At 51.1% G+C, this 115,343-nt stretch carries 102 protein-coding genes, 2 pseudogenes and 1 riboswitch (1 of these 105 running past the window's edge); of the genes and pseudogenes, 53 read left to right on the top strand and 51 right to left on the bottom strand.

All coding sequences use genetic code 11. From position 1 onward, the window contains the following. Both envC and gpmM read right to left on the bottom strand, forming a co-directional pair. Positions 1 to 386, bottom strand: the 5' portion of a protein-coding gene (envC, locus tag H9644_RS11500) for a murein hydrolase activator EnvC (RefSeq protein ID WP_001626259.1). Its footprint begins 874 nt before the window's first position; 386 of the gene's 1,260 nt are visible here — the first part of the coding sequence; the start codon lies at positions 384 to 386; its stop codon lies beyond the left edge, outside the window. 33 nt (positions 387 to 419) lie between these two features. After that, positions 420 to 1,964, bottom strand: coding sequence for a 2,3-bisphosphoglycerate-independent phosphoglycerate mutase (gene gpmM / locus H9644_RS11495; protein ID WP_064526112.1), 1,545 nt, complete (start codon positions 1,962 to 1,964; stop codon positions 420 to 422). Positions 1,965 to 2,206: 242 nt separating this feature from the next. Here gpmM and H9644_RS11490 point away from each other — a divergent pair, with 242 nt between their 5' ends. The 5 genes from H9644_RS11490 to cysE all read left to right on the top strand — a co-directional run bounded on the left by H9644_RS11490 (position 2,207) and on the right by cysE (position 5,481). Further along, positions 2,207 to 2,638 carry a rhodanese-like domain-containing protein gene (locus tag H9644_RS11490; protein ID WP_064526093.1) on the top strand — a complete coding sequence of 144 codons (432 nt, stop codon included), beginning with the start codon at positions 2,207 to 2,209 and terminating at the stop codon, positions 2,636 to 2,638. A gap of 141 nt (positions 2,639 to 2,779) precedes the next feature. Next, positions 2,780 to 3,031: a glutaredoxin 3 gene (gene grxC / locus H9644_RS11485; RefSeq protein ID WP_000024392.1), complete on the top strand. Its 252-nt coding sequence runs from the start codon at positions 2,780 to 2,782 to the stop codon at positions 3,029 to 3,031. 62 nt (positions 3,032 to 3,093) lie between these two features. Further along, positions 3,094 to 3,561 (top strand): protein-export chaperone SecB, encoded by a 468-nt coding sequence (secB, locus tag H9644_RS11480; protein ID WP_000003382.1) that lies wholly within the window; start codon positions 3,094 to 3,096, stop codon positions 3,559 to 3,561. Next, positions 3,561 to 4,580 carry an NAD(P)H-dependent glycerol-3-phosphate dehydrogenase gene (gene gpsA, locus H9644_RS11475; RefSeq protein WP_191774637.1) on the top strand — a complete coding sequence of 340 codons (1,020 nt, stop codon included), beginning with the start codon at positions 3,561 to 3,563 and terminating at the stop codon, positions 4,578 to 4,580. The genes secB and gpsA overlap by 1 nt, the downstream gene beginning before the upstream one ends. 79 nt (positions 4,581 to 4,659) lie before the next feature. Then, entirely contained in the window at positions 4,660 to 5,481 is an 822-nt protein-coding gene (gene cysE / locus H9644_RS11470) for a serine O-acetyltransferase (RefSeq protein WP_001277564.1), read from the top strand. 55 nt (positions 5,482 to 5,536) lie between these two features. Here the strand turns inward: cysE and trmL are convergent, their stop codons facing one another. The 6 genes and pseudogenes from trmL to H9644_RS11445 all read right to left on the bottom strand — a co-directional run bounded on the left by trmL (position 5,537) and on the right by H9644_RS11445 (position 10,649). Further along, positions 5,537 to 6,010 carry a tRNA (uridine(34)/cytosine(34)/5-carboxymethylaminomethyluridine(34)-2'-O)-methyltransferase TrmL gene (gene trmL / locus H9644_RS11465; RefSeq protein ID WP_191774635.1) on the bottom strand — a complete coding sequence of 158 codons (474 nt, stop codon included), beginning with the start codon at positions 6,008 to 6,010 and terminating at the stop codon, positions 5,537 to 5,539. A 47-nt stretch (positions 6,011 to 6,057) separates the two neighbouring features. Continuing rightward, positions 6,058 to 7,248, bottom strand: coding sequence for a quinone-dependent L-lactate dehydrogenase (lldD, locus tag H9644_RS11460; protein ID WP_064530257.1), 1,191 nt, complete (start codon positions 7,246 to 7,248; stop codon positions 6,058 to 6,060). Next, entirely contained in the window at positions 7,245 to 8,021 is a 777-nt protein-coding gene (lldR, locus tag H9644_RS11455; RefSeq protein ID WP_064530258.1) for a transcriptional regulator LldR, read from the bottom strand. The genes lldD and lldR overlap by 4 nt, the downstream gene beginning before the upstream one ends. Further along, entirely contained in the window at positions 8,021 to 9,676 is a 1,656-nt protein-coding gene (lldP, locus tag H9644_RS11450; RefSeq protein ID WP_064530259.1) for an L-lactate permease, read from the bottom strand. Before lldP ends, lldR begins: the two co-directional genes overlap by 1 nt. Positions 9,677 to 9,931: 255 nt before the next feature. Beyond that, positions 9,932 to 10,132, bottom strand: a pseudogene (locus H9644_RS21955) (hypothetical protein); the annotation flags it as partial. Between the two features lie 154 nt (positions 10,133 to 10,286). Continuing rightward, positions 10,287 to 10,649, bottom strand: a complete 363-nt coding sequence (locus tag H9644_RS11445; protein WP_064530260.1) for a YibL family ribosome-associated protein — start codon at positions 10,647 to 10,649, stop codon at positions 10,287 to 10,289. Between the two features lie 281 nt (positions 10,650 to 10,930). Here H9644_RS11445 and yibT point away from each other — a divergent pair, with 281 nt between their 5' ends. Further along, a complete protein-coding gene (yibT, locus tag H9644_RS11440; RefSeq protein ID WP_064530261.1) occupies positions 10,931 to 11,140 on the top strand; it encodes a protein YibT in 210 nt (69 codons plus the stop codon). Positions 11,141 to 11,144: 4 nt separating this feature from the next. On the opposite strand, the gene mtlR is transcribed toward yibT, so the two are convergent. From mtlR to mtlA, 3 genes are all read right to left on the bottom strand, one after another. Then, a complete protein-coding gene (gene mtlR, locus H9644_RS11435; protein WP_064530262.1) occupies positions 11,145 to 11,732 on the bottom strand; it encodes a mannitol operon repressor MtlR in 588 nt (195 codons plus the stop codon). Continuing rightward, the gene (gene mtlD, locus H9644_RS11430) at positions 11,732 to 12,877 is read right to left on the bottom strand and encodes a mannitol-1-phosphate 5-dehydrogenase (protein WP_064530263.1); all 1,146 of its coding nucleotides are present in this window, start codon (positions 12,875 to 12,877) and stop codon (positions 11,732 to 11,734) included. The genes mtlR and mtlD overlap by 1 nt, the downstream gene beginning before the upstream one ends. 210 nt (positions 12,878 to 13,087) lie before the next feature. Beyond that, positions 13,088 to 15,001, bottom strand: coding sequence for a PTS mannitol transporter subunit IICBA (gene mtlA / locus H9644_RS11425; protein WP_191774633.1), 1,914 nt, complete (start codon positions 14,999 to 15,001; stop codon positions 13,088 to 13,090). Between the two features lie 535 nt (positions 15,002 to 15,536). Between mtlA and H9644_RS11420 the strand changes: the two genes are divergently transcribed. The 7 genes from H9644_RS11420 to aldB all read left to right on the top strand — a co-directional run bounded on the left by H9644_RS11420 (position 15,537) and on the right by aldB (position 24,091). Then, positions 15,537 to 15,899: a DUF3302 domain-containing protein gene (locus H9644_RS11420; protein WP_064530333.1), complete on the top strand. Its 363-nt coding sequence runs from the start codon at positions 15,537 to 15,539 to the stop codon at positions 15,897 to 15,899. Positions 15,900 to 15,901: 2 nt separating this feature from the next. Then, positions 15,902 to 17,038, top strand: coding sequence for an HlyD family secretion protein (locus H9644_RS11415; RefSeq protein WP_064530265.1), 1,137 nt, complete (start codon positions 15,902 to 15,904; stop codon positions 17,036 to 17,038). A 70-nt stretch (positions 17,039 to 17,108) separates the two neighbouring features. Next, on the top strand, positions 17,109 to 17,717 hold the full coding sequence (locus H9644_RS11410) for a glutathione S-transferase (protein WP_000766696.1): 609 nt from the start codon (positions 17,109 to 17,111) through the stop codon (positions 17,715 to 17,717). Positions 17,718 to 17,814: 97 nt separating this feature from the next. Continuing rightward, positions 17,815 to 19,206 (top strand): L-seryl-tRNA(Sec) selenium transferase, encoded by a 1,392-nt coding sequence (selA, locus tag H9644_RS11405; RefSeq protein ID WP_064530266.1) that lies wholly within the window; start codon positions 17,815 to 17,817, stop codon positions 19,204 to 19,206. Then, positions 19,203 to 21,047 (top strand): selenocysteine-specific translation elongation factor, encoded by a 1,845-nt coding sequence (gene selB, locus H9644_RS11400; protein WP_064530267.1) that lies wholly within the window; start codon positions 19,203 to 19,205, stop codon positions 21,045 to 21,047. The genes selA and selB overlap by 4 nt, the downstream gene beginning before the upstream one ends. A gap of 188 nt (positions 21,048 to 21,235) precedes the next feature. After that, the gene (yiaY, locus tag H9644_RS11395; protein ID WP_064530268.1) at positions 21,236 to 22,387 is read left to right on the top strand and encodes an L-threonine dehydrogenase; all 1,152 of its coding nucleotides are present in this window, start codon (positions 21,236 to 21,238) and stop codon (positions 22,385 to 22,387) included. Positions 22,388 to 22,552: 165 nt separating this feature from the next. Next, positions 22,553 to 24,091 carry an aldehyde dehydrogenase AldB gene (gene aldB, locus H9644_RS11390; RefSeq protein ID WP_064530269.1) on the top strand — a complete coding sequence of 513 codons (1,539 nt, stop codon included), beginning with the start codon at positions 22,553 to 22,555 and terminating at the stop codon, positions 24,089 to 24,091. Positions 24,092 to 24,314: 223 nt separating this feature from the next. Here the strand turns inward: aldB and H9644_RS11385 are convergent, their stop codons facing one another. Continuing rightward, positions 24,315 to 24,641 (bottom strand): hypothetical protein, encoded by a 327-nt coding sequence (locus H9644_RS11385; RefSeq protein WP_157945704.1) that lies wholly within the window; start codon positions 24,639 to 24,641, stop codon positions 24,315 to 24,317. A gap of 170 nt (positions 24,642 to 24,811) precedes the next feature. Here H9644_RS11385 and H9644_RS11380 point away from each other — a divergent pair, with 170 nt between their 5' ends. Both H9644_RS11380 and H9644_RS11375 read left to right on the top strand, forming a co-directional pair. Beyond that, on the top strand, positions 24,812 to 25,135 hold the full coding sequence (locus tag H9644_RS11380; RefSeq protein ID WP_064530271.1) for a DUF3302 domain-containing protein: 324 nt from the start codon (positions 24,812 to 24,814) through the stop codon (positions 25,133 to 25,135). A 5-nt stretch (positions 25,136 to 25,140) separates the two neighbouring features. Next, the gene (locus H9644_RS11375; protein WP_191774627.1) at positions 25,141 to 26,277 is read left to right on the top strand and encodes an HlyD family secretion protein; all 1,137 of its coding nucleotides are present in this window, start codon (positions 25,141 to 25,143) and stop codon (positions 26,275 to 26,277) included. Here H9644_RS11375 and H9644_RS11370 read toward each other — a convergent pair. Then, on the bottom strand, positions 26,274 to 27,248 hold the full coding sequence (locus H9644_RS11370; RefSeq protein ID WP_191774625.1) for a LysR family transcriptional regulator: 975 nt from the start codon (positions 27,246 to 27,248) through the stop codon (positions 26,274 to 26,276). The genes H9644_RS11375 and H9644_RS11370 overlap by 4 nt on opposite strands. A 124-nt stretch (positions 27,249 to 27,372) precedes the next feature. On the opposite strand from H9644_RS11370, the gene H9644_RS11365 reads away from it, so the two are divergent. Further along, complete coding sequence (locus H9644_RS11365) at positions 27,373 to 28,113, top strand: MipA/OmpV family protein (RefSeq protein ID WP_064530274.1); 741 nt, start codon at positions 27,373 to 27,375, stop codon at positions 28,111 to 28,113. A 94-nt stretch (positions 28,114 to 28,207) separates the two neighbouring features. Here H9644_RS11365 and rhaM read toward each other — a convergent pair whose 3' ends face one another. Both rhaM and H9644_RS21735 read right to left on the bottom strand, forming a co-directional pair. After that, a complete protein-coding gene (rhaM, locus tag H9644_RS21740; RefSeq protein ID WP_064530334.1) occupies positions 28,208 to 28,522 on the bottom strand; it encodes an L-rhamnose mutarotase in 315 nt (104 codons plus the stop codon). A gap of 6 nt (positions 28,523 to 28,528) precedes the next feature. After that, positions 28,529 to 28,780: pseudogene (locus H9644_RS21735) on the bottom strand (L-rhamnose/proton symporter RhaT); the annotation flags it as partial. A gap of 284 nt (positions 28,781 to 29,064) precedes the next feature. Between H9644_RS21735 and sodA the strand changes: the two are divergent. Next, positions 29,065 to 29,685, top strand: coding sequence for a superoxide dismutase [Mn] (gene sodA, locus H9644_RS11350; protein ID WP_001296619.1), 621 nt, complete (start codon positions 29,065 to 29,067; stop codon positions 29,683 to 29,685). A gap of 259 nt (positions 29,686 to 29,944) precedes the next feature. After that, positions 29,945 to 30,928: a 2-keto-3-deoxygluconate transporter gene (kdgT, locus tag H9644_RS11345; RefSeq protein ID WP_064530275.1), complete on the top strand. Its 984-nt coding sequence runs from the start codon at positions 29,945 to 29,947 to the stop codon at positions 30,926 to 30,928. A 55-nt stretch (positions 30,929 to 30,983) separates the two neighbouring features. Here kdgT and H9644_RS11340 read toward each other — a convergent pair whose 3' ends face one another. Beyond that, on the bottom strand, positions 30,984 to 31,874 hold the full coding sequence (locus tag H9644_RS11340) for a dihydrodipicolinate synthase family protein (protein WP_191774623.1): 891 nt from the start codon (positions 31,872 to 31,874) through the stop codon (positions 30,984 to 30,986). Between the two features lie 153 nt (positions 31,875 to 32,027). Here H9644_RS11340 and yiiM point away from each other — a divergent pair, with 153 nt between their 5' ends. Then, positions 32,028 to 32,702 carry a 6-hydroxyaminopurine reductase gene (yiiM, locus tag H9644_RS11335; protein WP_191774621.1) on the top strand — a complete coding sequence of 225 codons (675 nt, stop codon included), beginning with the start codon at positions 32,028 to 32,030 and terminating at the stop codon, positions 32,700 to 32,702. Positions 32,703 to 33,021: 319 nt separating this feature from the next. On the opposite strand, the gene cpxA is transcribed toward yiiM, so the two are convergent. Then, positions 33,022 to 34,395: an envelope stress sensor histidine kinase CpxA gene (gene cpxA, locus H9644_RS11330; RefSeq protein ID WP_000580414.1), complete on the bottom strand. Its 1,374-nt coding sequence runs from the start codon at positions 34,393 to 34,395 to the stop codon at positions 33,022 to 33,024. Further along, on the bottom strand, positions 34,392 to 35,090 hold the full coding sequence (gene cpxR / locus H9644_RS11325) for an envelope stress response regulator transcription factor CpxR (protein ID WP_064530278.1): 699 nt from the start codon (positions 35,088 to 35,090) through the stop codon (positions 34,392 to 34,394). The genes cpxA and cpxR overlap by 4 nt, the downstream gene beginning before the upstream one ends. Before the next feature lie 149 nt (positions 35,091 to 35,239). On the opposite strand from cpxR, the gene cpxP reads away from it, so the two are divergent. From cpxP to cdh, 5 genes are all read left to right on the top strand, one after another. Continuing rightward, positions 35,240 to 35,740 carry a cell-envelope stress modulator CpxP gene (cpxP, locus tag H9644_RS11320; RefSeq protein ID WP_064530335.1) on the top strand — a complete coding sequence of 167 codons (501 nt, stop codon included), beginning with the start codon at positions 35,240 to 35,242 and terminating at the stop codon, positions 35,738 to 35,740. 148 nt (positions 35,741 to 35,888) lie between these two features. After that, entirely contained in the window at positions 35,889 to 36,791 is a 903-nt protein-coding gene (gene fieF / locus H9644_RS11315) for a CDF family cation-efflux transporter FieF (RefSeq protein ID WP_064530279.1), read from the top strand. A 180-nt stretch (positions 36,792 to 36,971) separates the two neighbouring features. Then, on the top strand, positions 36,972 to 37,934 hold the full coding sequence (gene pfkA / locus H9644_RS11310) for a 6-phosphofructokinase (RefSeq protein WP_032185626.1): 963 nt from the start codon (positions 36,972 to 36,974) through the stop codon (positions 37,932 to 37,934). Between the two features lie 319 nt (positions 37,935 to 38,253). Further along, on the top strand, positions 38,254 to 39,243 hold the full coding sequence (sbp, locus tag H9644_RS11305) for a sulfate/thiosulfate ABC transporter substrate-binding protein Sbp (protein ID WP_064530280.1): 990 nt from the start codon (positions 38,254 to 38,256) through the stop codon (positions 39,241 to 39,243). Between the two features lie 101 nt (positions 39,244 to 39,344). Next, positions 39,345 to 40,100: a CDP-diacylglycerol diphosphatase gene (gene cdh, locus H9644_RS11300; RefSeq protein WP_064530281.1), complete on the top strand. Its 756-nt coding sequence runs from the start codon at positions 39,345 to 39,347 to the stop codon at positions 40,098 to 40,100. A 54-nt stretch (positions 40,101 to 40,154) separates the two neighbouring features. Here the strand turns inward: cdh and tpiA are convergent, their stop codons facing one another. Both tpiA and H9644_RS11290 read right to left on the bottom strand, forming a co-directional pair. After that, positions 40,155 to 40,922, bottom strand: a complete 768-nt coding sequence (tpiA, locus tag H9644_RS11295; RefSeq protein ID WP_001216325.1) for a triose-phosphate isomerase — start codon at positions 40,920 to 40,922, stop codon at positions 40,155 to 40,157. Between the two features lie 107 nt (positions 40,923 to 41,029). Further along, on the bottom strand, positions 41,030 to 41,629 hold the full coding sequence (locus H9644_RS11290) for a YiiQ family protein (protein WP_064530282.1): 600 nt from the start codon (positions 41,627 to 41,629) through the stop codon (positions 41,030 to 41,032). 100 nt (positions 41,630 to 41,729) lie between these two features. On the opposite strand from H9644_RS11290, the gene H9644_RS11285 reads away from it, so the two are divergent. From H9644_RS11285 to uspD, 3 genes are all read left to right on the top strand, one after another. Then, complete coding sequence (locus H9644_RS11285; RefSeq protein ID WP_064530283.1) at positions 41,730 to 42,170, top strand: DUF805 domain-containing protein; 441 nt, start codon at positions 41,730 to 41,732, stop codon at positions 42,168 to 42,170. A gap of 211 nt (positions 42,171 to 42,381) precedes the next feature. Continuing rightward, positions 42,382 to 42,681, top strand: a complete 300-nt coding sequence (locus tag H9644_RS11280; protein ID WP_032204720.1) for a DUF406 domain-containing protein — start codon at positions 42,382 to 42,384, stop codon at positions 42,679 to 42,681. Positions 42,682 to 42,711: 30 nt separating this feature from the next. After that, positions 42,712 to 43,140, top strand: coding sequence for a universal stress protein UspD (gene uspD, locus H9644_RS11275; protein ID WP_064530284.1), 429 nt, complete (start codon positions 42,712 to 42,714; stop codon positions 43,138 to 43,140). Positions 43,141 to 43,144: 4 nt separating this feature from the next. On the opposite strand, the gene fpr is transcribed toward uspD, so the two are convergent. The 4 genes from fpr to glpF all read right to left on the bottom strand — a co-directional run bounded on the left by fpr (position 43,145) and on the right by glpF (position 47,588). Then, positions 43,145 to 43,891, bottom strand: coding sequence for a ferredoxin--NADP(+) reductase (gene fpr / locus H9644_RS11270; RefSeq protein ID WP_191774619.1), 747 nt, complete (start codon positions 43,889 to 43,891; stop codon positions 43,145 to 43,147). A gap of 96 nt (positions 43,892 to 43,987) precedes the next feature. After that, positions 43,988 to 44,998, bottom strand: a complete 1,011-nt coding sequence (gene glpX / locus H9644_RS11265; protein ID WP_064530286.1) for a class II fructose-bisphosphatase — start codon at positions 44,996 to 44,998, stop codon at positions 43,988 to 43,990. A gap of 213 nt (positions 44,999 to 45,211) precedes the next feature. Next, positions 45,212 to 46,720, bottom strand: a complete 1,509-nt coding sequence (glpK, locus tag H9644_RS11260; RefSeq protein WP_191774617.1) for a glycerol kinase GlpK — start codon at positions 46,718 to 46,720, stop codon at positions 45,212 to 45,214. A gap of 22 nt (positions 46,721 to 46,742) precedes the next feature. Further along, positions 46,743 to 47,588 carry a glycerol uptake facilitator protein GlpF gene (gene glpF, locus H9644_RS11255; RefSeq protein WP_064530288.1) on the bottom strand — a complete coding sequence of 282 codons (846 nt, stop codon included), beginning with the start codon at positions 47,586 to 47,588 and terminating at the stop codon, positions 46,743 to 46,745. Between the two features lie 424 nt (positions 47,589 to 48,012). Between glpF and zapB the strand changes: the two genes are divergently transcribed. Continuing rightward, positions 48,013 to 48,258, top strand: a complete 246-nt coding sequence (gene zapB / locus H9644_RS11250) for a septal ring assembly protein ZapB (RefSeq protein WP_001296623.1) — start codon at positions 48,013 to 48,015, stop codon at positions 48,256 to 48,258. Positions 48,259 to 48,296: 38 nt separating this feature from the next. Here the strand turns inward: zapB and H9644_RS11245 are convergent, their stop codons facing one another. The 8 genes from H9644_RS11245 to priA form a co-directional block, all read right to left on the bottom strand. Beyond that, entirely contained in the window at positions 48,297 to 48,923 is a 627-nt protein-coding gene (locus tag H9644_RS11245; protein ID WP_123057975.1) for a hypothetical protein, read from the bottom strand. Positions 48,924 to 49,273: 350 nt separating this feature from the next. After that, positions 49,274 to 49,759, bottom strand: coding sequence for a ribonuclease E activity regulator RraA (gene rraA, locus H9644_RS11240; protein WP_064530289.1), 486 nt, complete (start codon positions 49,757 to 49,759; stop codon positions 49,274 to 49,276). Positions 49,760 to 49,851: 92 nt separating this feature from the next. Next, on the bottom strand, positions 49,852 to 50,778 hold the full coding sequence (gene menA, locus H9644_RS11235) for a 1,4-dihydroxy-2-naphthoate polyprenyltransferase (protein ID WP_064530290.1): 927 nt from the start codon (positions 50,776 to 50,778) through the stop codon (positions 49,852 to 49,854). A 66-nt stretch (positions 50,779 to 50,844) separates the two neighbouring features. Continuing rightward, positions 50,845 to 52,176: an HslU--HslV peptidase ATPase subunit gene (gene hslU, locus H9644_RS11230; RefSeq protein WP_001293348.1), complete on the bottom strand. Its 1,332-nt coding sequence runs from the start codon at positions 52,174 to 52,176 to the stop codon at positions 50,845 to 50,847. Positions 52,177 to 52,185: 9 nt separating this feature from the next. After that, entirely contained in the window at positions 52,186 to 52,716 is a 531-nt protein-coding gene (gene hslV, locus H9644_RS11225; RefSeq protein ID WP_000208242.1) for an ATP-dependent protease subunit HslV, read from the bottom strand. Positions 52,717 to 52,808: 92 nt separating this feature from the next. After that, positions 52,809 to 53,768, bottom strand: a complete 960-nt coding sequence (gene ftsN / locus H9644_RS11220; RefSeq protein ID WP_074399652.1) for a cell division protein FtsN — start codon at positions 53,766 to 53,768, stop codon at positions 52,809 to 52,811. 91 nt (positions 53,769 to 53,859) lie between these two features. Further along, entirely contained in the window at positions 53,860 to 54,885 is a 1,026-nt protein-coding gene (gene cytR / locus H9644_RS11215; RefSeq protein WP_064530291.1) for a DNA-binding transcriptional regulator CytR, read from the bottom strand. 155 nt (positions 54,886 to 55,040) lie between these two features. Further along, the gene (gene priA, locus H9644_RS11210) at positions 55,041 to 57,239 is read right to left on the bottom strand and encodes a primosomal protein N' (protein ID WP_064530292.1); all 2,199 of its coding nucleotides are present in this window, start codon (positions 57,237 to 57,239) and stop codon (positions 55,041 to 55,043) included. Positions 57,240 to 57,442: 203 nt separating this feature from the next. On the opposite strand from priA, the gene rpmE reads away from it, so the two are divergent. Further along, a complete protein-coding gene (gene rpmE / locus H9644_RS11205; RefSeq protein ID WP_000710769.1) occupies positions 57,443 to 57,655 on the top strand; it encodes a 50S ribosomal protein L31 in 213 nt (70 codons plus the stop codon). An 81-nt stretch (positions 57,656 to 57,736) separates the two neighbouring features. On the opposite strand, the gene pgtA is transcribed toward rpmE, so the two are convergent. The 4 genes from pgtA to H9644_RS11185 form a co-directional block, all read right to left on the bottom strand. Further along, on the bottom strand, positions 57,737 to 58,999 hold the full coding sequence (gene pgtA / locus H9644_RS11200; RefSeq protein ID WP_191774615.1) for a two-component system response regulator PgtA: 1,263 nt from the start codon (positions 58,997 to 58,999) through the stop codon (positions 57,737 to 57,739). Positions 59,000 to 59,001: 2 nt separating this feature from the next. Next, a complete protein-coding gene (gene pgtB, locus H9644_RS11195) occupies positions 59,002 to 60,969 on the bottom strand; it encodes a two-component system sensor histidine kinase PgtB (protein ID WP_191774613.1) in 1,968 nt (655 codons plus the stop codon). Then, the gene (locus H9644_RS11190; RefSeq protein WP_191774611.1) at positions 60,966 to 62,198 is read right to left on the bottom strand and encodes an ABC transporter substrate-binding protein; all 1,233 of its coding nucleotides are present in this window, start codon (positions 62,196 to 62,198) and stop codon (positions 60,966 to 60,968) included. The genes pgtB and H9644_RS11190 overlap by 4 nt, the downstream gene beginning before the upstream one ends. Positions 62,199 to 62,338: 140 nt before the next feature. After that, the gene (locus H9644_RS11185) at positions 62,339 to 62,554 is read right to left on the bottom strand and encodes a hypothetical protein (protein ID WP_191774609.1); all 216 of its coding nucleotides are present in this window, start codon (positions 62,552 to 62,554) and stop codon (positions 62,339 to 62,341) included. Positions 62,555 to 63,068: 514 nt separating this feature from the next. Between H9644_RS11185 and pgtP the strand changes: the two genes are divergently transcribed. Further along, entirely contained in the window at positions 63,069 to 64,454 is a 1,386-nt protein-coding gene (gene pgtP, locus H9644_RS11180) for a phosphoglycerate transporter PgtP (protein WP_191774607.1), read from the top strand. A gap of 32 nt (positions 64,455 to 64,486) precedes the next feature. Here the strand turns inward: pgtP and H9644_RS11175 are convergent, their stop codons facing one another. Together H9644_RS11175 and metJ are read right to left on the bottom strand one after the other, a co-directional pair. Beyond that, positions 64,487 to 65,095, bottom strand: a complete 609-nt coding sequence (locus H9644_RS11175) for a YiiX family permuted papain-like enzyme (protein ID WP_191774605.1) — start codon at positions 65,093 to 65,095, stop codon at positions 64,487 to 64,489. 185 nt (positions 65,096 to 65,280) lie between these two features. After that, a complete protein-coding gene (gene metJ / locus H9644_RS11170) occupies positions 65,281 to 65,598 on the bottom strand; it encodes a met regulon transcriptional regulator MetJ (RefSeq protein WP_000852812.1) in 318 nt (105 codons plus the stop codon). A 276-nt stretch (positions 65,599 to 65,874) separates the two neighbouring features. Between metJ and metB the strand changes: the two genes are divergently transcribed. Together metB and metL are read left to right on the top strand one after the other, a co-directional pair. Further along, positions 65,875 to 67,035, top strand: a complete 1,161-nt coding sequence (gene metB, locus H9644_RS11165) for a cystathionine gamma-synthase (RefSeq protein WP_001353720.1) — start codon at positions 65,875 to 65,877, stop codon at positions 67,033 to 67,035. A 2-nt stretch (positions 67,036 to 67,037) separates the two neighbouring features. Beyond that, entirely contained in the window at positions 67,038 to 69,470 is a 2,433-nt protein-coding gene (metL, locus tag H9644_RS11160) for a bifunctional aspartate kinase/homoserine dehydrogenase II (protein ID WP_105289410.1), read from the top strand. Here the strand turns inward: metL and H9644_RS11155 are convergent. Beyond that, positions 69,434 to 70,564 carry a cytoplasmic protein gene (locus H9644_RS11155; protein ID WP_191774603.1) on the bottom strand — a complete coding sequence of 377 codons (1,131 nt, stop codon included), beginning with the start codon at positions 70,562 to 70,564 and terminating at the stop codon, positions 69,434 to 69,436. The two genes, metL and H9644_RS11155, sit on opposite strands and share 37 nt — an antisense overlap. A 132-nt stretch (positions 70,565 to 70,696) precedes the next feature. Here H9644_RS11155 and H9644_RS11150 point away from each other — a divergent pair, with 132 nt between their 5' ends. Beyond that, the gene (locus H9644_RS11150; RefSeq protein WP_191774601.1) at positions 70,697 to 72,250 is read left to right on the top strand and encodes a bifunctional metallophosphatase/5'-nucleotidase; all 1,554 of its coding nucleotides are present in this window, start codon (positions 70,697 to 70,699) and stop codon (positions 72,248 to 72,250) included. Between the two features lie 73 nt (positions 72,251 to 72,323). Here H9644_RS11150 and malI read toward each other — a convergent pair whose 3' ends face one another. Continuing rightward, positions 72,324 to 73,340, bottom strand: coding sequence for a Mal regulon transcriptional regulator MalI (gene malI / locus H9644_RS11145; protein WP_191774599.1), 1,017 nt, complete (start codon positions 73,338 to 73,340; stop codon positions 72,324 to 72,326). An 87-nt stretch (positions 73,341 to 73,427) separates the two neighbouring features. Beyond that, positions 73,428 to 74,927 (bottom strand): PTS transporter subunit EIIC, encoded by a 1,500-nt coding sequence (locus tag H9644_RS11140; protein ID WP_191774597.1) that lies wholly within the window; start codon positions 74,925 to 74,927, stop codon positions 73,428 to 73,430. A gap of 499 nt (positions 74,928 to 75,426) precedes the next feature. Between H9644_RS11140 and metF the strand changes: the two genes are divergently transcribed. From metF to yijE, 3 genes are all read left to right on the top strand, one after another. Then, on the top strand, positions 75,427 to 76,317 hold the full coding sequence (gene metF, locus H9644_RS11135; RefSeq protein ID WP_064530305.1) for a methylenetetrahydrofolate reductase: 891 nt from the start codon (positions 75,427 to 75,429) through the stop codon (positions 76,315 to 76,317). Positions 76,318 to 76,645: 328 nt separating this feature from the next. Continuing rightward, positions 76,646 to 78,826, top strand: coding sequence for a catalase/peroxidase HPI (gene katG, locus H9644_RS11130; RefSeq protein WP_191774594.1), 2,181 nt, complete (start codon positions 76,646 to 76,648; stop codon positions 78,824 to 78,826). 278 nt (positions 78,827 to 79,104) lie between these two features. Continuing rightward, entirely contained in the window at positions 79,105 to 80,010 is a 906-nt protein-coding gene (yijE, locus tag H9644_RS11125; RefSeq protein ID WP_191774592.1) for a cystine transporter YijE, read from the top strand. Between the two features lie 26 nt (positions 80,011 to 80,036). On the opposite strand, the gene H9644_RS11120 is transcribed toward yijE, so the two are convergent. From H9644_RS11120 to ptsP, 4 genes are all read right to left on the bottom strand, one after another. Continuing rightward, positions 80,037 to 80,654, bottom strand: a complete 618-nt coding sequence (locus H9644_RS11120; protein ID WP_105289403.1) for a DUF1287 domain-containing protein — start codon at positions 80,652 to 80,654, stop codon at positions 80,037 to 80,039. A 285-nt stretch (positions 80,655 to 80,939) separates the two neighbouring features. Next, entirely contained in the window at positions 80,940 to 82,043 is a 1,104-nt protein-coding gene (gene gldA, locus H9644_RS11115) for a bifunctional L-1,2-propanediol dehydrogenase/glycerol dehydrogenase (RefSeq protein ID WP_105289402.1), read from the bottom strand. A gap of 10 nt (positions 82,044 to 82,053) precedes the next feature. After that, positions 82,054 to 82,716 carry a fructose-6-phosphate aldolase gene (fsa, locus tag H9644_RS11110; RefSeq protein ID WP_064530311.1) on the bottom strand — a complete coding sequence of 221 codons (663 nt, stop codon included), beginning with the start codon at positions 82,714 to 82,716 and terminating at the stop codon, positions 82,054 to 82,056. A gap of 11 nt (positions 82,717 to 82,727) precedes the next feature. After that, entirely contained in the window at positions 82,728 to 85,229 is a 2,502-nt protein-coding gene (gene ptsP / locus H9644_RS11105) for a phosphoenolpyruvate--protein phosphotransferase (protein WP_191774590.1), read from the bottom strand. A gap of 308 nt (positions 85,230 to 85,537) precedes the next feature. Here ptsP and H9644_RS11100 point away from each other — a divergent pair, with 308 nt between their 5' ends. From H9644_RS11100 to H9644_RS11080, 5 genes are read left to right on the top strand one after another with little or no spacing between them, the layout of a single operon-like run. Beyond that, entirely contained in the window at positions 85,538 to 86,617 is a 1,080-nt protein-coding gene (locus H9644_RS11100; protein WP_064530313.1) for a PTS fructose transporter subunit EIIC, read from the top strand. Between the two features lie 14 nt (positions 86,618 to 86,631). Then, the gene (locus H9644_RS11095) at positions 86,632 to 86,952 is read left to right on the top strand and encodes a PTS fructose-like transporter subunit IIB (RefSeq protein ID WP_105289399.1); all 321 of its coding nucleotides are present in this window, start codon (positions 86,632 to 86,634) and stop codon (positions 86,950 to 86,952) included. Between the two features lie 53 nt (positions 86,953 to 87,005). Then, complete coding sequence (locus tag H9644_RS11090; protein WP_191774588.1) at positions 87,006 to 89,303, top strand: formate C-acetyltransferase; 2,298 nt, start codon at positions 87,006 to 87,008, stop codon at positions 89,301 to 89,303. Next, positions 89,269 to 90,147, top strand: a complete 879-nt coding sequence (locus H9644_RS11085) for a [formate-C-acetyltransferase]-activating enzyme (protein ID WP_105289397.1) — start codon at positions 89,269 to 89,271, stop codon at positions 90,145 to 90,147. Before H9644_RS11090 ends, H9644_RS11085 begins: the two co-directional genes overlap by 35 nt. A gap of 1 nt (position 90,148) precedes the next feature. Then, the gene (locus H9644_RS11080) at positions 90,149 to 90,490 is read left to right on the top strand and encodes a PTS fructose-like transporter subunit IIB (protein WP_064530317.1); all 342 of its coding nucleotides are present in this window, start codon (positions 90,149 to 90,151) and stop codon (positions 90,488 to 90,490) included. On the opposite strand, the gene H9644_RS11075 is transcribed toward H9644_RS11080, so the two are convergent. The 4 genes from H9644_RS11075 to argE all read right to left on the bottom strand — a co-directional run bounded on the left by H9644_RS11075 (position 90,477) and on the right by argE (position 98,102). Next, positions 90,477 to 91,328: an AraC family transcriptional regulator gene (locus H9644_RS11075; RefSeq protein WP_191774585.1), complete on the bottom strand. Its 852-nt coding sequence runs from the start codon at positions 91,326 to 91,328 to the stop codon at positions 90,477 to 90,479. The genes H9644_RS11080 and H9644_RS11075 overlap by 14 nt on opposite strands. A gap of 214 nt (positions 91,329 to 91,542) precedes the next feature. Then, positions 91,543 to 93,276 (bottom strand): phosphoethanolamine transferase CptA, encoded by a 1,734-nt coding sequence (locus H9644_RS11070; protein WP_191774583.1) that lies wholly within the window; start codon positions 93,274 to 93,276, stop codon positions 91,543 to 91,545. 180 nt (positions 93,277 to 93,456) lie between these two features. Then, entirely contained in the window at positions 93,457 to 96,108 is a 2,652-nt protein-coding gene (gene ppc, locus H9644_RS11065) for a phosphoenolpyruvate carboxylase (RefSeq protein WP_191774581.1), read from the bottom strand. An 842-nt stretch (positions 96,109 to 96,950) separates the two neighbouring features. Continuing rightward, positions 96,951 to 98,102, bottom strand: coding sequence for an acetylornithine deacetylase (gene argE, locus H9644_RS11060; protein WP_191774578.1), 1,152 nt, complete (start codon positions 98,100 to 98,102; stop codon positions 96,951 to 96,953). 153 nt (positions 98,103 to 98,255) lie between these two features. Between argE and argC the strand changes: the two genes are divergently transcribed. The 6 genes from argC to oxyR all read left to right on the top strand — a co-directional run bounded on the left by argC (position 98,256) and on the right by oxyR (position 105,744). Next, on the top strand, positions 98,256 to 99,260 hold the full coding sequence (gene argC, locus H9644_RS11055; RefSeq protein ID WP_191774576.1) for an N-acetyl-gamma-glutamyl-phosphate reductase: 1,005 nt from the start codon (positions 98,256 to 98,258) through the stop codon (positions 99,258 to 99,260). Between the two features lie 7 nt (positions 99,261 to 99,267). Continuing rightward, positions 99,268 to 100,044: an acetylglutamate kinase gene (gene argB / locus H9644_RS11050; RefSeq protein WP_077883548.1), complete on the top strand. Its 777-nt coding sequence runs from the start codon at positions 99,268 to 99,270 to the stop codon at positions 100,042 to 100,044. A 59-nt stretch (positions 100,045 to 100,103) separates the two neighbouring features. Continuing rightward, a complete protein-coding gene (gene argH / locus H9644_RS11045; protein ID WP_191774574.1) occupies positions 100,104 to 101,477 on the top strand; it encodes an argininosuccinate lyase in 1,374 nt (457 codons plus the stop codon). A 516-nt stretch (positions 101,478 to 101,993) separates the two neighbouring features. After that, positions 101,994 to 103,208 (top strand): D-mannonate dehydratase ManD, encoded by a 1,215-nt coding sequence (gene manD / locus H9644_RS11040; protein WP_064530325.1) that lies wholly within the window; start codon positions 101,994 to 101,996, stop codon positions 103,206 to 103,208. A gap of 83 nt (positions 103,209 to 103,291) precedes the next feature. Then, positions 103,292 to 104,575 carry an MFS transporter gene (locus H9644_RS11035; protein WP_191774571.1) on the top strand — a complete coding sequence of 428 codons (1,284 nt, stop codon included), beginning with the start codon at positions 103,292 to 103,294 and terminating at the stop codon, positions 104,573 to 104,575. A gap of 251 nt (positions 104,576 to 104,826) precedes the next feature. After that, positions 104,827 to 105,744 (top strand): DNA-binding transcriptional regulator OxyR, encoded by a 918-nt coding sequence (oxyR, locus tag H9644_RS11030; RefSeq protein ID WP_064530327.1) that lies wholly within the window; start codon positions 104,827 to 104,829, stop codon positions 105,742 to 105,744. On the opposite strand, the gene sthA is transcribed toward oxyR, so the two are convergent. Then, entirely contained in the window at positions 105,727 to 107,127 is a 1,401-nt protein-coding gene (gene sthA, locus H9644_RS11025; protein ID WP_001120822.1) for a Si-specific NAD(P)(+) transhydrogenase, read from the bottom strand. The genes oxyR and sthA overlap by 18 nt on opposite strands. Positions 107,128 to 107,456: 329 nt before the next feature. Here sthA and H9644_RS11020 point away from each other — a divergent pair, with 329 nt between their 5' ends. The 4 genes from H9644_RS11020 (at position 107,457) to H9644_RS11005 (ending at position 111,095) form a co-directional block, all read left to right on the top strand. After that, a complete protein-coding gene (locus tag H9644_RS11020; protein WP_191774569.1) occupies positions 107,457 to 108,623 on the top strand; it encodes a M20 aminoacylase family protein in 1,167 nt (388 codons plus the stop codon). Between the two features lie 42 nt (positions 108,624 to 108,665). Next, the gene (locus H9644_RS11015; RefSeq protein ID WP_064530329.1) at positions 108,666 to 109,982 is read left to right on the top strand and encodes a citrate-proton symporter; all 1,317 of its coding nucleotides are present in this window, start codon (positions 108,666 to 108,668) and stop codon (positions 109,980 to 109,982) included. A gap of 103 nt (positions 109,983 to 110,085) precedes the next feature. Continuing rightward, positions 110,086 to 110,736 carry an HTH-type transcriptional repressor FabR gene (gene fabR, locus H9644_RS11010; RefSeq protein ID WP_001309117.1) on the top strand — a complete coding sequence of 217 codons (651 nt, stop codon included), beginning with the start codon at positions 110,086 to 110,088 and terminating at the stop codon, positions 110,734 to 110,736. After that, the gene (locus tag H9644_RS11005) at positions 110,736 to 111,095 is read left to right on the top strand and encodes a YijD family membrane protein (RefSeq protein WP_000806411.1); all 360 of its coding nucleotides are present in this window, start codon (positions 110,736 to 110,738) and stop codon (positions 111,093 to 111,095) included. The genes fabR and H9644_RS11005 overlap by 1 nt, the downstream gene beginning before the upstream one ends. Before the next feature lie 40 nt (positions 111,096 to 111,135). Here the strand turns inward: H9644_RS11005 and trmA are convergent, their stop codons facing one another. Next, on the bottom strand, positions 111,136 to 112,236 hold the full coding sequence (gene trmA, locus H9644_RS11000; protein WP_064530330.1) for a tRNA (uridine(54)-C5)-methyltransferase TrmA: 1,101 nt from the start codon (positions 112,234 to 112,236) through the stop codon (positions 111,136 to 111,138). Between the two features lie 113 nt (positions 112,237 to 112,349). Then, positions 112,350 to 112,540, top strand: a riboswitch (cobalamin riboswitch). Positions 112,541 to 112,605: 65 nt separating this feature from the next. Here trmA and btuB point away from each other — a divergent pair. After that, the gene (gene btuB / locus H9644_RS10995) at positions 112,606 to 114,450 is read left to right on the top strand and encodes a TonB-dependent vitamin B12 receptor BtuB (RefSeq protein WP_191774567.1); all 1,845 of its coding nucleotides are present in this window, start codon (positions 112,606 to 112,608) and stop codon (positions 114,448 to 114,450) included. After that, positions 114,395 to 115,252 carry a glutamate racemase gene (gene murI, locus H9644_RS10990; protein WP_074399655.1) on the top strand — a complete coding sequence of 286 codons (858 nt, stop codon included), beginning with the start codon at positions 114,395 to 114,397 and terminating at the stop codon, positions 115,250 to 115,252. The genes btuB and murI overlap by 56 nt, the downstream gene beginning before the upstream one ends. Positions 115,253 to 115,343: the final 91 nt, after the last annotated feature.

Genomic DNA, 115,343 nt, shown 5'->3' with positions numbered 1-115,343 from the left:
TCACCCTGACGAAACGCGGCATCCAGTTGCGCGGCGAGGCTGCGTTCCTGGGCGGCTTTTTGCTGTTCCAGTTTGGCAATCGACGCGTTCATCTCATCAATCTGTTTATTCAGTTGATTGAGCGTGTTTTGCGTTTCGCGCAGCTTGCGTGTGGCTTCGGAGATCGCCTCTTCCTGCTTTTTCAGTTGAGCAAGCAGGCTTGAGCGTTGTTGCTGCTGTTGGCGTACCGCGCGCTCTTTCGCGGCGATATCGGCCTGAATAGACTTGAGTTGGTCGCGGTCATCCGCGTGGGCGGAAAACGTGCACAACAATACGCCAGCGCTAAGAACGCTGGCGTAAATGATGGGCCTGACTGCAAACCTGCGCGGTTTCGTGGCCCGTGTCATGGTATTAATCGCCTTTCCCCTCATGGGGAGGGATTATTCCACGATGAACAGCGGCTTACCAGTCATCTCTTGCGGGATTTCCATCCCCATCAGCGACAACATGGTCGGAGCGATGTCAGAAAGTTTGCCGCCTTCAACCGCTTTCACGTTCTTATCGCCAACGTAAATCAGCGGAACTGGCAGGTTGGTATGCGCCGTGTGAGCCTGACCAGTAGCCGGATCGCGCATCTGTTCAGCGTTACCGTGGTCTGCGGTGATCAGCAGTTGCCCACCCACGGACTCAACAGCTTTGGTCACTTCTTCAACACAGTGATCCAGTGCTTCAACCGCTTTAACCGCAGCTTCCATCACCCCGGTGTGACCTACCATGTCGCCGTTCGGATAGTTACAGATGATGGTGTCGTATTTGCCGCTCTTGATTGCCGCAACCAGTTTTTCGGTCAGCTCTGCGGAGCTCATTTCCGGTTGCAGGTCGTAGGTAGCGACTTTCGGCGAGTTGATCAGAATGCGATCTTCGCCTTTGAACGACTCTTCTACGCCGCCGTTGAAGAAGAAAGTGACGTGGGCATATTTTTCGGTTTCGGAAATACGCAGCTGAGTTTTGTCGTTTTTCGCCATCCACTCGCCGAAGGTATTAACCAGAGACGCTGGTGGGTAAGCCACAGCGGTTTTGATGTCGGCAGCGTATTCGGTCAGCATTACGAAATCGACGTTAACCACTTTCTTACGCGCGAAGCCGTCGAAATCGGCGTTCACGAATGCACGAGTGATTTCACGCGCGCGGTCAGCGCGGAAGTTCATGAAAATCAGCGCATCGCCGTCTTCCATTGCTGCATCTGGCTGGCCTTCAGCACGGATAACGGTCGCTTTCACGAATTCGTCGTTTTCGTCGCGAGCATAAGCAGCCTGCAAACCGGCAACGGCGGTATCAGCCTGGAACTCACCCTGCGCCAGAGTCAGCAGGTCATAAGCTTTTTCAACGCGATCCCAACGGTTGTCGCGGTCCATTGCGTAGTAACGGCCAATGATGGACGCTACGCGGCCTTTACCCAGCGCGGCAAATTTCTCTTCGAATTTTTTCAGTGAGGATTCAGCACTGCGCGGCGGAGTGTCGCGACCGTCAAGGAATGCGTGCAGGTAGATTTTCTCTGCGCCACGTTCAGCTGCCAGCTCTACCATTGCCATGATGTGATCTTCGTGGCTGTGTACACCGCCTGCGGAAAGCAGCCCCATGATGTGTACTGCTTTGCCCGCGTTCTTCGCTTTATCTACCGCGCCAGTCAGCACCGGATTAGCAAAGAAAGCGCGATCTTTGATTTCAACGTCCAGACGAGTCAGGTCTTGATACACGATGCGGCCGGCACCCAGGTTAACGTGGCCTACTTCGGAGTTACCCATCTGACGGTCAGGCAGACCGACTTCCAGACCGGAAGCGTCGATTAGGGTATGCGGACGATTGGCCCACAGTGCATCCATTACCGGGGTTTTAGCACTAAAAATGGCGTTATCCTGCTGTTCTTCGCGATAGCCATAGCCATCCAGAATCACCAGTACCATAGGTTTTTTAGAAACCGACATTGCGACAACCTCATACTCAAGAGTCAAAATTTGCGTAATTTTACTACAGCTGAATCGATAAAATAGCCTCTGAAGATCAAAATATACGACCGCTCGCTGCAAGCCGATGCCAGATTTGCGATTTTTTTTCGTCGCGCCCCGCAAAATTGCATTCCAGTGCACGCTCTGGCTGTATTTGCCGCAACGCGCAGGTATACTCCTTTCCTGGTTTTTAATCACTACGTCGGGAGTTGTTACCCCCCATGCAAGAAATTATGCAATTTGTTGGCCGTCATCCCATGCTGAGTATCGCCTGGATTGCGTTACTGGTGGCGGTTCTTGTTACTACGTTTAAGAGCCTGACCTCGAAAGTGAAGGTGATTACTCGTGGTGAAGCTACACGTCTGATCAACAAAGAAGACGCTGTGGTTGTGGATTTACGTCAGCGTGATGACTTCCGTAAAGGCCATATCGCAGGTTCTATCAATCTGTTGCCGAGCGAAATCAAAGCCAACAACGTTGGTGAGCTTGAGAAACATAAAGACAAACCGGTTATCGTGGTAGACGGTTCTGGCATGCAGTGCCAGGAGCCTGCAAACGCGCTGACGAAAGCTGGTTTTGTGCAGGTATTCGTGCTGAAAGAAGGCGTTGCTGGCTGGGCTGGCGAAAACTTGCCTCTGGTGCGCGGTAAATAATTTACCTGTCGTCTTTCATGCCGCAGGCTGTTAGCTGCAATTAGACCCCCAGCGACTTATTGATATAAGCTTCTGGGGATACTCCATTTTGCTGCCGCCCTGCAACATGAGATTTCAGGGTAAAAAAACAGGAGCTAAGTTATGGCCAATGTTGAAATCTATACCAAAGAAACCTGCCCGTATTGCCATCGTGCAAAAGCACTACTGAGCAGCAAGGGCGTGAGTTTCCAGGAACTGCCGATCGATGGTAACGCCGCCAAGCGTGAAGAGATGATCAAACGCAGTGGTCGCACCACGGTTCCACAGATTTTTATTGACGCACAGCACATTGGCGGCTGTGATGACTTGTATGCATTGGATGCACGTGGTGGACTGGATCCCCTGCTGAAATAACGTATTAACGTTGGCATTACACTGCGCAGTATTTAAGGACAACACTTAAGGGTTTTCTACACATGTCAGAACAAAACAACACTGAAATGACTTTCCAGATCCAGCGTATTTATACCAAGGATATCTCTTTCGAAGCGCCGAACGCGCCGCACGTTTTCCAGAAAGATTGGCAGCCAGAAGTTAAACTTGATCTGGATACGGCATCTACTCAACTGGCAGATGACGTGTACGAAGTGGTACTGCGTGTTACCGTAACGGCATCCCTGGGCGAAGAAACCGCGTTCCTGTGCGAAGTTCAGCAGGGCGGCATTTTCTCCATCGCGGGTATCGAAGGCACCCAGATGGCACATTGCCTGGGCGCATACTGCCCGAACATTCTGTTCCCGTATGCTCGTGAATGCATCACCAGCATGGTATCCCGCGGTACATTCCCGCAACTGAACCTTGCGCCGGTTAACTTCGATGCGCTGTTCATGAACTATTTGCAGCAGCAGGCTGGCGAAGGTACTGAAGAACATCAGGATGCCTGATGAACCAACGTAATGCTTCAATGACTGTGATCGGTGCCGGCTCGTACGGCACCGCTCTTGCCATTACCCTGGCAAGAAATGGCCACGAGGTTGTCCTCTGGGGCCATGATCCTCAACATATCGCAACGCTTGAACGCGACCGCTGTAACGCCGCGTTTCTCCCCGATGTGCCTTTTCCCGATACGCTCCATCTTGAAAGCGATCTCGCCACCGCGCTGGTAGCCAGCCGTAATATTCTCGTCGTTGTACCCAGCCATGTCTTTGGAGAAGTGCTGCGTCAGATTAAACCGCTGATGCGTCCTGATGCGCGTCTGGTGTGGGCGACAAAAGGTCTGGAAGCGGAAACCGGACGTCTGTTACAGGACGTGGCGCGTGAGGCGTTAGGCGATCAAATTCCGCTGGCGGTTATCTCCGGTCCAACTTTCGCGAAAGAACTGGCGGCAGGTTTACCAACGGCAATTTCGCTGGCCTCTACCGACCAAACCTTTGCTGATGATCTTCAGCAGTTGCTGCACTGTGGCAAAAGCTTTCGTGTCTACAGTAATCCAGATTTCATTGGCGTTCAGCTTGGCGGCGCGGTGAAAAACGTCATTGCGATTGGTGCGGGGATGTCCGACGGTATCGGTTTTGGCGCGAATGCACGAACGGCGCTAATCACCCGTGGTCTGGCTGAAATGTCGCGTCTTGGCGCGGCACTGGGGGCCGATCCTGCCACCTTTATGGGTATGGCGGGGCTGGGCGATCTGGTGCTGACCTGTACCGACAACCAGTCGCGTAACCGCCGTTTTGGCATGATGCTCGGTCAGGGTATGGATGTACAAAGCGCGCAGGAGAAGATTGGTCAGGTGGTGGAAGGCTACCGCAATACGAAAGAAGTCCGAGAGTTGGCGCATCGCTTCGGCGTTGAAATGCCAATAACCGAGGAAATTTATCAAGTATTATATTGCGGAAAAAACGCGCGCGAGGCAGCATTGACTTTATTAGGTCGTGCACGCAAGGACGAGCGCAGCAGCCACTAAACCCAGGGAACCTTTGTTACCGCTATGACCCGGCCCGCGCAGAACGGGCCGGTCATTATCTCATCGTGTGGAGTAAGCAATGTCGTGTGAAGAACTGGAAATTGTCTGGAACAATATTAAAGCTGAAGCCAGAACGCTGGCGGACTGTGAGCCAATGCTGGCCAGTTTTTACCACGCAACGCTACTCAAGCACGAAAATCTGGGCAGTGCATTGAGCTATATGCTGGCGAACAAGCTGTCATCGCCGATCATGCCTGCCATTGCTATCCGAGAAGTGGTTGAAGAAGCCTACGCCGCCGACCCGGAGATGATCGCCTCTGCGGCCTGTGATATTCAGGCGGTACGTACCCGCGACCCGGCAGTCGATAAATACTCGACTCCATTGTTATACCTGAAAGGTTTTCATGCCTTGCAGGCGTATCGCATTGGTCACTGGCTGTGGAATCAGGGCCGTCGCGCACTGGCTATTTTTCTGCAAAACCAGGTTTCTGTGACGTTCCAGGTCGATATTCACCCGGCAGCAAAAATTGGTCGCGGGATCATGCTCGACCATGCGACGGGCATCGTCGTTGGTGAAACGGCAGTAATTGAAAACGACGTGTCGATTCTGCAATCCGTGACGCTCGGCGGTACAGGTAAAACCAGCGGCGACCGTCACCCGAAAATTCGTGAAGGCGTAATGATTGGCGCGGGCGCGAAAATTCTCGGCAATATTGAAGTTGGGCGCGGCGCGAAGATTGGCGCAGGTTCCGTGGTGCTGCAACCAGTGCCGCCGCATACCACCGCCGCTGGCGTTCCGGCACGCATTGTCGGTAAACCAGACAGCGATAAGCCATCAATGGATATGGATCAGCATTTCAACGGCATTCACCATACCTTTGAGTATGGGGATGGGATCTGACGTTATGTGATCGTGCCGGATGCGATGCTAACGCATCTTATCCGGCCTGGCGTAACTAATCTCTCAACACCGCTCCCGGATATCCCAGCTGCCGCCAGGCTTCATACACCACTACCGACACCGCATTGGACAGGTTCATGCTGCGGCTGTCCGGCACCATCGGAATACGAATTTTTTGTTCAGCGGGCAGGGCGTCGAGAATGCTCGCTGGCAGGCCGCGCGTTTCCGGGCCGAACATCAGATAGTCACCATCCTGATAACTTACGGCGCTATGCGCGGGCGTACCTTTGGTGGTGAGGGCAAACAGACGCTGGGGATTTTCTGCTTCGAGGAACGCGTTATAGTCATAATGACGCGTAACAGCGGTAAATTCGTGGTAGTCCAGCCCCGCGCGGCGCAGGCGCTTATCGTCCCAGGCAAATCCCATCGGTTCGATGATATGCAGACGAAAGCCGGTATTAGCGCAAAGACGAATGATGTTGCCAGTGTTTGGCGGAATTTCTGGTTCGTAAAGTACGATGTTTAACATACTGCCCCCTTAGTGCGGGGGCAGGATAGCAGATATTCATCTAACCCTTAAGCCGCATTCCCTTTCGCCATCGGAGCCAGCGCTGCAGGCAACTCTTTACCCAACCCCTGCACCAGCGAATCTTGCGTAATTTCGCTAATCGATTTCGCGCCTGTCAGCGTCATCGCCACTTTCATCTCTTTCTCAATCAGATTCAGCAGGTTAGCTACGCCCGCCTGGCCCGCCGTTGCCAGCGCATAGAGGAAAGCACGGCCCAATAGTACGGTATCGGCACCGAGAGCAATCATACGCACAACATCCAGCCCGTTACGAATGCCGCTATCCGCCAGAATGGCGATATCACCTTTCACCGCATCCGCAATAGCAGGCAGCGCGCGGGCAGAAGAGAGTACGCCATCTAACTGGCGGCCACCGTGGTTAGAAACCACAATGCCATCTGCGCCAAAACGGACTGCATCACGCGCATCTTCTGGGTCGAGGATCCCTTTGATCACCATCGGGCCATCCCAGAAATCGCGGATCCACTCAAGGTCTTTCCATGAGATGGACGGATCGAAATTATTCCCCAGCCAGCCGATGTAATCTTCCAGTCCGGTCGGTTTGCCAAGGTAAGCCGAGATATTACCTAAATCATGCGGACGACCATTCAGGCCCACATCCCACGCCCATTGTGGGTGAGTCACCGCCTGCAAGTAGCGGCGCATTGCGGCGTTCGGGCCGCTCATACCTGAGTGCGCATCACGGTAGCGTGCGCCCGGCGTTGGCATATCCACGGTGAAAACCAGCGTCGAACAACCTGCGGCTTTTGCCCGTTCCAGTGCGTTACGCATAAAACCGCGATCGCGCAGTACGTAAAGCTGAAACCACATTGGGCGCTGGATGGCGGGTGCGACTTCCTCAATCGGGCAAACGGAAACCGTCGAGAGAGTAAACGGAATACCGTGAGCATCAGCCGCTTTGGCTGCCTGAACTTCGCCGCGACGCGCATACATGCCGCACAAGCCCACCGGAGCCAGCGCTACTGGCATCGACAATTTCTCATTAAACAGCGTCGTTTCCAGACTTAAGTCGGACATGTTTTTCAGAATACGCTGGCGCAGCGCCACTTCTGACAAATCTTCCATGTTACGACGCAGGGTATATTCAGAATATGCGCCGCCATCCATATAGTGGAACAGGAACGGCGGCAGAATGCGTTGTGCTGCGGCGCGATAATCGCTGGCTGCGGAAATAATCATGCGTTTTTCTCCCTCGAATACTCATTATGCTCACCGGGCAGGCGGGTAATACGTGCACGGCGCGCCTGATCTTCATCGAATCTTTTCATGGTGCTGTGGACAAAACTGAGGTGCGCCATCATCGCTTTACGCGCCCCGTCGGCATCACCGGCAAAAATGGCGTCAATGACCGCCTGATGTTGCTCGGTCAGTTGTGAAAAAACGGGCGGCACAAGATACATCCGTTGACGGCTTTGCATCACCGAGGATTGCAGAACATCAAAGAAACCGCGCATGGTTTGCAGCAGCACGATGTTATGTGAGGCTTCGGCAATCGCCAGATGAAAACGCACGTCCGCTTGCGAGGCGAGATCCGGGTCTTCACTCTGCGTCGCTTCAAAGCAGAGCTGTATCTTTTCTTTATCGGCTTGTGTGGCGCGCATCGCTGCATGCCACGCAGTGCTGGCTTCAATGGCGTAGCGGGCTTCCAGAATATCGAAGCTGTAATCCGGATCATCGGCCATCAGCGTTTTCAACGGCTGGACGATGTTTTGCTCCGACCACGCATCATGACGCCAGCGCACAAATGTGCCACCACCGCGACGACTAAGCAGCACGCCTTCGCTCACCAGCTTTGCCAGCGCTTCGCGCAGTGAATTACGCGACACGCCGAGTTGCATCGCCAGTTGGCGTTCAGCGGGCAATTTCATGCCCGCCTCCAGATTTTGTTCATCAATCAGCGCCCGCACACGGGAGGCTACCTCGTCTGACAGGCGTCTGGGTGTAGCAATCATTAAGGAATCATCCACGTTAAGACGTAAGCCTGAAGCGTGGTGATCACGCCCACCATACAGGTGAAGATCAGGCTGTGTTTGACAGTAAAGCGGAATAAATCTGACTCTTTGCCCACCAGGCCTACCGCCGCACAGGCGATGGCGATGGATTGTGGAGAGATCATCTTGCCGGTGACGCCACCGGTGGTGTTGGCTGCAACCAGCAACAGGTCAGAGACGCCAATTTGTTGTGCAGCGGTGGCTTGCAGCGCGGCAAACAGAGCGTTAGAGGACGTATCCGACCCAGTCAGGAATACCCCCAGCCAACCAAGGAACGGCGAGAAGAAGGTAAATGCATGACCGGTGTGCGCCAGTGCCAACGCCAGCGTTGACGACAGCCCGGAATAGTTCGAGATAAAGGCGAACGCCAGCACCATACCTATAGAGTAGATGGGCAGGGCCAGTTCTTTCAGTGTGCTGCCGAAGGTGCTGATAGCGTCAGACGGTTTCATCTTCAGCCAGACAACCGAAAGCAGTGCAGCAAACAGAATGGCGGTACCAGTGGCAGAGAACCAGTCAAACTTAAACACGGCGGCGTAGGCGGTAGCTTCGCTGACGACCGGCGGCATACGGGCAACCAGTTTGTCGAGATACGGCACCGGAATGTTGATCACCCACTCATACAGGGCGCCGCCCGAAGCGAACAGGGCTTTAAACGGCGGGATACTCCACAGCGTTACGGTGGCGGTCAGGAACAGGAACGGTGTCCAGGCGCGTAACACCTGACCCGCCGTGTAACCGGTGTGAGCCAGCGTCATATCAACCTGGGATGCACCCAGATCGCCGAAGCGGAAAACGCGCACCGGCTGCCAGCGTTTGAGGAACAGCGTCAGGCAGAGCAGCGATACCAGCGAAGAGATAATATCCGGCAGTTCCGGCCCAATAAAGTTGGAGCTGAGATACTGTGCGATGGCAAATGAACCACCTGCAACCACGACCGCAGGCCACGTCTCTTTGATGCCGCGCCAGCCGTCCATAATCGCCATGATCCAGAACAGGACGATAATGGTCATAAACGGTAACTGACGACCCACCATCTGGCCAATCTCAAAGCTGTCGATGCCCGTCACCTGCCCGGCAACCAGAATTGGAATGCCCATCGCGCCAAATGCCACTGGCGCGGTGTTAACAATCAGGCACAGCCCGGCGGCGTATAACGGTTTAAAGCCCAGACCCACCAGCAATGCGGCGGTGATCGCCACCGGTGCGCCAAAGCCCGCAGCCCCTTCGAGAAAAGCGCCGAAACAGAAACCGACAATCAGCATTTGCAGACGCTGGTCTGGGGTTATCGAAAGAATCGACGAGCGGATGATGTCAAATTGCCCGGTTTTCACTGAGATTTTATAGACGAACACCGCCGCAATAATGATCCAGGCTATTGGCCACAAACCGTAGAAGAAGCCATAAACCACCGAGGCCAGTGCGTTGGCGACCGGCATTTTGTAGAACAATAGCGCGACGGTCAGAGCGATAGCGACTGTCCACGTGGCGGCGACATAGCCTTTGAGTTTGAGCTTAATCAGCGCAAAGAAGAAAAACAGGATGGGAAGCGATGCTATCAGGCTGGAAAGCCAGATATTCCCGGCGGGATCATAGTTTTGTTGCCAGAGATTCATTGCAAGTCTCCTGGAGTCCACACACATCGTGTAATGAGTCTGTTGCTCATCTCCTTGTTACACGTTGTGTAAAAGTGGCACTGCCAATTTTGTTGTGTAGGGATAATGACAATGAATGGTTAACTAAATGTTATTAATTAGCAACAATGATGTGTGTTTTAATTGGGGAACTGTGAACCAGAGGTCAGATAAGCAAAGAATTGGTAGGGCCAATTTGGGATGGGAGGATGTCTGGTAAAGAAAAGGGCAATCCCCATCAGCGATCACACTTGCGTCACCATTAGTACCGTGTTTGGCCCTGATTTTACCTGCGGAGGTATCCCAAAGCAGAGCATCGCCAGGAGAAGTGCTAAATGAGGTGTTAATTGCTGCCAGTGCATCACCGACGTTATCGTAGTTAGTGGTACCGATGGTATATGTAGGGCCAGTAAACACTCTGTCAGCATCCACGGAAGCTATTTTCAGATTCTAACCTACTAAAATTATTCAGGTATGCGGGGGAATTGAAAATATAACGTTAATCGATTTCGATGTTTGAAATATGCTCCTGCATGTGCCGGCAGGAGCGAATAAAAATGCGGAGACTTTAGTTATATCGACCAGTAGGGGCTTAAAACTCGGTCTTAGAGAACCCTGTCATCTCTTGCAGGCCCATTTCACGGCCCAGCGCAGTCATCGGGTGCACAACGACCAGTCCGCGAACGCTCTTCTTCAGCTTACCCATATCAGCCTGCTCTTTTTTAGTAATCGCACGCTGGAACGGCATCTTCATCAGCTTCTGCGCTTCTTTGCTAAGTTTCTGGCTGTGAACGTCACGCAGGCGGGCAATTTCCGCTTCCAGCGTGGCTTTTTCTTTCTCCAGCTCGGCGTATTTGTCTGCGGCTTCAACCAGCGACAGATCGGCCTGCTGGTGGCGGATAGCGTCCAGGCGATCGCTAAGACGTTTGATTTCGTTTTTTTCGACTTCTTTCATGTGATGACTTCTGATAAAGATAAATTTATAGCCTCTAGTATGCGTGACGGGGGGCGTTGTACACAACTGATGGCATTGCAATAGTTCCTTTTGAAATCATTGCTGTGTGTGAAATGCATTCAATTTATTGATTAATTCAGGAATCCAAAGGAAAGGATGATAAGCATGAGAGTGCAATTATTATAGTTTCAGCACAATTTCCTTAATGCCATCTTTACCGGGATCTACACTAAAATTGGCGGCCGCGCATTCCCGGCGCGGGGTAATACGGAGATATTATCATGGGCAAATTAGGTGAAAACGTTCCGCATCTTATCGATAAAACCGTAGATTTTATGGCATCAAGCCAGGCTTTCCGGGAGTATCTGAAAAAGCTTCCTCCCCGTGACGCGCTTCCGTCCGATATACCCGAGGAAAGCGTGCCGTTATATCTGCAACGTCTGGAGTATTATCGTCAACTTTATAGGCCGAAGCAGGTTGAGAAGCAGTAATCGCTTACTTTTGAAAGGCTTTTTTTAAGCTGATTTTGGAAATCAGCTCAGTCAGTGAAAGGACCATTGTTGAACGCACAGCTTGTTGGTAACGCTGAATTTGCATCGCATACAAACTGGAGTCTGTTGGTTCAAACTGTGGCGGCGGTGGGATCGCCGCCACGCAGTGCAGCTCGCCAAATGGCCCAATAATTTCATCATCGGTAAAGGCGTATTCGTTACCGTCGTGATTCAGCTCTTCACGCAGCGCCATCAAGAGTTCCGCATCTTCATATTCGTTGCGGCTAATCACGCCAAGCCCATAAATCAGCTTTAAGCGCACGGAAAGGTCGCCCAGCGGACCATCGCCGTCGAGTAATGGTTCTACAGCATACTTCACCGCGTAATCGTCTTTGCGGAATACCTGAAGCACCAGAAGATTCACCGCCTCGGTCAGGAGATCAACGGCGGTGATCAAAAAGCTTCGCACGGTTTTGCCAGCATTCAGACGCTCAAGCACACGGTTTTCAAAGGCCTGGGTTTGTTCCATTGTTGCCTGCATATCTGACAATCTGTTATTCGGGCGCAGGGAGTCCTGCGCCTGGTCTACCATTATTTTGCGTTATAAGCCGTGACTGCTTCGGCGACAACCTCGCTGTTAGCATCAAGCCCGGAAATTTGCGCCAGCGCTTCCTGCGGGCCTTTCTCGGTAATCAGCGCCGCCAGTTCTTGTGCCTGCGGATCATCTTCACTGCGGAAGTGCATCGCGGCGGCGATACCTTCAATCAGGTTTTTGTGTGGCAAACCGTACTCCAGCGTACCCAACAGCGGTTTTACCAGACGGTCGCCAGCACTCAGTTTACGCAGCGGTTGACGGCCTACGCGCTCCACATCATCTTTCAGATACGGGTTTTCAAAACGACCGAGGATTTTCTGGATGTATGCTGCATGTTTGTCAGCATCAAAGTTATAGCGCTTGATCAGTACCGCGCCGCTTTCTTCCATCGCACCTTTTACCACCGCACGGATTTTCTCGTCGAGAATCGCATCACGAATGGTCTGATGACCTGCCAGTTTTCCGAGGTACGCGGTTATAGCATGACCTGTGTTCAGGGTGAAGAGTTTACGCTCAACAAATGCCATCAGGTTGTCGGTTAACTCCATGCCTGGGATGTTCGGCAGTGCGCCTTTGAACTGGGTTTTATCAACAATCCATTCGCTGAAGGTTTCTACAGTTACTTCCAGCGGATCGTTAGTTGCAGAGGCGGAAGGCGGTACGATGCGGTCAACGGCGGAATCCACAAAGCCAACATGCTCTTCTACCCACGCTTTGGCTTCTTCCGGCAGGGCGTTCATCACATGGCCTTTCAGCTGCGTGGTGCCGCGTACCATGTTTTCACAGGCGATGATGTTCAGTGGCGATTCATTACCTTGTTCTTTACGTTTCACCAGCCCTTTGGCGATGGCGGGAGCTATACGTTCCAGCACGACCGGGCCAACTGCGGTGGTGACCAAATCAACCTGGGCGATTAAATCAACCACTTCATCGCCGATGCTGCTGACGGCATTTACGCCGGAAACGGTATCTACCTGCTCGGTTTCACCGACCACATGAACCTGATAGCTATGACGGGCATTCAGGGCATCAAGCACCACCTGATTTACATCGGCAAACGTCAGTTGGATACCTGCGTCTGCCAGCAGTTTACCGATAAAGCCACGACCGATATTACCTGCGCCAAAATGTAATGCTTTCATAGTATTAACCTTCATCAATGTTTTTACCCGAGAGGGCTGGGGTGAGGCATTTCCCTCACCCAAACCCTCTCCGTGAGGAAAGGGGCTGCGCCGGATGCGGCCTACAAAAACGTGCAAATTTAACAAACTGCGCTTTGTTTTGTAGGCCTGATAAGCAAAGCGCATCAGGCAGTTAGCCCCCCTTCGCTATGTGGAGAGGGGGGAACTGGATTACTTACGACCTGCCAGCAGTTCCAGCACTTCATCCACGCTGGTGGTGTGCGCCAGACGCTCGATGACAGACTCATCATCCAGTGCGTTGGTCAGGCTGGTGATAACCTGGATGTGCTCGTTGTTACGGGCAGCAATACCAATTACCAGACGGGCAATGTCATCTTCTTCTTCACCGAAGCGCACGCCTTCTGGGTACTGGCAGAACACGACGCCAGTTTTCAGCACGCGATCTTTCGCTTCAACCGTACCGTGCGGCACTGCGATAGACTCACCCAGATAGGTCGGGGTCAGTTTTTCGCGGTCCAGCATCGCCTGAACGTATTCCGGCTCAACGTAACCGCCTTGCACCAGTTGCTCACCGGCAAAACGAATCGCTTCTTCTTTGGTTGCCGCTTTGCGACCGAGGAAGATGTTCTCTGCGCCGAGCTTGAACAGGTTGGTGTTAGAATCGTCAAAGCTGTCTTTCAGGCTGTCTTTTACTTTCTCTTCGTTTGCAGTGTGGCGTTGGGCAGCAACCAGACGTTCGGTCAGGCTGGTGTACAGACCACTGTCGAGGAAGTTGGTCAGCGAAATATGCTGTGCCTGCGGAACCTGACGCATAGCACGTTCGGTCAGGTCACGGTGAGTGATGACCAGGTCCACATCAGGCGGCAGGTTGTTGATCGCGCTGTTAGTAACAGAAATCTGTGACAGGCCCGCATCCTGAATCTTCTTACGCAGCACACCTGCGCCCATCGCACTGGAACCCATACCGGCGTCACAGGCAACGATGATTTTACGTACGTGGCTCAGGTCGTTAGTGACATCGCCAGCAGACAGCGGAGACGCGCCTTTAGATTCAGCCTTCATGTCCTGCATACGACGAGTTGCTGCTTCAATATCATCTTCTTCTTTCACTTTGCTGGTTTTCAGCAGAATGGCAGAGACAACGAAGGAGACAGCCATTGCCGCACACACACCGGCAATGTTAGCGAAGTAAGCGCCTTTTGGCGTCATCGCCAGTACTGCGAGGATAGAGCCCGGAGATGCCGGAGAAACCAGACCGCCGCCCAGAATAGTCAGCGTGAACACGCCAGTCATACCGCCGAGGATAACGGCCAGAATCAGACGCGGGTTCATCAGTACATACGGGAAGTAAATTTCGTGGATACCACCCAGGAAGTGGATGATTGCCGCACCGCCCGCAGACTGTTTAGCGCTACCACGACCAAAGAACATGTACGCCAGCAGAACACCCATACCCGGACCCGGGTTCGCTTCAATCAGGAAGAAGATGGATTTGCCCATCTCATGGGACTGCTGAATACCCAGCGGCGAGAAGATACCGTGGTTAATGGCGTTGTTGAGGAACAGGATTTTCGCTGGCTCAACAAAAATAGATGCCAGCGGCAACATGTCATGGACAACCATGAAGTTAACGCCCGCAGCCAGCATTTTGGACAGAGCTTCAACCAGCGGGCCAATCCCCATGAATGCCAGAATAGCGAGGATCATCCCCATGATACCGGCAGAGAAGTTGTTCACCAGCATCTCAAAACCGGATTTGATTTTACCGTCTACCCAGCGGTCGAAATGCTTAATGCACCAGCCGCCCAGCGGACCTGCAATCATAGAGCCGAGGAACATCGGCATGTCTGCGCCGACGATAACGCCCATGGTAGTGATAGCACCAACCACGCCGCCACGTTCGCCACCTACCAGCTTACCACCGGTATAACCGATCAGCAGCGGCAGGAGATAGGTGATCATCGGCCCGACCAGCTTCGCCAGCGTTTCGTTCGGTAACCACCCTGTTGGAATAAATAACGCGGTGATGATACCCCACGCGATAAACGCGCCGATATTTGGCATCACCATGTTGCTGAGGAAACGACCAAAGCTTTGCACTTTGATCTTAATATCGGATGACATAAAAACACCCCTTCTTATGTTTGCTGTCGCGCAGGCTGGAAGCCCGAGGTTTTTTGTTAATGTGGCGGCAGAGGTAGCCGGACCTTGTAGATACTGCGAAATCTGGCACTGAATCGGTTAACTGTCCAGTCGGTGGCCTTTTATGTGATATCAGTCACATAAATATAGGGGGTAGAGAGGTAATTGACGTGATGTTCATCACAAAATGTTTGTGTATAAAAACAACAAGACGGCAATATTGGCCAAAAATGGCATTTAAATGTGATTTTTGTCACGTTTTTGTTTTGGCTGTTTGTTGAATCTTTGTGATCTGAATCACAAGATATTTTCTTACGGCGTTCACCTGATGTGATCTACAGCATGTTATGCCTTAGCCGTAAAACCGTTATGTAACTAAGCAACTCATCGTTTCTTAAAATTATTCTTCGGTGTGATGGCGAGAATTGCAAACCCGGATTATTGTCAAATAATCAGCCTGACTCCCATCTGGCTGCCAGCCCATAACAACTCTGATAAGCGTGAATCCGAGGCAGATATGTTTCTAAACTACTTCGCGTTGGGAGTGCTGATATTCGTCTTTCTGGTGATTTTTTATGGAATCATCGCAATTCATGACATCCCTTATCTGATCGCCAAAAAGCGTAATCATCCCCATGCTGATGCGATCCATACTGCGGGCTGGGTGAGCCTTTTTACCCTGCATGTAATTTGGCCGTTCCTGTGGATTTGGGCGACGCTCTACCAGCCAGAGCGCGGCTGGGGCATGCAGTCGCATGCTACGCCGCAAGAGAGGGCGCCTGACCCGGACATCGCTGCGCTTTCTGACCGTATCTCCCGGCTGGAACATCAACTCGCCGCCGAGAAAAAAACTGACTATTCCACGTTTCCGGAGATCTAACCATGGATCTGTTGATTGTCTTAACTTACGTGGCGCTGGCGTGGGCGGTCTTTAAAATCTTCCGCATTCCGGTGAATCAGTGGACGCTGGCGACGGCGGCGCTCGGTGGCGTATTTCTGGTGAGTGGTTTGATTTTGCTGATGAACTACAACCATCCTTACACTTTTACGGCGCAAAAAGCGGTGGTTTCTATCCCCATTACGCCGCAGGTGACGGGGATCGTCAGCGAAGTGACGAATAAAAATAATCAGCTTATTCAAAAGGGTGAAGTACTCTTTAAACTCGATCCGGTACGTTACCAGGCGCGAGTGGCGCGGTTACAGGCCGATCTGATGACGGCAACCCATAACGTGAAAACGCTGAGAGCGCAGTTAGCCGAAGCGCAGGCCAATACCACTCAGGTTTCAGCAGAACGCGATCGTCTGTTTAAAAACTATCAGCGTTACCTTAAAGGTAGCCAGGCCGCAGTGAATCCTTTTTCTGAGCGTGATATCGATGATGCCCGACAAAATTTTCTCGCACAGGACGCGCTGGTAAAAGGTTCGATAGCAGAGCAGGCACAGATTCAAAGTCAGTTAGACAGCATGGTCAACGGTGAGCAGTCACAAATTGTCAGCCTGAGAGCACAATTGACGGAGGCGGAGTATAACCTGGCGCAAACCATCGTGCGGGCGCCAAGTAATGGATACGTCACTCAGGTGTTGATTCGCCCAGGCACTTACGCTGCTGCGCTACCACTACGCCCGGTGATGGTCTTCATCCCTGAGCAAAAACGGCAAATTGTCGCCCAGTTCCGGCAAAATTCGCTGCTACGTCTGGAACCTGGCGATGAAGCTGAAGTGGTATTTAATGCACTGCCGGGTCAGGTATTTCGCGGAAAACTGAGCAGTATTTTGCCGGTTGTACCTGGTGGTTCCTACCAGGCACAGGGCGTACTGCAATCGCTGACCGTTGTGCCAGGCACAGATGGCGTACTCGCGCTGATTGATCTCGAACCTAATGCTGAGGTTGATTCTCTGCCAGACGGCATCTACGCCCAGGTGGCGGTTTACTCCGACCATTTCAGTCATGTTTCCGTGATGCGCAAAGTGCTGCTGAGAATGACCAGTTGGATGCATTATTTATATTTGGATCATTGAGACTTGTATCACCTGTGTTTTGCGTGAGCCTGGGCCATACTGATATTTTTCCTCGCACAAAGGACCCGGCATGAAACTCATCGGTAGCTACACCAGCCCGTTTGTACGCAAACTTTCTATTCTGTTGTTAGAAAAGGGCATTACTTTCGAATTTATAAATGAACTGCCCTATAACGCGGACAATGGCGTGGCGCAATTTAATCCGTTAGGGAAAGTACCGGTGCTGGTGACCGAAGAGGGCGAATGCTGGTTTGATTCGCCGATCATCGCCGAATATATTGAATTAATGAATGTTGCTCCGGCGATGTTGCCGCGCGATCCGCTGGAGTCGCTGCGAGTGCGTAAAATTGAGGCGCTGGCCGACGGCATTATGGATGCCGGGCTGGTGTCGGTGCGCGAACAGGCGCGTCCTGCGGCGCAGCAGTCTGAAGATGAATTGTTACGCCAGCGAGAGAAAATCAACCGTAGCCTGGATGTGCTGGAAGGATATCTGGTCGATGGCACGCTCAAAACCGATACAGTCAATCTGGCGACTATCGCCATTGCCTGTGCCGTCGGGTATCTCAATTTCCGCCGCGTTGCGCCGGGCTGGTGTGTCGACCGCCCACACTTAGTCAAACTGGTTGAAAACCTGTTTAGCCGCGAAAGCTTCGCTCGCACCGAACCGCCAAAGGCTTGATGCGCGATATGTCCTCCTGACGCTTCTCACGTTACAATCCGTGGTTATGTTAAACGCCCTTCTCCGTGCGAGAGGGCCTTGATGAGCCTGGTTTCCTATGACAACCGAAACGCGTTCCCTCTATAGTCAGCTTCCAGCTATCGATCGCTTATTGCGTGATAGCTCTTTCCTTTCTTTGCGTGATACTTATGGCCATACCCGAGTCGTGGAGTTGCTACGTCAAATGCTCGACGAAGCGCGGGAAATGATTCGCGACAGCCAGTCGCTGCCTGCATGGTGTGAAAACTGGGCGCAAGAGGTTGATGCTCGTCTGGCGAAAGAGGCGCAGAGCGCGCTGCGTCCGGTGATCAACCTGACGGGAACGGTGCTGCATACTAATCTTGGGCGGGCATTGCAGGCGGAAGCGGCGGTTGAGGCCGTTACGCAAGTTATGCGTTCGCCGGTGACGCTGGAGTACGATCTGGACGACGCCGGACGCGGGCATCGCGATCGTGCGCTGGCGCAGTTGTTATGTCGCATCACCGGCGCAGAAGATGCCTGTATCGTCAATAACAATGCGGCGGCGGTGCTGCTGATGTTAGCTGCAACAGCCAGCGGTAAAGAAGTGGTGGTTTCTCGCGGCGAACTGGTGGAGATTGGCGGCGCGTTTCGTATTCCTGACGTAATGTGTCAGGCGGGCTGCACTCTGCATGAAGTGGGGACGACCAACCGCACGCACGCGAATGATTATCGTCAGGCAGTGAATGAAAATACCGCGCTGCTGATGAAGGTGCATACCAGTAATTACAGCATTCAAGGCTTCACCAAAGCGATAGACGAAGCGGAACTGGTGGCGCTCGGCAAAGAACTGGATGTTCCCGTGGTGACTGATTTAGGCAGTGGTTCGCTGGTAGATCTCAGCCAGTATGGTTTGCCAAAAGAGCCGATGCCGCAGGAGTTGATTGCGGCGGGCGTCAGCCTGGTGAGCTTCTCCGGCGACAAGTTGTTAGGCGGGCCGCAGGCAGGGATTATCGTTGGTAAAAAAGAGATGATCGCTCGTTTGCAAAGCCACCCGCTGAAGCGTGCATTACGCGCGGATAAAATGACCCTCGCGGCGCTGGAAGCGACGTTACGTCTTTATTTGCACCCAGAAGCACTGAGTGAAAAATTACCGACCCTGCGTCTGCTTACCCGCAGCGCAGAGGTCATTCAAATCCAGGCGCAACGGTTACAGGCACCCCTTGCCGCTCACTACGGTGCGGAGTTTGCTGTACAGGTTATGCCATGCCTTTCGCAGATTGGTAGTGGTTCGCTGCCGGTTGATCGCCTGCCGAGCGCGGCATTAACGTTTACGCCCCACGACGGACGCGGTAGCCATCTTGAGTCATTAGCTGCTCGCTGGCGTGAATTGCCGATTCCGGTGATTGGCCGCATTTATGACGGGCGTCTGTGGCTGGACTTACGCTGCCTTGAAGATGAGCAACGGTTTTTGGAGATGTTGTTGAAATGATTATTGCGACTGCCGGACACGTTGACCACGGCAAAACAACGTTATTACAGGCGATTACTGGCGTAAATGCCGACCGTCTGCCGGAAGAAAAGAAGCGTGGGATGACCATCGATCTCGGCTATGCCTACTGGCCGCAGCCGGACGGACGTGTGCCTGGATTTATTGATGTTCCCGGCCATGAAAAGTTTCTTTCTAATATGCTGGCGGGCGTCGGGGGTATCGATCACGCGCTGCTGGTGGTGGCGTGCGATGACGGCGTGATGGCGCAGACCCGTGAGCATCTGGCGATTTTGCAGCTGACGGGTAACCCGATGTTAACAGTGGCGCTGACTAAAGCCGATCGCGTGGATGAAGAACGTGTTGATGAGGTTGAACGCCAGGTAAAGGAGGTGCTGCGGGAATACGGTTTTGCCGAGGCAAAACTGTTTGTCACCGCAGCAACCGAAGGGCAGGGAATTGATGCTCTGCGTGAACATCTACTTCAGTTGCCGGAACGTGAACACGCCAGTCAGCACAGTTTTCGCCTCGCTATCGATCGCGCTTTTACCGTAAAAGGTGCCGGGCTGGTGGTCACTGGTACGGCGTTAAGCGGCGAAGTGAAGGTAGGTGATTCGCTGTGGCTGACGGGGGTAAATAAACCGATGCGTGTGCGTGCGCTGCATGCGCAGAATCAGCCAACAGAAACCGCCCACGCCGGGCAGCGTATTGCGCTTAATATTGCCGGTGATGCAGAAAAAGAACAGATTAACCGTGGTGACTGGTTGCTGGCTGATGCACCGCCAGAGCCGTTCACACGGGTCATTGTCGAACTTCAAGCCCATACGCCGTTGACCCAGTGGCAGCCGCTGCATATTCACCACGCCGCCAGCCACGTTACGGGGCGCGTTTCGCTGCTGGAAGATAACCTGGCCGAACTGGTGTTCGACACGCCGCTGTGGCTGGCGGATAACGATCGCTTAGTGCTGCGCGATATCTCTGCCCGCAACACGCTGGCGGGGGCGCGCGTGGTGATGCTCAACCCGCCACGTCGCGGCAAGCGTAAGCCGGAATATTTGCAATGGCTGGCGTCTCTTGCACGTACACAAAGCGATGCCGACGCACTGACCGTTCATCTGGAACGCGGAGCGGTTAACCTTGCGGATTTCGCCTGGGCGCGCCAGCTCAACGGCGAAGGGATGCGCGAACTGCTGCAACAGCCTGGCTATATTCAGGCTGGTTATAGCTTGTTGAATGCGCCGGTTGCCGCCCGCTGGCAACGTAAAATTCTCGACACGTTAGCAACGTATCATGAGCAACATCGTGATGAACCAGGGCCGGGACGCGAGCGTCTGCGGCGCATGGCGTTGCCGATGGAAGATGAAGCACTGGTGCTGTTGCTGATTGAAAAGATGCGCGAAAGTGGCGACATTCACAGCCATCATGGTTGGCTGCATCTGCCGGATCACAAAGCGGGATTCAGTGAAGAGCAGCAGGCTATCTGGCAAAAAGTGGAACCGCTGTTTGGCAACGAGCCGTGGTGGGTGCGTGATCTGGCAAAAGAGACGGGAACTGACGAACAGGCAATGCGTCTGACACTACGGCAGGCGGCACAGCAGGGGATAATTACGGCGATCGTTAAAGATCGTTATTATCGTAACGATCGGATTGTCGAGTTTGCCAATATGATCCGCGATCTCGATCAGGAATGTGGCTCGACCTGCGCAGCGGATTTCCGCGATCGCTTAGGCGTAGGCCGAAAGCTGGCAATTCAAATTCTGGAATATTTTGACCGTATTGGCTTTACGCGGCGCCGTGGAAACGATCATTTATTGCGCGACGCATTATTATTTCCCGAAAAGTAAGGAAATTATTAATTCATAATAAACATGAATTAATACAAAATTATTATCAATATTAAGGAAGCACGTTATTTGATGAATATAACGTGCTTTTTATTAAAAATATTTTAATAAACGGTAATATCGATCATATTTTCGAATGAAATTCCTCTGTAAGCTGCCAGCCCTTTTTACTCTTCCAGGAGTGTTTTATGGCAGCTTCAACCTTTTTTATTCCTTCTGTGAATGTCATCGGTGCTGATTCATTGAATGATGCAATGAATATGATGGCAGACTATGGATTTACCCGTACATTGATTGTCACTGACAATATGTTGACGAAATTAGGCATGGCGGGTGATGTGCAAAAAGCCTTACAGGAACGCGATATTTTTAGCGTTATTTATGATGGCACTCAGCCTAATCCAACCACAGAAAACGTCGCCGCAGGCCTGAAACTACTGAAAGAAAATAATTGCGATAGCGTGATTTCTTTAGGTGGTGGTTCCCCGCACGACTGTGCGAAAGGCATTGCGCTGGTGGCAGCCAACGGTGGTGATATTCGCGATTACGAAGGCGTTGACCGCTCTGCAAAACCGCAGTTGCCGATGATCGCCATTAACACCACAGCGGGTACTGCGTCTGAAATGACCCGCTTCTGCATCATCACTGACGAAGCGCGTCACATCAAAATGGCGATTGTGGATAAGCACGTGACTCCGCTGCTTTCTGTTAATGACTCCTCTCTGATGATCGGAATGCCGAAGTCGCTGACTGCCGCAACGGGTATGGATGCCTTAACACACGCTATCGAAGCGTATGTGTCTATTGCCGCAACGCCGATCACTGACGCTTGTGCACTGAAAGCCGTGACCATGATTGCCGAAAACCTGCCGTTAGCCGTAGAAGATGGCAGCAATGCGAAAGCGCGCGAAGCGATGGCTTATGCCCAGTTCCTCGCCGGTATGGCGTTCAACAATGCGTCCCTGGGTTATGTTCATGCGATGGCGCATCAGTTAGGCGGTTTCTACAATCTGCCGCACGGTGTATGTAACGCCGTTCTGCTGCCGCACGTTCAGGTATTCAACAGCAAAGTAGCCGCCGCACGTCTGCGTGACTGCGCTGCCGCGATGGGTGTGAATGTGACAGGTAAAAACGACGCGGAAGGTGCAGAAGCCTGCATTAACGCTATCCGCGAACTGGCGAAGAAAGTCGATATTCCGGCAGGTCTGCGGGACCTGAACGTGAAAGAAGAAGATTTCGCGGTACTGGCGACCAATGCCCTGAAAGATGCCTGCGGATTTACTAACCCGATTCAGGCAACTCACGAAGAAATTGTGGCGATTTATCGCGCTGCGATGTAATTACCTTCTCGTAACGGCTGACGTGTTGTCAGTCGTTTTGCTGAAACTATCTCTGTAGTCCTTGCCCGTAAATTCGTGATTGCCGTCGTAAAGCTGTCACCGGCTGGCGAAGATTTCGCCAGTCACGTCTACCCTTGTTATACCTCACACCGCAAGGAGACTACCATGACCAACAATCCCCCTTCAGCACAGATTAAGCCCGGCGAGTATGGTTTCCCCCTCAAGTTAAAAGCCCGCTATGACAACTTTATCGGCGGCGAATGGGTCGCGCCCGCCGACGGCGAGTATTACCAGAACCTGACGCCGGTGACCGGGCAGCTACTGTGCGAAGTGGCGTCTTCGGGCAAACGCGACATCGATCTGGCGCTGGATGCCGCGCATAAAGTGAAAGACAAATGGGCGCATACCTCGGTGCAGGATCGCGCGGCGATTCTGTTTAAGATTGCGGATCGAATGGAACAAAACCTCGAGCTGTTAGCGACGGCAGAAACCTGGGATAACGGCAAGCCCATCCGCGAAACCAGTGCTGCCGATGTGCCGCTGGCGATTGACCATTTCCGCTATTTCGCCTCGTGTATTCGGGCGCAGGAAGGTGGGATCAGTGAAGTCGATAGCGAAACTGTGGCTTATCACTTCCACGAACCGTTAGGCGTGGTGGGGCAGATTATCCCGTGGAACTTCCCGTTGCTGATGGCGAGCTGGAAAATGGCGCCCGCGCTGGCGGCGGGCAACTGCGTGGTGCTGAAACCCGCACGACTCACTCCGCTTTCTGTACTGCTGCTAATGGAGATCGTTGGTGATTTACTGCCGCCAGGCGTGGTGAACGTGGTAAACGGTGCGGGCGGCGAAATTGGCGAATATCTGGCGACCTCAAAACGTATTGCCAAAGTGGCATTTACCGGCTCAACGGAAGTGGGCCAGCAGATTATGCAGTACGCCACGCAAAATATTATTCCGGTGACGCTGGAGCTGGGCGGCAAGTCGCCAAATATCTTCTTTGCTGACGTGATGGATGAAGAAGATGCCTTTTTCGATAAAGCGCTGGAAGGCTTTGCACTATTTGCCTTTAACCAGGGCGAAGTCTGTACCTGTCCAAGCCGTGCTTTAGTGCAGGAGTCTATCTATGAACGCTTTATGGAACGCGCCATCCGCCGTGTTGAAGGTATTCGTAGCGGTAACCCGCTCGACAGCGTGACGCAAATGGGCGCGCAGGTATCTCATGGGCAACTGGAAACTATCCTCAATTACATTGATATCGGTAAAAAAGAGGGCGCAGACGTGCTCACCGGCGGGCGGCGTAAGCTGCTGGAAGGTGAGTTGAAAGACGGCTACTACCTTGAACCGACAATCCTGTTTGGTCAGAACAATATGCGTGTGTTCCAGGAAGAAATTTTTGGCCCGGTGCTGGCGGTAACCACCTTCAAAACGATGGATGAGGCGCTGGAGCTGGCGAACGATACACAATATGGTTTGGGCGCAGGCGTCTGGAGTCGTAACGGCAATCTTGCCTATAAGATGGGGCGCGGCATTCAGGCTGGGCGCGTGTGGACCAACTGTTATCATGCCTACCCGGCACACGCAGCGTTTGGCGGCTACAAACAGTCGGGCATCGGGCGCGAAACCCATAAGATGATGCTGGAACATTATCAGCAAACCAAGTGCCTACTGGTGAGCTACTCGGATAAACCGTTGGGGCTGTTCTGATGTAAGAAGCTGGTCGCATCGGGTATTCATTGCCTGATGCGACGCTTACGCGTCTTATCATGCCTACGGCGTAGGCCGGATAAGGCGTACACGCCGCATCCGGCATAAACAAAGCGCACGTTGTTACAATCTGCGCTTTATTTATGCGTCAATTGAAACCTACGTGCGCAATAATCCTGATTACGCCAACAGAAGTGCGTTTCTGGCGGAAGCTGCCCGGCGTTTAATCTCGCGTTTCGATAGTGAGCGGGCGAACCAGGCTGTACAACCACAGACCAAAACAAGCGATGGTGCCAATCAGTACGGTGAGGAACACACTGACTGACAGGCCTGCAAGCAATCCCGCAGGCAGGGCCAGTAGGCCGTGTATCACGGTGTCGTTCCATCTCACCTGGTCGTAGCCAAACATGCCTAAAATACCGCAAACCAGGCCGTAGATAACCAATGGCGTACCGAGGCCAATCAGCAATAAACGGTAGATAATTGATGGTTTAATACGTTTAAGCTGCACTGTAGATGTGTTGCTGGTGTTATTCATAAGTTTGGCCAATAATTCCATTATTTCAATATGATAAGCTTCGAGCTGTTGAAAAGCCAGACAGCACATTTCAGAAAGTATATATAAAACAATATGCCGTTATATAAATAAGGAAATTGCACTGCATTATGGCATTTCATAATATGTGTTAATTGTTCTTTTTTATATTCTCTGAGGAAAATATGTTCCTGGATTATTTTGCACTGGGAGTGCTTATTTTTGTATTCCTGGTGATCTTCTATGGGATTATTATTTTACATGATATTCCCTACCTGATTGCGAAAAAACGCAACCATCCTCATGCCGATGCCATTCATGTTGCCGGTTGGGTGAGTTTGTTTACGCTGCACGTTATCTGGCCCTTTTTGTGGATTTGGGCCACGCTTTACCGCCCGGAGCGGGGATGGGGAATGCAAAGTCATGATTCATCCATTATACAACTGCAACAGCGTATTGCCGGGCTGGAGAAACAGCTCGCTGATATGAAAGCCCCTTCTGCCGAGTAATATTTATGGATTTACTGATTATTTTGACCTATGTGGCTTTCGCATGGGCAATGTTTAAGATTTTTAAAATTCCCGTGAATAAATGGACTGTCCCTACTGCGGCACTGGGCGGCATATTTATTGTCAGTGGCTTAATTCTATTAATGAACTATAACCATCCATATACCTTTAAAGCGCAAAAAGCAGTTATTTCCATTCCGGTTGTTCCGCAGGTGACGGGTGTAGTAATTGAAGTGACGGATAAGAAAAATACGCTGATTAAAAAAGGTGAGGTGCTATTCCGACTGGACCCGACGCGTTATCAGGCACGAGTAGATCGGCTGATGGCGGATATCGTCACCGAAGAACATAAGCAGCGGGCATTGGGTGCAGAGTTAGATGAGATGGTGGCGAATACCCAGCAGGCAAAGGTTACACGGGATAAATTTGCTAAAGAGTACCAGCGTTACGCACGCGGCAGTCAGGCGAAAGTAAACCCGTTTTCAGAACGGGATATCGATGTGGCGCGGCAAAATTATCTGGCGCAGGAAGCCTCAGTGAAGTCATCGGCGGCGGAACAAAAACAGATCCAGAGCCAACTCGACAGCCTGGTGTTGGGGGAGCATTCACAAATCGCCAGCCTGAAAGCGCAGCTTGCGGAAGCAAAATATAACCTTGAGCAGACGGTAGTGCGTGCGCCGAGCGACGGTTACGTGACTCAGGTACTGATTCGTCCAGGAACGTATGCCGCGTCGCTGCCGCTGCGTCCGGTAATGGTGTTTATACCCGATCAGAAACGACAAATCGTGGCACAGTTCCGCCAGAACTCCTTGCTGCGCCTGGCCCCCGGCGATGATGCGGAAGTGGTGTTTAATGCCCTGCCAGGTAAGGTCTTCAGCGGTAAGTTGGCAGCCATCAGTCCAGCCGTTCCCGGAGGGGCTTATCAGTCGACCGGCACTTTACAGTCCTTAAATACAGCACCAGGTTCTGATGGCGTTATCGCGACCATTGAGCTGGATGAGCATATTGATTTGAGCGCATTACCAGACGGTATTTACGCCCAGGTGGCGGTCTATTCCGATCATTTCAGCCATGTTTCGGTCATGCGCAAAGTGCTGTTACGCATGACCAGCTGGGTGCATTACCTTTATCTCGACCATTAATCTTTGTTTTCCGCCGCTTGTTCAGGCCGCAGTTGCTGCGACTGGGCAAGCTGGTGGCGAATTTCACGCAGCATCTCGTCCAACACATACTGGACCCGCCAGGGCTGGTATTCCCGTTTACGGAAGATAGCCACCAGATCCAGCCACCATTCATACGGTTGCTGGAAACAGGGGATCAGCGTGCCGTCTTGCAGGTCGCTCTGCACACTTTTGTCTGGCGCAAACACAATCCCCAGGTGATTTCGCGCCAGCTCCAGCGCCGACTGAGTATTGTCGCAGACGTAATTTCCCGTAACACGATAATCACGCACTTCTTTACTTCCGGCGACGTTGAAGCGCCAGATATTCGCGTCATCGATCATCATCGAATCGATCAAAATACAGGAGTGATGTTCAAGTTCGTCTGGTTGGCTAATGGGATGTTTCTCAAGATAAGTTTGGCTGGCATAGGCGGTTACTGCATATTGCGTAATAAAACTGGCAACCAGCGATTCATCTTTTGGTGGCGCGTAGCTGATTAAAATATCACAATCATCGGGAAATTCGACGCCTTCATAAAAAGCGTTGCGCTCAAGATTGCAGGTTTTTAGCGATAAGGTGATTTCACCGATATCTTTAATTTTGTCGATAACGTGTTTGGATAAATAGGTAATAATGCCAGTTGGTGCGTAGATGGTAACCCGACCACGTTTCTCATGCTTATAATCTGCAATAAAATTATTAAGCTGCTCGTTTCTGTCGAGCATATCATTAATGTACGGTAATAGTGCGGCGCCAAAAGGCGTCAGCATTAGTTGCCGTGTGGTTCTGTCAAAGACTTTTAAACCCACTTTTGATTCAAAATCAGCAAGATATTTACTGACATTGGCCTGCGCGATGCCAAGCACGGTAGCTGCATGGCTGATATTTTCACTGGCAGCGATTACCGAGATAATTTTTAACTCCCGGTACTTGAGTTGTAATTTTGTCATCGCAACAGTCCAATTTATATATAATTTTATATATTACTATATAAATATGAATCTTGCACCGGAGAAATTGTAAGCATTACTATGCCGACTCTTTTTTATCTTAATTTAAAATGGAATGTCGGACATGTTAATTAACCGAAATATTGTGGCGTTATTTTTTATGCCTTTTATGGCAAGTGCAACTGCTGCAGAATTATCCGTTGGTACTGGCGCAGTTTATAATGAATCGCCTTATCGCGGTTATAATGAAAATACCAAAGCAATTCCGCTGATCAGTTATGAGAGCGATTCTTTTTATGTCCGCCAGACCACGTTAGGTTTTATTCTGTCGCAAAGTGAAAAAAATGAACTTAGCCTGACGGCATCCTGGATGCCACTGGAATTTGATCCTGCTGATAATGACGACCATGCTATGCAACAACTCGATAAGCGTGACAGCACGGCAATGGCGGGTGTTGCCTGGTATCACCATGAGCGTTGGGGGACCGTGAAGGCTTCTGCGGCGGCTGATGTTCTGGATAACAGTAACGGTTGGGTGGGTGAGTTATCGTTATTCCACAAAATGCAGATAGGTCGCCTGTCGCTGACACCTGCTCTTGGCGTTCTCTATTATGACGAGAATTTCAGTGACTATTACTATGGCATTTCAGAGAGCGAGTCTCGTCGCAGCGGTCTGGCGAGTTATACCGCGCAAGATGCCTGGGTGCCTTATGTCAGCCTGACGGCAAAATACCCCATCGGAGAACACGTCGTATTAATGGCGAGTGCCGGATACAGCGAGCTGCCGGAAGAGATCACTAACAGCCCAATGATTGACCGTAATGAAAGTTTTACTTTTGTCACCGGAGTGAGTTGGCGTTTTTAATTGACCCGGGAGATGTTGGATAAATTGCGTCAGCGAAATCTATATTAATCAATTGTCATCGCGGTGTCTGAGGGGGATCCGGCACCGCAGTGGATTATGCCATGTAAAACACGTCTTGCAGCTCGCTACTGACCGGGCTGTTATCCGGATTAGCGGGCATCACGTCCTGCATATGCTTCCTCCAACGTTGGCAGACTTCAGTGCTGGCAACCGCATTCCACCATTCTTCAGATTCAATCTCTACCGTGGCAAACAGCAAATTTCGCGCTTTATCGAGATAGATGGCGTAGTTATGCGCGCCGTGGGATTTCAATACAGCTTCCAGTTCCGGCCAGATCGGGTTATGCCGACGCTGATACTCTGCGTGAGCATCGGGGTTTACCTGCATCACAAAGGTTTTGCGGAGTATGTTTGCCCCCCACATCGCGCCGAACAGAAAAACAGGCAGCAGGGTAGAGAGACTAAACGAGCTGTAATACGCCCAGAAATTCGGTAGTAACAGGGCGCTGATGGCCCACGGCAGAATAATCCACGAAACAATCCCACCGACTGACCACATGGTTTCCCATGACCATTTTTTTACTTTTTTGAACGGAGCGTAAAAACAGGCTGCACTGGCCGCGCCGATCAAATGCCAAAAAATCCCCATCATAATCGCGTTACTCATTCTTTTATCCTCATCATTTTTCGTCGCGTCACATCTCCGACGAGATGAGTGTAAAAATTGTGTAGTCGATTAACCTTTCGCCTGTTGCCGCCGTTGCCGATTTACTGGCAATCACGGCATTAAGTGGGTGATTTGGCTCACATCTCAGGCATTTTCCTGCAAAACCATATCCTTACGAAAAGTACGGCATCGATAATCATTTTCAATATCATTTAATTAACTATAATGAACCAACTGCTTACGCGGCATTAACAATCGGCCGCCCGACAATACTGGAGATGAATATGAGCTATACCCTGCCATCCCTGCCGTATGCTTACGATGCCCTGGAACCGCACTTCGATAAGCAGACCATGGAAATCCACCACACCAAACACCATCAGGCCTACGTCAACAACGCCAATGCGGCGCTGGAAAGCCTGCCAGAATTCGCCAACCTGCCGGTTGAAGAGCTGATCACCAAACTGGACCAGCTGCCAGCAGACAAAAAAACCGTTCTGCGCAACAACGCTGGCGGTCACGCTAACCACAGCCTGTTCTGGAAAGGTCTGAAAAAAGGCACCACCCTGCAGGGCGATCTGAAAGCGGCTATCGAACGTGATTTCGGTTCCGTTGATAACTTCAAAGCAGAATTTGAGAAAGCGGCAGCTTCCCGCTTTGGTTCCGGCTGGGCATGGCTGGTGCAAAAAGGCGATAAACTGGCGGTGGTTTCTACTGCTAATCAGGACTCCCCGCTGATGGGCGAAGCCATTTCTGGCGCTTCCGGCTTCCCGATTGTGGGCCTGGATGTGTGGGAACACGCTTACTACCTGAAATTCCAGAACCGTCGTCCAGACTACATTAAAGAGTTCTGGAACGTGGTGAACTGGGACGAAGCTGCGGCACGTTTCGCGGCGAAAAAATAATCGCATATTGCCTGCTGCAATGAGGCGTTTACGCCGTTTGCCAGCATAAAAAACAAACCATCGCACATAGCGGTGGTTTTTTTGTGATCAATTTCAAAATAAAAACAATGATCCTATAAAATTAAAACAACGTTTCAATTGATGTGGTTTTGATCACTTTTATTGCTCTGTTGAATGTCTATCTTCATTTCCATCAACACTGATGCTCCGTTAAGGAACTTCGCATCAGCCTATAAAAATATGCCAACAGGTGATGAAAATGCAGATAAAACGCACGATAGAGAAAATCCCGGGGGGGATGATGCTCATCCCGCTGTTCCTTGGCGCACTGTGTCACACCTTCTCGCCGGGGGCGGGAAAATATTTTGGATCATTCACCAACGGGATGATTACCGGCACGGTGCCTATTCTGGCGGTGTGGTTTTTCTGCATGGGGGCGTCTATCAAATTAAGCGCGACGGGAACAGTGTTGCGTAAATCCGGTACGCTGGTGGTAACCAAAATTGCCGTTGCGTGGGTGGTTGCGGCAATTGCTTCGCGCATTATTCCTGAGCACGGTGTCGAAGTTGGATTCTTTGCCGGGCTTTCAACGCTGGCGCTGGTGGCGGCAATGGACATGACCAACGGCGGTCTGTATGCCTCTATCATGCAGCAGTACGGCACCAAAGAAGAGGCCGGGGCATTTGTTTTGATGTCGCTGGAATCTGGTCCGCTAATGACGATGATTATTCTGGGAACCGCCGGGATTGCTTCGTTTGAGCCGCATGTTTTCGTTGGCGCAGTGTTGCCGTTCCTGGTGGGCTTCGCACTGGGGAACCTTGATCCTGAATTGCGCGAGTTTTTCAGCAAAGCGGTGCAGACGCTGATCCCGTTCTTTGCTTTCGCGCTGGGCAATACCATTGATTTAACCGTGATTGCCCAGACAGGTTTGTTGGGGATCCTGTTGGGCGTGGCGGTGATTATCGTGACCGGTATTCCGTTGATTATTGCCGATAAATTGATTGGTGGTGGCGATGGCACTGCCGGAATTGCCGCCTCCAGTTCAGCCGGGGCCGCGGTGGCTACGCCGGTACTGATTGCGGAAATGATCCCGGCTTTTAAACCGATGGCGCCTGCGGCAACTTCGTTGGTGGCGACGGCGGTAATTGTGACTTCGATTCTGGTGCCAATTCTTACCTCTGTCTGGTCACGTAAAGCCAAAGCCAGAGTGGCGAAGATCGAAATTCTGGGGACGGTGAAATAATCTCTCTTATGCCATATTATCGCCGGATGAATTGACGTTCATCCGGCGTTTTACCTTAAATAACAAACACCTCATCAATCGTCCGACATTCGCTTTCTGTTAACTCTCCACCGACATTGCGCGACACTCCTGTGCAGTAACCAAACTTACGTGATACCACCGTCTTAATGGTGGTGACAAAATCCTCACCGATGGCGTAGATGGACATATAAGTGCCGATCTGTTGCTGAATTTCATGTAGGGCAGCGAGATTGCCATTCTTGAAGGCTTCGCGTGCTTCAACAAACAGCTCCGGCATGACGTTATTTAAGCCAGAGATTATCCCCGCGCCACCGGCCAGCAGATTAGGAATGAAATATTCGTCATACCCCGAAAGCACCGCAAAATCAGGACGCACAGCCTGAGTTGCCTGAATCATGCTGCGGGTGTGTGACTGGCAATCGACGGTATCTTTAATTCCTGCAAACTCAGGAAACTCACTCGCCAGTGTGGCAACCAGGTCTGGGGTTAAATCACAACCGGTCCGCGCCGGGAAGTTATATGCGAACCATTTGCCCTGTAATTCGCGACCCAGATGGCGAAAATAGCTTAATAATTGCTTCGCCGTCTGGCCGTAGTAGTAAGGCGGGAGGATCATCACCGCATCGTACCCAACGCGATACGCTTCTTGCGCCATCACCAGTACATCATGTGTGCAGGTGGACGAGACGTTGGCCACCATTTTTAATGTGCTCATGGAACGCGCTTCGCGGATAAGCATGAGCCTCTCTTCCAGGGTGAAGGAAGCAAACTCACCAATGCTTCCCATTAGCAATATCACATCGATGTTAGCGTCAGTGAGTCGCTGCAGATGCTGCTTCAGTCCGTTAAGGTCTACATTCCCGTCTTTATCCATCGGTGTGATGGAAGGACACCAGACGCCAGAAAACTGTGTTTGCTCGGTCACGTTGTACACTCCTGATAATGAAATAGTGTTTCAAAAAACATCTCATTGATAACATTTATAAGACGTCGTCATGTGAACCGTGCTCTCATTTTGCGCGCCTGACGTAAAATAAATATGGTCTAATGGGGAAATTTCTCGGTGGAGAGGGAACAGATGCGATATCCGGTTGATGTATACACAGGCAAAATACAGGCTTATCCCGAAAGCAAACCCAGCGCGATTGCGAAAGTCCAGGTCGATGGTGAGTTGATGCTGACAGAACTGGGTCTGGAAGGTGACGAGCAGGCGGAGAAAATAGTTCACGGTGGGCCGGACAGGGCGCTGTGTCATTATCCTCGCGAGCATTATCTCTACTGGGCGCGGGAATTTCCGGAACAGGCGGAGTTGTTTGTTGCACCTGCGTTTGGTGAAAACCTCTCAACCGATGGCCTGACGGAAAGCAATGTTTTTATAGGTGATATTTTCCGCTGGGGAGAGGCGTTGATTCAGGTCACCCAGCCGCGCTCTCCGTGCTACAAACTCAATTACCACTTTGATATCAGTGATATAGCGCAGTTGATGCAAAACACGGGTAAAGTCGGCTGGCTGTATAGCGTGATTGCGCCGGGGCAGGTATCTGCTGATGCGCCGCTTGAGCTGGTTTCCCGCGTTAGCGATGTGACCGTGCAAGAGGCTGTCGCCATCGCATGGCATATGCCGTTTGATGATGAGCAGTATCACCGTTTGCTTTCTGCCGCTGGGCTATCGAAAAGCTGGACGCGAACGATGCAGAAGCGCCGACTTAGCGGCAAGATTGAAGATAATTCACGGCGGTTGTGGGGGAAATAATTCCCAGAGAGTAGGCCTGATAAGACGCTATCAGCGCCGCATCAGGCATTCTGCTCAAATGCCGGATGCGGCGTAAACGCCTTATCCGTCCTACAAAAGCAATAATTTCAGCAGATGTTGTAGGCCTGATAAGACGCGACCAGCGTCGCATCAGGCATTCTGCTCAAATGCCGGATGCGGCGTAAACACCTTATCCGTCCTACAAAAGCAAGAATTTCAGCAGATATTGTATGACTGATAAGACGCGATCAGCGTCGCATCAGGCATCCTGCTCAAACGCCGGATGCGGCGTAAACGCTTTATCCGTCCTGCGCGGTGTTTAACTCCGCTTATACAGCGGCAGCCAAATCACCAGCCGCAAACCGCCCAGCGGGCTGTCTTCGGCTTTCACCCAACCACGGTGCTGCTGGATGGCGGTTTCGACAATCGCCAGCCCCAGACCCGTACCGCCAGATTCACGATCGCGAGCTTCATCGGTACGATAGAACGGACGGAAAATTTGTTCGCGATCTTCCGGGCTAACGCCAGGACCATCATCATCCACCGTAATGGTGATACCGTCTTTATCTACCGCGAAGCCTACTTCGATCTTCGTATGGGAATAACGCAGAGCATTACGAACAATGTTTTCCAGCGCACTTTCCAGGGCATTCGGGTTGCCGTACAGCGGCCACGGCCCCGGCGGGAAGTTAACGGTAAACGATTTGCCCATTTGCTCCGCTTCGAACGCCGCGTTATCCAGCACTTCGTTCCACAGCTGGTTGGCTTTGATTGTCTCGCTCACCAGCGCGTTTTTCTGCTGATTACGTGACATCACCAACAGGTCGTTGATCATGCTGTCCAGACGCTGGGCTTCGGTTTCAATACGCTCCAGTTCCTTGCTTTCACCACTACGGCGACGCAGTAACGCCGTACCCAGTTGCAGACGCGTCAATGGCGTGCGCAGCTCGTGAGAGATATCAGAAAGCAGGCGCTGCTGGGAGGTCATCATACGTTCCAGCGCGGTCACCATCTGGTTAAAACTGGCACCTGCGGCAAGAAATTCTTGTGGCCCCGCTTCCAGTTCCGGATGCTGGCGTAAGTTCCCCTGGGCAACTTCATCAGCAGCGTTTTTCAGCTTACGCGCCGGTTTTGCCAGACTCCAGGCCAACCACAACAGCAGCGGCGTACTGACCAACATGGTGACAATCAGCAGTAATAGCGGGCGGTCAAACAGTAAGTTGATGAAATCGGATTGAGAACTGCTGGCCGGACGAATCAGATAAAGCTGGTAATTATCTTCGCCATCACGCACGGAGAACGGACCGACCAGTTCCACGCGGCCATATTTTTTCTTCTGCGGATGATCGGCGTTATCTGCTTGTCCAATAAAGTTGCGAATGATCTGCATTTCGCTGCGTTCAGCGCCGATCACGCGGCCTTCAGTGGTCACCAGTAATAAACGCTGGCCTGGCGGCGCCCACTTATCAATGGCCCGGAACAGGCGACGCCACCACATTAAATCGTTGGGTGGATCGTTCGCCAGTTCCGCTTCGACATGCTGCTCAATCATCAGCCCCTGACGCTGTTCGCTATCCAGAAGCTCGGTCATCTGGCGTGAGTCGAGCTTGGGTAACATTAAAACCAACATCAACACCAGCGCCAGCGTCAGCCAGAAGATGGCGAAGATGCGCGCGGTTAAACTGCCTATCATGAAGCGGAAACCATCAGATAGCCGCGACCACGCAATGTTTTAAACCACGGATGACCGTCTTTACGATCCGGCAGCTTACGACGCAGGTTGGAAATATGCATATCGATAGCACGGTCGAAAGGCGTCAGGCGTTTGCCCAGTACTTCCTGACTTAAATGCTCGCGAGAAACCACCTGACCCAGATGCTGCGCCAGTAGGTAGAGCAGAGTAAATTCAGTACCGGTTAACTCCAGTGTTTGCCCGTCGAAGCTGGCTTCCTGACGGCCTGGATTCAGCACTAAGGCGTCAACTTCCAGCGTCGGCGAACCGTTATCGCTGTTCTGCTGTTGCTCACTCCAGTGCGAACGGCGCAGGATCGCGCGAATACGCGCAACCAGTTCACGATCGTTAAATGGTTTCGGGAGATAGTCATCTGCACCCAGCTCAAGGCCGAGGACGCGATCAAGTTCACTGCCGCGAGCCGTCAACATAATGACTGGCGTCTGGTGTGTCTGGCGAAGTGCTTTCAGCGTATCGATACCATTTTTCTTCGGCATCATCACATCAAGCAAAAGTAAATCAATGCTGTCGTCCAGAAGATCAAGCGCCTGTTCCCCGTCGTGGGCAACAATCACGTTGAAGCCTTCCATCTCGAGCAGCTCCTTTAACAGGGAAGTCAGCTCTCGGTCATCATCAACTAACAGGATTTTATTCATTGTTTAAATACCTCCGAGGCAGAAATTACGTCATCAGACGTCGCTAATCCATGACTTTACGTTGTTTTACACCCCCTGACGCATGTTTGCAGCCTGAATCGTAAACTCTCTATCGTTGAATCGCGACAGAAAGATTTTGGGAGCAAATGATGCGCATAGTTACCGTTGCCGTCATGGCCTCAACGCTGGCAGTCAGTTCATTAAGCCACGCTGCTGAAGTCGGTTCAGGCGATAACTGGCATCCGGGCGAAGAACTTACGCAGCGCAGTACGCAGAGCCATATGTTCGACGGCATAAGTTTAACCGAACATCAGCGTCAGCAGATGCGAGATCTTATGCAACAGGCCCGGCACGAACAGCCTCCTGTTAATGTTAGCGAAATGGAGACAATGCATCGCCTTGTCACCGCAGAAAATTTTGATGAAAACGCTGTGCGCGCTCAGGCAGAAAAAATGGCGAAAGAACAAATCGCTCGCCAGGTTGAGATGGCAAAAGTCCGCAACCAAATGTATCACCTGTTAACGCCGGAGCAGCAAGCGGTTTTAAACGAGAAACATCAACAACGAATGGAGCAGTTGCGCGACGTGACGCAATGGCAAAAAAGTTCATCGTTGAAGCTATTGAGTAGTAGCAACTCACGTTCCCAGTAGTAAACCCTGTTTTCCTTGCCATAGACACCATCCCTGTCTTCCCCCACATGATGTGGGGGTTTTTTTTATCCTCAATTTGCCTGTTACTTGATGCATTGCAGATGATTTGCATCCGTTATACTACCGTCAGTTGATAGCGGGAGTATTTATGAATCAATCTTATGGGCAGCTGGTCAGTCGGGCAGCGATCGCTGCAACGGCGATGGCTTCGCTGTTATTACTGATTAAAATTTTTGCATGGTGGTATACCGGATCAGTGAGTATTCTCGCTGCGCTGGTAGATTCGCTGGTGGATATCGGCGCGTCCTTAACTAACTTATTGGTCGTGCGTTACTCACTGCAACCTGCCGACGATAATCACTCCTTTGGTCACGGTAAAGCTGAGTCGCTCGCCGCGCTGGCGCAAAGTATGTTTATCTCCGGTTCCGCGCTGTTCCTGTTTTTGACCGGTATTCAGCATTTGGTTTCTCCGACACCGATGAAAGACCCGGGTGTTGGGGTTATCGTGACTATTGTGGCGCTAATTTGTACGATTATCCTTGTCTCGTTTCAGCGTTGGGTCGTTCGCCGGACGCAAAGCCAGGCAGTGCGGGCAGATATGCTACATTATCAGTCTGATGTTATGATGAACGGCGCGATTTTGCTGGCGCTGGGATTGTCCTGGTATGGTTGGCATCGTGCTGATGCCCTGTTTGCTTTGGGAATCGGCATCTATATTTTATATAGCGCGTTACGCATGGGGTATGAGGCGGTCCAGTCATTATTGGATCGCGCGCTGCCCGATGGCGAACGACAGGAAATTATTGATATCGTGACTTCCTGGCCGGGAGTTAGCGGCGCTCACGATCTTCGCACGCGGCAGTCAGGGCCGACTCGCTTTATTCAGATTCATTTGGAAATGGAGGACTCTCTGCCTTTGGTTCAGGCACATATGGTGGCGGATCAGGTAGAGCAGGCTATTTTACGGCGTTTTCCGGGTTCAGATGTGATTATCCATCAGGATCCTTGTTCTGTCGTACCCAGGGAGAGTAAACGGTCTACGCTTTCATAATCCGTACAAAAGAGAGCCAGACCCGCATTTTGTGTATAAAATACCGCCATTTGGCCTGACCTGAATCAATTCAGCAGGAAGTGATTGTTATACTATTTGTACATTCGTTGGATCACTTCGATGTGCAAGAAGACTTCCGGCAACAGATTTCATTTTGCATTCCAAAGTTCAGAGGTAGTCATGATTAAGAAAATCGGTGTGTTGACAAGCGGCGGTGATGCGCCAGGCATGAACGCCGCAATTCGCGGGGTTGTTCGTTCTGCGCTGACAGAAGGTCTGGAAGTAATGGGCATTTATGACGGCTATCTGGGTCTGTATGAAGACCGTATGGTACAGCTAGACCGTTACAGCGTGTCTGACATGATCAACCGTGGTGGTACATTCCTCGGTTCTGCACGCTTCCCGGAATTCCGCGACGAGAACATCCGCGCCGTGGCTATCGAAAACCTGAAAAAACGTGGTATCGACGCGCTGGTGGTTATCGGCGGTGACGGTTCCTACATGGGTGCAATGCGTCTGACCGAAATGGGCTTCCCGTGCATCGGTCTGCCGGGCACTATCGACAACGACATCAAAGGTACTGACTACACCATTGGTTTCTTCACTGCGTTGAGCACTGTTGTTGAAGCCATCGACCGTCTGCGTGACACCTCTTCTTCTCACCAACGTATTTCCGTGGTGGAAGTGATGGGCCGCTACTGTGGCGATCTGACTCTGGCTGCGGCTATTGCTGGTGGCTGTGAATTCGTTGTGGTTCCGGAAGTTGAATTCAGTCGTGACGATCTGGTAAACGAAATCAAAGCCGGTATCGCGAAAGGTAAAAAACACGCGATTGTGGCGATCACTGAACATATGTGTGACGTCGACGAGCTGGCTCATTTCATCGAAAAAGAAACTGGCCGTGAAACCCGCGCAACTGTGCTGGGCCACATCCAGCGTGGTGGTTCCCCGGTACCTTACGACCGTATTCTGGCTTCCCGTATGGGCGCTTACGCTATCGATCTGCTGCTGGCAGGCTACGGTGGTCGTTGCGTAGGTATTCAGAACGAACAACTGGTTCACCATGACATCATCGATGCTATCGAAAACATGAAGCGTCCGTTCAAAGGTGACTGGCTGGACTGCGCGAAAAAACTGTATTAATGATTTCGGAAAAAGGCAGATTTCTTTAGCCTGAAACCGATGACAGAGGCAAAAATGCCTGATGCGCTTCGCTTATCAGGCCTACATAAATTCTGCAATCTATTGAGTTTGCAAGCTTTTGTAGGCCGGATAAGGCGTTCATGCCGCATCCGGCATGAACAAAGCGCACTTTGTCAGCAATATGGGGCGGATTCATTCCGCCTTTTTAACTCTTCAACATATACCCGCAAGTTATAGCCAATCTTTTTTTATTCTTTAATGTTTGGTTCACCTTCTGGCACGCTTTGCTTATCACAACACAACATAAGAGAGCCGGGCGATGAACAAGTGGGGCGTAGGGTTAACATTTTTGCTGGCAGCGACCAGCGTGATGGCAAAGGATATTCAGCTTCTTAACGTTTCGTATGATCCAACGCGCGAACTGTACGAACAGTACAACAAAGCCTTCAGCGCCCACTGGAAACAGCAAACTGGCGATAATGTGGTGATTCGCCAGTCGCACGGCGGTTCGGGTAAACAGGCGACGTCGGTAATCAATGGCATAGAAGCTGATGTCGTCACGCTGGCGTTAGCCTATGATGTGGATGCCATTGCTGAACGTGGCCGTATTGATAAAGCGTGGATCAAGCGTCTGCCGGATAACTCCGCACCTTATACTTCTACCATTGTCTTCCTGGTGCGTAAGGGTAATCCGAAGCAGATTCACGACTGGAACGATTTGATTAAGCCCGGAGTTTCGGTGATCACCCCGAACCCGAAAAGCTCTGGTGGTGCTCGCTGGAACTACCTGGCAGCCTGGGGATATGCCCTGCATCACAACAACAACGATCAGGCAAAAGCGCAGGAATTCGTGCAGTCGTTATATAAAAACGTCGAAGTGCTGGATTCCGGCGCGCGCGGTTCAACGAATACCTTTGTCGAGCGCGGCATTGGCGACGTGCTGATTGCCTGGGAAAACGAAGCTCTGCTGGCGGCGAATGAACTGGGGAAAGATAAATTCGAAATCGTCACGCCGAGCGAGTCTATTCTTGCAGAGCCTACGGTGTCAGTTGTCGATAAAGTGGTGGAGAAAAAAGGCACCAAAGAGGTGGCGGAAGCGTATCTGAACTATCTCTACTCGCCAGAAGGTCAGGAGATTGCGGCTAAAAACTACTATCGTCCGCGCGATCCTCAGGTAGCGAAAAAATATGAAAATGCCTTTCCGAAGCTGAAGTTATTCACCATTGATGAAGAGTTCGGTGGCTGGACGAAAGCGCAAAAAGAGCATTTCTCTAACGGCGGTACGTTTGACCAAATCAGTAAACGTTAATACTTTTAAGATTATCAGCCCGGTGGCATCTCGCGACCGGGTTTTTTATTGTCACGATTTTGCGTTACCCTTGTATCTCTTTGAGGTACAGGGAAAAAAAGATGAAAAAAGCAGGTCTTCTTTTTTTGGTGATGATAGTTATCGCCGTTGTGGCTGCCGGTATTGGTTACTGGAAATTAACCGGTGCAGAGTCGGACACGTTACGTCAGATAGTTCTTGAGCAATGTTTACCCAATCAGCAGCAAAACCAAAACCCTTCGCCATGTGCGGAAGTCAAACCCAATGCCGGATACGTGGTTTTAAAAGACCTTAACGGTCCTCTGCAATATTTGTTGATGCCAACGTATCGTATTAACGGCACTGAAAGTCCATTGTTAACCGATCCTTCAACGCCTAATTTCTTCTGGTTAGCCTGGCAGGCGCGTGATTTCATGAGCAAAAAATACGGCCAGCCGGTTCCCGATCGCGCGGTTTCTTTGGCGATCAACTCCCGCACCGGGCGTACGCAAAACCATTTTCATATTCATATCTCTTGTATTCGTCCTGATGTGCGCGAACAGCTGGATAACAATCTGGCGAACATCAGCAGCCGCTGGTTGCCGCTGCCAGGTGGTTTGCGCGGGCATGAATACCTGGCGCGTCGGGTAACGGAAAGCGAACTGGTACAACGCAGCCCATTTATGATGCTGGCGGAAGAAGTGCCTGAGGCGCGGGAACATATGGGAAGCTACGGGCTGGCGATGGTACGGCAGAGTGATAACTCATTTGTATTGCTGGCGACACAACGAAATCTACTGACGCTTAACCGTGCTTCAGCCGAAGAAATTCAGGATCATCAGTGTGAGATTTTGCGTTAAGGCGAAGAGTTAAGGAAAGTAAGTGCCGGATATGAAATCCGGCACCTGTCAGACTTAAGCCTGTTTAGCCGCTTCTGCAGCTTTAACGATTACTGCGAAAGCGTCAGCTTTCAGAGAAGCACCGCCAACCAGCGCGCCGTCGATGTCTGGTTGAGCAAACAGTTCTGCAGCGTTAGACGCGTTTACAGAGCCGCCGTACTGAATGATCACTTGTTCAGCGATGTTAGCGTCAACTTTAGCGATGTGGTCACGGATGAATTTGTGAACAGCCTGTGCCTGAGCCGGAGTTGCAGATTTGCCAGTACCGATTGCCCATACTGGTTCGTAAGCGATTACCGCACCTTCGAATGCCGCAGCACCCTGAGTTTTCAGCACAGCGTCAATCTGACGTGCGCAAACTTCTTCAGTTTTGCCCGCTTCGTTTTCAGCTTCGGTTTCACCGATGCACAGAACCGGAGTCAGACCCTGCTCTTTCAGCACCGCGAATTTTTTCGCGATCAGTTCGTCAGACTCTTTGTGGTAAGTACGACGTTCAGAGTGGCCGATGATGATGTACTGTGCGCCGATGTCTTTCAGCATAGCAGCAGAGGTTTCACCGGTGAATGCGCCGGACAGGTTCAGATCCACGTTCTGCGCACCCAGCATGATGTGGCTGCCTTCAGCTTCACGCTTCGCCATATCGATGTACATTTCCGGTGGTGCGATTGCAACCGCACAGCCAGCAACGCCTGCCAGCTCTTTACGCAGGTTAGAAACCAGCTCATGAACCATGTGGCGGCTGCCGTTCAGTTTCCAGTTACCCATCACTAAAGGATGTCGCATTTTAATTCTCCACGCTTATAAGCGAATAAAGGAAGATGGCCGCCCCGCAGGGCAGCAGGTCTGTGAAACAGTATAGAGATTCATCCGCACAAAGGCTTTGCTTTTTGTCATTTATTCAACCCTTCAAGCGATTCAGATAGCGCCAGCTTAATCGGTTCAACAGCGAAGGTCAGTCCCTTTTCGCCGTTGTCCGCGACAACATAGCGCAGTGCGCCTTCTGTCTCGGTGTAATAACGTTTGTTTTTCCCCGCAGTAAGGAGCGATTGCAACTTTTTCTGGCTTTGTGTTTTGGTCATCAGCGGGGTGAGTGTGCGGATCACCGCCGCCATGTATTCATGAGCTTTCGCTTTGGCGGCTTTTTGCTCTGGTCCCTGGATTGGTAGCCAGGTAATTTGAATGCTTTTGATTTTTAAAGTGCCGCGCTCCAGCGCCGTAGAGGCATACAAGTTCTCGTTAATTTTACTGGCGGCGCGAGTCAGATTGGCTTTGTCGGGGCTGCTGTCGATGGCGCGAAACTCGTTCAGTGGCAGGTTGGGGTTCTGGCTGTTAAAGTTTTCTCGAAACTGGCTGATGGAGAGGTCGAAGGTAGGGGCGCCAGCAAGCAGATAGGGCGCAGTGGTCGCCGTACCTGGTGTTTGTGCATGCACCGTTGTGCTAACGGCTGATGCAGAACATAAGAGAAAAAACAGCGCAAACCCTGGCTTCATCGACAGTACCTTTTGTTATGACTGACTCCGATTAAAACGATATCTGTCTCCCTTGTCAAAAGGGTAGAATCCTGGAAAAGACAACCATCAAGGAACTTACATGACCATACAGCAATGGTTATTCTCGTTTAAAGGGCGTATTGGGCGCCGTGATTTCTGGATTTGGATTGGCCTCTGGTTCGTTGGCATGCTGGTGCTTTTCTCACTGGCAGGTAAAAACTTACTCGATATCCAGACCGCCGCGTTTTGCCTGGTGTGCTTACTTTGGCCGACAGCGGCAGTAACGGTCAAACGGCTGCACGATCGCGGGCGTTCCGGCGCATGGGCATTTTTGATGATTGTAGCGTGGATGCTGCTGGCGGGTAACTGGGCGATTTTACCGGGCGTCTGGCAATGGACGGTTGGGCGTTTTGTCCCGACGTTGATTCTGGTGATGATGCTTATTGATCTTGGCGCATTTGTCGGTACGCAGGGCGAAAATAAATTTGGCAAAGATACTCTGGATGTGAAGTATAAAGCCGACAATAAATCAAGTAATTAACCTTTAATATATCTCTTATTGCTATTTTTTTCCGGGATCGTTATTTCCACGCAGGATATGACAATGCCCGGAAAATCCTCCTCATTTCCTCACCTTAAGCAATATCAAAAAAAATGGTAATCCATAAGATCATTACTTGTTTGTTCTTCTCTTAACGGCGCATTATTCTTAAGTCGTAATCGACAGAGAGGCGAATATACAGAGGTGCCCTATGAAAGATGTCGTAGATAAATGCAGTACTAAAGGATGTGCGATTGATATCGGTACGGTGATTGATAACGACAACTGTACCAGTAAGTTTTCGCGCTTTTTTGCCACCCGCGAAGAAGCAGAGTCCTTTATGACCAAACTGAAAGAGCTTGCCGCCACTGCATCCTCTGCGGATGAAGGGGCCAGTGTGGCCTATAAGATTAAGGATCTGGAGGGGCAAGTTGAGCTTGATGCGGCCTTCACCTTCTCATGCCAGGCCGAGATGATTATTTTTGAGTTATCCCTGCGTTCGTTAGCTTGATGGAGTCGCTTTAGAAGGAAGGAGTTAAACATGGCTTATAAACACATTGGCGTGGCAATTTCCGGAAATGAAGAAGATGCCTTACTGGTGAACAAAGCCCTGGATCTCGCCAGACATAATGACGCTCACCTGACGTTAATTCATATTGATGATGGCTTAAGTGAGTTGTATCCGGGCATTTACTTCCCTGCAACAGAAGATATTCTTCAACTGTTGAAAGATAAGTCGGATAACAAGCTGTATAAACTGACGAAAAATATTCAGTGGCCGAAGACAAAACTGCGTATTGAGCGCGGAGAAATGCCGGAAACACTGCTAGAAATTATGCAAAATGAGCAGTGCGACCTCCTTGTCTGTGGTCATCACCACTCATTTATCAACCGTTTGATGCCGGCATACCGCGGGATGATCAATAAGTTGAGTGCGGACCTGCTCATCGTGCCGTTTATCGATAAGTAACCGCTTACCAGTAATGCTCCGCTGTCATGTGGCCCGGTCGACGACGTAAATGTTTCGTCATCTGCCGGGTTTCTTTTAGCAGTTGTTGCGTATCGCGCACCATTTGCGGATTACCACACAGCATCACATGGCTGGTTTCTTTATCCATTGGCAGGCCAACCGCGTTTTCCAGTTCACCGCTTTCAATTAACGCCGGTATCCGCCCGGTGAGCGAACCCGCAGCCGTTTCCCTACTGACCACCGTCTGAATGCGCAGTTTCCCCTCGTAGCGTTTTTCCAGCTCCTGCATCAGTGGTAAATAGCTTAAGTCGGCGGCATATCGTGCGGCGTGAACCAGCACCAGATTTTTGAAGCGATCTAAATCTTTGCCCAATTGCAGAATCGATAAATAAGGGCCAATCGCCGTACCGGTCGCCAGCATCCATAGCGTTTCGCAGTCCGGTACTTCATCCAGCACAAAGAAGCCTGCCGCCTCGCTAACCACTTGCACTTCGTCACCCGGTGTTAGCGCCGCCAGTCGCGGGCTTAATTTGCCATCGGGGACGGTGACCAGGTAAAACTCCAGATCGGGATTATCGGGCGAGTTAACATAGGAGTAGGCGCGCTGAACGCGTTCGCCATCAATTTCAAGGCCAAGTTTGGTGAATTGCCCGGCGGTAAACGGAAGCACGGGAGCGTGAACGGTGAGACTAAACAGGGCGTCGGTCCAGTTCTGCACTTTAGTGACTTTGCCTGTTACCCAATCAGCCATGTTTTTCTCCTGTTTTGATTGACTTGCCTTATCTTCGTTCTCCGAACAAAAAAATTCCAGTCCCGAAGGACTGGAAGGCTCAATCGATCAAATCACTCAGAGAATGTGTACCTGCATATCCGGGTCTTTACGATCCAGATAGTGAATCGACTGAATGCGACGAATAGTGCGAGATTTGCCACGGATCAGCAGCGTTTCGGTAGTGGCGATATTGCCTTTGCGGCTAATGCCTTCCAGCAGATCGCCTTTGGTGATACCGGTTGCGGAAAAGATAACGTTATCGCTGCGCGCCATATCGCCCAGACGCAGCACTTTACCCGCTTCGATGCCCATCGCTTTGCAGCGTGCCAGTTCCTGTTCACCAATGCGGCGATTTTCTTCGTTGTCGCCTTTGACATCATGACGTGCCAGCAGACGGCCATTCATATCGCCATCTAACGCTCGGATCACCGCCGCAGAAACCACGCCTTCCGGCGCACCGCCAATGCCGTACAGCACGTCAACTTCGCTGTCAGGCATACAGGTGAGAATTGAGGCCGCAACGTCACCATCCGGAATAGCAAACACGCGCACGCCGAGTTGCTGCATTTCTGCGATAACCGCATCGTGTCGCGGTTTCGCCAGAATAGTTACCGTCAGTTCGCTCAATGGCTTGCCGAGTGCCGCCGCAACATTGCGCAGGTTATCCGCCAGCGGCAGGTTCAGGTCGATGACGCCCTTAGCTCCCGGTCCGACGATCAGCTTTTCCATATACATATCTGGCGCGTTGAGGAAGCAGCCTTTATCGCCTACTGCCAGCACCGCCAGCGCGTTAGCCTGACCCATCGCCGTCATGCGCGTGCCTTCAATCGGATCAACGGCAATATCCACCGCGTCGCCGCGACCAGTACCGACTTTTTCACCTATGTAGAGCATCGGCGCTTCGTCGATTTCACCTTCACCAATGACAATGGTGCCGTCAATGTTGACCTGGTTGAGCATAATGCGCATGGCGTTAACCGCTGCGCCGTCAGCGGTGTTTTTATCGCCGCGTCCTAACCATTTGTAGCCAGCCAGCGCCGCAGATTCGGTGACGCGGGAAAATTCGATGGCAAGTTCTCGTCTCATAGCAAACTCTAAGCAGTAAGGAATGGCGCGAAGTGTAGCACAGGGGAGGGAGCGGATTATTGATGTGTGCGGGGTTGTCCCCGCACGGTTTCAGAGTCTGCGACATGCCGGATGCGGCGTGAACGCCTTATCCGGCCTACACAAATGGCATCGGCCGTAGGCCTGATAAGACGCGTTAGCGTCGCATCAGGCAATCGGTTCAGGTGCCTGACATTACTCGTCGTGTTCTTCCCACGCCATCGCGCGTTTGACCGCTTTTTTCCAGCCTGCGTAACGGTAATTACGCTCGGTGGTTTCGATGCCAGGACGGAACTCGCGTTCAATCACCGCTTTCTCTTGCAGCTCGTCAAGGTTCTGCCAGAAGCCAACCGCCAGACCAGCAAGATAGGCCGCACCCAATGCGGTAACCTCGCGAACTTCTGGACGCTCAACGCGCGTGCCGAGAATATCGGACTGGAACTGCATCAGGAAGTTATTCGCCACTGCGCCACCGTCCACGCGCAGTGCGTGTAGACGAATGCCGGAGTCTGCTTGCATCGCTTCCAGCACGTCACGCGTCTGATAAGCAATAGATTCAAGTGTCGCGCGGATGATGTGGTTGGCGTTCACGCCACGAGTCAGACCGAAAATTGCCCCGCGTGCATACGGGTCCCAGTACGGCGCGCCCAGACCGGTAAAGGCCGGAACGACATATACGCCGTTGGTGTTTTGCACTTTGGTGGCAAAGTATTCGGAATCGTCGGCGTCGCTAATCAGCTTCATCTCATCGCGCAGCCACTGAATTGATGCACCCGCCATAAACACCGCACCTTCCAGCGCGTAGTTTACTTCTCCGCTCGGGCCACAGGCGATGGTCGTAAGCAGGCCGTTTTCTGATGTCACCGCTTTCTCACCGGTATTCATCAGCATAAAGCAGCCTGTACCATAGGTATTCTTCGCCATCCCTTCTTTCACGCACAACTGACCGAATAGCGCCGCCTGCTGGTCGCCCGCAATCCCGGCGATCGGAATACGTGTGCCGCCTTTGCCGCCAATGTTGGTCTGACCGTACACTTCGGAAGAACGGCGTACTTCTGGCAGCATCTCACGCGGGATATCCAGCGCGTCGAGCATTTTGTCGTCCCAGTCCAGAGTATGGATGTTGAACAACATAGTACGGGATGCGTTGGTGTAATCGGTCACGTGAACGCGGCCCTGAGTCATTTTCCAGATAAGCCAGGTATCAACCGTACCAAACAGCAGTTCACCACGACGCGCACGCTCGCGGGAGCCTTCCACATGGTCGAGGATCCACTTCACTTTGGTGCCGGAGAAGTACGGGTCAATCACCAGACCGGTGTTATTACGAATGTACTCTTCCATGCCATCGCGTTTGAGATGCTCGCAGATCTCGGCGGTACGACGGCACTGCCAAACAATGGCGTTATAGATAGGCTTGCCGGTTTCTTTTTCCCAGACGATAGTGGTTTCTCGCTGGTTCGTAATACCGATAGCTGCAATTTGATCGGAACTGATATCGGCTTTCGCCAGCACTTCTACCAGCGTAGAGCTTTGGGTGGCCCAGATTTCCATTGGGTCGTGTTCTACCCAGCCTGGTTTTGGGTAGATTTGCTCAAATTCGCGCTGCGACACGCTAATGATATTGGCATCGTGATCCATTACGACCGCGCGGGAGCTGGTGGTGCCCTGGTCGAGCGCAACGATATATTTTTTTTCAGTCATGTTTAATTGTCCCGTAGTCACATTACAGTGAAGCTTTTTGTTCTGAAGGAGTTGTGATCTCCTTTTCTTCCACAACACAGATATCGCAAGGCAAATGGCGGCCAATCAGTTTGCGGTAGGCAAATGCACCTACAATCGCGCCAACGATAGGGCCAAAAAGCGGCACCAGGAAGTAAGGAATGTCTCTGCCACCGGTAAAGGCGACATTGCCCCAGCCCGCCAGCCAGGCAAAGGCTTTCGGACCGATATCACGTGCTGGGTTCATGGCAAAGCCCGTTAATGGACCCATAGATGCGCCAATGACCGCAATCAGTAGACCAATCAGCAAGGGCGCCAAAGGGCCGCGCGGTACGCCGTTACCATCGTCCGTTAACGCCAGGATCAGCCCCATCAGAATAGCGGTAATCACCATCTCAACTGCGAAGGCCTGCACAAAATTGATATGAGGATTAGGATAAGTAGAGAAAGTACCCGCCAGATCAACACTTTCGACGCTTCCGCGAACAATATGATGGGTCTGCTCGAAGTCGAGGAATAAATTGTAGTAAAGCCCGTAAACTAATGCCGCAGCACAGAAAGCTCCGGCGACTTGTGAAACGATAAAAGGAATAACCTTGCGCTTGTCGAAACAAGCAAACAGCCACAACGCAATAGTGACAGCTGGATTAAGATGCGCGCCGGAAACCCCTGCGGTTAGATAGATGGCCATCGCCACCCCCAGTCCCCAAATGACACTGATTTCCCACTGACCAAAAGACGCACCAGCGACTTTTAGCGCAGCAACGCAACCGACACCGAAAAAAATCAACAACCCGGTACCGAGGAATTCAGCAATGCACTGGCCTTTCAAGGTTGATGTTTGACTCATAATCGGATCCTGAAGAGTTAATGTTTGTTGTATGCGTGAAAGTCACGGACCTCCACGATGCTTGTAGGCATGCTGTAAACTTATCGTTAACGAGCGAAAACGAGAAATATCGAACTTAAAATGTGTGTGCTTCGTCATAAAATGAGCGTTATCGCGCTATTTATTTCATCTGTTTATACATGATGCATGTTTGCTAGATCATTAACGCAACAAATTTATTAACATTTTCTATTCGTGTGGATTATGTCACCAGGAGAAGGATGAAAAGTGTGGCAAACCGTAATCTACAAGGCGTGCCGCTGGACAGCGATGGCGCGGCTTCATACAATCGGAGCTAACGAAAACGCGCACGTATTTATTAAGGCGTCACCGATAATCGGGACGAGGATTTTTATCCATCAACGCCTTGCAATTCAGGAGAGGTATGACAATGTCATTAGAAGTGTTTGAGAAACTGGAAGCAAAAGTACAGCAGGCGATTGATACCATCACTCTGTTGCAGATGGAAATCGAAGAGCTGAAAGAAAAAAACAACTCACTGTCGCAGGAAGTTCAAAATGCCCAGCATCAGCGCGAAGAGCTGGAGCGTGAGAACAACCATCTGAAAGAACAGCAGAACGGCTGGCAGGAACGTCTGCAGGCCCTGCTGGGTCGTATGGAAGAGGTTTAATCTTTTCCACTCAGAGGCGCCGTAAGGCGCCTTATTTTTTACTTCACTGCATTTTTAGCAGACAACATAATCTCCATCGCCTGTTGGTGATATTTATCTGCCGTATCTGGCTTCATTAATGCAATGAGCCCCACAGCCCTGGGGGTATCTTCAAGGTAAACACTGATGGTTCTTTTTTGCTGACCATCAAAATTTATTAACACGTCCTGATACTTACAGGTGAAATGTTTGGCATTACAGTCATGAAACTGGAAGGTTTCTTCATTGTATTGATCCTTGAGATTGTCTCGCTGCATCTTCTTTAACTCTTCCAGCGAGTCATCGGTGCTACGTCCTGCGGGCAGGCGGAAAGCAGAAATAAAGACGCTATTATCTTCACTTCTTATATCAATGGTTTTATCAGTACTAATGGAAATCGTTTTCCAGTGTCTGTTCGGGATAGTCACGGAAATAGCGGCATTCTCAAACGTATATTGCCACGGGGTGATCATGCGAAATGTATTGCCGACGTTGGATAAAAGCAATACCCCCAATACCCAGCAGCACCCGCGAGTAAAACTGGCGAAGTTACGCGTTTTTTTAGCGAATGCGCACAGAATACCTGACACAAGCACGGGAAGTAATAACGGCCCCAGAAGTACTGAACCGATATACTCGCCAACCATGCCAGGATCTCCAGACAGTAGGTGGCTGTGCTGAAGATGACTAAGAAAAACAGTTATTATCCATAGTATTAATAAGATAACGTATCTCATATCAATCCCTTATTATATATACGTTCGCTACTAACGATGATTTATATCGCTATTTCCGGAATGGTTAATTTACCATATGGTATTAACTTTTAATGCTGCATTATTTTTATGAAGTGGTTTGTCGATAATTAATTTATATTGTCAGATGTGAAGTATTGATATTTAAAATGAATTGAACAAAAACAAATGATAGTCTCTATGAATATTTGACATATAAAAAAGGGGAATTTAATTCCCCTTTTTTTGCACATGGCAGAGAGTTATTCAATATCCAGCGGATCTTCTGAAAGAATAATCCCGGTATTATCGGCATAGAGATGGTCGCCGGAGAAGAAGGTGACGCCGCCAAAGTTGACGCGGACATCGCTTTCGCCAATGCCTTCGCCAGCGGCACCGACCGGAATTGCGGCCATCGCCTGGATGCCGATGTCCAGCTCTTCCAGATCATCTACCTGACGCACCGCGCCGTAAATGACCAGGCCTTCCCATTCATTTTGGACCGCCAGACGCGCCAGTTCCGCATCGACCAGTGCGCGACGAACAGAACCACCGCCATCGACGACAAGTACGTGACCACGGCCATTCTTTTCGAGCAGATCGTACAGCAACCCGTTGTCCTCGAAACATTTTACCGTGATGATTTGTCCGCCAAACGACGCCCGTCCACCAAAGTTGGAGAACAGCGGTTCCACGACGTTGACATCTTCTTGATAGATGTCACAAAGCTCGGAAGTATCGTATTTCATAGGCTTAACATTCAGTTGCTGCGAGAATTTTCAGTATATCGCGCTATGTGGGTTGTTGGCAAAATCATCAATTGTTAATTGATATTTGTCAGTTAAGTAGCCCACTGGCTTAAGAATATTCCCAAAACAAACAGCAGGTTAGTTAATAATGCTCCCTTGACGGTGCGTTCCAGCATCGGACGCATCGCCGCCGGGTCCATTTCACGCATCACATAACGGGCCTGTTTAACCAACAACGGCGTTGCTAACAGGAACAACCAACCCCACAGGCTGTGCAGTGAAAAGAGATTAAACAGCGCCAGACACACCAGCGAGCCCATCAGCAGGCAGGCATGGTAACGACGAGCGTTCACTTCACCTAAGCGCACTACCAGTGTGTTTTTGCCATTCTCGCGGTCGCTATTGATATCACGCAGATTGTTAATGTTGAGCACCGCCGTTGCCAGCAGACCACAGGCCGTTGCTGGAAGGATCAGCGCCGGAATCAGCGTATGTGCCTGCAAATACCAGCTGCCCATCACACTCAACCAGCCAAAGAACACCAGTACGGAAATATCACCCAGGCCGATATAACCATAAGGACGATTGCCCACGGTATAGGTGATAGCGGCGATAATTGATAACCCACCAAGAATCAGAAAGCCGACAAAATCAGCCAGGTTATGACACGCCACCGCGACCAGCGCCAGTCCGGAGAGGCAAATGAGCACGACGGTAATAATGAGCGCCCGTTTCATCTCTTGCTGGGTAATGACCCCTTTTTGCATGCCGCGCAGCGGTCCAATGCGGTCAGGTTTGTCGCTACCTTTGACGGCATCACCGTAGTCATTGGCGAGGTTAGAGAGGATCTGTAACAGCCCGGCGGTAATGAGTGCCAGCAGAGCGACCAGCGGATCGAAGTGACCTTGCCACCATGCCAGCGCCGTCCCGACGATAATTGCAGCAAAGGCGAGGGGGAGGGTTTTAGGTCGTAAACTTTCCAGCCACGCCTGAGTTCGGCTAATTTGTTGTTCAGTCATAATACGCGCCAATAAAAATGGGGCCTTTCAGCCCCATCAAACAATGATGAAAATGATTGAACGCGATTATAGGATAAAACGGCTCAGATCTTCATCTGCCACCAACGCATCCAGATGTTTGCTCACATAATCTGCGTCAATAGTGATGGTTTGACCGCTTAAATCGCTGGCGTCGTAAGAAATCTCTTCCATCAAACGCTCCAGAACGGTATGTAAACGACGCGCACCGATGTTTTCGGTAGATTCGTTTACCTGCCATGCAGCTTCTGCAATGCGTTTGATACCAGAGTCGGTGAACTCAATATTCACGCCTTCGGTCGCCATCAGTGCTTTGTACTGCACGGTGATAGAGGCATTCGGTTCGGTCAGAATACGCTCAAAGTCGCTGGTGGTCAGGGCCTGCAGCTCAACGCGGATCGGCAGACGACCTTGCAGTTCCGGGATCAGGTCAGACGGTTTCGCTACCTGGAACGCGCCAGAAGCGATAAACAGAATGTGATCGGTTTTGACCATCCCGTGTTTGGTGGAAACGGTGCAACCTTCTACCAGCGGCAGCAAGTCGCGCTGAACGCCTTCACGAGAAACGTCCGGGCCGGAGGATTCGCCGCGCTTACAGATTTTGTCGATTTCGTCGATAAACACGATCCCGTGCTGTTCAACGGCATCGATAGCGTCTTGCTTCAGTTCTTCCGGATTCACCAGCTTCGCCGCTTCTTCTTCAATCAGCAGCTTCATGGCGTCTTTGATTTTCAGCTTACGTGCTTTTTGCTTCTGGCCGCCCAGATTCTGGAACATAGACTGCAGCTGGCTGGTCATCTCTTCCATTCCCGGAGGCGCCATAATTTCAACGCCCATCGGTGCTGCGGCAAGATCGATCTCGATTTCTTTGTCATCGAGCTGGCCTTCACGCAGTTTTTTGCGGAATGCCTGACGAGCAGCGGACGGTTCCTGCTGCTGTTCGGTCTGTCCCCAGTTGTTTTTAGCCGGTGGGATCAGCACGTCGAGAATACGTTCTTCTGCCAGTTCTTCAGCGCGATAACGGTTTTTCTCGATAGCTTGTACACGCACCATTTTCACTGCGGCATCGGTCAGGTCGCGGATAATAGAATCGACTTCTTTACCTACATAACCGACTTCGGTGAATTTGGTCGCTTCAACTTTGATGAACGGCGCGTTCGCCAGTTTAGCCAGACGACGGGCGATTTCAGTTTTACCGACGCCGGTCGGGCCGATCATCAGAATGTTTTTCGGGGTCACTTCATGGCGCAACTCTTCGTTGAGCTGCATGCGGCGCCAGCGGTTACGCAGTGCAATCGCCACGGAACGCTTGGCGTTATCCTGGCCGATGATGTGCTTATCAAGTTCGCTGACGATTTCGCGTGGGGTCATTTCAGACATGGGAGATCCTTACGCTTTGTAGCTTAATTCTTCGATGGTATGGAAATGGTTGGTATAGATGCAAATATCGCCTGCAATATCCAACGCCTTTTCAGCAATTTCACGGGCGCTAAGTTCTGTGTTTTCTAACAGAGCGCGTGCCGCAGCCTGGGCGTAAGGGCCGCCGGAGCCGATAGCAATAAGATCATTTTCTGGCTGTACCACGTCACCGTTACCAGTGATGATAAGCGATGCAGTTTCGTCTGCGACCGCCAGCAGTGCTTCAAGTTTGCGCAACATGCGATCAGTACGCCAGTCTTTTGCCAGCTCAACCGCTGCTTTAACCAGATGGCCCTGATGCATTTCCAGTTTACGTTCAAACAGTTCGAACAGCGTGAAGGCATCCGCCGTGCCGCCGGCAAAGCCTGCGATCACTTTATCGTTATACAGGCGGCGAACTTTTTTAACGTTGCCTTTCATTACAGTGTTACCCAGTGTGGCCTGACCATCACCGGCGATTACTACGTGGCCATTACGGCGTACGCTTACTATAGTTGTCACGAGCAGACCCCTTGGTTAGGAATACAGAATTCAAGCCCCGCACAATTGTACGGGGCATAATGAAAGTATAGATGGGGGAGATTTTGAGGGTTTCAACCCCCGGTGGCGAGCCGAATGCAGTTTGTATGGCCTGCCATCTTCAAACGATTGAGGGTGCTGTCAGCGTTCTCTTTGCCTTTCACCGGCCCGATGACCACACGATTCCAGCCATTGTTGGTGGTAATTTTCGAGTCAAAGCCTTCGAAAGCCAACTGCGCACGGACAGTCTCAGCCTGTTCAGCACCTTTAAATGAACCGCACTGTACCATCCAGCGACGTTCATCTTTCTTCTCCGCTGTTGGTTTCGGCGCTTCAACCGCGCGTGCTACTGGTGCGGCCTGCTGTGGCTTCGGCTGCGAGGTAGTATGCGCAGGCGTTTGCAGCAGATCCTGATACGGTTGCTGGGTAGAAGCCGGTTTAGACTGGCGCGGTTGCGATTGTACTGGCGCAGCTTGCGACGTACGCGTCTGTTGCTGCCAGCTTTGTTCAGATGCACGTGGCGGCTGTGCCTGACGTTGCTGTTCCGCTAACTGCTGCGCCTGACGCTGGCGTTGCAGCGTTTGTTGGCGCTGTTCCGGCGTCTGCTCATTCCACGGGACTTCGGCAAGCTGCGTTGGTTGCTGACGCATATCAGCCTGCATTTGTTCAAGAAGCTGGCGCTGCTCTGGAGTCAGCTGATCCGGCGTTTTCACTTCGCCGCCAGCAGACGGTTCTGTTGGCGCACGTACGCCCGGCTGGCGACTTTCCAGCTCTTTAATGTAGCGCCAACGTTCTTCCGGTTTCGGAGGTAGTCCGTTTCCGGTCACTTTCTGGCTTTGCAGCGTCGCAGACTCTTCTTTCTTGTGATGCGTAATGAAGTACAGACCCCCGATAAAGGTCACAAGAACGGCTGCAGCAATAGCGACCATTGCGGGAGAAACCGCAGGCATATTTCGTTGCTTTTTCCGTGAGGTGCTCTTTTTTCGCCGCGAAGGTGCCGGTTGGCTGCGGCGTACATAATCTCGTTGTGCCACTATCGTTTCGCTGTATTTATTCGTTCGTCAGCCCGCCATGTTACTTAAGCGGCGGGCCTTTGACCAGTCACGGAAGCCTTAAAGGTTTACTTTAAGATAACGTGCGCGTCGATCCACGGATAATAAGCTCGCAGTCCATTAAACGTGAGCCGCTTCCGACCGTTTGTCCCTGCATTTGATCAAGCAGTAACAACATAGCTTCCCGACCAATTTCGTAGCGCGGCTGTGCAATGGTGGTCAGCGGCGGATCACAAAATTGCGTCAGGTCGATGTTGTCAAAACCGATTATGGAAAGGTCGTCAGGGACTTTCAGCCCCTGGCGTTTCGCCTGAGAAAGTGCGCCAAGCGCCATTACATCGCTATGACAGAAAACGGCAGTTGGCGGTTGCGGAAGGTCGAGCAGCTGTTGCATGGCTTTACTTCCGGCTTCGAAGGTGAAGTCGCCCCGGGCGATATATTGCGGATCAACCATAATGCCGCAGCGACGCAGCGCCTGAACGTAGCCTTGTAGACGGTAGTGACACAATGGCATCTCTTCGGGGCCGGCAATGCAGCCAATCAGTTTATGTCCTTGTTCATACAGATAATTTACGGCATCAAAGGCAGCGGTCAGGTTGTCGATATGAACCGTAGGCAGTTCCAGCTCTGGTGCGAATTCGTTCGCCATCACCATCGGCGGCAGATTACGTTGCTCCTCAATACTGGCATCAAACGGCAGCCTTGAGCCAAGCAGCAACATGCCATCAATTTGTTTGGTGATTATCAAGTCGATAAAGGTCTTTTCCTGCTGATTTTGGTGCGCGCAGTCGCCAATCAGTACCAGATATCCATGACTTGCCGCCGTGACTTCGATACCGCGAATAATTTCACTAAAGAAGGGGTCGCAGATATCCGGGACAATCACCAGAATCGTTCGGGATTCATTACGCTTTGCGTTACGCCCCATTGGCTGCGGTAAATAACCCACTTCCCGGGCCGCTTTTTCAACCCGATTACGGGTGGCCTGGGAGACTTTATCTGGATTCATTAATGCTCGGGAGACGGTCGCTGTAGAGACTTTTGCCTTCAGGGCAACGTCTTTCATTGTTGCGGCAGTTTCCTGCTTCTTCGCTTTCACACTCACTCCTCGCCTGGCACGTCAGGCGTACTACATCCATGTTTACTTCACATCGGCAACATTTTTAGCAGATAGCGCGTGAAAACGGTTACAGAATTTTCATGAAAAGTGTGATGAATATTTAATTTTTCGATCCGCCTCGCATCGTAAGCGGTTTACCCCTCAATGGGATCAACATCCAGCACCCATTTCACTTTGCGTGAATCTGGTATGGTATTGATAAGCGCCAGTGTGCCATTGATGATGTGTTGTAAACGCACGCGGGAAGGGTGCTGCAACAAGATTTGCCAGCGCCAGCGACCGCCGCGTTTAGGCGCCAGAGCCGGAACCGGGCCGAGAACCCACAATTTGTCATCCGCCAGTGGGCTGGAGAGAAGCAGATTACGCAACTGTTGCAGGAACAGCGGCGCGTGCTGATTGTTATGATCCTCCGCACGCACAATCACATGACTGGTCCACGGCGGCAGTTGCATCATTCGCCGCTCGGCCAACGCCTGCTCCGCAAAAGCGTCATAACCTTTATACAGCAAGGTTTGTAAGAGAGGATGTTCCGGATGGTGCGTTTGCAGCACCACTTCGCCCTGTTTACCCGCACGTCCGGCACGTCCGGCTACCTGGGTGTATAGCTGGGCAAAACGCTCCGCCGAGCGAAAATCCGCAGAAAACAGCGCGCCGTCCACGTCCAGTAATGCAACCAGCGTTACATCCGGGAAATGGTGACCTTTCGCCAGCATTTGTGTACCAATCAAAATTCGCGCGCCGCCGCGATGCACTTCTGCCAGTTGCTGCTCTAGCGCGCCTTTACGGCTGGTTGTATCGCGGTCGATACGTGAAATGGCTACACCAGGGAAAAGCGGCGCTAACGTCTGTTCAAGTTGTTCTGTTCCCAGACCCACCGGCACCAGATGGGTAGAACCGCAGGACGGACACTGGCGCGGTACTGGACGCTGACTGTCGCAATGATGGCAGCGCAAATGCTGCTGCGCCTGATGCAACGTGTAGTAGTGATCGCAACGTGGACATTCGGCAATCCAGCCGCAGTCGTGGCACAGCAGCGCAGGCGCAAAACCACGGCGGTTAAGAAAGAGAATAACCTGGTTGTTGGCCTGTAAATGCTGGCGCATACGGCTGATCAGCGCCGGAGCCAGCCCCGCCTGCACCTTCTGACCTTTTAAATCCAGTACATGTTGAATTGCCGGACGCGCATTTCCCGCCCGGCGCGTCAGGCGCAGCAGGCGGTATTTTTTCTGCTGTACGTTACATAACGTTTCCAGCGCGGGTGTTGCGGAGCCAAGAATGATCGGGATTTGCTCGCTGTGCGCACGATACACCGCCAGGTCGCGGGCATGATAGCGCCAGCCTTCCTGCTGCTTGTAGGAACTGTCATGCTCTTCATCGATAACAATCACACCGAGATTTTTAAACGGTGTAAACAGTGCGGAACGGGTACCAATCACAATCGCCGCCTCGCCATTTTTCGCTTTCAGCCAGGCCGAAAGGCGTTCACTGTCATTGAGGCCGGAATGCAGAACTTCCACTGGTGCATTAAACCGTTCACGAAAACGGGCGATAGTTTGCGGTGTCAGGCCGATTTCAGGCACCATCACCAGCGCCTGCTTGCCCTGAGCAAGCACGTTTTCCAGTACGCTTAGATAAACCTCTGTTTTACCGGAACCGGTAACGCCCGCCAACAACCATGCGGAAAAGGTATCCGCTGCGCTATGAATTGCGCCAACGGCGGTGGCTTGTTCGGTATTCAGCCGCAGACGTTCGCCTGTAACAGCATAGTTCGTTCGCCAGTCGCTAAACTCCGGCGTTTCGCTTGCCAGCTCGCAAAGACCTTTTTTGCGCAGCGCCTGTAGTGCGGCATCATTGAATTCAAGTTCCGCTACCTGGTCACGCCAGATTTTCCCTTGTCGCAACGCCGCCAGCGCCTGTTGTTGCTTAGGCGAACGTTTCAGGCTGTTGATATCCACCGCCTGGCCTTGCTCGGTAGCAAACCAGTACCACATGGGCGCGTTAGCCGCGGGCCGCCCCTGGCGCAATAAAATCGGCAGGGCATGAAACAATACATCGCCAATTGGATGATGATAGTAATCTGCCGCCCATAGCAGTAATCGCCAGACGGAACTGGAAAAAACAGGTTCGCTGTCCAGCACTTCTACGACGGTTTTTAGTTCGTTGAGCGGCAACTCGCTGACGTCGCTAACTGACACGACAATCCCGATGCGTTCCTGCTGTTTGCCAAACGGCACGCGTACGCGACACCCGGCTTTAACCGTCATGCCTTCTGGCAGGCGATAGTCAAAGGTACGGGGAAGCGGAACGGGCAAGGCAACGTGGGCAACGGGCATAGCATCATCCTGACTTGAAATTCGGTGGAACAGTATACACATTGCGGTAGAGGAGTGCGGATCAGTTTGCATACGCTGGTTAATTTCTGTATGATTCGGCGCCTTTGATACGAAATGATCGTATTGAAACTATACTTTAAACATCGCGTGGTGTCTGGCGTTAGGGCTGGAAGAGCGACGCGGCCTTAAACCGAGGTTTTCCCATGAAAAAAGATATTCACCCGAAATACGAAGAAATTACTGCTAGCTGCTCTTGCGGTAACGTAATGAAAATCCGCTCCACCGTTGGTCATGATCTGAACCTCGACGTGTGCAGCAAGTGCCACCCGTTCTTCACTGGCAAACAGCGTGATGTTGCTACCGGTGGCCGTGTTGACCGCTTCAACAAGCGTTTCAACATCCCGGGCAGCAAATAAGACCGGATTTCCGAAAAAAGCGCCGAACGGCGCTTTTTTTGTGCCTGAAAACTTTCATTAGCAGGATAACGTATTGGATTTTTATCTTTCTTTTACATCGCGAAAATCCATTTTATCAATACCGTATTTTTTCATGCGCAAATACAGTTTTTTTCTGGGGATCTGAAAGTAATCGGCGACGTCGTTGATACGTCCCTGGAAGAAGTTGAGTGCATCAATAATTATTTGTCTTTCATAACTTTCTACACGTTCATCAAGTGGTGTTGGATCAGCATCCATCATCTGCAAACTGACTGAATCGTCCAGCATTAAAACACCCACAGCCACCAATTCTGCTGCATTTATTAATTCAATGATATTACCTGGCCAGGTTCGCGCCATCAGTCGCTTATAAAACGTTTTCCCCAGCAGCGGTTGTTGGCGATTTAGTCGTTTACAGGTGAGTGTCAGATAGTGGTGAAAAATAGGTTCAATATCCCCCGGGCGTTGACTTAGCGGTGGGCATTCGATGTGGGTGAGTGAAAAAAGAAAATACAATGCGGGAATAATTTTTTGTGTGGCGGCAAGTGCAGCCAGAGGGCTCTGATTAACAACAATCAGACGAAACGACCGATCCTGAGGGCGTTCCTGGAGTTGAACCAAGAGGCGTTGATTTTCTTGCGTTAAATATTCAAGTTCTTTTAATAACAGCGTGCCACCTTTTGCTTCTTCCACCCATTCTTCCAGCGGTTGCTGACTATTGGCGCTGAGTGTGCGTTCAATTAAAGGTCTTTCCTTGCGAGAACTAAATTGGTGAAGATAATGGGCGGCTAATGTTCTACCGGTTCCTGGCTCGCCATAAAAGCAGACGGGAAGATCGGTTTCTGCCAGAGTTTCAAGCTGTTGGCGAGTCTGACGAACCCAGCCACTGTTACCGATTAAGTGTCGATTAAATTGCGCTCGTCGCCATTTTTTTTGTTCCAGATAATCTCCACGCTCTGCCAGCGCTTTTTCGATAAGCGATAAAAATTGTTCCGGATTGATCGGTTTTTGCAGGAAATCCCACGCTCCTTTTTTTACCGCTTCAACGGCCATTGGGACATCGCCGTGGCCGGTGATCATCAGTATGGGAAGATTGGGATCAATCAGCATTATTTTTTCCAGCAGCATAATGCCTGAAATATCTGGCATGCAGACGTCGCATACCACGATTCCTTCCCAGGTATCTTGCAGCAATTGCAGAGCTTCTGAAGGGTTGCTACAGGTACATACTGCATAACCCTCTTGTTGTAAGAGAGAACTGTAGGCTTGCAGAACATCATTGTCGTCATCAATGAGCAGTATTGTTGGAGTTGTATTTGTCATGCTTAAAGTTTCCTGAAACATAGAATAACCAGCGCATGGCGGTCGAGAGTAGACGCGATATATAGCTCTCCCTGGCACTGACGCATAATAGAATGACTAATTGAAAGACCAATACCCAAACCTACAGCTTTGTCAGTCGTAAACGGCGTTAATAGTCGATCAGCCAGAAGTACTGGCCAGCCTTTTCCGTTATCAGCAATATAGAGCGTTAACGTGGTGTCTTCTTCTTCAAAGTTGATGGTTATTGTGGGCGGTTCTTCCAGACTGGCTTCCAGGGCATTCGTAAATAAATTAACTAAAACTTGCTGAATCAAAACATCGTCGCCATAAACAGCAGGAAAATTATCCGGGTAGTGAAGAGATGCTTTCAGTGGTCGATGTTTTAATACCAGAAGCTCCCAGGATGAATAAATTACCTGCTGTAAATTAATTGCCCCACCCACGAGTTCACTATCGCGGCGGCGCGCGAAGTTTCGCAGTCGTTTAACGATATTATCCATGCGTTCAACCAGCGATCGCATCGTAACAATATAGTTTTTAGCCAAACCAACGTCTTGTTGCTCTATAGCGCGATTGGCACTGAACAGGTACATAGATAATGCATTAAGCGGTTGATTAATTTCATGTGCCAGTGTTGTCATTGTCTGTCCAACCACGGCCAGTTTGGCGGTTTGGATCAATTCACTTTGTGCTGTTCGCAGATTTTTCTCTGTCGCAATTCGATCGCAGATTTCCTGCCCCAGTTGATGTTGCTGCTGATTAATTTGCGCTATCGTTTGGCGGAGTAGGTTGGCAATTCTCCCAAGCTCATCATTACCGGAGACTGGAATATCTGCATCGAGTTCACCGTTACTTAATTTGACGACGGCATCATTCAGTAAGCGAAAACGGCGGATCATTCTTGGCCGAATGTAGAAATAATTTACCAGAATAACGAACAGCAAGGCCGTCGCCATAGCTGCAAAAATCAGTAATCCACTGATTTGCATTATTTTTTCTAATCGCAGATTGAATGTTTGTAGCTGTTGATGGCTATTACCCAGTTGCGTTTCTAATTGGCCACGTATTTGCGTAAACACATGCTCTTTATCCCTGATAGTATTCATAAGGGTCTGTTGAGCCTGCCGCCAGGCGGCCAGAGTTCCGGGTAGATAATTTTGCTGTGTACCCAGTTCCCACAGGGAATAAACTGTCTGGTGTAATGTGATAGTGCTGGAATAAGAAGATAACGACCGCACATTTTCGTCAATGCTACGTTTCAAAAAATCCAGGTATTGAATATGTTGTCTTAACGACTCTGGATCATTGTTATGCGTGTTAATCATCTCCTTTAGGGTACTGACGATTTCAGTTTCTATATGTGAGAGTTCGAAAACGAGCTGTAATTCGTTTTGAATAGATTGCAGTGCATTTTGCACCCCCTGGTTTTCATGGGGATCTTTCCGTTGGCTGAGTTGATTGAGCAATGATGATTGTTGCCAACTTAAATCCTGAGTCAGGGAGTTGAGTTCATTATTGAAATCGTCATGCAACCAGTTAACTCTTGAAGATATAACGTCGAGTTTTCCTTTTTCCTTATTATGGTCATTCAATGCCTTATCGAGATTGCCAAGCAATTTGCGACTACTGGCGACCTGTTGGTTAAGCGCACTTTGATGTACTGAATCAAGATGGGGATTAATTGACTGAATTTTTTGTAGCCGTTGTTCAATTTGTTCTCTTACCTGAAGGCGGCTATTGGTGTTGGTTGTCTGTTGTAGCTCATTGAATTCATTTACCAATTCCGTGAGGTTTTCTTCAAAAAGAAATGAAGCCTGAATTCGTGGGAAATAATCGTCAAGTGCGTAGCGAACCTGAGAATTTTGTTCATGCCAGGAATAAAGGCTAACGACGCTAACGAATAGCGTAAGAACGGCACTAAAAACAAAGGCGAGCCGCAAACTCGTCCCGATAGTATGTAATTGTTTCACTTTAATGACTCAAGTTGCGTATTCACTAATTGCTGCCGCTGCAGGAAAAACTGCTGCCATGCCATAATCTGGGCTTCACGAAAACCTGATTGCAGCTCGAATTGCTGCAGATATGTAGGATTAACAGACTGTTGCGGGGTAATGGGAACCGCGGTTAATAGTGCGCGCACTTCTGGCAATGTCCGCTTAAGTCGATGTTCTGCAGCATATAATGCTTTCCAACTCTTCTGAAGCTCGCTAAGGCGAAAAGTAATCGCATTATCAAATAACAATTGCACGAGCTTTTGGCGTTGCATGATCAACGGGTAATCAAGAGAAGGAGATGCAAATAACCGCATTTGTTGGTCAGCGAGTGGAGTGCCGGAGGGCAGAGGATATACCGGATATTTCCCTGAATCAGAATCGCTCAGTGCTTGCTGTCCTTCCGGACTCAACAAGAAATTAATAAAACGTCCCGCCTCTTGTGGATGATTACTGCCTTCTGTAATGGCAATAAACATAGGCGCTGCTCGCGAGTTGGGGAAATAGCTGAAACGTAAAGTTGAATTATTAAGCAGTACGTTAGCGTAATTGTCGATTACCGGACCAGCGTCCCCCAGTCCTGTACTGATCTTATTTGCTACGCCGAAGCTACGAGATGAAATGGTGGCGAGATTACCGCCTATTTTCAGTAGTGTACTCCAACCGCTAGTCCATCCTTGTTGTTGCAGGAGATCTTCAATCATCAGATGTGTCGTATCTGAACGAGAAGGACTGCTCATTAATAGCGTTCCTTGATAACGCGATTTACTTAATTCCTGCCATGAAGTTGGCACAGGTTCTTTTTTGTCTTCCAGATGCGCCACATTGATAAGAATGCCGTAGCCCGATATGGCAACAGCAACGGTGGTTGAACGAATGGATTCCGGTACTAACTTTCTACTTGTTTCTATTTGATTATTAAATGGCTGGAGCAGATTTTTACTTTGTAACCGCTGTAGCAACATAGGGGATGAACTCAGTACCAGATCAATATTTTCACCCAATGGGTTTTCCAGCAGGCGCTCAATAGATGCACTGGTTCGGTTGAGCGTTCGGATTTCAGTTGCCTGTGGTTGCTTTTGCCATTGACTGATAATGTGCTCTGTCGCTTCCGAAGAAAGCGTTGTAGCAATCACTAATTCATGCGCTGAGGCAATGCTGATATATAAAATCCAACAGATTAGCGCTCTTTGTATAATGCGAATCATGTTAAAAATCCCATTATCGAGAGAAAAATTCCTGGGCTGTAATCCATGTCGTTATCCATTAGTTAACATAAGCAATGAACTTCAAGCCACGTGTTTCTGTATCTGCAAATTATCATTAGTTCGGCAAGCAACCAGCATTACTATATCTGCAAGTGGCGGTTACGGAAATGCTCATTAATTAATTTCCACATTTTCGCTCTCAGATTCAGGTTCTGACTGTATGGCAGTAAAAAATAAAATTTGTTATTGGCGGCTTCGGCCCATTTTTTTACCCGTTGAGGATGGTAATAACAAGCACTGTCGTAAATAGGATCATCAACGGTGGCCTGATACAGATTTAGAGACTCAGTAATCATAACGGAGTTCCCGCCTGCACAAACCATAAAAAAGGCTTTAATTCGAGCGCAAATCCGCGTGTTACGACGGGTATCCTGAAGGTGTTCAGACTCTGCTTTTTGTTGTGCGGTGATGAAGGTTTTCATGTTGTGCAGCATGGTTCTCTGGCATAACAAGAACAAGTATATTCAATGATCCCGATTACAGAAGCAAAATATGTGATTGAACTCAAAAAATGAAAAATTTAATAAAACTGATTTTTTTAAATTGGGCCTGTTGTAACACGTCAAGGTTCAAAGAATAGCCATGTTGCATTTTCCAAAATCAAATATGGGAAAGAAATGGAACATGTGATTTGTTTTTTTGAGTCAGTTTTGACTCATTTCCCCTGTATTGTAACTTAAACTCTCTTGCTTCACTATCTTCAAAACTTACTAAGCAAAGGCTTTTTAAATACTCATCAGAGAGTAGTAATGAGCATTGCTATGAATATTATGATTTGTTTAAACAACACCATGAACTGGAAGGTGATATATGCTTTCTTTATTGAAACCTAAAGTGGCAACACATAAGGTTCCTGAAAGTGAAGTGAAAAGTACCTATAATCGTTACCGTATGCAGGCGTTATTCAGCGTATTTATCGGTTATCTTTCGTATTACATTGTCAGGAATAACTTTGTTCTCTCTACGCCGTATTTAAAACAAGAGCTTAATCTTTCTGCGACGCAAATAGGGTTATTAAGCAGTTGTATGCTGATAGCCTACGGTATTAGTAAAGGGATAATGAGTAGTCTGGCCGATAAAGCTAATCCCAAAGTATATATGGCAGTAGGTTTAATACTTTGTGCTCTCGTTAACGTGGCGCTTGGTTTTAGTTTCGCGTTCTGGATGTTTGCGGGACTTGTCATTCTGAATGGTTTCTTTCAGGGAATGGGTGTTGGCCCGTCGTTTATTACGATCGCCAACTGGTTTCCTCGTAAAGAACGGGGCATCGTCGGTGCGGTCTGGAATATTTCGCACAACGTGGGTGGCGGTATTGTTGCTCCGATTGTCGGCGGCGCATTTGCCGTGCTGGGCACTGAACACTGGAAAATAGCAACATATGTTGTTCCGGCGATTGTCGCAGTCGTCATTGCAGTAATGGTGCTGATGTCAGGTAAAGGTTCACCGGTCAGTGAGGGTTTGCCGCCATTAAACGAAATCGTTCCGGACGACGTCAGCATTAAAGCAAAAGATGATCGTGCGCCGGAAGATATGACTGCCTGGCAAATTTTTTGTACCTATGTGCTTAAAAATAAGAATGCATGGTTTGTCTCTTTCGTTGATGTTTTTGTCTATATGGTGCGTTTCGGAATTATCAGCTGGTTACCTATTTACCTGTTAAGCGTGAAGCATTTTACGAAGACCGAAATGAGTACGGCATTTTTAATCTTCGAATGGGCAGCTATTCCAACAACATTATTTGCAGGCTGGTTGAGTGATAAATTATTTCATGGTCGCCGTATGCCACCCGCTATTATCAGCATGGTATTGATTTTCTTCTGCCTGTTGGGCTACTGGAAAAGCGATTCTCTCCTCTCTATTACTATTTTCGCTGCTTGCGTAGGCTGCCTTATCTATGTTCCGCAGTTCCTGGCCTCTGTTCAGACAATGGAAATTGTTCCCAGTTTTGCCGTGGGATCCGCTGTCGGTTTGCGTGGCTTCATGAGTTATATTCTTGGCGCGACGCTTGGTACAAGTCTGTTTGGTATTATGGTCGATGAGGTTGGTTGGGATGGTGGTTTTTATCTTCTGCTTGCTGGTGTTATCTGTTGCATCATTTTCTGTACGTTAACGCACTTTGGTGCGATCGCTATGGAAAAACAACGTCAAAATGATGCTGAGATGTATCAACCAGAGCTTCAGACTCAAAAAAGCTAGGTTTTAGGGCCAGTCACGATGTGATTGGCCCATTACCACGAAAACAGCGGCCATTCTTTGGCGACGGTAGTGAGTTGTGGCGCGTCGTAAACGGCCTGAGGCGAAACCACCGTTTCTTCAAGCGGGATATTTTTGCCGTAGCGTTCTTTGAGTTTTGCCTGAACCTGCGGGCTGCTAAGATCAAACTCTTTCAGCTTTTGCTGTTCGCCCACGCGCATTCCCAGTGCGTTCTGATAAACCTTCCAAACCACTTCCGAACAGTACTGGCGATCGTCGCCCCACGAGAAGCTGAAATCATACGGTTTGCCGAGATAACGTTTTGCGGTTTGCGCCAGTTTTTGCTGTTGTTCGGTACTGAGTCCGCCTTCAACGCGGCGCACAATGTATTTGCCTTTTTCACCGTGGGCTATCCACTGTTTGAGCGGCGTGTATTTCACCGGGCCGACCGCTTCAAAGACGTAGGGCTGTTTGTTACGTATCACCAGCATACCGGTGTGGCTGTAATCGGAATGGGTCGCCAGTTGGATCGCTTTACTTTGCGATGAGCGAGAGATCTGAAAGATGATATCGCCGGTTTGTGGTTGCCAGGCAAGGGCAGGCGCAGAAACCAGCAGGCTGAGGATCAGTAGCCTGTTTTTCATAGTTAAACGTCCATGTATAAAAAGCGGTGGGTCGCAGACAACGTGCTCGTTGTTTATGCCGGATGCGGCGTGAACGCCTTATCCGGCCTACAAGTTCGTGCAAATTCAATAAATTGCAATATGACGTAGGTCTGATAAGCGTAGCGCATCGGGCGATTCCACTCTCCGCGCCGCTCTTTTCCGCTTTAGTATTCCCACGTCTCCGGGTTAATCCCCATCTCACGCATGATCTCTTTTGCCGCTTCCGGGATTTCGTCGCTGCGCTCTTTACGCAGGTCGGCATCATCCGGCAGAGGTTGCCCGGTAAAGGCATGCAGAAACGCCTCGCACAGCAGTTCGCTGTTGGTAGCGTGACGTAGGTTGTTCACCTGACGACGCGTGCGTTCATCGGTGAGGATTTTTAACACCTTAAGAGGAATGGAAACCGTAATCTTTTTGACTTGCTCACTCTTCTTGCCGTGCTCAGCGTATGGGCTGATATATTCGCCGCTCCATTCAGCCATGAGATACTTAATCCTCTTCGTCAATAAATTGAAACCAGACCACACAATTAATGTGGGTAATGGCTATAAACCCGCATAGTTTACCGTACAGGCGCTACCGTGACATCGTGTAATGCACCTGTCGGCGTGATAATGCATGTAATTTTAACGGTTATTGGGGAATTGCTCAATCTATACGCAAAGAAGTTTAGATGTCCAGATGTGTTGACGTCCATTAACACAATGTTTACTCTGGTGCCTGACTTTTCACCGACTCAGCCCAGGGAACTTCATCACATGACGCGTAAACAGGCCACCATCGCAGTGCGTAGTGGGTTAAATGACGACGAACAGTATGGTTGCGTTGTCCCTCCGATCCATCTTTCCAGCACCTATAACTTTACCGGATTTAACGAACCACGCGCGCATGATTACTCGCGTCGCGGTAACCCGACGCGCGATGTTGTCCAGCGTGCGCTGGCAGAACTGGAAGGTGGTGCTGGCGCGGTGCTTACAAATACTGGCATGTCCGCGATCCACCTGGTCACTACCGTCTTTTTGAAACCTGGCGATTTGCTGGTTGCGCCGCACGACTGCTACGGCGGCAGCTATCGCCTATTCGACAGCCTGGCAAAACGCGGCTGTTATCGCGTGCTGTTTGTTGATCAAGGTGATGAGCAGGCATTGCAGGCGGCACTGGCAGAAAAACCTAAACTGGTGCTGGTAGAAAGCCCAAGTAATCCATTGTTACGCGTCGTGGATATTGCGAAAATCTGCCATCTGGCAAGGGAAGTCGGGGCGGTGAGCGTGGTGGATAACACCTTCTTAAGCCCGGCATTACAAAATCCGCTGGCATTGGGTGCCGATCTGGTGTTGCATTCATGTACGAAATATCTGAATGGCCACTCTGACGTGGTGGCAGGCGTGGTGATTGCTAAAGACCCAGACGTTGTCACCGAACTTGCCTGGTGGGCAAACAATATTGGCGTGACGGGCGGCGCGTTTGACAGCTATCTGCTGCTGCGCGGTCTGCGTACTCTGGTGCCGCGTATGGAGTTGGCCCAGCGTAATGCGCAGGCGATTGTGAAATATCTGCAAACCCAGCCGCTGGTGAAAAAACTGTATCACCCGTCGCTGCCGGAAAATCAGGGGCATGAAATTGCCGCGCGCCAGCAAAAAGGCTTTGGCGCAATGTTGAGTTTTGAACTGGATGGCGATGAGCAGACGCTGCGTCGTTTCCTGGGCGGGCTGTCGTTATTTACGCTGGCGGAATCGTTAGGGGGAGTGGAAAGTTTAATCTCTCACGCCGCAACCATGACACATGCAGGCATGGCGCCAGAAGCGCGTGCTGCCGCCGGGATCTCCGAGACGCTGTTGCGTATCTCCACCGGTATTGAAGATGGCGAAGATTTAATTGCCGACCTGGAAAATGGCTTCCGGGCTGCAAACAAGGGGTAAAAATGAGTGTGATTGCGCAGGCAGGGGCGAAAGGTCGTCAGCTGCATAAATTTGGTGGCAGTAGTCTGGCTGATGTGAAGTGTTATTTGCGTGTCGCGGGCATTATGGCTGAGTACTCCCAGCCCGACGATATGATGGTGGTTTCCGCCGCTGGTAGCACCACTAATCAGTTGATTAACTGGTTGAAACTAAGCCAGACCGATCGTCTCTCTGCGCATCAGGTTCAACAAACATTACGTCGTTATCAGTGCGATCTGATTAGCGGCCTGTTACCCGCCGAAGAAGCCGATAGCCTCATTAGCGCCTTTGTCAGCGATCTGGAACGCCTGGCCGCGCTGCTCGACAGCGGTATTACCGATGCGGTGTATGCAGAAGTGGTGGGCCACGGGGAAGTGTGGTCGGCGCGTCTGATGTCTGCGGTACTTAATCAACAAGGATTGCCAGCAGCCTGGCTTGATGCCCGCGAGTTTTTACGTGCCGAACGCGCCGCACAACCGCAGGTTGATGAAGGGCTTTCGTATCCGTTGCTGCAACAGCTACTGGTACAACATCCGGGCAAACGTCTGGTGGTGACCGGGTTTATCAGCCGTAACAACGCCGGTGAAACGGTGCTGCTGGGGCGTAACGGTTCTGATTATTCCGCTACCCAAATCGGTGCGCTGGCGGGCGTTTCCCGCGTAACTATCTGGAGCGACGTCGCCGGGGTATACAGTGCTGACCCGCGCAAAGTGAAAGATGCCTGCCTGCTGCCATTGCTGCGTCTTGATGAGGCCAGCGAACTGGCGCGTCTGGCGGCCCCCGTTCTTCATGCTCGTACTTTACAGCCAGTTTCTGGTAGTGAAATCGACCTGCAACTGCGCTGTAGCTACACGCCTGATCAAGGCTCTACACGCATTGAACGCGTGCTGGCTTCCGGTACAGGAGCGCGTATTGTCACCAGTCACGATGATGTCTGTTTGATTGAGTTTCAGGTGCCCGCCAGCCAGGATTTCAAACTGGCGCATAAAGAAATCGACCAGATCCTGAAACGCGCGCAGGTGCGTCCGTTGGCAGTGGGCGTACATAACGATCGCCAGTTGCTGCAATTTTGCTACACCTCGGAAGTGGCCGACAGCGCGCTGAAAATCCTCGACGAAGCAGGATTACCTGGCGAACTGCGTCTGCGTCAGGGGCTGGCACTGGTGGCGATGGTCGGGGCGGGCGTCACCCGTAACCCGCTGCATTGCCACCGCTTCTGGCAGCAACTGAAAGGCCAGCCGGTCGAATTTACCTGGCAGTCTGATGACGGTATCAGCCTGGTGGCAGTGCTGCGCACCGGTCCGACCGAAAGCCTGATTCAGGGGCTGCATCAGTCCGTCTTCCGCGCGGAAAAACGCATCGGCCTGGTCCTGTTCGGCAAGGGTAATATTGGTTCCCGCTGGCTGGAACTGTTCGCCCGTGAGCAGAGTACGCTCTCGGCGCGTACCGGATTTGAATTTGTGCTGGCAGGCGTGGTGGACAGCCGCCGCAGCCTGTTGAGCTATGACGGGCTGGACGCCAGCCGCGCGTTAGCGTTCTTCAACGATGAAGCCGTCGAGCAGGATGAAGAGTCGCTGTTCCTGTGGATGCGCGCCCATCCGTATGATGATTTAGTGGTGCTGGACGTTACCGCCAGCCAGCAGCTTGCCGATCAATATCTCGATTTCGCCAGCCACGGTTTCCACGTTATCAGCGCCAACAAACTGGCAGGAGCGAGCGACAGCAATAAATATCGCCAGATCCACGACGCGTTCGAAAAAACCGGGCGTCACTGGCTGTATAACGCCACCGTCGGTGCGGGGTTGCCGATCAACCATACCGTGCGCGATCTGATCGACAGCGGCGACACCATTTTGTCGATCAGCGGGATCTTCTCCGGCACGCTCTCCTGGCTGTTCCTGCAATTCGACGGTAGCGTGCCGTTTACCGAGCTGGTGGATCAGGCGTGGCAGCAGGGCTTAACCGAGCCTGACCCGCGTGACGATCTCTCCGGCAAAGACGTGATGCGCAAACTGGTGATTCTGGCGCGTGAAGCAGGTTACAACATCGAACCGGATCAAGTGCGCGTGGAATCGCTGGTGCCTGCCCATTGCGAAGGCGGCAGCATCGACCATTTCTTTGAAAATGGCGATGAGCTGAACGAGCAGATGGTACAACGGCTGGAAGCTGCCCGCGAAATGGGGCTGGTGCTACGCTACGTGGCGCGTTTCGATGCTAACGGCAAAGCGCGTGTGGGCGTGGAAGCGGTGCGTGAAGATCATCCGCTGGCATCACTGCTACCGTGCGATAACGTCTTTGCCATCGAAAGCCGCTGGTATCGCGACAATCCTCTGGTGATCCGCGGACCTGGCGCAGGGCGTGATGTGACCGCTGGGGCGATTCAGTCGGATATTAACCGGCTGGCGCAGTTGTTGTAATCCTGAGCCAGAGAAAGCAGTATTTGCGTGACGCGTCCTGCGGAAAGCGGGGCGCTGTGAGTAAATTCTGCCTGTTTATGTAGCCAGTGGATAAAGTGTCTGCTGGTTGCTAAAGAGAGTATTTTAGCTTTGTTGCTATTTCCACCCGTTAATGCACACACCATCTTACGGTTTTTTCCCTGCTCCCAGAGTTGCCACTGATTTTGCCACCAGCCGTGATAAGTTGTTCCCTGAAAACTCCAGGAAGTGTTATCGGTACTGTCAGCTATTTCCTCTTCAATAAACCAAATTTCACCTTGCTGTTGGCGAAACAGTTCTGCCCAGGCCGTAATAATGGCACCTCTTAAAAAACACTCGTGTGAAATAACATGTGTTTTTACTGTAGGGAATAAAATATTCAGTACTCTGAAATGCCCGTGAGCAGTGATAACCGGACGCAGAATAGTGCCTTTGGCATTACGCTTGAGCGCTGCGCTGCCATATTGAATTTCATCAAACTGACTGCGGCGTAGAAATTGTTTTTCGCGCATATCAACGCGGTGTACGATATTACTTCCGTGTAACTCTGGTTCTGCATTTCCTCTGTATCGATAATGCAGACTTTCTCCAGCCTGATGCTGAGTGAAATTAGTAGAAAGATGAAGAATATTACCGTGAATAGCATCGAAACTAATTAAAACATACAGTTTTTGCCCGCCGCTGACTCCCTGAAATGGCACGAGAAGAGCAACCGTTTCGATTATTTCTGGAGGCGTTATTTCTTTCTGATATTGTTTAGGCGTCCAGACTTTTTTGCAGTTACGACATTGAATGCGTTGCGAACCCTGTGGATTGCGACCATAACAAATCGTCTCTTTGCCATAACATACCGGGCAGAAATGGCCCTTTTCAGAGGCCCATGTAGATAAGTGAACTGACAACCAGTCACGAAATTGCTGTTCGTCAAACAAAGGCGGGTAACTCCCGCATGCCCGACAGTGCAATGCTGCATAACCTAGTCGATAGTCAGGCCAGCTATAATCTTTCGATGTTGGCTGCCCTAAATTACGGCAACCAAACGACTTGCAGGCATTAATCGTAAACAGAGTTGACATATTTCACCAACGATTTCACAAGGTCGTTTATTTTGTCCGTCAACTCTCCCCTGTGGATGTGATTACTCTCACATAAATAAGTCTTTCAGAACGTAATGTAGCAATCCTTTATCTCACTGAAAGGGACTATTTATGAAAATTAAAATGCTTGCTGCGGGTATCGCATTAACACTGCCGTTCTGGGCTTGCGCCAAAGATGTCACCATCATTTATACCAACGATCTCCATGCGCATGTAGAGCCTTATAAAGTACCGTGGATCGCTGACGGTAAACGGGATATTGGCGGCTGGGCAAATATCACTACGCTGGTTAAACAAGAAAAAGCCAAAAACAAAGCCACCTGGTTTTTTGATGCGGGTGACTATTTTACCGGGCCATATATTAGCAGCCTGACCAAAGGAAAGGCTATTATCGATATTATGAATACCATGCCGTTAGATGCTGTCACGATAGGAAATCATGAATTTGACCATGGCTGGGACAACACATTATTACAGTTGAGCCAGGCAAAATTCCCTATTGTGCAGGGCAATATTTTTTATCAGAACAGCAGTAAAGCATTCTGGGATAAGCCATATACCATTATCGAAAAAGACGGTGTGAAAATTGGCGTTATAGGTTTGCACGGAGTATTTGCCTTCAACGATACGGTATCTGCTGCCACGCGCGTGGGTATTGAAGCGCGCGATGAAATTAAATGGTTACAACGTTATATCGATGAACTCAAAGGTAAGGTTGATTTGACCGTCGCCCTGATCCACGAAGGTGTTCCGGCCCGCCAGTCCAGTATGGGAGGCACAGATGTGCGTCGCGCATTGGATAAAGATATTCAGACGGCAAGTCAGGTGAAAGGGCTGGATATTTTGATCACCGGACATGCGCATGTGGGTACGCCGGAACCGATTAAAGTCGGCAATACGCTCATCCTCTCCACTGACAGCGGCGGGATTGATGTGGGCAAACTGGTTCTCGACTACAAAGAGAAGCCGCATGATTTTACGGTGAAAAACTTCGAGCTTAAAACCATTTACGCCGACGAGTGGAAGCCCGATCCACAAACGAAACAGGTGATTGACGGCTGGAATAAAAAGCTTGATGAAGTGGTGCAACAAACGGTGGCGCAGTCGCCGGTTGAATTAAAACGTGCCTATGGCGAATCGGCATCCCTGGGGAATCTGGCGGCGGATGCTTTGCTGGCAGCTGCGGGTAAAAACACTCAGTTGGCCTTAACCAACTCTGGCGGCATCCGTAATGAGATCCCCGCAGGGGCGATTACGATGGGCGGCGTCATCAGTACCTTCCCGTTCCCCAATGAACTGGTGACGATGGAACTCACGGGTAAACAATTACGCAGTTTGATGGAACACGGTGCAAGTTTAAGTAATGGCGTTTTGCAGGTATCGAAAGGCCTGGAAATGAAGTACGACAGCAGCAAGCCGGTTGGTCAGCGTGTTATCTCACTGACGCTGAATGGCAAACCGATTGAAGATGCGACGGTTTACTCTATTGCCACTCAGAGTTTCCTTGCTGATGGCGGTGATGGTTTTACCGCATTTACCGAAGGGAAAGCGCGCAACACAAACGGCGGTTATTACGTTTATCACGCCGTGGTTGATTACTTCAAAGCGGGTAACACCATCACGGATGAACAGCTCAACGGTATGCGCGTGAAGGATATCAAGTAAAATTACGCATTAAATTTGTTTACACCTTATTGCCGGATGGCGATGTCGACGTACATCTCATTCGGCATGTGTATTACGCCGATTCCCGCACTACCAGTTGCCCCGAAAGCGCAATTCTTTGAATTTGCAATTCCGGGTCTTTTAATTTGCGAATCATCAGGGTCGCTGCCTGGCGTCCGGTTTCTTCACTGGCGGAAGATACCCAGGTGAAAACAGGAGAGGTGAGGTTGATGTGCAGCATATCTTCAAAACCAATTAGCGCTACCTGCTGGGTCAGAAAGACGTCTTTCCCGACGGTGCGCCCCACCTGATGTATGCCGTTGATGCCGCCAATCATCGCGTCGGGCGAATGGCAGAGCAGGGCGGTAATGGCGTTGTTATTTTCCAGCAACTGGCGCGTTGCCATGCTGGCAGCCCAGGTGTCATCGTCACAGGCTGGCGTGAACTCGTCACGACAGGCAATGCCAAATTTTGCCAGGGTCTGGCGAAAACCAACCAGTCGCTGCTGACGGATAAGATCGCTTTCTTTGCCGCCGAGATAGGCAATGTAACGATGCCCCCGCTCAATTAAATAGCGTGTGGCAAGGCTTGCCGCCTGTTGGTTGTCGCGCAACACCAGGTTGCATTCATCTTTGATGGGAGATTGTGACGCGACGACTAGAGGAAGAGGACACTGGCGAATTAGTGTGGGCAGGGTTTCACGATGTGCATCGGAAGCCAGATAAATCACTCCGGCAACACCTTGTTGCTTGAAGGAAAGTAAACAGCGCTCAAGATGTTCATGCTCGTTCTGTGGTTGCCCGAGGAAAACCATATATCCTTGTGCTTCCAGTTCCTGAACAATACTTGCCATCACTTTGATGGAAAAACTATCGCTAAAATCACGTAAAATCAGACCGATAAGATTTGAAGTGTTGGAGCGTAAATTGGCGGCGGCAACATTATGCACGTAGCCCAGTTCGTCAATAGCAGCATGAACTTTTCCGATGGTCGCCTCTGAAATTTTCCCTTTCTGGCGCAGCACTAGCGATACGGTAGAGACTGAAACGCCGGCTCTTTTGGCAACATCAATTATGCTGACTTTCTTCAAACTCACTCCCTGAACAACGTTGATTCTTTAAATAGCAAGAAGGTTCTGGTCAGGGACCAGAACCTCTGACATCGGGTAATCTTAAGGCTATTTACCGATCATCGTCGACATGGTTTGCGCGATAAATTGCGCTCGCGCGCCAAAAATTACCTGAATGCCGTTATCGCCGACAAAAACCACGCCACGGGCGCCAATATTGTTCAGACCATCCTGATCCACCGCTTCTTTATCAGAGACTTCCAGACGTAAACGCGTGATACAGGAGCCTACCGATTTAATGTTTTGCTGACCGCCAAGCAGCGTGATGATTTCTGTTGCCAGCTCGTCATCGGTTTTATCATTAGCGCTAACCGTAGTTTCAGTACGACCAGGCGTTTTCACATCAAAACGACGAATAACAAAGCGGAAGGTGAAATAGTAGATCACCGCCATTGGCACGCCGACGATAATGGCGCTCAGGAAGTTGGTTTCGTAGCCATTAAAGGATGGCAGGATGCCAAAAGAAATATAGTCAATAAGCCCCGCCGAGAAAGATTTGGCAATATGTGCATGCAGCAGATACATCGCCATATAGGAAAGGCCCGCCATAATGGCATTGAAGACATACAGCACAGGGGCGACAAAGATAAATGTAAATTCAACGGGTTCTGTAATACCGGTCAGGAAACAGGTTAATGCGGCAGAGAACAGAATACCGGCGGCAATTTTCTTATTCTTTGTGTGTGCTTCATGGTACATCGCCAGACATGCCGCAGGCAGCGCGAACAGCATGAGCGGGAATTCACCCTGTAAAAACTTACCCGCATTATGGTAGCTGTCGCTACTGAACGATTTCACACCTTCTTCCAGCATTTTGAACCAAATTGTTTGGTCGCCGTGGATCGTTTGCCCCGCCAGGGTGGTGTAATCACCAAAAGAGTACCAGAACGACGGATACCAGATGTGATGCAGGCCAAGTGGAATGAGCGCACGTTCTGTCACACCAAAAATAAAGGTCGATGCCGCCTGGTTATCACCATTGACGATAACTGATAGTGCATCGATTCCCGACTGAATATGTTGCCAGACATAGGGCAGTAACAAGCCAAGAATGAAGGAAAGAAAAGCCGTCGCGATAGCCACAAAGCGTTTGCCGGAGAAAAAGCCAAGGAATTCTGGTAATTGCATGGTATGAAAACGGTTATAACACCATGCTGCCAGAACCCCACAAATCAAACCGCCGAAGACGCCCATTTGCAGCGTTGGAATACCCACCACCATCGCATATTTACCGCCTTGCCCGGCCATCTCTGGTGTGATGCCAAGGACAGTACCGATGGTGATATTAGTGACAAAGACAGATACAGCTGCGGATAGCGCCGCAATACCCGATTCTGAAGCCAGCCCTACGGCGGAACCGATAGCAAAAAGCATCGGCAAGTTATCAAAAATTATACCGCCGGCATTCATCATCAACGGCAAATGGAATTTATCGCCGAACGCCAGTAACAACCCAGCGGCAGGCAGAAGCGAAATTGGCAGCATTAGCGCGCGACCAATCATCGACAGTTTAGAAAGTGATTTTACGACACTCGATATCAGACTCATGCTGATTTCCCCCGAATAGCGCATAAAGCTGCGCAAATTAGTCTTTTTTTGTATAAGTAGAACGTTCTAGTAGAACGTTCTACTTATCGTGGGGGATGCATAATTGCTCTGCAACTTAATTTTGGAGAAATTATTAATAGTTTGAAGTAGTTCAAATAATAAACATGCAGTAATGAATGCAAATTATGGTATCTATTTGTTTTATTTAAATAAGTGTTCGGCTAGCACCGTCGTGAATATTAATTAACTCTTATTTAAATAAATTTGAAGCCGATGGTTTAAGCCTTTATTCATTACTTCACGATGCGATAATGCGAGAGAACCCATCTACTCCCACATCCAGATGAAGAAAATTCATCTTCCCTGATATTTCCTCACCTTCATTGCCCATTTTTCGGTTGACGCCCCTCGGCTTTTCCTTCATCTTTACATCTGGACGTCTAAATGGATGGATGTTCACAACACAACATATAACTACAAGCGATTGATGAGGTAAGGTATGAGCTTTTTTCACGCCAGCCAGCGGGATGCCCTGAATCAGAGCCTGGCAGAAGTCCAGGGGCAGATTAACGTTTCGTTCGAGTTTTTCCCGCCGCGTACCAGTGAAATGGAGCAGACCCTGTGGAACTCCATCGATCGTCTCAGCAGTCTGAAGCCGAAATTTGTTTCAGTGACCTATGGCGCAAATTCCGGCGAGCGCGACCGCACGCACAGTATTATTAAAGGCATTAAAGACCGTACCGGTCTGGAAGCTGCGCCGCATCTCACCTGCATTGATGCGACGCCTGACGAGCTGCGAACCATCGCCCGCGACTACTGGAATAACGGTATTCGTCATATCGTGGCGCTGCGTGGCGACCTGCCGTCGGGAAGCGGTAAGCCGGAAATGTATGCCTCTGACCTGGTGGCGCTGTTAAAAGAGGTCGCAGATTTCGATATCTCCGTGGCGGCGTATCCGGAAGTGCATCCGGAAGCGAAAAGCGCCCAGGCGGATTTGCTTAACCTGAAACGCAAAGTAGATGCCGGAGCCAACCGCGCCATTACTCAGTTCTTCTTCGATGTCGAAAGCTACCTGCGTTTTCGTGACCGTTGTGTTTCGGCGGGTATCGATGTGGAAATTATTCCCGGTATTTTGCCCGTCTCTAACTTTAAACAGGCGAAGAAATTTGCTGACATGACCAACGTACGCATTCCGGCATGGATGGCGCAAATGTTTGATGGCCTGGATGACGATGCCGAAACCCGCAAACTGGTGGGCGCGAATATTGCGATGGATATGGTGAAGATTTTAAGCCGTGAAGGGGTGAAAGATTTCCACTTCTATACGCTTAACCGTGCTGAAATGAGTTACGCGATTTGCCATACGCTGGGTGTGCGTCCTGGTTTATAAATATTTTAACTGTTGTGAAAATCACATAGTGATCACAAAATTAAAACAGCGCACAAAATGCTGCCTCGAAATGAGAATGGGAAAATAAGGTAGTCAGCCTTATTTTCTCCCTCCTTCCTTGAAGGATACGAAGCTAAAACCTTTTCTTATAAAGCATTTGTCCGAAATCGGACATAATCAAAAAGTCTTAATTACGATCAATTTGATCTACATCTCTTTAACCAACAATATGTAAGATCTCAACTATCGCATCCGTGGATTAATTCAATTATAACTTCTCTCTAACGCTGTGTATCGTAACGGTAACACTGTAGAGGGGAGCACATTGATGAGCACGTCAGACGATATCCATAACACGACAGCCACTGGCAAATGCCCGTTCCATCAGGGCGGTCACGACCAGAGCGCGGGTGCGGGAACAACCACTCATGACTGGTGGCCAAAACAACTCCGTGTTGACCTGTTAAACCAACATTCTAACCGTTCTAACCCACTGGGCGAGGACTTTGACTACCGCAAAGAATTCAGCAAATTAGATTACTACGGCCTGAAAAAAGATCTGAAAGAATTGCTGACAGAATCTCAACCGTGGTGGCCAGCCGACTGGGGCAGCTATGCGGGTCTGTTTATTCGTATGGCCTGGCACGGCGCGGGTACTTACCGTTCAATCGACGGACGCGGTGGCGCTGGTCGTGGGCAGCAACGTTTTGCACCGCTGAACTCCTGGCCGGATAACGTCAGCCTGGATAAAGCGCGTCGCCTGTTATGGCCAATCAAACAAAAATATGGTCAGAAAATCTCCTGGGCCGACCTGTTTATCCTTGCGGGTAACGTGGCGCTGGAAAACTCTGGCTTCCGTACCTTCGGTTTTGGTGCCGGTCGTGAAGACGTCTGGGAACCGGATCTCGACGTGAACTGGGGTGACGAAAAAACCTGGCTTGCTCACCGTAACCCGGAAGAACTGGCAAAACGCCCATTAGCAGCAACCGAAATGGGGCTGATTTATGTTAACCCGGAAGGGCCAAACGCCAGCGGCGAACCGCTTTCAGCAGCAGCGGCTATCCGCGCGACATTTGGCAATATGGGAATGAACGATGAAGAAACTGTTGCGCTGATCGCTGGTGGTCATACGTTAGGTAAAACTCACGGCGCAGGTCCCGCAACGCACGTAGGCCCAGATCCGGAAGCGGCTCCGATCGAAAACCAGGGCTTAGGGTGGAAGAGCGATTTTGGCTCCGGTGTAGGTGCCGATGCCATCACCTCTGGTCTGGAAGTGGTCTGGACCCAGACGCCGACCCAGTGGAGCAACTATTTCTTCGAAAACCTGTTCAAATATGAGTGGGTACAGACCCGCAGCCCGGCTGGCGCAATCCAGTTCGAAGCGGTAGACGCACCGGAAATTATCCCGGACCCGTTCGATCCGTCGAAGAAACGTAAACCGACAATGCTGGTGACCGACCTGACGCTGCGTTTTGATCCTGAGTTCGAGAAGATTTCTCGTCGTTTCCTCAATGATCCGCAGGCGTTCAACGAAGCCTTTGCCCGTGCCTGGTTCAAACTGACGCACAGGGATATGGGGCCGAAATCTCGCTACATCGGGCCGGAAGTACCGAAAGAAGATCTGATCTGGCAAGATCCGCTGCCGCAGCCGATCTACAACCCGACCGAGCAGGACATTATCAGTCTGAAATTTGCGATTGCGGATTCTGGTCTGTCTGTCAGCGAGCTGGTGTCGGTTGCTTGGGCGTCTGCTTCTACCTTCCGTGGTGGCGACAAACGCGGTGGCGCCAACGGTGCGCGTCTGGCATTAGCACCGCAACGCGACTGGGATGCGAACGCCGCAGCCGTTCGTGCTCTGCCAGTTCTGGAGAAAATCCAGAAAGAGTCTGGCAAAGCCTCGCTGGCAGATATCATCGTGCTGGCTGGTGTGGTTGGCGTAGAGAAAGCCACAAGTGCCGCAGGGGTGAGCATTCATGTACCGTTTGTGCCGGGTCGCGTCGATGCGCGTCAGGATCAGACTGACATTGAGATGTTTGAGCTGCTCAAACCTGTTGCCGATGGTTTCCGTAACTATCGTGCTGCGGCGGGTGAGGCTACCACTGAATCACTGTTAATCGATAAAGCACAGCAATTGACCCTGACTGTACCGGAAATGACCGCGCTGGTCGGCGGGATGCGTGTACTGGGTGCCAACTTTGATGGCAGCAAAAACGGCGTCTTCACTGACCGCGTGGGCGTATTGAGCAATGACTTCTTCGTGAACTTGCTGGATATGCGTTACGAGTGGAAAGCGGCGGACGAATCGAAAGAGCTGTTCGAAGGCCGTGACCGTGAAACTGGCGAAGTGAAATACACTGCCAGCCGTGCGGATCTGGTATTTGGTTCTAACTCTGTCCTGCGCGCGGTGGCGGAAGTTTACGCCAGCAGCGATGCCCACGAGAAGTTTGTTAAAGATTTCGTGGCAGCATGGGTGAAAGTAATGAACCTCGACCGTTTCGACCTGCTGTAATCTGACCTTCTTCAGCGACTGCCTGATGGCAGTCGCTGAAGTGAGGCTGATGACAAACGCAAAAACTGCCTGATGCGCTACGCTTATCAGGCCTACGAGGTTCATGCAGTATATTGAATTTGCAAGATTTTGTAGGCCGGATAAGGCGTTCACGCCGCATCCGGCATGAACAAAGCGCACTTTGTCAGCAATCTGAGCGACTGCCTTTTAGGCAGTCGCTGAAGTTTCTTTACCAGCGTATAGTGTCCACAGGAAAACGACTACACACTGGATCTCTCATGCCTACTACGGGAAAGAGCAACCCACTGGCAATCAGTGGCCTGGTTTTGCTCACACTTATCTGGAGTTATAGCTGGATTTTCATGAAGCAAGTCACCAGTTATATCGGTGCCTTCGACTTTACCGCCTTACGCTGCATTTTCGGCGCTCTCGTTTTATTCATCGTCCTTTTATTACGTGGTCGCGGCATGCGCCCGACGCCATTTAAATACACCTTAGCCATTGCTCTATTACAAACCTGCGGGATGGTAGGCCTGGCGCAGTGGGCGCTGGTGAGCGGCGGAGCGGGGAAGGTGGCGATCCTGAGCTATACCATGCCATTCTGGGTGGTGATCTTCGCGGCGTTGTTTCTCGGTGAACGTCTGCGACGCGGGCAATATTTCGCGATTCTGATTGCCGCTTTCGGCTTATTTTTGGTGTTGCAGCCGTGGCAACTCGATTTCTCTTCGATGAAAAGCGCCATGCTGGCGATCCTCTCCGGTGTCAGTTGGGGGGCGAGCGCCATTGTCGCGAAACGCCTTTACGCCCGCCATCCACGCGTGGATTTATTGTCGTTAACATCCTGGCAGATGCTTTATGCGGCGCTGGTGATGAGCGTAGTTGCCTGGCTGGTGCCGCAACGTGAAATTGACTGGCAGCCCACCGTGTTCTGGGCGCTGGCCTACAGTGCGATTCTGGCGACGGCGCTGGCCTGGAGCTTATGGCTATTTGTATTGAAAAACTTGCCTGCCAGTATTGCTAGTTTAAGTACGCTGGCCGTTCCCGTTTGTGGCGTACTCTTTTCCTGGTGGCTGCTTGGTGAAAATCCGGGCGCCGTTGAAGGTAGCGGCATTGTCTTGATTGTGCTGGCACTGGCACTGGTGAGCCGCAAGAAAAAAGAAGCTGTCAGCGTAAAAAGGATCTGAGTTTTTTCTACACGTGGGGCGATCGCTTATTTAGCAAAATACCGATAATGCCCCACCATCCGCCAGCTAAATAACACGTCTTCTTCCTGTGCACCCGCGCCAATGTTATGCACCACCAGCGGCGTACCGTCGCGAGCAAAGCCATCGGAAACCACGCCAATATGCGCCAGTCCGTTGTCCAGTCGCCAGGAGACAATATCGCCCGCTTGATAGTCACTGGCATTTTTGCTGGTGGGGCGTGTTTTGTCGTGGCGGGTAAACCAGGTTTCCAGATTAGGCACCCGGCGGTGATCGATGTTGCTGTCCGGGCGCTTTAACTTCCACTTTTGCGGGTAATCGGCAAAATTCTTCGCCATATCTTCATGAACCAGTTTCTGTAAATCGACCTTCTGGCTGCGCAAGGCGCGGATCACCACATCGGAACATACGCCGCGTTCTTGCGGGACATCACCGCCAGGATAAGTAAGCTGCACATATGCCGGATCGTAAAATAGCGTGCTGCCAATTTGCTGCCTGGCACCGTCTGCGATGGCAAGGTTGGTGTTGGCCTGGACTTGTACCACTGCTGGTGGAATGGCCGGAGATTTTAAGGAGTGGCTGGTTAATGCCGTCAGAAGACTGAACAACGCCAGTGAAGCTTTCATCTGTCTCGTCCGTGAAAATAAGAGTCACAGATTCGACCTTCCGGGCGTTTGAATGTTCGATGGGGGAAATGTCCAGAAGCGGATAAAAAACTCCCGAACAACGTGGGAGTTTCAGATTATTGGCACAAAGTACCGGATGCGGCGAAAATTCCTTATCTGGCCTACAAAATAACGCAAATTCAATATATTGCAGAGATTAAGTAGGCCTGATAAGCGTAGCGCATCAGGCAATTTTGCGTTTGTCTTCGGTCTCAAACTCCCGCTGACGCGGGAGTCTGGCGTCGGTTATTCCCACTCTTGCAGGAAACGCTGCCCGTACTGGTCAGCTACCAGCAGTGCAGCATAAACCTGATCTGGTGTTGCGCCGCCTGGCATGTTGTGGATGGTTTCACCTTCTGCGCATGCCGCTTCTGCGACAATTCGCATTTTCGCCGGGACATCTTCTTTAATATCCAGTTGAGCGAGCGTTATTGGCAAACCTACCGCATGGCTAAGTGCTGCTACGGTTTCGATTTCCTCAACTGGTGCGTTTTCCAGCACCAGTTGTGTCAGCGTACCAAACGCTACTTTTTCACCGTGATAATAGTGATGTGCATCCGGAATTGCAGTCAGGCCATTGTGCACCGCGTGCGCCGCCGCCAGGCCACCGCTTTCAAAGCCCACGCCGCTCAAATAGGTATTCGCTTCAATCACGCGCTCCAGCGCCGGAGTTACCACATGCTGTTCGGCGGCGAGCATTGCTTTTTCGCCTTCTTCCAGCAGGGTGTTGTAGCACAGTTCAGCCAGCGCCAGCGCGGCCTGAGTACATTTACCGCCCGCCATCGTGGTTGCGCCACTGCGAGAGCAGGCACGCGCTTCAAACCAGGTCGCCAGCGCATCGCCGATACCCGCCGCTAACAGACGTGCAGGTGCGCCAGCGACGATTTTGGTGTCGACAATGACCATATTCGGGTTATTTGGCAGCAGCAGATAGCGGTCAAACTCACCGTCATCGGTGTAGATAACAGACAGTGCGCTGCACGGTGCGTCGGTTGAGGCGATGGTCGGCGCGATTGCTACCGGAACACCCATAAAGTGCGCCAGTGCTTTGGCGGTATCGAGGGTTTTGCCGCCGCCGATACCGAGAATTGCACCACACTGAGCTTTTTCTGCAATGCCGCGCAGACGGTCGATCTCATTTTGTGAACATTCGCCACCAAACGGCGCAATTTCTACCACCAGTCCAGCATCTTTAAAGCTTTTCTCGACAGTGGATTGAGCAAAACCTAAAACGAATTTGTCACCTACCACTAACCAGCGTTCTGCCAGTGGCTTCAGGTATTCGCCCAGACGATTAATGACATCAGCGCCCTGGATGTATTTACCTGGTGATTGAATAATGCGGTCCATAATTGCTCCTTTAGAGATGAGTAGTGCCAAATGCGGCATTCCAGTCGTGTTCGAACTTCTCTATAGCTGACTCTACCGCAGGTGTGTTGAGCATTTGTTGCGCTACATCTAAGGGCAGGGTGATGGATTCACATCCAGCCAGCAAACAGTCCAGCGCCTGACGCGGCGTTTTAAAGCTGGCAGCCAGTACCATGCTTTCTGGCGCGTGCATTTCCAGTAACGCTTGCAGTTCTTGTACGGTGCGAATGCCGTCACCGCCCTGGGCGTCTACGCGGTTAACATACGGAGCAACATATTTGGCACCTGCCAGCGCGGCCAGTAATCCTTGCGCGGCGCTGTACACTGCGGTGCCAAGCGTAGTAATACCTTCTTTTTTCAGTATTTTAATTGCTGCCAGACCTTCAGCGGTCACCGGGATTTTCACCACGATGCCCGGAATGGTATCGCGCAGACGCTTCGCTTCTTCCACCATCCCCTGCGCGTCGCGGCTCATGGTCTGAGCAAACAGAATGCCCTCATCACCAATCGCTTTTTGCAGACGCGGCAGCACTTCCCAGATGGACTCTTTGCTGGCGGCGATAATGCTTGGGTTAGTTGTCACCCCGGCAATCGGGAATATGCGTGCCAGACGTTCGACTTCTGCGACGTTAGCGGTGTCCAGATACAGTTCCATGATGTTTCCTTTTACAGTTCCAGTTCATGTTGCAGCAGGCTGGCGATAGCGTCGGCAGAGGCGGCGTTAACCAGCGCGTTACGGAATTCTTCATGCATGATGCGGCGAGCGAGGCGCGAGAAAATACGCATATGCTGATCGCCCGCGGCGTGTTTGTTCAGGGTTAACATAATGATGAATTGCGCCTCATCATCGCCCCAGCGCACCGGCGTTTGCAGACGCGCGACGCTGATGGTGGACTGCTCAATATGTTCCGATTTGCTGTGCGGAATGGCGAAACTAAAGCCCAGTCCGGTAGAGAAAACCGCCTCGCGCGCCCACAAGTCGGCTTCCAGTTTACGCGGATAGCGGCAGCGGCCCGCCAGCAGTAGGTTATCGGTCATGCCTTTGAGCACTTCTTCTTTGCTGCGCCAGTCGCTTTCAAGCGTAATGCACTCGGCGGTAACCAGCGGCGCATCCTGTTGCGTCATACGGAACTGCGCCAGCAGATGCTCCACTTCCAGCGAAGTCCGGCAGGCCATTGCCTGGTTGAGCAACTGGCGGCACTCGCGGCTATCAAGTTGCGCCATCCGCGCTTTCGCTGCCGGAATCGATGGCGCGCTCATGCTAAGTTCATCCAGCCCTAAGCCAACCAGCAGCGGCAGCACAGAACCTTTCGCACCCAGTTCACCGCACAGACCAATCCATTTGCCCTGGCGATGCACTGCCTGCACAGCGTAATCGAGCGCCCGCAAGAAGGCCGGATTCAGGCTGTTGTAGTGGCGGGTCACTTTGGCGTTATCGCGATCCACTGCCAGCAGATACTGAGTCAGGTCGTTACTGCCGATACTAAAGAAATCAATCTCTTCGCAGCACTGATCGATGATGAACATTACCGACGGAACTTCCAGCATGATGCCGAGCTGGATCTTCTCATCAAACGGAATGTGCTCATTGCGCAGTTGCTGTTTGGCTTCCGCCAGTTTTTCTTTCACCCATAAGATCTCTTCCATTGAGGAGATCATCGGGATCATGATTTTCAGGCTGCCGTGAGCGGAGGCACGGAGGATCGAGCGTAGCTGCGTGGTAAACAACGACGCGTACTCTTCATAAATACGCACTGCGCGATAACCGAGGAACGGGTTTGCCTCAGCGGGAATGTTCAGATAATCAACGGGTTTGTCGCCACCAATGTCCATAGTACGCACAATAATGCTGCGCCCGTTGGCGGATTCCAGCGCCTGACAAAAAATGTTGTATAACTCACTTTCACCCGGTGCACTGGTGCGATCCATATAGAGCATTTCAGTGCGGAACAAACCAACGCCTTCCGCGCCATTGCCGAACGCGGCCTGCGCTTCCACAGAGTGGGCGATGTTAGCGGCAATTTCAATGCGGATACCGTCAGCAGTGCGAGCTTGTTGGGTCAGCCAGACACGCTGTTGCTCACGCAGTGCGTCCTGCACGCGGGCTTCTTGCTGATAGTAGCGTGCTACGGCTTCCCCTGGCTCAACCACAATCACCCCAGCGTTGCCGTCGATGTAAATAGTCTGCTGCTGCCACGGGGTAAGGGCATCGATATCTACGCCAACCAGCGTCGGAATGTTGAACGAACGGGCAAGAATCACCGTGTGTGAGGTGGTGCCGCCGCTTTTCAGCAACAGACCTTTGAGGTGATTTTTATCCAGTTCGAGGAACTGGCTGGGGGTCAGCTCATCGGCCATACAAATGGCTGGCTGTGTCAGTTTACCTGGCGCCGGGAAGCGTTGCTCGCCGTAGATTTGCTGAAGTAACTGGAAGCAGACGTCGCGCACATCCAGTGCACGCTCTTGCAGGTAGCTGCTGCTGGAACGGGCAAACTCTTCACAAAAGTGGTTCGCGCTGGCAACAATCGCTTCGGCACAGCTTAATCCCTCGCTGACGCCCGCCAGTAAGTGCTGACGTAAAGAGGTATCGCCTGCCAGCGAACGATGTGCTTCCAGAATCGCGCTGGTGGCGCCGTCGCTATCAAGCAGACGAAACTCAATGTTTTTCATCACCAGCGTCAGGCCGTTTTCCAGCGCGGATTGCTCTGCATCGACGTCTTTGGCGACGGGAAGATGACCCAGCGCGTTGAGATCTAAAGAAGAAATCGGCGTCAGAATGCCGCCTGCGCTGCCGCTACATACGGTGCGGGCGCGGATGATACGCGGATTCAGGTTAGTCAGTGAAACCGGTAGCGGCTCCAGCTCGTCAGATTTTACTTCCGCCAGCGGCGCGTCACAGTGGGGAAATTCATCGCGAAGCCACTGGCTTAAACGCTGGTGTGCTTCCTGTTCGTCTGCCCCGGAAATCAGTAGCTGGCAGTTATCGCCCACCAGCGTATCGGTGCCAATCAGCGCCAGGGCGCTTTTGGCGTTGCCCTTGCGATCGGTGCGCAGGTTATGCCACTCAATCTGTGATGAAAAAGTATTACACAGCGTTTCAACGTGGCTTGCCGGACGTGCATGTACGCCGTTAGGTAGCTCACAAATAAATTCCACAATCAGGGCCATTGCCTTTCTCCCGGTACGGTTTTCTGTTTACAGGATAAGAGCGCATGGCAACGGCCTGCCATGTGACAAATCTGCCAAAAGCTGGACAAATGTAATGTAACCGCCAATTTGCGACGCGTCTCACAAGACGCGCCACTCCGGCATGATTCCGAGTTAACGCAAGTTATGAGGCGGATCGCATTTTTGTACTGACATTACAAAAATCCAGTAAATGGCCTTTTTATCCACTGTTTGACCTGCTTGCTATTGCCTATTGTTTCTCCCATCAAAAATATGGACATAGGCTTGGGTAAGCCTGGGAGCGACTTATGAATGAGTTGGTGCAGATCCTGAAAAATACCCGTCAGCACTTAATGACGGGCGTTTCACACATGATCCCCTTCGTGGTATCGGGCGGTATTTTGCTGGCGGTTTCCGTCATGTTGTACGGCAAGGGCGCGGTGCCGGATGCCGTAGCCGATCCGAATCTGAAAAAACTGTTTGATATCGGTGTTGCAGGTTTGACGTTGATGGTGCCTTTTCTCGCGGCGTACATCGGTTATTCCATTGCAGAACGCTCTGCGCTGGCCCCGTGCGCTATCGGTGCCTGGGTTGGTAACAGCTTTGGTGCGGGCTTCTTTGGCGCGCTGATCGCCGGAATTATCGGCGGTATCGTGGTGCATTACCTGAAGAAAATTCCGGTGCATAAAGTTTTGCGCTCTGTCATGCCCATCTTCATCATTCCGATCGTCGGCACACTGATTACCGCAGGCGTCATGATGTGGGGGCTGGGCGAGCCGGTGGGTGCGTTGACCAATAGTCTGACCCAGTGGCTTCAGGGGATGCAGCAGGGCAGCATTGTTATGCTGGCGGTGATCATGGGACTGATGCTGGCGTTCGATATGGGCGGTCCGGTGAATAAAGTGGCCTATGCGTTCATGCTGATTTGCGTTGCTCAGGGCGTTTATACCGTGGTGGCCATTGCTGCCGTGGGGATCTGTGTTCCACCGCTGGGTATGGGGCTGGCGACGCTAATTGGCCGCAAAAATTTCTCTGCGGAAGAGCGTGAAACCGGTAAAGCGGCACTGGTAATGGGCTGTGTTGGCGTCACCGAAGGGGCGATTCCTTTCGCTGCGGCCGATCCGTTGCGTGTCATTCCTTCCATTATGGTGGGGACTGTCTGTGGCACGGTGACTGCAGCAATGGTCGGTGCGCAGTGCTATGCAGGCTGGGGTGGTCTGATTGTGCTGCCGGTGGTTGACGGCAAGCTGGGGTACATCGCAGCAGTGGCTGTCGGGGCTGTAGCAACGGCAATCTGCGTAAACGTGCTGAAAAGTCTGGCGCGTAAAAATGGGTCTTCGACTGCTGAGAAGGAAGACGACCTGGAACTGGATTTTGAAATTAATTAATTGAGGAACGAGCCATGACGAAAATTATTGCAGTAACCGCATGTCCTTCAGGTGTTGCCCATACCTATATGGCGGCAGAGGCGCTGGAAAGCGCCGCGAAAGCGAAAGGCTGGGAAGTGAAAGTAGAAACCCAGGGCTCGATCGGTCTGGAAAATGAACTGACCGCTGAAGACGTAGAAAGTGCCGATATGGTGATTCTGACCAAAGATATCGGGATCAAGTTTGAAGAGCGTTTTGCAGGCAAGACTATCGTGCGTGTCAACATCAGCGACGCGGTAAAACGCGCTGAAGCCATTATGAACAAAATCGAAGCCCATCTGGCACAGACTGCTTAAGTTTTTAGCCCGCCTGAAACGGCGGGCTTGTTTTTCCCCTACAGGAGTTCCTCATGACGAATCGTATCTCTCGCCTTAAAACTGCGCTGTTTGCCAATACCCGTGAAATCTCGCTGGAGCGGGCGCTGCTTTATACCGCCAGCCATAAGCAAACCGAAGGCGAACCGGTAATTATTCGTCGGGCAAAAGCCACAGCGTATATCCTGGAACACGTTGAAATTTCGATTCGTGATGAAGAACTGATTGCCGGGAACCGCACCGTAAAACCGCGCGCCGGGATTATGTCGCCCGAAATGGACCCTTACTGGTTGCTGAAAGAGTTGGACCAGTTCCCGACGCGTCCGCAGGACCGTTTCGCTATTAGCGAAGAAGACAAACGTATCTACCGCGAAGAGTTGTTCCCGTACTGGGAAAAACGTTCGATGAAAGATTTCATCAACGGGCAGATGACGGATGAAGTAAAAGCCGCGACCAGCACGCAGATTTTCAGCATCAACCAGACGGATAAAGGCCAGGGGCATATCATTATTGATTATCCGCGCCTGCTGAATCACGGGCTGGGTGAGCTGGTGGCGCAGATGCAGCAACATTGTCAGCAACAACCGGAGAATCACTTTTATCAGGCGGCGCTGTTATTGCTCGAAGCTTCGCAGAAACACATTTTGCGTTACGCCGAACTGGCAGAAACGATGGCGGCAAACTGCACAGATGCCCAGCGTCGTGAAGAACTGTTGACTATTGCGGAGATCTCCCGCCATAACGCGCAACATAAGCCGCAGACGTTCTGGCAGGCGTGCCAGTTGTTCTGGTACATGAACATCATTCTGCAATACGAATCCAACGCCAGTTCGCTGTCGTTAGGACGCTTCGACCAGTACATGTTGCCGTTCTATCAGGCATCATTAACCCAGGGGGAAGATCCTGCGTTCCTGAAAGAACTGCTCGAATCTTTATGGGTGAAATGCAACGACATCGTGCTGTTACGCTCTACCAGTAGCGCGCGTTATTTCGCAGGATTCCCAACTGGTTATACCGCACTGCTCGGCGGTTTAACGGAAAACGGACGTAGTGCGGTGAACGTGCTTTCGTTCCTCTGCCTCGACGCCTATCAAAGCGTGCAATTACCGCAACCGAACCTGGGTGTGCGCACTAACGCCTTGATCGACATGCCGTTCCTGATGAAAACTGCAGAAACCATCCGCCTCGGCACCGGTATTCCGCAAATCTTCAATGATGAAGTCGTGGTGCCAGCGTTCCTCAACCGTGGCGTTTCGCTCGAAGATGCGCGCGACTATTCCGTGGTCGGTTGCGTGGAGTTGTCTATTCCTGGCAGAACCTACGGTCTGCACGACATTGCAATGTTTAACCTGCTGAAAGTGATGGAAATCTGTCTGCATGAAAATGAAGGCAATGCCGCGCTGAGTTATGAAGATTTGCTGGAGCAGATCCGCGCCAAGATCAGCCACTACATCACCCTGATGGTTGAAGGCAGCAATATTTGCGATATCGGTCACCGTGACTGGGCGCCTGTACCGCTGCTCTCGTCGTTTATCAGCGATTGTCTGGAAAAAGGCCGCGATATTACCGATGGCGGCGCGCGTTATAACTTCTCCGGCGTACAGGGGATCGGTATCGCTAACCTGAGCGATTCTCTCCATGCGTTGAAAGGGATGGTTTTTGATCAACAGCGTTTAAGTTTTGACGAATTACTGTCGGTATTAAAAGCCAACTTCGCAACGCCAGAAGGCGAAAAAGTGCGCGCTCGCTTAATTAACCGCTTTGAGAAATACGGCAACGATATCGACGAGGTGGATAACATCAGCGCCGAACTATTGCGTCACTACTGCAAAGAAGTGGAAAAATACCAGAACCCGCGCGGCGGCTACTTCACGCCGGGGTCGTATACCGTTTCTGCTCACGTCCCGTTGGGATCGGTGGTTGGCGCGACGCCAGACGGTCGTTTTGCCGGGGAACAACTGGCAGACGGCGGCTTGTCACCCATGCTGGGCCAGGACGCACAAGGGCCAACGGCGGTACTGAAATCTGTCAGTAAGCTCGATAACACGCTGCTTTCTAACGGTACATTACTGAACGTGAAATTCACTCCGGCGACCCTGGAAGGAGAAGCGGGATTACGCAAACTAGCCGACTTCTTACGGGCATTTACCCAGCTTAAGTTGCAGCATATTCAGTTTAACGTGGTGAATGCCGACACGTTGCGAGAAGCTCAGTTGCGCCCACAGGACTATGCCGGGCTGGTGGTGCGCGTTGCCGGATACAGCGCCTTCTTTGTCGAACTGTCGAAGGAGATCCAGGATGACATCATCCGCCGGACAGCGCATCAGCTGTAACGTTGTGGAAACGCGCCGCGATGATGTGGCGCGCATTTTCAACATTCAGCGTTATTCACTGAATGACGGCGAGGGCATCCGCACGGTGGTCTTTTTTAAAGGCTGCCCGCATCTTTGCCCGTGGTGTGCTAATCCGGAGTCGATCTCCGGCAAAATTCAGACGGTGCGCAGAGAGGCGAAATGTCTGCACTGCGCAAAATGTTTGCGCGATGCGGATGAATGCCCGTCCGGCGCGTTTGAACGCATTGGCCGCGATATCAGCCTCGACGCGCTGGAGCGGGAAGTGATGAAAGATGACATTTTCTTTCGCACGTCCGGCGGCGGCGTCACGCTTTCTGGCGGCGAAGTGTTAATGCAGGTGGAATTTGCGACCCGTTTTTTACAGCGACTTCGGCTGTGGGGCGTGTCATGTGCCATCGAAACAGCCGGAGACGCGCCTGCCAGCAAACTGTTACCGCTGGCAAAATTGTGCGATGAAGTGTTGTTCGATTTAAAAATTATGGACGCGACTCAGGCGCGGGATGTGGTGAAGATGAACCTGCCACGCGTACTGGAGAATTTGCGTTTATTGGTAAGCGAAGGTGTCAACGTGATCCCGCGATTGCCGCTCATTCCAGGTTATACCCTCAGCAGAGAGAATATGCAGCAGGCGCTGGACGTGCTGATCCCGCTGAATATCAGGCAGATCCACCTGTTGCCGTTTCATCAGTACGGCGAACCGAAATACCGCCTGCTGGGGAAAACATGGTCAATGAAAGAGGTTTCTGCGCCGTCGTCAGCCGATGTGGCAACGATGCGCGAAATGGCAGAACGGGCCGGATTTGAGGTTACCGTGGGAGGTTAAAATGGCATACCTGGTGGCAGTAACCGCCTGCGTGAGCGGCGTGGCGCATACTTATATGGCGGCAGAGCGGCTGGAAAAGTTATGCCAGCTAGAGAAGTGGGGCGTCAGCATCGAAACTCAGGGCGCGCTGGGAACGGAGAATCGTTTAGCGGACGAGGATATTCGTCGGGCGGATGTCGCGTTGTTGATTACGGATATTGAGCTTTCCGGTGCCGAGCGATTTGAGCACTGTCGCTATGTGCAATGTGGTATCTACGCTTTTCTGCGTGAGCCGCAGCGGGTAATGAGCGCGGTACGCAAAGTGCTTTCTGCACCGCAGCAAACTCATATTATTCTGGAGTAGTCGGTTTTTCCGTTAACTGGCTGTGGTACTGCCGACGATACTCCGACGGAGAGCGTTCGGTGTTTTTACGAAACAGACGGCAGAAGTAGTTGCTGTCGACAAAGCCACAGGCGTGCGCCACTTCTTTTACCTTCAGGTCATATCCTTTTAGCAACGTCTTAGCATGTTCCAGCCGCGTGTGATTCAGGTATTCGTTAAAGCCAATGGCCCCCGTTTTTTGAAACAGGTGAGAGAGGTAATTGGGCGAAATGTAGAACGCCTGCGCGACAGATTCGCGGGTGAGCGCGGAGGCATAGCGTTCATCGATATAATCACGAATCGCTTCAAATAGTGCCTGGCTGCGTGAAGCAGTCTGGATTTGGCTGCCGAGCAAATCACGGCAGTGGCTAAGTAGACTGGTGACGATAAGCCTGGCCGTTTGCTGTTCCTGCGGCTGCATTTGCATTTCATTGAGCGTTTGTAGCAGGAAAGAACCAATGCGTGGACCGCGTCGGGCGACGTGCTGCTTTGCCAGGTTTTGATATTGCTTGCCATCCCATTGCACGACGCTGAAACCGAGTTGCTGTTTACCAAATAACACGCTAAAGGTGGTGGCGGGTGTTTGCCATTGTGGGAAGTTCCAGCCGCCAGCGGGAACGTACAGTACATCGCCGGGAACTAACGTTGCACCAGCGCCAGTATCAAAAAATTCACCTTCCAGCACAATTTCCAGCCGTGGAAAATCGACCTGATATGCGAGATCGGGGACCAGACCATTGCTGCTGGCAAAGTAAATCTGGTGCAGCGACAGCGGGCCGTTTATCAGGTGGGAAAGCAGATAGTTGACGTCGTGATACATGTTATTCCCTTAGGTATGTAGACGGGAAAACAGTAACTGGCATTATGAAAAAAGGCCACCTGAAAAGTGTGGCCTGATGGGAGTTCGATGTAAACATTGCGGCAGTTGTATTGCCGGATGCGGCGTAAACGCCTTATCCGGCGTATCGCCGCGATTTGTAGGCCGGATAAGACACGTCAAGCGTCGCATCCGGCAAATAGCACCAGGTAGATAATTACTGATTACCCACCTGATCGCCATACGGCAGAGTGTCGTAATCGATCAGCGCATTTTTCTTATACGGGTTACCAATCCAGCGGGTGGTTTCTTTGAACTGCGGGTTCACCACCGAACGGGTTGGATCGTAACCGTCGTAAGATAAGCCCGCCAAATCTGACCAGGTGTGGATCAGTTCCGCCAGGCTGTATTTACGATCAACATCCTGCGAGAAATCACGCGGATGAGTCGCCTGCCATTTGTCTGAAGTCCACAGCAGGAATGGAATGGTGTACATATGGCGCGTTGGGTTGTCTTCGTTACGTCCCTGAGTTTTGTGTGGAGGCGTGTCGTAAACCTCTTCACCGTGGTCAGAGAAGTAAACCAGAAAACCGTTCGGGTCTGCAGCCTTAAAGTCTTTAATCAGGCTGGCAACCACGTGATCGTTATACAGGTTAGCGTTGTCGTAATCGTTATACGACTCCAGCTCTTCTGCGCTTAATCCCGGCGGCACATGATCGGTATTGCCATCAAACTTGCCCTGATTTTCCGGGTAACGGTATTTGTATTTGATGTGCGTACCCAGCAGATGAACGATGATCAGTTTCTTCGGTGCCGGGTCTTTCAGCACTTCCTGGAATGGCTTCAGCACGTTAGTGTCGTATTCACGCGCACTTTGCGTACGTTGCTGGTTCATGTAGTACTGCTTGTCGGTCTGGCGCGAAAATACCGTCAGCATGGTGTTGCGGGCAGTCATCGTCTGCTGGTTGGTTATCCAGAAGGTTTTATAACCTGCCTGTTTCATCATGTTCATCAGCGACGGCTGTGTCAGATACAGGTCCGGGTTCTTTTCGTTGGCAAAGGTCAGCGCCTGTTGCAGGATTTCAATGGTGTACGGACGCGATGTGACCACGTTATTAAACACGGTCAGATTCGGATCGGTTTTATGCAGCGCATCCAGTTCCGGCGTGGTTTCACGCGGATAGCCATATAAGCTCATGCGTCCACGCTGGGTCGATTCGCCAATCACCAGCACTAAGGTGCGCGGTTCGTTACCCGATTTGTCTTTGAAATTAGCCAGCGGCGGTAATGCGTTATTTTCATTCAGTAGCTTCGTCAGTGAGTTAAGTTGCTGACGATACTGATAATAACCGGTCAAAAATTGCCACGGCGCAGCAGGTTCCATGCGTGATGCCAGATTATCCAACGTTTTCTCAAACGGCTTGTGTTTGATAAACGTGTTCATGGCGATAGGGTGCAGAATCAAACCATAAAGCAGGGCAAAAGAGACGATATAACGCCACGGCTTTGGAATATAGACCGGGCGCAGGCGCGTCCACAGCAGCACGGCCACCGCCGTATAGGCCAGGGCAATAAGCACAATCTTCAGGCTGAAATATTGGCTTAAGTACTCGCTGGCTTCGTTGGTGTTGGTTTCAAACATCACAAACAGAACGCTTTGCGAGAACTCCTGACCGTAGATGACGTAGTAACACAACGCTGCCAGAGAGGCTGCCCACAGAATTACGCCGATCACCGCTGCGATAATTTTAATCCGCTTCGGAAAGAGGAATACCGGGATCAACCACAGCGAACTGAACAGCAGAGAGTCGCGCATGCCGTTGGTGCCGCTGTAGCCGCTGATGTAGATAATGGCCTGTAACAGGGTAGAGAAAAACCAAAAGTAGAGCAGTGCCCAACCCAGGGCTTTCCAGCTAAAAATGGGTTTAGTCTGGACTTCAGTGGAATGCATAGTAAGAACCCGTTTTGGATAATAGCGCCGAATGTAAGGACAAAACCTTAAGGATATCTGAAGGGATATCCAGAATCTGGGTGAAATGCAGACAGAAATATATTGAAAACGAAGGTGTTAGAACAGAAGTATTTCAGAAAACCCTCGCGCTATTGCACGAGGGTTGATAGAGGAGGGAGGTTAGCCAGTATTACGCATGCCTGCCGCAATTCCGGCAATAGTGACCATCAACGCTTGTTCGACGCGGGGATCCGGCTCCTGTCCTTCTTTTTCTGCCTGGCGCGAACGATGCAGTAACTCTGCCTGCAGTACGTTCAGCGGGTCAGTGTATATATTCCGTAGCTGAATAGACTCGGCAATCCACGGCAGATCGGCCATCAGATGGGAATCGTTGGCAATTGCCAGCACCACTTTGATGTCTTCTTCTTGCAGATTGCGTAACTCTTTACCTAACGGCCACAGGGCTTTGTCGACCAGGCGTTGGTCATAGTATTCCGCCAGCCACAGGTCTGCTTTGGCGAAGACCATTTCCAGCATTCCCAGACGCGTTGAGAAGAACGGCCAGTCGCGGCACATAGCTTCCAGTTCGCTCTGTTTGCCATCTTCCACCACTTTTTGCAGCGCCGTACCCGCGCCCAGCCAGGCTGGGAGCATCAGACGGTTTTGTGTCCAGGCAAAAATCCACGGAATAGCGCGCAGGGACTCGACGCCGCCGGTTGGGCGACGTTTCGCCGGGCGTGAACCTAACGGCAGTTTACCCAATTCCTGTTCTGGCGTAGCGGAGCGGAAGTAAGGGACAAAGTCTTTGTTTTCACGCACGTAGCCACGGTAGAGATCGCAAGAAATGACCGACAGTTCATCCATAATGCGACGCCAGCTCTCTTTCGGCTCTGGCGGTGGTAGCAGGTTAGCTTCCAGGATCGCCCCGGTATACAGCGACAGGCTGCTGACCGTGATTTCCGGCAGACCGTATTTGAAGCGGATCATCTCGCCCTGCTCGGTTACACGCAGGCCGCCTTTCAGGCTTCCCGGCGGTTGCGACAGCAGCGCCGCATGGGCCGGTGCGCCACCGCGACCAATGGAACCGCCGCGACCGTGGAACAACGTCAGTTCAATACCCGCTTTTTCGCAGGTTTTGATTAACGCGTCCTGTGCCTGATATTGCGCCCAGGAGGCAGCCATCACGCCCGCATCTTTCGCTGAGTCAGAATAACCAATCATCACCATCTGTTTGCCCTGAATCAGACCGCGATACCAGTCGATATTCAGCAGTTGGGTCATGACATCGTTGGCGTTGTTCAGGTCATCGAGAGTTTCAAACAGCGGTGCGACCGGCATCGCAAATCCAATACCCGCTTCTTTCAGCAGCAGGTGGACGGCCAGTACGTCGGACGGCGTTTTCGCCATCGAGATCACGTAGGCGGCAATAGAGCCTTGCGGCGCTTCAGCAATCACCTGACAGGTATCAAGCACTTCGCGCGTTTCGGGGCTTGGTTGCCAGTTGCGCGGCAGAAGCGGGCGTTTGGAGTTCAGTTCGCGGATCAGGAATGCCTGCTTGTCGGCCTCTGACCAGCTTTCGTAGTCGCCAATGCCGAGATAGCGAGTTAGCTCGCCTAGCGCTTCGGTATGACGAGTGCTCTCCTGGCGAATATCAATACGCACCAGCGGTACACCGAAACATTTCACGCGGCGCAGGGTGTCGAGCAGATCGCCGTTAGCAATAATGCCCATGCCACACGCCTGAAGTGACTGGTAACAAGCGTAGAGCGGTTCCCACAGTTCTTCGTTCTGCGTCAGCAGACCTTCCGGCTTCGGCAGTTCTTCGCCTTTCAGACGCGCTTCCAGCCAGGCCTGTGTCGCCATCAGGCGAGAACGCAGGTTTTTCATCAGATAGCGATATGGTTCTGCGGCACCTTCTTCGCCAACCAGAGCCAGCAGTTCTGGGGTGGCTTCAACCATCGACAGTTCAGATACCAGAATCTGAATATCTTTCAGGAACAGGTCGGTGGCTTTCCAGCGACTGAGCAGCAGGACATGGCGGGTGATGTCGGCGGTGACGTTCGGGTTGCCGTCGCGGTCGCCGCCCATCCACGAAGTAAAACGGACCGGAACAAATTCGACTGGCAGCTTATAGCCGAGGTTCTCTTCCAGTTGTTCGTTCAGTTCGCGCAGGTAATTCGGTACGCCTTGCCACAGGCTGTTTTCCACCACGGCAAAGCCCCATTTTGCTTCATCAACCGGAGTTGGGCGCAGCTTACGGATTTCATCAGTATGCCAGGACTGAGCTATCAACTGGCGCAGGCGGCGCATCAGCTGGTGGTGTTCGTAGTCGGCGATATCTTTGTTATCGAGCTGTTTTAAGCAGGCGTTCACTTCCACCATTCTGTGGATCAGTGTCCGACGGGTAATTTCGGTAGGGTGCGCAGTGAGAACCAGCTCCAGCGACAATGATTCCACCGCTTTTTTGATGGTGTCTTCGCTCAGTTCCGGCTGGTTTTTCAGTTTACGCAGGGTGCGGGCGATCACTTCCGGATTGCTGGCAGCCTCGCCTTTCGGCGAAATGCTGTGGTATTGCTCGGCAGTGTTGGCCAGATTCAGGAACTGACTAAACGCACGCGCAACGGGCAGCAGCTCGTCGTTCGACAAATTTTGTAAGGTGGTGAGTAACTCCTGGCGGTTAGCGTCATTGCCAGCGCGTGAAGATTTGGACAACTTACGGATAGTTTCTACGCGTTCAAGAATGTGTTCTCCCAACGCATCCTTGATGGTTTCTCCCAGCACTTTGCCGAGCATACTGACATTACTACGCAATGCGGAATATTGTTCGTTCATATAACCCCAGACACCCTATCTTATTGTTTGAAGCCCGGTATCCTTCACGTCGCATTGGCGCGAATATGCTCGGGCTTTGCTTTTCGTCGTCTTTTATAAAGCCACGTAAAAGCGGTGACGTCAAATGCTGCGAAATCGCTTCAGCAAACGAATAAATAGCAGGAATTTACGCCATTAAATTCACGACGGATAAAATAAGCGTAACTTATGGAAATGTTAAAAAATCGCCATACATAACACCAAAGGTGTAGGTCGGATAAGATGCGTAAGCATCGCATCCGACATTATTGTGGCACTGGAGTTTGGCAACAGTGCCGGATGCGGCGTAAACGCCTTATCCGGCCTACGGTTGGGTATCGTTTGAGTCACTGTAGGTCGGATAAGATGCGTAAGCATCGCATCCGACATTATTGTGGCGCTGGCGTTTGACAACGGTGCCGGATGTGGCGTAAACGCCTTATCCGGCCTACGGTTGGGCATCGTTTGAGTCACTGTAGGTCGGATAAGATGCGTAAGCATCGCATCCGACATTATTGTGGCACCGGAGTTTGGCGACAGTGCCGGATGCGGCGTAAACGCCTTATCCGGCCTACGGTTGGACATCGTTTGAGTCACTGTAGGTCGGATAAGATGCGCAAGCATCGCATCCGACATTATTGTGGCACCGGAGTTTGGCAACAGTGCCGGATGCGGCGTAAACGCCTTATCCGGCCTACGGTTGGGCATCGTTTGAGTCACTGTAGGTCGGATAAGATGCGCAAGCATCGCATCCGACATTATTGCGGCACTGGAGTTTGGCAACAGTACCGGATGCGGCGCGAGCGCCTTATCCAGCCTACGTTTTAATGCCAGCAGAAATGGTGAATTACCTGGGTGATCAGCTCACGGGTGGGCTTAATAAAACGCGTCTCCAGATATTCATCTGGTTGATGGGCCTGATTAATTGAGCCGGGACCCAACACCAGCGTCGGGCATAACGTCTGAATAAACGGCGCCTCGGTACAGTAGTTCACCACTTCGGTCTGCGCGCCGAGTAATTTCTCAACCACTTCAACCAGTTGGTGGTTCGGCGGGCATTCATAGCCTGGGATCGGTGGGTGCAGCTCTTCGACCGTCAGACGACCCGGCCAGCGTTCGCTCACCGGCGCCAGCGCGTCGTTGAGCAAGCCGTTAAGTTCACTGAGCGTCATGCCAGGCAGCGGGCGAATATCCATATGCAATTCACAACAAGCGCAAATACGGTTAGAGGCGTCACCGCCGTGAATATGCCCGAGGTTGAGTGTGGGATACGGCACTGTAAACGCTTCATAGTGATAGCGTTCTTTCAGGTTATCGCGCAATTGCAAAATATGGCCGATGGCATCGTGCATTAGTTCGATAGCGTTAACACCGCGCGACGGATCGCTGGAGTGGCCCGACTGACCCATAATGCGAATGGCATTAGAGATGTGGCCTTTATGTGCGCGTACCGGTTGCAGCGATGTTGGTTCGCCAATGATGGCGCAATCCGGGCGCAGGGCGGTGGTTTCGGCAAAATAACGCGCTCCTGCCATACTGGTTTCTTCATCGGCAGTCGCCAGAATGTAGAGCGGTTTTGCAAGCTTCGTGACGTCGACATCGCGTAGCGCATCGAGGATAAACGCAAAGAAGCCTTTCATGTCGGCGGTGCCCAAGCCGTAAAGCTTGCCGTCATGTTCCGTCAGCGTAAACGGATCGCGCGTCCAACGCCCATCATCAAACGGTACAGTATCGGTATGACCGGCCAGCAGTAGGCCGCCAGCCCCCTGTCCGCAACTTGCCAGCATATTAAATTTGTTGCGAGTTCCTGGCACGGGCTGCACTTCCACATTGAAGCCCAAATCTTTAAACCAGCCCGCCAGCAGAGTGATTAAATCTGCATTACTTTGATCGAGTGCCTCTTCCGTAGCGCTTATTGAAGGTGTGGCAATCAGAGCGCGGTAAATCTCGATAAATGGCGGTAATTTGTTTTTCATTGTTGACACACCTCTGGTCATGATAGTATCAATATTCATGCAGTAATTGTGAATAAAAATACACTAACGTTGAGCGTAATAAAACCCACCAGCCGTAAGGTGAATGTTTTACGTTTAACCAGGCAACCAGACATAAGAAGGTGAATAGCCCCGATGTTGAATACGCTGATTGTGGGTGCCAGCGGTTACGCTGGCGCAGAGCTAGTGACCTATGTAAATCGCCATCCGCATATGAACATAACCGCTTTGACTGTCTCAGCGCAAAGCAATGATGCGGGAAAGTTAATCTCCGATTTGCATCCGCAGCTCAAAGGCATCGTTGATCTGCCGTTGCAGCCGATGTCGGATATCAGCGAGTTTAGCCCAGGAGTGGACGTGGTGTTTCTCGCCACCGCCCATGAAGTTAGCCACGATTTAGCGCCACAATTTCTTGAAGCGGGCTGTGTGGTGTTCGACCTTTCCGGCGCGTTTCGCGTTAACGACGCTGCCTTCTATGAAAAATATTACGGCTTTACCCATCAATACCCGGAACTGCTTGAGCAGGCGGCTTATGGGCTGGCGGAGTGGTGCGGCAATAAATTAAAAGAAGCGAACTTGATTGCGGTGCCGGGCTGTTATCCGACGGCGGCACAACTGGCGCTGAAACCGTTAATTGACGCCGATCTTCTTGATCTCAGTCAGTGGCCGGTCATCAACGCCACCAGTGGTGTGAGCGGTGCAGGACGTAAAGCGGCAATTTCAAACAGCTTTTGCGAAGTTAGCCTGCAACCATACGGTGTCTTTACCCATCGCCATCAGCCGGAGATCGCCACGCATCTTGGTGCTGACGTGATTTTTACCCCGCATCTGGGCAATTTCCCGCGCGGCATTCTGGAAACCATTACTTGCCGCCTGAAGCCTGGCGTGAACCAAGCGCAAGTGGCGCAGGCATTACAGCAGGCGTATGCGCATCAACCGCTGGTGCGACTGTATGACAAAGGCGTTCCTGCGCTGAAAAATGTCGTCGGGCTGCCGTTCTGCGATATCGGGTTTGCCGTGCAGGGCGAGCACCTGATTATCGTGGCGACCGAAGATAACTTATTGAAAGGTGCGGCGGCGCAAGCAATACAGTGCGCCAATATTCGTTTCGGCTATGCCCAAACGCAGTCTCTTATTTAAGGGTGCAATGATGAATCCATTAATTATCAAACTGGGCGGCGTATTGCTGGATAGCGAAGAGGCGCTGGAGCGTCTGTTTAGCGCACTGGTGAAATATCGCGAGTCACATCAGCGCCCGCTGGTGATTGTCCACGGCGGCGGCTGCGTGGTGGATGAGCTGATGAAAGGGCTGAATCTGCCGGTGAAAAAGAAAAATGGCCTGCGTGTGACGCCTGCCGATCAGATAGACATTATCACCGGGGCGCTGGCGGGAACGGCAAATAAAACCTTACTGGCGTGGGCGAAGAGACATCAGATTGCTGCCGTAGGCTTGTTTCTTGGTGATGGCGACAGCGTCAAAGTGACCCAGCTTGATGAAGAGTTAGGCCATGTTGGACTGGCGCAGCCAGGTTCGCCTAAGCTTATCAATACGTTGCTGGAAAACGGTTACCTGCCGGTGGTTAGTTCCATTGGCGTAACGGACGAAGGGCAACTGATGAACGTCAATGCTGACCAGGCGGCGACGGCGCTGGCGGCAACGCTGGGCGCGGATCTGATTTTGCTCTCTGACGTCAGCGGCATTCTCGACGGTAAAGGGCAACGTATTGCCGAAATGACCGCCGCGAAAGCAGAGCAACTGATTGAGCAGGGCATTATTACCGACGGCATGATAGTGAAAGTGAACGCGGCGCTGGATGCTGCGCGCACGCTGGGCCGCCCGGTGGATATTGCCTCCTGGCGTCATGCGGAACAGCTTCCGGCACTGTTTAACGGTATGCCGATGGGTACGCGGATTTTAGCTTAAGTTTTGTTGGCCGGAGGCATCGCTATCCGGCATTGAATTCAAAATAAGGAAACAGAGTTATGGCACTTTGGGGCGGGCGTTTTACCCAGGCAGCAGATCAACGGTTCAAACAATTCAACGACTCACTGCGCTTTGATTATCGTCTGGCGGAGCAGGATATTGTCGGCTCTGTGGCCTGGTCCAAAGCCCTGGTAACGGTAGGCGTATTAACCGCAGAAGAGCAGGCGCAACTGGAAGAGGCGCTGAACGTGCTGCTGGAAGATGTTCGCGCCAGGCCACAGCAAATCCTCGAAAGCGACGCCGAAGATATCCATAGCTGGGTGGAAGGCAAACTGATCGACAAAGTGGGCCAGTTAGGCAAAAAACTGCATACCGGGCGTAGCCGTAATGATCAGGTAGCGACCGATCTGAAACTGTGGTGCAAAGATACCGTTAGCGAGTTGCTGACGGCTAACCGTCAGCTGCAATCGGCGCTGGTGGAAACGGCGGCAAACAATCAGGATGCGGTAATGCCGGGCTATACCCACCTGCAACGCGCCCAGCCGGTGACGTTCGCTCACTGGTGCCTGGCCTACGTTGAGATGCTGGCGCGTGATGAAAGCCGTTTGCAGGACGCGCTTAAGCGCCTGGATGTCAGTCCGTTAGGCTGTGGCGCGCTGGCGGGAACGGCCTATGAAATTGACCGTGAACAGTTAGCAGGCTGGCTGGGTTTTGCTTCGGCAACGCGTAATAGCCTCGACAGTGTTTCTGACCGCGACCACGTGCTGGAACTGCTTTCTGCCGCCGCTATCGGTATGGTGCATTTGTCGCGTTTTGCCGAAGATCTGATTTTCTTTAACACCGGTGAAGCAGGTTTTGTGGAGCTTTCTGATCGTGTGACTTCCGGTTCATCATTAATGCCCCAGAAGAAAAATCCGGATGCGCTGGAGCTGATTCGTGGTAAATGCGGCCGTGTTCAGGGCGCGTTAACCGGCATGATGATGACCCTTAAAGGTCTACCGCTGGCCTACAACAAAGATATGCAGGAAGACAAAGAGGGCTTATTCGACGCGCTCGATACCTGGCTGGACTGCCTGCATATGGCGGCGCTGGTGCTGGACGGGATTCAGGTGAAACGCCCGCGTTGTCAGGAAGCGGCGCAGCAGGGCTACGCAAACGCCACCGAACTGGCTGATTATCTGGTGGCTAAAGGCGTGCCGTTCCGCGAGGCGCACCATATTGTTGGCGAAGCGGTGGTGGAAGCCATTCGTCAGGGCAAACCACTGGAAGAACTGCCGCTGGCTGAGTTGCAGAAATTCAGCAAGGTGATTGGCGAAGATGTCTATCCGATTCTGTCGCTGCAATCGTGCCTCGACAAGCGTGCGGCAAAAGGCGGCGTCTCACCGCAGCAGGTGGCGCAGGCGATTGCTTTTGCAAAGGCGCGGTTAGGGTAACTTGTTTATATCGCTCCCCTGAAAACGGGGAGTTTGCCTGATGCGCTTTGCTTATCATGCCTACGTAGTGTTGCACTTTGTAGGCCTGATAAGACGTGATAGCGTCGCATCAGGCAGAGATTTGCCAGCATTCTGTTGACCTTAAATTTAACGCCCAGCCAGAACTATTATTTGTCACATTCCTTTTTATTCCTGTGCCTTCTTTTACGTTCGTTCCTCGCATAAAAATATTTTTAAATACATCAAACGATACATATTTTAATTAATGAAATATGATTAATTTCTGCTGCTGTGTTCATTCTGAAGGTTAATGGAATTTGTTATGTGATTATTTAACGTGTTGTTTTAACGATAATGATCAATTATCCTGGTGGTTTTTGAGGATATTTTTGTTCCTCGGAGGAAATTTTTGTTTTTAATGTGATCACGGTTGAATAATCACTCTTTCTCTCTTGTATGGTAGTAGGCGTAAAATTAAGTTTGAAGCGTCTATTTACAACACAGGAGATTGCAATAATGAAAATTATTGCTGCGGACGTTTTTGTTACTTGCCCCGGGCGTAATTTCGTTACGCTTAAAATAACCACTGAAAGCGGACTTTGTGGATTGGGAGATGCCACGCTAAATGGTCGCGAATTGTCGGTCGCGTCATATCTTAAAGATCATCTTTGTCCACAATTAATTGGCCGTGATGCCAGTCGAATCGAAGATATCTGGCAATTCTTTTATAAAGGCGCTTACTGGCGACGTGGCCCCGTCACGATGTCGGCTATTTCTGCTATCGATATGGCGCTGTGGGATATCAAAGCTAAAGCAGCCAATATGCCGCTGTATCAACTGCTTGGTGGTGCTTCTCGTGAGGGGGTGATGGTTTATTGCCATACCACCGGGCGCACGATTGATGAAGTCCTTGAGGACTATGCAAAGCACCAGCAGATGGGCTTTAAGGCGATTCGTGTGCAGTGCGGTGTGCCTGGGATGCAAACCACCTATGGCCTGGCGAAAGGCAAAGGACTGGCGTACGAACCGGCAACTAAAGGCCAGTGGCCGGAAGAGCAGTTGTGGTCGACGGAGAAGTATCTCGATTTCACGCCGAAGTTATTTGAGGCAGTGCGCAATAAGTTCGGGTTTAACGAACATCTGTTGCATGACATGCATCATCGCCTTACCCCCATTGAAGCGGCGCGCTTTGGGAAAAGCATTGAGGATTACCGCCTGTTCTGGATGGAAGACCCGACGCCTGCCGAGAATCAGGAATGTTTCCGTTTAATTCGCCAGCATACCGTGACGCCGATTGCGGTCGGTGAAGTGTTTAACAGTATCTGGGACTGCAAGCAGTTAATCGAAGAGCAGCTAATTGACTACATTCGCACGACGATTACCCATGCAGGCGGCATTACCGGAATGCGGCGGATAGCCGATTTCGCATCACTTTATCAGGTACGCACCGGTTCGCACGGCCCTTCTGATTTATCGCCCATTTGCCATGCGGCGGCGCTGCATTTTGACCTCTGGGTACCAAACTTTGGCGTTCAGGAGTACATGGGCTATTCCGAACAAATGCTTGAAGTCTTCCCGCATAGCTGGCGCTTCGATGAGGGTTATATGCATCCTGGTGATGAACCGGGTCTGGGTATCTCTTTCGATGAGAAGCTGGCGGCGAAATATCCGTATGACCCGGCGTATCTCCCTGTCGCACGACTGGAAGACGGCACATTGTGGAATTGGTAGTGATTTAAGCGAAGCCGTATATCTGTCGCTTAATTTATTGATTGAGTAATCAAATCTATTAAATCTGCTCAAGGAGCTTAAAAATGGACGTTGATTTGCCAGGTAGTGTTGCGGGTAACAAACCGCAACGGATTCGCCGTATTCAGACGGTGACGCTGGTTTTATTATTTATGGCGGGGATCGTTAATTTCCTCGATCGCTCATCATTGAGCGTGGCAGGAGAAGCGATTCGTGGCGAGTTAGGATTATCCGCCACCGAGTTTGGCGTTTTACTTTCTGCATTTTCTCTGTCTTATGGTTTTTCACAACTTCCTTCCGGTATTTTGCTAGACCGCTTTGGCCCACGAATAGTTTTAGGCGCAGGCTTGATATTCTGGTCATTAATGCAGGCATTAACAGGAATGGTTAATTCTTTTAGCCACTTTATTTTAATGCGTATTGGTCTGGGTATTGGCGAAGCGCCATTTATGCCTGCGGGGGTGAAATCTATCACCGACTGGTATGCCCAAAAAGAACGCGGCACGGCGTTGGGGATTTTTAACTCATCTACCGTTATCGGTCAGGCTATTGCGCCTCCTGCTCTGGTGCTGATGCAACTGGCGTGGGGCTGGCGGGCGATGTTTGTCATCATCGGCGTGGCGGGGATTCTGGTTGGGATCTGTTGGTACACGTGGTACCGCAACCGGGCGCAGTTTGTCCTGACCGAGGAAGAACGGACGTATCTCTCCGCGCCGGTTAAACCGCGACCACAACTGCAATTTAGTGAATGGCTGGCGCTGTTTAAGCATCGGACAACCTGGGGGATGATTTTAGGTTTCTCTGGCGTCAACTATACAGGCTGGCTCTACATCGCGTGGTTACCCGGTTATTTGCAGGCCGAGCAAGGTTTTAGCCTGGCGAAAACGGGTTGGGTGGCGGCGATTCCTTTCCTCGCGGCGGCAGTCGGAATGTGGGTCAACGGTATTGTTGTCGATCGACTGGCTAAAAAAGGCTACGACCTGGCGAAGACGCGTAAAACGGCTATTGTCTGCGGTTTGATGATGTCGGCATTAGGCACGTTGCTGGTAGTGCAATCTTCCTCACCAACGCAAGCGGTGGCGTTTATCTCAATGGCGCTGTTCTGTGTGCATTTCGCGGGAACATCTGCATGGGGACTGGTTCAGGTGATGGTGTCTGAAACAAAAGTGGCTTCCATCGCCGGTATTCAAAACTTTGGCAGTTTTGTCTTTGCTTCCTTTGCCCCGATCGTAACCGGTTGGGTAGTGGATACTACGCACTCGTTTAATCTGGCGCTGGTTATCGCCGCTTGTGTGACCTTCACTGGTGCGCTGTGTTACTTCTTTATTGTCAAAGATCGCATTGAGTAACCGTTACTATCAGGCTCTCTTGCTGTGGGCCTGTAAAATAAAAAAAAGCGGATCCTGGAGATCCGCAAAAGTTCACGTTGGCTTTAGTTATTCGAGTTGAGAAACTCTCGAAACGGGCAGTGACTTCAAGGGTTAAAAGAGGTGCCGCTCCGTTTCTGTGAGCAATTATCAGTCACAATGCTTGATAGGGATAATCGTTCGTTGCTATGCTACCTATCGCCATGAACTATCGTGGCGATGGAGGATGGATAATGAATATTCGTGATCTTGAGTACCTGGTGGCACTGGCCGAGCACCGCCATTTTCGCCGTGCGGCAGATTCCTGCCACGTCAGCCAGCCAACCTTGAGTGGGCAAATTCGTAAGCTGGAAGATGAGCTGGGCGTGATGTTGCTGGAGCGGACCAGCCGTAAAGTGTTATTCACCCAGGCGGGAATGCTACTGGTGGATCAGGCGCGTACCGTGCTGCGCGAGGTGAAAGTCCTTAAAGAGATGGCAAGCCAGCAGGGGGAGACGATGTCCGGTCCGCTGCATATTGGTTTGATTCCTACGGTTGGACCTTACCTGTTGCCGCATATTATCCCGATGCTGCACCAGACCTTTCCGAAGCTGGAAATGTATCTGCATGAAGCGCAGACCCACCAGTTACTGGCGCAGCTGGATAGTGGCAAACTCGACTGCGTGATCCTCGCGCTGGTGAAAGAGAGCGAAGCATTCATTGAAGTGCCGTTGTTTGATGAGCCAATGCTGTTGGCAATCTATGAAGATCACCCGTGGGCTAACCGCGAATGTGTGCCGATGGCCGATCTGGCAGGAGAAAAACTGCTGATGCTGGAAGATGGTCACTGTCTGCGCGATCAGGCAATGGGCTTCTGCTTTGAAGCTGGAGCGGATGAAGATACACACTTCCGCGCGACCAGTCTGGAGACGCTGCGCAACATGGTGGCCGCAGGTAGCGGGATCACTTTACTGCCTGCGCTGGCTGTACCGCCAGAACGCAAACGCGATGGTGTGGTTTATCTGCCGTGCATTAAGCCGGAACCACGCCGTACCATTGGTCTGGTTTATCGCCCAGGCTCACCATTGCGCAGCCGCTATGAGCAGCTGGCAGAGGCCATCCGCGAAAAAATGGATGGCCATTTCGATAAAGCGTTAAAACAGGCGGTTTAAGCCGTTTAATGCCGCTACCCGATAGGCTTCCGCCATGGTCGGGTAGTTAAAGGTGGTGTTGACGAAGTACTCAATAGTGTTGCCGCCACCTTTTTGTTCCATAATCGCCTGACCGATATGAATAATTTCGGCAGCGCGCTCGCCAAAGCAATGAATCCCCAGAATCTCTTTCGTTTCCCGATGGAACAAAATTTTCAGCGTACCCACGTTCATGCCGACGATTTGTGCGCGAGCCAGATGTTTAAACTGGGCGCGGCCTACTTCATACGGAACCTTCATCGCGGTCAGTTGCTGTTCCGTTTTACCGACCGAGCTGATTTCCGGAATGGTGTAGATGCCGGTAGGGATATCTTCAATCAGATGCGCGGTGGCTTCGCCTTTCACCAGCGCCTGCGCGGCAATGCGCCCCTGGTCGTAGGCCGCCGACGCCAGACTTGGATAACCAATCACGTCGCCCACCGCGTAAACGTGCGGCTGCGCGGTTTGATACATGCTGTTGACCTTAAGCTGTCCGCGACTGTCAGTTTCCAGCCCAATGTTCTGTAACGCCAGCGAATCGGTATTACCGGTGCGTCCGTTGGCATAGAGCAGGCAGTCTGCTTTCAGCTTTTTGCCTGACTTCAAGTGCATGATCACGCCGTCATCGCAACCTTCGATCTTCTCGTACTCTTCGTTGTGACGAATCACCACACCACTGTTCCAGAAGTGATAGGAGAGAGAATCTGACATCTCCTGATCCAGAAATGCCAGCAGACGATCACGGGTATTGATCAGATCCACTTTCACATCCATGCCACGGAAGATCGACGCATATTCACAACCGATCACCCCTGCGCCGTAGATAAGCACATGGCGCGGTTCGTGATGCATGCTAAGAATCGAATCGCTATCGTAAATGCGCGGATGGGTAAAATCGACGTCTGCTGGATGATAAGGGCGTGAGCCGCAGGCAATGACAAATTTTTCTGCGGTTAACGTTTCAACCGTGCCGTCCGGACAGTCCAGCGCCAGCGTGTGCTCGTCAACGAAGCGGGCATTCCCCTGCAATATTTCGCAGTGATTACGTTCGTAAAATCCCTGACGCATGCGCGTTTGTTGATTTATCACGTTATCGGCATGGTTGAGGATATCGGCAAAAGAAGAGCGGAGCAGTCGCGAATGGTCGCTGTAAAGTGGGTTTTGATTAAATTCTATAATGCGGCTAACAGCGTGGCGGAGGGCTTTTGACGGGATGGTGCCCCAATGGGTGCAACCGCCGCCAACATTTTGATAACGCTCGATAACTGCGACGCGCGCACCTTGCTTAACAAGACCCATTGCAGCGCCTTCGCCGCCGGGGCCGGAACCTATTACTATGGCATCGTAATCGTAGGAATGTGGCATGGTAGGGCTTACCTGTTCTTATACATAAAAGCAACAGAATGGTAACATTTTATCGCGGGTAAGCCAATTGATCCCCGTCATTTATCTGGCTATATCGTGAGCGGCCTTTGCTTTGTCTGCCCCCTTCTTAATCCACTAATTCGCTATTAATTGCTTTTTCTTATGGCTGATAGTTTTATCTTGCCGAAGCGTGCTTTTTTGTTATTGTCTATGTTAAATATTCTTATAAAACAAATATATAAATATTTCATATTGATTCGTTATTTATATTTGCACCATCAATAAAACCCGTTAATTAACTTGTTTATAAGTGAATAAAGGAATAGCCGATGATCGAACACTACATTCGTGGGTTTGAGGAAGAGTTGCGCGAGATCCGCCACCAAATCCACGAAAACCCGGAGCTGGGATTACAAGAATTTAAAACCAGTGCTCTGGTTGCGGAAAAGCTGCGCCAGTGGGGCTATGAGGTAGAGCAAGGGCTGGCAACGACGGGGATAGTGGCCACGTTAATAGTGGGGGACGGAGAGAAAAGTATTGGTCTGCGTGCTGATATGGATGCGTTGCCAATTTATGAAAATAGCGGCAAGCCCTGGGCCAGTAAACATCCCGGTTTAATGCACGCATGCGGGCATGACGGTCATACCACGATATTACTTGGCGCTGCGCGTTATCTTGCCGAAACTCGTCGTTTTAACGGCACGTTACGTCTTATCTTCCAGCCCGCAGAAGAGATGATTAACGGCGGCGAGATCATGGTTAAAGAGGGGCTTTTTGACCGTTTCCCCTGCGATGCGATTTTCGGTATGCATAACATGCCGGGCTTACCGGTTGGCAAGTTTTTCTTCCAGCCTGGGGCGCTAATGGCGTCAATGGATCAGTTCCACATCACAGTTCATGGTTGTGGTGGGCATGGCGCAATTCCTCACAAAGCCATCGATCCGGTGCTGATCACGGCACATATCACCACCGCATTACAAAGCATTGTGTCGCGCAATGTCGATCCGCTGGAAGCAGCAGTGATAACCGTTGGCAGCATTGTTGCGGGTGAGGCCGCTAACGTCATTCCTGATAGTGCTGAGATGAAAATCAGCGTCCGCTCTCTTAGCCGCGAAACCCGGCAACTTCTTCTGACCCGTATTCCTGCTCTGGCGCAAGCCCAGGCTGTCAGCTTTGGCGCTACGGCTGATGTGACGCATGTTAACGGCACACCGGTATTAGTGAATGACGAGGAGATGGCGCGCTTCGCCTGGCAGGTGGCGTGTAAAACGTTTGGCGAAGCTCGGGCTGAGTTTGGCATTAAACCTCTGATGGGCAGTGAAGATTTCTCTTTCATGTTGGAAGCCCAGCCAAAAGGCGCTTTTTTGCTGTTCGGTAATGGCGATGTCGGGGAAGGGGCATGCATGGTGCATAACCCGGGCTACGACTTCAACGATGCAAGTCTGGTCCCGGCAAGTAGCTACTGGGGCGCACTGGTAGAAGCCTGGCTGCAATAAATAAAACAACACACAACAACACTTTCTGGCAAGGAACATGGAATGACGGCGATCGTAAATGGAACCGTGATTGTGAAGAAAAAGCCCAGCGGTAAGCGGGTGATTTTTGCCTCGGCGTTTGGCAATGCGCTCGAATTTTTTGATTTTGGCGTTTACAACTTTTTTGTGGTCTATATCAGTACGCTTTTCTTCCCACCCAGTGCTGATCACAATGTCGCGCTGTTACTGGCATTTGCAACGTTTGGCGTGAGTTTTTTTATGCGCCCGCTTGGTGGAATTATCGTCGGGGCCTGGGCCGATCGCTTCGGACGTAAGCCTGCGATGGTGTTCACCATTGCCCTGATGAGCCTCGGCACGTTGATGATTGGCATTGCGCCAACATATGCGACGGCGGGCTATTGGGGAACGGCGACGCTGGTGCTGGCGCGTCTGATTCAGGGCGTTGCGGCAGGTGGTGAAGTCGGCGCCTCAATGTCTTTGCTGGTTGAGTCAGCTCCGGCAAATCGTCGCGGCTTTTACAGTAGCTGGTCGCTGGCGACTCAGGGGCTGGCAACGACATTTGGTGGCGTTGTTGCTTTAGGTCTGAGCGCATGGCTACCGTTCGCCACAGGTTCAGAAACCGTAATGGCAGAATGGGGCTGGCGTGTGCCATTTTTTATTGGTGTGCTTTTAGCGCCCATCGGTTGCTGGCTGCGTCTGAGCCTGGAAAATGATGTGCCTGAACCAGTACACAATAAAAAAGCCGCTGCCAGCGAAAGCGCGTTCTCTCTGCTCCTGCAACATAAAGCGACTATCGTTAACGGCGTTTTACTCGCTATTGGTAGTACGGTAGCAACCTATATTTCCCTCTTTTACTACGGCACCTGGGCGGCAAAGTATCTGGCAATGCCTCAACACTATTCTCATGCAGCGATGTTACTGGCGGGGGTGATTACGTTTGCGGGCGCGCTGTTGGTGGGGATGCTATGTGATTCGGTCGGACGTAAAAAGCTGATTTTTATCTCGCGTGTGATGGTGCTTCTCTGTAGCTGGCCTTCGTTCTGGTTGTTGGTGAATTACCCAAGCCCAGGCATGTTGCTGACGGTCGTTTTCGTGATGGTCAGCTTTACCACGCTTGGTGGAGTACCGGTAATGTTGCTGATTTCCGAACTGTTGCCGAAACGGATCCGGGCATTAGGCTTCGCGCTGGTTTATAGCATTGGCGTAGCAATTTTCGGCGGTTTTGCGCAATATTTCGCTACGCAATCCATCGTGTTACTGGATAGCCTGACTGCTCCGGCGTGGTATCTGGGCGGGGGGACATTGCTGTCGATGCTGGCGTTGTTGTTCGTAAAAGAACCGGCCAAAGAATTGCAGTGAATACGTTTTATTGTCTTGCCATTCATTCACAGCACTGAAGCAATCCAGAATGTTCATTCTCTGGTATAGTGCCAGCAGTACTTTTGGCAAGGATTCAGACATCGTGATGGGCGTAAGAGCGCAGCAAAAAGAAAAAACCCGACGTTCGCTGGTAGAAGCCGCATTTAGCCAATTAAGTGCTGAACGCAGCTTCGCCAGCCTGAGTTTGCGTGAAGTGGCGCGTGAAGCGGGCATCGCTCCCACCTCTTTTTATCGGCATTTCCGCGACGTAGACGAACTTGGCCTGACCATGGTTGACGAGAGTGGTTTGATGCTGCGTCAGCTTATGCGCCAGGCGCGTCAGCGTATCGCTAAAGGCGGGAGTGTGATCCGCACCTCGGTATCCACATTTATGGAGTTCATCGGTAATAATCCTAACGCCTTCCGGTTATTATTGCGGGAACGCTCCGGCACCTCCGCCGCATTTCGTGCCGCCGTTGCGCGTGAAATTCAGCACTTCATTGCGGAACTTGCGGACTATCTTGAACTCGAAAACCATATGCCTCGCGCGTTTACTGAAGCGCAAGCCGAAGCAATGGTGACGATTGTCTTCAGTGCGGGTGCCGAGGCTTTGGATGTCGGCGTCGAACAACGTCGGCAATTAGAAGAGCGACTGGTACTGCAACTACGAATGATTTCGAAAGGGGCTTATTACTGGTATCGCCGTGAACAAGAGAAAACCGCAATTATTCCGGGAAATGTGAAGGACGAGTAATGAAACAAGCAAATCAAGATAGAGGTACGCTGCTGCTGGCGTTGGTTGCTGGCTTATCGATTAATGGTACTTTTGCAGCGCTGTTTAGCTCCATTGTGCCATTTTCTGTATTCCCGATTATTTCCCTGGTGCTGACGGTTTACTGCCTGCATCAACGTTATCTTAATCGTACTATGCCGGTCGGATTGCCGGGTCTGGCAGCTGCCTGTTTTATTCTCGGCGTTCTGCTGTATAGCACGGTGGTTCGTGCAGAATATCCGGATATCGGTTCTAACTTCTTCCCGGCTGTGCTGTCCGTCATCATGGTGTTCTGGATTGGCGCGAAGATGCGTAACCGTAAGCAGGAAGTTGCAGAGTAACAAGTATCATGCCGGATAGCGATGCTATCCGGCATGGATTTTACTTCGCCGTCAGTAATACGCCGCACTCCATATGGTGCGTGTAGGGGAACTGATCAAACAGAGCCAGACGTTCAACCTTGTGCGTCTGGCTTAATGTTTCCAGATTCTTACACAGCGTTTCCGGGTTGCAGGAAATGTACAAAATACGCGGATACGCCTGCACCATTTTCTCGGTTTCACTGTCCAGACCGCTGCGCGGCGGGTCGACAAAAATGGTTTCACACTGATAACTCTTTAAGTCGATTCCCTGTAAACGGTTAAACTCACGCACGCCATTCATCGCCTGGGTAAATTCTTCCGCTGCCATACGAATAATTTGTACGTTATCAATATGGTTGGCGGCAATGTTGTATTGCGCAGCAGCAACAGACGGCTTGGCTATTTCGGTGGCTAATACCCGATCAAAATTGCGCGCCAGCGCTAATGAAAAATTACCGTTTCCGCAGTACAGCTCCAGCAAATCACCTTTTGAGCCTTTGGTCACGTCCAGCGCCCATTCCAGCATCTGAATATTCATCGCCGCGTTCGGCTGGGTGAAGCTGTTTTCTACCTGGCGGTAGATCATCTCTTTTCCTGCGACCGGTAGACGTTCGTCGATGTAATCCTGATCCAGCTCGATTTTGGTTTTCGTTGCCCGACCAATCAGATGCACATTCAGATTCTGCGCGCGTAGTGCATCGCGCAGGGCTTCCGCCTGCTGACGCCACTCGTCATCCAGCTTTTTATGATACAGCAGGGAAATCACCGCTTGATTACTCAGCGTGGTGAGGTAATCAATCTGAAACAGCTTGTGGCGTAGAACAGGATTATTGCGCACACCCGCAATCATCGCCGTCATCAACTGGTTGATAAGTTCACTGGCGGCGGGAAAGCTATCTACGCGGATGCGGCTTTTGGTTTGCTGATCGAAAATGATGTGGTACAGGTCATCGCCATCGTGCCAGATGCGGAACTCCGCACGCATCCGGTAATGGCTGACCGGCGAGCGAAACACTTCCGGAACCAGGTCAGAAAACGGTGCCATCATACTTTGCAAACGTACCACTTTTTCGGCTAACTGCGCTTCATACTGTTCTGTTGGAAGGTGTTCGGGGGTCATGATGTATCCTGAAAAATTAAAGTACGCGGCGATTGTAGGGATTGCTCATCAGATGTCCAGATCTTGATGAATTCCTATTTGTGAGCTATGTCTGGACAGTAACTTGTTACAACCTGTAGCATCCACTTGCCGGTCCTGTGAGTTAATAGGGAATCCAGTGCGAATCTGGAGCTGACGCGCAGCGGTAAGGAAAGGTGCGATGATTGCGTAATGCAGACACTGCCATCCGGTGGGAAGTCATCATCTCTTTGTATCCTCAGATACCCCTCCAAGCCCGAAGACCTGCCGGCCAACGTCGCATCTGGTTCTCATCATCGCGTAATATTGATGAAACCTGCGGCATCCTTCTTATATTGTGGATGCTTTACAATGATTAAAAAAGCTTCGCTGCTGACGGCGTGTTCTGTCACAGCCTTTTCTGCTTGGGCACAGGATACCAGCCCGGATACTCTCGTTGTTACTGTTAACCGTTTTGAACAGCCGCGCAACACTGTGCTTGCGCCAACTACCGTTGTGACGCGTCAGGATATTGACCGCTGGCAGTCGACCTCGGTCAATGATGTGCTGCGCCGTCTCCCTGGCGTGGATATCACTCAAAACGGCGGTTCAGGTCAGCTTTCTTCTATTTTTATTCGTGGCACAAATGCCAGTCATGTGTTGGTATTAATTGATGGCGTGCGCCTGAATCTGGCAGGGGTAAGTGGTTCTGCCGATCTTAGTCAATTCCCTATTGCGCTTGTCCAGCGTGTCGAATATATCCGCGGGCCGCGATCCGCCGTTTATGGTTCCGATGCAATCGGCGGGGTGGTGAATATCATTACGACGCGCGATGAACCCGGAACGGAAATTTCAGCGGGATGGGGAAGTCATAGTTATCAGAATTACGATATCTCTACGCAGCAACAGCTGGGGGATAAAACTCGGGTAACCCTGTTGGGCGATTACGCTTATACCCATGGTTATGATGTTGTCGCTTACGGTAATACAGGAATGCAAGCGCAGCCTGATAACGATGGTTTCTTAAGTAAAACGCTTTATGGTGCTCTGGAACATAATTTTACCGATACCTGGAGCGGCTTTGTACGTGGCTATGGCTATGATAATAGGACCAATTATGACGCGTATTATTCTCCCGGCTCACCGTTGCTCGATACCCGTAAACTCTATAGCCAAAGCTGGGACGCTGGGCTGCGCTATAACGGCGAACTGATTAAATCACAGCTCATTACCAGCTATAGCCATAGCAAAGATTACAACTACGATCCGCATTATGGTCGTTATGATTCGTCCGCGACGCTCGATGAGATGAAGCAGTACACCGTCCAGTGGGCAAACAACGTCACCGTTGGCCACGGTAATATTGGTGCGGGTGTTGACTGGCAGAAACAGACTACGACGCCAGGTACCGGGTATGTTGAGGATGGATATGATCAACGTAATACCGGTATCTATCTGACCGGATTGCAACAAGTCGGCGATTTTACCTTTGAAGGTGCAGCACGCAGCGACGATAACTCACAGTTTGGCCGTCATGGAACCTGGCAAACCAGCGTCGGATGGGAGTTCATCGAAGGCTATCGTTTCATCGCTTCTTATGGCACGTCCTACAAGGCACCTAATCTTGGGCAATTGTACGGCTTCTACGGTAATCCGGATCTGGACCCTGAGAAAAGCAAACAGTGGGAAGGCGCGTTTGAAGGCTTAACCGCTGGAGTGAACTGGCGTATTTCTGGATATCGTAACGATGTTAGTGACTTAATCGATTATGACGACCACATCCTGAAATATTACAACGAAGGGAAAGCGCGGATTAAAGGTGTCGAGGCGACCGCCAATTTTGATACCGGACCACTGACGCATACTGTGAGTTACGATTATGTCGATGCTCGTAACGCAATTACTGACGCACCGTTGTTACGCCGCGCTAAACAGCAGGTGAAATACCAGCTCGACTGGCAGCTGTATGACTTCGACTGGGGTATTACTTATCAGTATTTAGGCACTCGCTATGATAAGGATTACTCCTCCTGGCCGTATCAAACTGTGAAAATGGGCGGTGTGAGTTTATGGGATCTTGCGGTTGCATATCCGGTCACCTCTCATCTGACAGTTCGTGGTAAAATAGCCAACCTGTTCGACAAAGATTACGAGACAGTCTATGGCTATCAAACTGCAGGACGGGAATACACCTTGTCTGGCAGCTACACCTTCTGAACCACGTCCCACCGTGCTGGTGTTTGACTCCGGCGTCGGTGGGCTGTCGGTCTATGACGAGATCCGGCGCCTCTTACCGGATCTCCATTACATTTATGCTTTCGATAATGTCGCTTTCCCTTATGGCGAAAAAAACGAAGACTTTATTGTTGAGCGAGTGGTGGAAATTGTTACTGCGGTGCAAGAGCGTTATCCCCTTGCGCTGGCTGTTGTGGCTTGCAACACCGCCAGTACCGTCTCACTTCCTGCATTACGCGAGAAGTTTGCGTTCCCGGTTGTCGGTGTCGTACCGGCAATTAAGCCAGCGGCACGTCTGACTGCGAATGGCATTGTCGGATTGCTGGCAACTCGTGGCACGGTAAAACGTTCTTATACCCACGAGCTAATCGCGCGTTTCGCTAATGAATGTCAGATAGAAATGCTGGGCTCGGCAGAGATGGTTGAGCTGGCTGAAGCGAAGCTGCATGGCGAAGAAATCTCTCTGGATGCGCTAAAACGTATCCTGCGCCCGTGGCTAAGAATGAAAGAGCCACCAGATACTGTTGTTCTGGGTTGTACCCACTTCCCTCTATTACAAGAAGAACTGTTAAAGGTGCTGCCAGAGGGAACCCGACTGGTGGATTCAGGCGCTGCGATTGCCCGCCGAACGGCCTGGCTGCTGGAACATGAAGCTCCTGAGGCAAAATCTGCCGATGCGAACATTGCCTTTTGCATGGCAATGACGCCAGAAGCTGAACAGTTATTACCCGTTTTACAGCGTTACGGTTTCAAAACGCTCGAAAAACTGGCAGTTTCAAGCTGATTTGGTTGAATGTTGCGCATTCGGAAAATTATTTTAAATTTCCTCTTGTCAGCTCAGAATAACTCCCTATAATGCGCCACCACTGACACGG

Source organism: Escherichia whittamii, assembly GCF_014836715.1.
In the GTDB taxonomy this organism is placed as follows: domain Bacteria; phylum Pseudomonadota; class Gammaproteobacteria; order Enterobacterales; family Enterobacteriaceae; genus Escherichia; species Escherichia whittamii.
This window is presented reverse-complemented; position numbering and strand designations above follow the sequence as displayed.

What these genes read in the sequence shown, in the direction of transcription:
- sthA (WP_001120822.1), bottom strand. Translation starts at nt 107,127, where the DNA reads ATGCCACATTCCTACGATTACGATGCCATAGTAATAGGTTCCGGCCCC.
- priA (WP_064530292.1), bottom strand. Translation starts at nt 57,239, where the DNA reads ATGCCCGTTGCCCACGTTGCCTTGCCCGTTCCGCTTCCCCGTACCTTT.
- H9644_RS11075 (WP_191774585.1), bottom strand. Translation starts at nt 91,328, where the DNA reads ATGTATCACGACGTCAACTATCTGCTTTCCCACCTGATAAACGGCCCG.
- metL (WP_105289410.1), top strand. Translation starts at nt 67,038, where the DNA reads ATGAGTGTGATTGCGCAGGCAGGGGCGAAAGGTCGTCAGCTGCATAAA.
- ptsP (WP_191774590.1), bottom strand. Translation starts at nt 85,229, where the DNA reads ATGGCCCTGATTGTGGAATTTATTTGTGAGCTACCTAACGGCGTACAT.
- yijE (WP_191774592.1), top strand. Translation starts at nt 79,105, where the DNA reads ATGCCTACTACGGGAAAGAGCAACCCACTGGCAATCAGTGGCCTGGTT.
- H9644_RS11290 (WP_064530282.1), bottom strand. Translation starts at nt 41,629, where the DNA reads ATGAAGCCAGGGTTTGCGCTGTTTTTTCTCTTATGTTCTGCATCAGCC.
- cdh (WP_064530281.1), top strand. Translation starts at nt 39,345, where the DNA reads ATGAAAAAAGCAGGTCTTCTTTTTTTGGTGATGATAGTTATCGCCGTT.
- yibT (WP_064530261.1), top strand. Translation starts at nt 10,931, where the DNA reads ATGGGCAAATTAGGTGAAAACGTTCCGCATCTTATCGATAAAACCGTA.
- katG (WP_191774594.1), top strand. Translation starts at nt 76,646, where the DNA reads ATGAGCACGTCAGACGATATCCATAACACGACAGCCACTGGCAAATGC.
- H9644_RS11185 (WP_191774609.1), bottom strand. Translation starts at nt 62,554, where the DNA reads ATGATTACTGAGTCTCTAAATCTGTATCAGGCCACCGTTGATGATCCT.
- cpxP (WP_064530335.1), top strand. Translation starts at nt 35,240, where the DNA reads ATGCGCATAGTTACCGTTGCCGTCATGGCCTCAACGCTGGCAGTCAGT.
- mtlD (WP_064530263.1), bottom strand. Translation starts at nt 12,877, where the DNA reads ATGAAAGCATTACATTTTGGCGCAGGTAATATCGGTCGTGGCTTTATC.
- zapB (WP_001296623.1), top strand. Translation starts at nt 48,013, where the DNA reads ATGACAATGTCATTAGAAGTGTTTGAGAAACTGGAAGCAAAAGTACAG.
- H9644_RS11080 (WP_064530317.1), top strand. Translation starts at nt 90,149, where the DNA reads ATGGCATACCTGGTGGCAGTAACCGCCTGCGTGAGCGGCGTGGCGCAT.
- lldP (WP_064530259.1), bottom strand. Translation starts at nt 9,676, where the DNA reads ATGAATCTCTGGCAACAAAACTATGATCCCGCCGGGAATATCTGGCTT.
- glpF (WP_064530288.1), bottom strand. Translation starts at nt 47,588, where the DNA reads ATGAGTCAAACATCAACCTTGAAAGGCCAGTGCATTGCTGAATTCCTC.
- menA (WP_064530290.1), bottom strand. Translation starts at nt 50,778, where the DNA reads ATGACTGAACAACAAATTAGCCGAACTCAGGCGTGGCTGGAAAGTTTA.
- oxyR (WP_064530327.1), top strand. Translation starts at nt 104,827, where the DNA reads ATGAATATTCGTGATCTTGAGTACCTGGTGGCACTGGCCGAGCACCGC.
- pfkA (WP_032185626.1), top strand. Translation starts at nt 36,972, where the DNA reads ATGATTAAGAAAATCGGTGTGTTGACAAGCGGCGGTGATGCGCCAGGC.
- uspD (WP_064530284.1), top strand. Translation starts at nt 42,712, where the DNA reads ATGGCTTATAAACACATTGGCGTGGCAATTTCCGGAAATGAAGAAGAT.
- glpX (WP_064530286.1), bottom strand. Translation starts at nt 44,998, where the DNA reads ATGAGACGAGAACTTGCCATCGAATTTTCCCGCGTCACCGAATCTGCG.
- yiaY (WP_064530268.1), top strand. Translation starts at nt 21,236, where the DNA reads ATGGCAGCTTCAACCTTTTTTATTCCTTCTGTGAATGTCATCGGTGCT.
- fieF (WP_064530279.1), top strand. Translation starts at nt 35,889, where the DNA reads ATGAATCAATCTTATGGGCAGCTGGTCAGTCGGGCAGCGATCGCTGCA.
- H9644_RS11070 (WP_191774583.1), bottom strand. Translation starts at nt 93,276, where the DNA reads ATGCATTCCACTGAAGTCCAGACTAAACCCATTTTTAGCTGGAAAGCC.
- ppc (WP_191774581.1), bottom strand. Translation starts at nt 96,108, where the DNA reads ATGAACGAACAATATTCCGCATTGCGTAGTAATGTCAGTATGCTCGGC.
- lldR (WP_064530258.1), bottom strand. Translation starts at nt 8,021, where the DNA reads ATGATTGCTACACCCAGACGCCTGTCAGACGAGGTAGCCTCCCGTGTG.
- trmL (WP_191774635.1), bottom strand. Translation starts at nt 6,010, where the DNA reads ATGTTAAACATCGTACTTTACGAACCAGAAATTCCGCCAAACACTGGC.
- H9644_RS11035 (WP_191774571.1), top strand. Translation starts at nt 103,292, where the DNA reads ATGGACGTTGATTTGCCAGGTAGTGTTGCGGGTAACAAACCGCAACGG.
- pgtA (WP_191774615.1), bottom strand. Translation starts at nt 58,999, where the DNA reads ATGACAAATACAACTCCAACAATACTGCTCATTGATGACGACAATGAT.
- H9644_RS11285 (WP_064530283.1), top strand. Translation starts at nt 41,730, where the DNA reads ATGACCATACAGCAATGGTTATTCTCGTTTAAAGGGCGTATTGGGCGC.
- H9644_RS11020 (WP_191774569.1), top strand. Translation starts at nt 107,457, where the DNA reads ATGATCGAACACTACATTCGTGGGTTTGAGGAAGAGTTGCGCGAGATC.
- H9644_RS11095 (WP_105289399.1), top strand. Translation starts at nt 86,632, where the DNA reads ATGACGAAAATTATTGCAGTAACCGCATGTCCTTCAGGTGTTGCCCAT.
- H9644_RS11155 (WP_191774603.1), bottom strand. Translation starts at nt 70,564, where the DNA reads ATGTCAACTCTGTTTACGATTAATGCCTGCAAGTCGTTTGGTTGCCGT.
- gpsA (WP_191774637.1), top strand. Translation starts at nt 3,561, where the DNA reads ATGAACCAACGTAATGCTTCAATGACTGTGATCGGTGCCGGCTCGTAC.
- cysE (WP_001277564.1), top strand. Translation starts at nt 4,660, where the DNA reads ATGTCGTGTGAAGAACTGGAAATTGTCTGGAACAATATTAAAGCTGAA.
- gpmM (WP_064526112.1), bottom strand. Translation starts at nt 1,964, where the DNA reads ATGTCGGTTTCTAAAAAACCTATGGTACTGGTGATTCTGGATGGCTAT.
- H9644_RS11100 (WP_064530313.1), top strand. Translation starts at nt 85,538, where the DNA reads ATGAATGAGTTGGTGCAGATCCTGAAAAATACCCGTCAGCACTTAATG.
- mtlR (WP_064530262.1), bottom strand. Translation starts at nt 11,732, where the DNA reads ATGGTAGACCAGGCGCAGGACTCCCTGCGCCCGAATAACAGATTGTCA.
- H9644_RS11445 (WP_064530260.1), bottom strand. Translation starts at nt 10,649, where the DNA reads ATGAAAGAAGTCGAAAAAAACGAAATCAAACGTCTTAGCGATCGCCTG.
- manD (WP_064530325.1), top strand. Translation starts at nt 101,994, where the DNA reads ATGAAAATTATTGCTGCGGACGTTTTTGTTACTTGCCCCGGGCGTAAT.
- rpmE (WP_000710769.1), top strand. Translation starts at nt 57,443, where the DNA reads ATGAAAAAAGATATTCACCCGAAATACGAAGAAATTACTGCTAGCTGC.
- H9644_RS11015 (WP_064530329.1), top strand. Translation starts at nt 108,666, where the DNA reads ATGACGGCGATCGTAAATGGAACCGTGATTGTGAAGAAAAAGCCCAGC.
- H9644_RS11410 (WP_000766696.1), top strand. Translation starts at nt 17,109, where the DNA reads ATGAAACTCATCGGTAGCTACACCAGCCCGTTTGTACGCAAACTTTCT.
- trmA (WP_064530330.1), bottom strand. Translation starts at nt 112,236, where the DNA reads ATGACCCCCGAACACCTTCCAACAGAACAGTATGAAGCGCAGTTAGCC.
- H9644_RS11120 (WP_105289403.1), bottom strand. Translation starts at nt 80,654, where the DNA reads ATGAAAGCTTCACTGGCGTTGTTCAGTCTTCTGACGGCATTAACCAGC.
- H9644_RS11005 (WP_000806411.1), top strand. Translation starts at nt 110,736, where the DNA reads ATGAAACAAGCAAATCAAGATAGAGGTACGCTGCTGCTGGCGTTGGTT.
- metF (WP_064530305.1), top strand. Translation starts at nt 75,427, where the DNA reads ATGAGCTTTTTTCACGCCAGCCAGCGGGATGCCCTGAATCAGAGCCTG.
- sodA (WP_001296619.1), top strand. Translation starts at nt 29,065, where the DNA reads ATGAGCTATACCCTGCCATCCCTGCCGTATGCTTACGATGCCCTGGAA.
- cpxA (WP_000580414.1), bottom strand. Translation starts at nt 34,395, where the DNA reads ATGATAGGCAGTTTAACCGCGCGCATCTTCGCCATCTTCTGGCTGACG.
- H9644_RS11420 (WP_064530333.1), top strand. Translation starts at nt 15,537, where the DNA reads ATGTTTCTAAACTACTTCGCGTTGGGAGTGCTGATATTCGTCTTTCTG.
- tpiA (WP_001216325.1), bottom strand. Translation starts at nt 40,922, where the DNA reads ATGCGACATCCTTTAGTGATGGGTAACTGGAAACTGAACGGCAGCCGC.
- lldD (WP_064530257.1), bottom strand. Translation starts at nt 7,248, where the DNA reads ATGATTATTTCCGCAGCCAGCGATTATCGCGCCGCAGCACAACGCATT.
- cpxR (WP_064530278.1), bottom strand. Translation starts at nt 35,090, where the DNA reads ATGAATAAAATCCTGTTAGTTGATGATGACCGAGAGCTGACTTCCCTG.
- H9644_RS11380 (WP_064530271.1), top strand. Translation starts at nt 24,812, where the DNA reads ATGTTCCTGGATTATTTTGCACTGGGAGTGCTTATTTTTGTATTCCTG.
- btuB (WP_191774567.1), top strand. Translation starts at nt 112,606, where the DNA reads ATGATTAAAAAAGCTTCGCTGCTGACGGCGTGTTCTGTCACAGCCTTT.
- argC (WP_191774576.1), top strand. Translation starts at nt 98,256, where the DNA reads ATGTTGAATACGCTGATTGTGGGTGCCAGCGGTTACGCTGGCGCAGAG.
- H9644_RS11370 (WP_191774625.1), bottom strand. Translation starts at nt 27,248, where the DNA reads ATGACAAAATTACAACTCAAGTACCGGGAGTTAAAAATTATCTCGGTA.
- mtlA (WP_191774633.1), bottom strand. Translation starts at nt 15,001, where the DNA reads ATGTCATCCGATATTAAGATCAAAGTGCAAAGCTTTGGTCGTTTCCTC.
- grxC (WP_000024392.1), top strand. Translation starts at nt 2,780, where the DNA reads ATGGCCAATGTTGAAATCTATACCAAAGAAACCTGCCCGTATTGCCAT.
- H9644_RS11090 (WP_191774588.1), top strand. Translation starts at nt 87,006, where the DNA reads ATGACGAATCGTATCTCTCGCCTTAAAACTGCGCTGTTTGCCAATACC.
- selA (WP_064530266.1), top strand. Translation starts at nt 17,815, where the DNA reads ATGACAACCGAAACGCGTTCCCTCTATAGTCAGCTTCCAGCTATCGAT.
- H9644_RS11140 (WP_191774597.1), bottom strand. Translation starts at nt 74,927, where the DNA reads ATGAGTCTGATATCGAGTGTCGTAAAATCACTTTCTAAACTGTCGATG.
- H9644_RS11365 (WP_064530274.1), top strand. Translation starts at nt 27,373, where the DNA reads ATGTTAATTAACCGAAATATTGTGGCGTTATTTTTTATGCCTTTTATG.
- sbp (WP_064530280.1), top strand. Translation starts at nt 38,254, where the DNA reads ATGAACAAGTGGGGCGTAGGGTTAACATTTTTGCTGGCAGCGACCAGC.
- fpr (WP_191774619.1), bottom strand. Translation starts at nt 43,891, where the DNA reads ATGGCTGATTGGGTAACAGGCAAAGTCACTAAAGTGCAGAACTGGACC.
- murI (WP_074399655.1), top strand. Translation starts at nt 114,395, where the DNA reads ATGGCTATCAAACTGCAGGACGGGAATACACCTTGTCTGGCAGCTACA.
- H9644_RS11415 (WP_064530265.1), top strand. Translation starts at nt 15,902, where the DNA reads ATGGATCTGTTGATTGTCTTAACTTACGTGGCGCTGGCGTGGGCGGTC.
- gldA (WP_105289402.1), bottom strand. Translation starts at nt 82,043, where the DNA reads ATGGACCGCATTATTCAATCACCAGGTAAATACATCCAGGGCGCTGAT.
- yiiM (WP_191774621.1), top strand. Translation starts at nt 32,028, where the DNA reads ATGCGATATCCGGTTGATGTATACACAGGCAAAATACAGGCTTATCCC.
- hslU (WP_001293348.1), bottom strand. Translation starts at nt 52,176, where the DNA reads ATGTCTGAAATGACCCCACGCGAAATCGTCAGCGAACTTGATAAGCAC.
- pgtP (WP_191774607.1), top strand. Translation starts at nt 63,069, where the DNA reads ATGCTTTCTTTATTGAAACCTAAAGTGGCAACACATAAGGTTCCTGAA.
- argE (WP_191774578.1), bottom strand. Translation starts at nt 98,102, where the DNA reads ATGAAAAACAAATTACCGCCATTTATCGAGATTTACCGCGCTCTGATT.
- argH (WP_191774574.1), top strand. Translation starts at nt 100,104, where the DNA reads ATGGCACTTTGGGGCGGGCGTTTTACCCAGGCAGCAGATCAACGGTTC.
- argB (WP_077883548.1), top strand. Translation starts at nt 99,268, where the DNA reads ATGATGAATCCATTAATTATCAAACTGGGCGGCGTATTGCTGGATAGC.
- H9644_RS11175 (WP_191774605.1), bottom strand. Translation starts at nt 65,095, where the DNA reads ATGAAAAACAGGCTACTGATCCTCAGCCTGCTGGTTTCTGCGCCTGCC.
- kdgT (WP_064530275.1), top strand. Translation starts at nt 29,945, where the DNA reads ATGCAGATAAAACGCACGATAGAGAAAATCCCGGGGGGGATGATGCTC.
- aldB (WP_064530269.1), top strand. Translation starts at nt 22,553, where the DNA reads ATGACCAACAATCCCCCTTCAGCACAGATTAAGCCCGGCGAGTATGGT.
- H9644_RS11280 (WP_032204720.1), top strand. Translation starts at nt 42,382, where the DNA reads ATGAAAGATGTCGTAGATAAATGCAGTACTAAAGGATGTGCGATTGAT.
- fsa (WP_064530311.1), bottom strand. Translation starts at nt 82,716, where the DNA reads ATGGAACTGTATCTGGACACCGCTAACGTCGCAGAAGTCGAACGTCTG.
- H9644_RS11245 (WP_123057975.1), bottom strand. Translation starts at nt 48,923, where the DNA reads ATGGTTGGCGAGTATATCGGTTCAGTACTTCTGGGGCCGTTATTACTT.
- H9644_RS11375 (WP_191774627.1), top strand. Translation starts at nt 25,141, where the DNA reads ATGGATTTACTGATTATTTTGACCTATGTGGCTTTCGCATGGGCAATG.
- glpK (WP_191774617.1), bottom strand. Translation starts at nt 46,720, where the DNA reads ATGACTGAAAAAAAATATATCGTTGCGCTCGACCAGGGCACCACCAGC.
- H9644_RS11190 (WP_191774611.1), bottom strand. Translation starts at nt 62,198, where the DNA reads ATGATTCGCATTATACAAAGAGCGCTAATCTGTTGGATTTTATATATC.
- H9644_RS11085 (WP_105289397.1), top strand. Translation starts at nt 89,269, where the DNA reads ATGACATCATCCGCCGGACAGCGCATCAGCTGTAACGTTGTGGAAACG.
- H9644_RS11490 (WP_064526093.1), top strand. Translation starts at nt 2,207, where the DNA reads ATGCAAGAAATTATGCAATTTGTTGGCCGTCATCCCATGCTGAGTATC.
- metJ (WP_000852812.1), bottom strand. Translation starts at nt 65,598, where the DNA reads ATGGCTGAATGGAGCGGCGAATATATCAGCCCATACGCTGAGCACGGC.
- selB (WP_064530267.1), top strand. Translation starts at nt 19,203, where the DNA reads ATGATTATTGCGACTGCCGGACACGTTGACCACGGCAAAACAACGTTA.
- H9644_RS11150 (WP_191774601.1), top strand. Translation starts at nt 70,697, where the DNA reads ATGAAAATTAAAATGCTTGCTGCGGGTATCGCATTAACACTGCCGTTC.
- rraA (WP_064530289.1), bottom strand. Translation starts at nt 49,759, where the DNA reads ATGAAATACGATACTTCCGAGCTTTGTGACATCTATCAAGAAGATGTC.
- metB (WP_001353720.1), top strand. Translation starts at nt 65,875, where the DNA reads ATGACGCGTAAACAGGCCACCATCGCAGTGCGTAGTGGGTTAAATGAC.
- secB (WP_000003382.1), top strand. Translation starts at nt 3,094, where the DNA reads ATGTCAGAACAAAACAACACTGAAATGACTTTCCAGATCCAGCGTATT.